This window comes from Oceanotoga teriensis (assembly GCF_003148465.1).
Lineage (GTDB): Bacteria > Thermotogota > Thermotogae > Petrotogales > Petrotogaceae > Oceanotoga > Oceanotoga teriensis.
Genome location: NZ_QGGI01000008.1, coordinates 1 through 115343 on the forward strand (window position 1 = coordinate 1; position 115343 = coordinate 115343).

Annotated in this window: 119 protein-coding genes and 1 riboswitch (1 of these 120 running past the window's edge); of the genes, 49 read left to right on the top strand and 70 right to left on the bottom strand. The window is 26.0% G+C overall.

Annotation, left to right across the window (positions count from 1 at the left end):
* Positions 1-92 precede the first annotated feature (92 nt).
* The 3 genes from C7380_RS06590 to C7380_RS06600 all read left to right on the top strand — a co-directional run bounded on the left by C7380_RS06590 (position 93) and on the right by C7380_RS06600 (position 4265).
* Positions 93-1655: a permease-like membrane multi-spanning protein gene (locus tag C7380_RS06590; protein ID WP_109604705.1), complete on the top strand. Its 1563-nt coding sequence runs from the start codon at positions 93-95 to the stop codon at positions 1653-1655.
* 47 nt (positions 1656-1702) lie between these two features.
* Positions 1703-2899 (top strand): hypothetical protein, encoded by a 1197-nt coding sequence (locus C7380_RS06595; protein WP_109604706.1) that lies wholly within the window; start codon positions 1703-1705, stop codon positions 2897-2899.
* A 184-nt stretch (positions 2900-3083) separates the two neighbouring features.
* Positions 3084-4265, top strand: a complete 1182-nt coding sequence (locus tag C7380_RS06600; RefSeq protein WP_109604707.1) for a hypothetical protein — start codon at positions 3084-3086, stop codon at positions 4263-4265.
* Positions 4266-4286: 21 nt separating this feature from the next.
* On the opposite strand, the gene C7380_RS06605 is transcribed toward C7380_RS06600, so the two are convergent.
* The 3 genes from C7380_RS06605 to C7380_RS06615 all read right to left on the bottom strand — a co-directional run bounded on the left by C7380_RS06605 (position 4287) and on the right by C7380_RS06615 (position 6998).
* Positions 4287-5501: a sensor domain-containing diguanylate cyclase gene (locus C7380_RS06605; RefSeq protein WP_109604708.1), complete on the bottom strand. Its 1215-nt coding sequence runs from the start codon at positions 5499-5501 to the stop codon at positions 4287-4289.
* Positions 5502-5659: 158 nt separating this feature from the next.
* The gene (locus tag C7380_RS06610; protein ID WP_109604709.1) at positions 5660-6247 is read right to left on the bottom strand and encodes a PAS domain-containing protein; all 588 of its coding nucleotides are present in this window, start codon (positions 6245-6247) and stop codon (positions 5660-5662) included.
* A gap of 34 nt (positions 6248-6281) precedes the next feature.
* Complete coding sequence (locus C7380_RS06615) at positions 6282-6998, bottom strand: alpha/beta fold hydrolase (protein ID WP_158274817.1); 717 nt, start codon at positions 6996-6998, stop codon at positions 6282-6284.
* A gap of 155 nt (positions 6999-7153) precedes the next feature.
* Between C7380_RS06615 and C7380_RS06620 the strand changes: the two genes are divergently transcribed.
* The 3 genes from C7380_RS06620 (at position 7154) to C7380_RS06630 (ending at position 9970) form a co-directional block, all read left to right on the top strand.
* On the top strand, positions 7154-8308 hold the full coding sequence (locus C7380_RS06620; protein WP_109604711.1) for a tetratricopeptide repeat protein: 1155 nt from the start codon (positions 7154-7156) through the stop codon (positions 8306-8308).
* 319 nt (positions 8309-8627) lie between these two features.
* On the top strand, positions 8628-9173 hold the full coding sequence (locus C7380_RS06625; RefSeq protein ID WP_109604712.1) for a DUF1007 family protein: 546 nt from the start codon (positions 8628-8630) through the stop codon (positions 9171-9173).
* 2 nt (positions 9174-9175) lie between these two features.
* Positions 9176-9970 (top strand): HoxN/HupN/NixA family nickel/cobalt transporter, encoded by a 795-nt coding sequence (locus C7380_RS06630; protein ID WP_109604713.1) that lies wholly within the window; start codon positions 9176-9178, stop codon positions 9968-9970.
* Here C7380_RS06630 and C7380_RS06635 read toward each other — a convergent pair.
* The 6 genes from C7380_RS06635 to C7380_RS06660 all read right to left on the bottom strand — a co-directional run bounded on the left by C7380_RS06635 (position 9967) and on the right by C7380_RS06660 (position 14697).
* A complete protein-coding gene (locus C7380_RS06635) occupies positions 9967-10311 on the bottom strand; it encodes a hypothetical protein (RefSeq protein WP_109604714.1) in 345 nt (114 codons plus the stop codon). The genes C7380_RS06630 and C7380_RS06635 overlap by 4 nt on opposite strands.
* A gap of 78 nt (positions 10312-10389) precedes the next feature.
* Complete coding sequence (locus tag C7380_RS06640; protein WP_109604715.1) at positions 10390-10989, bottom strand: glycerol-3-phosphate acyltransferase; 600 nt, start codon at positions 10987-10989, stop codon at positions 10390-10392.
* A gap of 13 nt (positions 10990-11002) precedes the next feature.
* On the bottom strand, positions 11003-11221 hold the full coding sequence (locus C7380_RS06645) for a DUF2164 family protein (protein WP_109604716.1): 219 nt from the start codon (positions 11219-11221) through the stop codon (positions 11003-11005).
* 85 nt (positions 11222-11306) lie between these two features.
* Positions 11307-12464, bottom strand: coding sequence for an iron-containing alcohol dehydrogenase (locus tag C7380_RS06650; protein ID WP_109604717.1), 1158 nt, complete (start codon positions 12462-12464; stop codon positions 11307-11309).
* 18 nt (positions 12465-12482) lie between these two features.
* On the bottom strand, positions 12483-13868 hold the full coding sequence (gene gltA, locus C7380_RS06655; RefSeq protein ID WP_109604718.1) for an NADPH-dependent glutamate synthase: 1386 nt from the start codon (positions 13866-13868) through the stop codon (positions 12483-12485).
* Positions 13861-14697 carry a sulfide/dihydroorotate dehydrogenase-like FAD/NAD-binding protein gene (locus tag C7380_RS06660; RefSeq protein WP_109604719.1) on the bottom strand — a complete coding sequence of 279 codons (837 nt, stop codon included), beginning with the start codon at positions 14695-14697 and terminating at the stop codon, positions 13861-13863. The genes gltA and C7380_RS06660 overlap by 8 nt, the downstream gene beginning before the upstream one ends.
* Before the next feature lie 327 nt (positions 14698-15024).
* Between C7380_RS06660 and C7380_RS06665 the strand changes: the two genes are divergently transcribed.
* Positions 15025-15648 (top strand): ZinT/AdcA family metal-binding protein, encoded by a 624-nt coding sequence (locus tag C7380_RS06665; protein WP_109604720.1) that lies wholly within the window; start codon positions 15025-15027, stop codon positions 15646-15648.
* 34 nt (positions 15649-15682) lie between these two features.
* On the opposite strand, the gene C7380_RS06670 is transcribed toward C7380_RS06665, so the two are convergent.
* Both C7380_RS06670 and C7380_RS06675 read right to left on the bottom strand, forming a co-directional pair.
* Positions 15683-16903 (bottom strand): patatin-like phospholipase family protein, encoded by a 1221-nt coding sequence (locus C7380_RS06670; protein WP_158274818.1) that lies wholly within the window; start codon positions 16901-16903, stop codon positions 15683-15685.
* Between the two features lie 18 nt (positions 16904-16921).
* Positions 16922-18241, bottom strand: a complete 1320-nt coding sequence (locus C7380_RS06675; RefSeq protein WP_109604722.1) for a PucR family transcriptional regulator — start codon at positions 18239-18241, stop codon at positions 16922-16924.
* Between the two features lie 140 nt (positions 18242-18381).
* On the opposite strand from C7380_RS06675, the gene C7380_RS06680 reads away from it, so the two are divergent.
* Together C7380_RS06680 and C7380_RS06685 are read left to right on the top strand one after the other, a co-directional pair.
* The gene (locus C7380_RS06680) at positions 18382-20319 is read left to right on the top strand and encodes an NAD(P)/FAD-dependent oxidoreductase (protein ID WP_206050546.1); all 1938 of its coding nucleotides are present in this window, start codon (positions 18382-18384) and stop codon (positions 20317-20319) included.
* A gap of 11 nt (positions 20320-20330) precedes the next feature.
* Positions 20331-21188, top strand: a complete 858-nt coding sequence (locus C7380_RS06685; protein WP_109604723.1) for an SDR family NAD(P)-dependent oxidoreductase — start codon at positions 20331-20333, stop codon at positions 21186-21188.
* Positions 21189-21209: 21 nt separating this feature from the next.
* Here the strand turns inward: C7380_RS06685 and C7380_RS06690 are convergent, their stop codons facing one another.
* The 6 genes from C7380_RS06690 to C7380_RS06715 all read right to left on the bottom strand — a co-directional run bounded on the left by C7380_RS06690 (position 21210) and on the right by C7380_RS06715 (position 27528).
* The gene (locus C7380_RS06690; RefSeq protein WP_109604724.1) at positions 21210-21767 is read right to left on the bottom strand and encodes a hypothetical protein; all 558 of its coding nucleotides are present in this window, start codon (positions 21765-21767) and stop codon (positions 21210-21212) included.
* A gap of 50 nt (positions 21768-21817) precedes the next feature.
* Positions 21818-22708 (bottom strand): sulfite exporter TauE/SafE family protein, encoded by an 891-nt coding sequence (locus C7380_RS06695; RefSeq protein ID WP_109604725.1) that lies wholly within the window; start codon positions 22706-22708, stop codon positions 21818-21820.
* 133 nt (positions 22709-22841) lie between these two features.
* On the bottom strand, positions 22842-23645 hold the full coding sequence (gene proC, locus C7380_RS06700) for a pyrroline-5-carboxylate reductase (RefSeq protein WP_109604726.1): 804 nt from the start codon (positions 23643-23645) through the stop codon (positions 22842-22844).
* Between the two features lie 17 nt (positions 23646-23662).
* Complete coding sequence (gene hypD / locus C7380_RS06705; protein ID WP_109604727.1) at positions 23663-26026, bottom strand: trans-4-hydroxy-L-proline dehydratase; 2364 nt, start codon at positions 26024-26026, stop codon at positions 23663-23665.
* A gap of 6 nt (positions 26027-26032) precedes the next feature.
* Positions 26033-26932 carry a trans-4-hydroxy-L-proline dehydratase activase gene (locus tag C7380_RS06710; protein ID WP_109604728.1) on the bottom strand — a complete coding sequence of 300 codons (900 nt, stop codon included), beginning with the start codon at positions 26930-26932 and terminating at the stop codon, positions 26033-26035.
* Between the two features lie 23 nt (positions 26933-26955).
* Positions 26956-27528 carry a helix-turn-helix domain-containing protein gene (locus C7380_RS06715; protein WP_109604729.1) on the bottom strand — a complete coding sequence of 191 codons (573 nt, stop codon included), beginning with the start codon at positions 27526-27528 and terminating at the stop codon, positions 26956-26958.
* 389 nt (positions 27529-27917) lie between these two features.
* Between C7380_RS06715 and C7380_RS06720 the strand changes: the two genes are divergently transcribed.
* The 3 genes from C7380_RS06720 to C7380_RS06730 all read left to right on the top strand — a co-directional run bounded on the left by C7380_RS06720 (position 27918) and on the right by C7380_RS06730 (position 31845).
* The gene (locus tag C7380_RS06720; protein ID WP_206050547.1) at positions 27918-29612 is read left to right on the top strand and encodes a LytS/YhcK type 5TM receptor domain-containing protein; all 1695 of its coding nucleotides are present in this window, start codon (positions 27918-27920) and stop codon (positions 29610-29612) included.
* Positions 29593-30300 (top strand): LytR/AlgR family response regulator transcription factor, encoded by a 708-nt coding sequence (locus C7380_RS06725; protein ID WP_109604730.1) that lies wholly within the window; start codon positions 29593-29595, stop codon positions 30298-30300. Before C7380_RS06720 ends, C7380_RS06725 begins: the two co-directional genes overlap by 20 nt.
* Before the next feature lie 126 nt (positions 30301-30426).
* Positions 30427-31845: a carbon starvation CstA family protein gene (locus tag C7380_RS06730; RefSeq protein ID WP_109604731.1), complete on the top strand. Its 1419-nt coding sequence runs from the start codon at positions 30427-30429 to the stop codon at positions 31843-31845.
* Positions 31846-31861: 16 nt separating this feature from the next.
* Here the strand turns inward: C7380_RS06730 and C7380_RS06735 are convergent, their stop codons facing one another.
* The 4 genes from C7380_RS06735 to C7380_RS06750 form a co-directional block, all read right to left on the bottom strand.
* Complete coding sequence (locus C7380_RS06735; RefSeq protein WP_109604732.1) at positions 31862-32566, bottom strand: serine hydrolase; 705 nt, start codon at positions 32564-32566, stop codon at positions 31862-31864.
* The gene (gene pncB / locus C7380_RS06740; RefSeq protein ID WP_109604733.1) at positions 32563-33846 is read right to left on the bottom strand and encodes a nicotinate phosphoribosyltransferase; all 1284 of its coding nucleotides are present in this window, start codon (positions 33844-33846) and stop codon (positions 32563-32565) included. The genes C7380_RS06735 and pncB overlap by 4 nt, the downstream gene beginning before the upstream one ends.
* Before the next feature lie 148 nt (positions 33847-33994).
* Positions 33995-34630: a GNAT family N-acetyltransferase gene (locus C7380_RS06745; protein ID WP_109604734.1), complete on the bottom strand. Its 636-nt coding sequence runs from the start codon at positions 34628-34630 to the stop codon at positions 33995-33997.
* A gap of 87 nt (positions 34631-34717) precedes the next feature.
* A complete protein-coding gene (locus C7380_RS06750; RefSeq protein WP_109604735.1) occupies positions 34718-35323 on the bottom strand; it encodes a hypothetical protein in 606 nt (201 codons plus the stop codon).
* Positions 35324-35438: 115 nt separating this feature from the next.
* Between C7380_RS06750 and C7380_RS06755 the strand changes: the two genes are divergently transcribed.
* Entirely contained in the window at positions 35439-36011 is a 573-nt protein-coding gene (locus C7380_RS06755; protein ID WP_109604736.1) for a DJ-1 family glyoxalase III, read from the top strand.
* A gap of 24 nt (positions 36012-36035) precedes the next feature.
* Here C7380_RS06755 and C7380_RS06760 read toward each other — a convergent pair whose 3' ends face one another.
* From C7380_RS06760 to C7380_RS06800, 9 genes are all read right to left on the bottom strand, one after another.
* Positions 36036-37385, bottom strand: coding sequence for a TIGR00366 family protein (locus tag C7380_RS06760; protein WP_109604737.1), 1350 nt, complete (start codon positions 37383-37385; stop codon positions 36036-36038).
* A 129-nt stretch (positions 37386-37514) separates the two neighbouring features.
* Complete coding sequence (locus C7380_RS06765) at positions 37515-38174, bottom strand: 3-oxoacid CoA-transferase subunit B (RefSeq protein WP_109604738.1); 660 nt, start codon at positions 38172-38174, stop codon at positions 37515-37517.
* Positions 38171-38827, bottom strand: a complete 657-nt coding sequence (gene atoD, locus C7380_RS06770; RefSeq protein ID WP_109604739.1) for an acetate CoA-transferase subunit alpha — start codon at positions 38825-38827, stop codon at positions 38171-38173. The genes C7380_RS06765 and atoD overlap by 4 nt, the downstream gene beginning before the upstream one ends.
* A 236-nt stretch (positions 38828-39063) precedes the next feature.
* Complete coding sequence (locus C7380_RS06775; RefSeq protein ID WP_109604740.1) at positions 39064-40221, bottom strand: ABC transporter permease; 1158 nt, start codon at positions 40219-40221, stop codon at positions 39064-39066.
* Positions 40214-40966, bottom strand: coding sequence for an ABC transporter ATP-binding protein (locus C7380_RS06780; protein WP_109604741.1), 753 nt, complete (start codon positions 40964-40966; stop codon positions 40214-40216). The genes C7380_RS06775 and C7380_RS06780 overlap by 8 nt, the downstream gene beginning before the upstream one ends.
* 32 nt (positions 40967-40998) lie before the next feature.
* The gene (locus tag C7380_RS06785; protein WP_109604742.1) at positions 40999-41733 is read right to left on the bottom strand and encodes a hypothetical protein; all 735 of its coding nucleotides are present in this window, start codon (positions 41731-41733) and stop codon (positions 40999-41001) included.
* 31 nt (positions 41734-41764) lie between these two features.
* Entirely contained in the window at positions 41765-42412 is a 648-nt protein-coding gene (locus C7380_RS06790; protein WP_109604743.1) for a hypothetical protein, read from the bottom strand.
* Positions 42402-43298, bottom strand: a complete 897-nt coding sequence (locus C7380_RS06795; protein ID WP_158274819.1) for an ATP-binding cassette domain-containing protein — start codon at positions 43296-43298, stop codon at positions 42402-42404. Before C7380_RS06795 ends, C7380_RS06790 begins: the two co-directional genes overlap by 11 nt.
* A complete protein-coding gene (locus tag C7380_RS06800) occupies positions 43298-43669 on the bottom strand; it encodes a GntR family transcriptional regulator (protein ID WP_109604745.1) in 372 nt (123 codons plus the stop codon). Before C7380_RS06800 ends, C7380_RS06795 begins: the two co-directional genes overlap by 1 nt.
* Positions 43670-43896: 227 nt before the next feature.
* On the opposite strand from C7380_RS06800, the gene C7380_RS06805 reads away from it, so the two are divergent.
* The 11 genes from C7380_RS06805 (at position 43897) to C7380_RS06855 (ending at position 54492) form a co-directional block, all read left to right on the top strand.
* On the top strand, positions 43897-44418 hold the full coding sequence (locus C7380_RS06805) for a biotin transporter BioY (RefSeq protein WP_109604746.1): 522 nt from the start codon (positions 43897-43899) through the stop codon (positions 44416-44418).
* On the top strand, positions 44399-45349 hold the full coding sequence (gene bioB, locus C7380_RS06810) for a biotin synthase BioB (protein ID WP_109604747.1): 951 nt from the start codon (positions 44399-44401) through the stop codon (positions 45347-45349). The genes C7380_RS06805 and bioB overlap by 20 nt, the downstream gene beginning before the upstream one ends.
* A complete protein-coding gene (bioD, locus tag C7380_RS06815) occupies positions 45346-45978 on the top strand; it encodes a dethiobiotin synthase (RefSeq protein ID WP_109604748.1) in 633 nt (210 codons plus the stop codon). The genes bioB and bioD overlap by 4 nt, the downstream gene beginning before the upstream one ends.
* A complete protein-coding gene (gene bioA, locus C7380_RS06820; protein ID WP_109604749.1) occupies positions 45975-47264 on the top strand; it encodes an adenosylmethionine--8-amino-7-oxononanoate transaminase in 1290 nt (429 codons plus the stop codon). Before bioD ends, bioA begins: the two co-directional genes overlap by 4 nt.
* Positions 47265-47349: 85 nt before the next feature.
* Complete coding sequence (locus tag C7380_RS06825; RefSeq protein WP_158274820.1) at positions 47350-49380, top strand: prolyl oligopeptidase family serine peptidase; 2031 nt, start codon at positions 47350-47352, stop codon at positions 49378-49380.
* Between the two features lie 167 nt (positions 49381-49547).
* Complete coding sequence (locus C7380_RS06830) at positions 49548-49931, top strand: GntR family transcriptional regulator (RefSeq protein WP_206050548.1); 384 nt, start codon at positions 49548-49550, stop codon at positions 49929-49931.
* Positions 49928-50779 carry an ATP-binding cassette domain-containing protein gene (locus tag C7380_RS06835; RefSeq protein WP_109604751.1) on the top strand — a complete coding sequence of 284 codons (852 nt, stop codon included), beginning with the start codon at positions 49928-49930 and terminating at the stop codon, positions 50777-50779. The genes C7380_RS06830 and C7380_RS06835 overlap by 4 nt, the downstream gene beginning before the upstream one ends.
* Positions 50772-51455 (top strand): hypothetical protein, encoded by a 684-nt coding sequence (locus C7380_RS06840; protein WP_109604752.1) that lies wholly within the window; start codon positions 50772-50774, stop codon positions 51453-51455. Before C7380_RS06835 ends, C7380_RS06840 begins: the two co-directional genes overlap by 8 nt.
* Positions 51456-51472: 17 nt before the next feature.
* Complete coding sequence (locus C7380_RS06845) at positions 51473-52822, top strand: alcohol acetyltransferase (protein WP_109604753.1); 1350 nt, start codon at positions 51473-51475, stop codon at positions 52820-52822.
* A 17-nt stretch (positions 52823-52839) separates the two neighbouring features.
* The gene (locus C7380_RS06850) at positions 52840-53712 is read left to right on the top strand and encodes a DegV family protein (RefSeq protein ID WP_109604754.1); all 873 of its coding nucleotides are present in this window, start codon (positions 52840-52842) and stop codon (positions 53710-53712) included.
* Positions 53713-53733: 21 nt separating this feature from the next.
* Positions 53734-54492: a SagB/ThcOx family dehydrogenase gene (locus tag C7380_RS06855; RefSeq protein ID WP_109604755.1), complete on the top strand. Its 759-nt coding sequence runs from the start codon at positions 53734-53736 to the stop codon at positions 54490-54492.
* 45 nt (positions 54493-54537) lie between these two features.
* On the opposite strand, the gene C7380_RS06860 is transcribed toward C7380_RS06855, so the two are convergent.
* On the bottom strand, positions 54538-55638 hold the full coding sequence (locus C7380_RS06860) for a glycerol dehydrogenase (protein ID WP_109604756.1): 1101 nt from the start codon (positions 55636-55638) through the stop codon (positions 54538-54540).
* Positions 55639-55833: 195 nt separating this feature from the next.
* Between C7380_RS06860 and C7380_RS06865 the strand changes: the two genes are divergently transcribed.
* A complete protein-coding gene (locus C7380_RS06865) occupies positions 55834-56490 on the top strand; it encodes a TetR/AcrR family transcriptional regulator (protein WP_206050549.1) in 657 nt (218 codons plus the stop codon).
* A gap of 72 nt (positions 56491-56562) precedes the next feature.
* The gene (locus tag C7380_RS06870) at positions 56563-57774 is read left to right on the top strand and encodes an MFS transporter (protein WP_109604757.1); all 1212 of its coding nucleotides are present in this window, start codon (positions 56563-56565) and stop codon (positions 57772-57774) included.
* 121 nt (positions 57775-57895) lie between these two features.
* On the opposite strand, the gene C7380_RS06875 is transcribed toward C7380_RS06870, so the two are convergent.
* Together C7380_RS06875 and C7380_RS06880 are read right to left on the bottom strand one after the other, a co-directional pair.
* Positions 57896-58930 carry an S-methyl-5-thioribose-1-phosphate isomerase gene (locus C7380_RS06875; RefSeq protein ID WP_109604758.1) on the bottom strand — a complete coding sequence of 345 codons (1035 nt, stop codon included), beginning with the start codon at positions 58928-58930 and terminating at the stop codon, positions 57896-57898.
* Positions 58931-58941: 11 nt separating this feature from the next.
* A complete protein-coding gene (locus C7380_RS06880) occupies positions 58942-59676 on the bottom strand; it encodes a nucleoside phosphorylase (protein ID WP_109604759.1) in 735 nt (244 codons plus the stop codon).
* 213 nt (positions 59677-59889) lie between these two features.
* Between C7380_RS06880 and C7380_RS06885 the strand changes: the two genes are divergently transcribed.
* The gene (locus C7380_RS06885) at positions 59890-60666 is read left to right on the top strand and encodes a YybI family spore inner coat protein (protein ID WP_109604760.1); all 777 of its coding nucleotides are present in this window, start codon (positions 59890-59892) and stop codon (positions 60664-60666) included.
* Between the two features lie 26 nt (positions 60667-60692).
* On the opposite strand, the gene C7380_RS06890 is transcribed toward C7380_RS06885, so the two are convergent.
* The 4 genes from C7380_RS06890 to C7380_RS06905 all read right to left on the bottom strand — a co-directional run bounded on the left by C7380_RS06890 (position 60693) and on the right by C7380_RS06905 (position 63583).
* Positions 60693-61409 carry a PTS sugar transporter subunit IIA gene (locus C7380_RS06890; protein ID WP_158274821.1) on the bottom strand — a complete coding sequence of 239 codons (717 nt, stop codon included), beginning with the start codon at positions 61407-61409 and terminating at the stop codon, positions 60693-60695.
* A gap of 147 nt (positions 61410-61556) precedes the next feature.
* The gene (locus tag C7380_RS06895; RefSeq protein ID WP_109604762.1) at positions 61557-62387 is read right to left on the bottom strand and encodes an endonuclease/exonuclease/phosphatase family protein; all 831 of its coding nucleotides are present in this window, start codon (positions 62385-62387) and stop codon (positions 61557-61559) included.
* A gap of 242 nt (positions 62388-62629) precedes the next feature.
* The gene (locus C7380_RS06900) at positions 62630-63052 is read right to left on the bottom strand and encodes a NifB/NifX family molybdenum-iron cluster-binding protein (protein WP_109604763.1); all 423 of its coding nucleotides are present in this window, start codon (positions 63050-63052) and stop codon (positions 62630-62632) included.
* Positions 63053-63217: 165 nt separating this feature from the next.
* The gene (locus C7380_RS06905; protein WP_158274822.1) at positions 63218-63583 is read right to left on the bottom strand and encodes a NifB/NifX family molybdenum-iron cluster-binding protein; all 366 of its coding nucleotides are present in this window, start codon (positions 63581-63583) and stop codon (positions 63218-63220) included.
* A 217-nt stretch (positions 63584-63800) separates the two neighbouring features.
* Between C7380_RS06905 and C7380_RS06910 the strand changes: the two genes are divergently transcribed.
* The 5 genes from C7380_RS06910 (at position 63801) to C7380_RS06930 (ending at position 66849) form a co-directional block, all read left to right on the top strand.
* Positions 63801-63983, top strand: a complete 183-nt coding sequence (locus C7380_RS06910; RefSeq protein ID WP_109604765.1) for a hypothetical protein — start codon at positions 63801-63803, stop codon at positions 63981-63983.
* 2 nt (positions 63984-63985) lie between these two features.
* Positions 63986-64822 (top strand): ATP-binding protein, encoded by an 837-nt coding sequence (locus C7380_RS06915; RefSeq protein ID WP_109604766.1) that lies wholly within the window; start codon positions 63986-63988, stop codon positions 64820-64822.
* Positions 64819-65685 (top strand): ATP-binding protein, encoded by an 867-nt coding sequence (locus tag C7380_RS06920; RefSeq protein WP_109604767.1) that lies wholly within the window; start codon positions 64819-64821, stop codon positions 65683-65685. The genes C7380_RS06915 and C7380_RS06920 overlap by 4 nt, the downstream gene beginning before the upstream one ends.
* Positions 65682-66008: a NifB/NifX family molybdenum-iron cluster-binding protein gene (locus C7380_RS06925; protein ID WP_109604768.1), complete on the top strand. Its 327-nt coding sequence runs from the start codon at positions 65682-65684 to the stop codon at positions 66006-66008. Before C7380_RS06920 ends, C7380_RS06925 begins: the two co-directional genes overlap by 4 nt.
* A gap of 67 nt (positions 66009-66075) precedes the next feature.
* Entirely contained in the window at positions 66076-66849 is a 774-nt protein-coding gene (locus C7380_RS06930; RefSeq protein WP_109604769.1) for a TIGR00266 family protein, read from the top strand.
* 32 nt (positions 66850-66881) lie between these two features.
* Here C7380_RS06930 and C7380_RS06935 read toward each other — a convergent pair whose 3' ends face one another.
* Both C7380_RS06935 and C7380_RS06940 read right to left on the bottom strand, forming a co-directional pair.
* Positions 66882-67625 (bottom strand): GntR family transcriptional regulator, encoded by a 744-nt coding sequence (locus C7380_RS06935; protein WP_158274823.1) that lies wholly within the window; start codon positions 67623-67625, stop codon positions 66882-66884.
* Complete coding sequence (locus C7380_RS06940) at positions 67609-68706, bottom strand: MupG family TIM beta-alpha barrel fold protein (protein WP_158274824.1); 1098 nt, start codon at positions 68704-68706, stop codon at positions 67609-67611. The genes C7380_RS06935 and C7380_RS06940 overlap by 17 nt, the downstream gene beginning before the upstream one ends.
* Positions 68707-68924: 218 nt before the next feature.
* Here C7380_RS06940 and C7380_RS06945 point away from each other — a divergent pair, with 218 nt between their 5' ends.
* The 10 genes from C7380_RS06945 to trpA are packed head-to-tail and all read left to right on the top strand — an operon-like array spanning position 68925 to position 78357.
* Positions 68925-69938 carry a BMP family lipoprotein gene (locus C7380_RS06945; protein WP_109604772.1) on the top strand — a complete coding sequence of 338 codons (1014 nt, stop codon included), beginning with the start codon at positions 68925-68927 and terminating at the stop codon, positions 69936-69938.
* A gap of 18 nt (positions 69939-69956) precedes the next feature.
* Positions 69957-71495 (top strand): ABC transporter ATP-binding protein, encoded by a 1539-nt coding sequence (locus C7380_RS06950; RefSeq protein ID WP_109604773.1) that lies wholly within the window; start codon positions 69957-69959, stop codon positions 71493-71495.
* Complete coding sequence (locus tag C7380_RS06955) at positions 71476-72510, top strand: ABC transporter permease (RefSeq protein ID WP_109604774.1); 1035 nt, start codon at positions 71476-71478, stop codon at positions 72508-72510. Before C7380_RS06950 ends, C7380_RS06955 begins: the two co-directional genes overlap by 20 nt.
* Positions 72511-72512: 2 nt before the next feature.
* Entirely contained in the window at positions 72513-73418 is a 906-nt protein-coding gene (locus C7380_RS06960) for an ABC transporter permease (protein WP_109604775.1), read from the top strand.
* Positions 73411-73977, top strand: coding sequence for a cysteine hydrolase family protein (locus tag C7380_RS06965; protein WP_109604776.1), 567 nt, complete (start codon positions 73411-73413; stop codon positions 73975-73977). Before C7380_RS06960 ends, C7380_RS06965 begins: the two co-directional genes overlap by 8 nt.
* Positions 73974-74927 carry a carbohydrate kinase family protein gene (locus C7380_RS06970; RefSeq protein ID WP_109604777.1) on the top strand — a complete coding sequence of 318 codons (954 nt, stop codon included), beginning with the start codon at positions 73974-73976 and terminating at the stop codon, positions 74925-74927. The genes C7380_RS06965 and C7380_RS06970 overlap by 4 nt, the downstream gene beginning before the upstream one ends.
* Positions 74928-74929: 2 nt before the next feature.
* Positions 74930-75703 carry a nucleoside phosphorylase gene (locus tag C7380_RS06975; RefSeq protein ID WP_109604778.1) on the top strand — a complete coding sequence of 258 codons (774 nt, stop codon included), beginning with the start codon at positions 74930-74932 and terminating at the stop codon, positions 75701-75703.
* Entirely contained in the window at positions 75690-76466 is a 777-nt protein-coding gene (locus C7380_RS06980; RefSeq protein ID WP_109604779.1) for a BtpA/SgcQ family protein, read from the top strand. The genes C7380_RS06975 and C7380_RS06980 overlap by 14 nt, the downstream gene beginning before the upstream one ends.
* Positions 76467-76480: 14 nt before the next feature.
* Positions 76481-77635, top strand: a complete 1155-nt coding sequence (locus C7380_RS06985) for an iron-containing alcohol dehydrogenase (protein WP_109604780.1) — start codon at positions 76481-76483, stop codon at positions 77633-77635.
* Positions 77632-78357: a tryptophan synthase subunit alpha gene (trpA, locus tag C7380_RS06990; RefSeq protein WP_109604781.1), complete on the top strand. Its 726-nt coding sequence runs from the start codon at positions 77632-77634 to the stop codon at positions 78355-78357. The genes C7380_RS06985 and trpA overlap by 4 nt, the downstream gene beginning before the upstream one ends.
* Before the next feature lie 111 nt (positions 78358-78468).
* Here trpA and C7380_RS06995 read toward each other — a convergent pair whose 3' ends face one another.
* The 10 genes from C7380_RS06995 to C7380_RS07040 all read right to left on the bottom strand — a co-directional run bounded on the left by C7380_RS06995 (position 78469) and on the right by C7380_RS07040 (position 86729).
* Positions 78469-79317, bottom strand: coding sequence for a patatin-like phospholipase family protein (locus C7380_RS06995; RefSeq protein ID WP_206050550.1), 849 nt, complete (start codon positions 79315-79317; stop codon positions 78469-78471).
* A gap of 159 nt (positions 79318-79476) precedes the next feature.
* Positions 79477-80400 carry a 1-phosphofructokinase family hexose kinase gene (locus C7380_RS07000; RefSeq protein ID WP_158274827.1) on the bottom strand — a complete coding sequence of 308 codons (924 nt, stop codon included), beginning with the start codon at positions 80398-80400 and terminating at the stop codon, positions 79477-79479.
* 15 nt (positions 80401-80415) lie between these two features.
* A complete protein-coding gene (gene gatY / locus C7380_RS07005; protein WP_109604783.1) occupies positions 80416-81264 on the bottom strand; it encodes a tagatose-bisphosphate aldolase subunit GatY in 849 nt (282 codons plus the stop codon).
* A gap of 43 nt (positions 81265-81307) precedes the next feature.
* Positions 81308-81730, bottom strand: coding sequence for a PTS sugar transporter subunit IIA (locus C7380_RS07010; RefSeq protein ID WP_158274828.1), 423 nt, complete (start codon positions 81728-81730; stop codon positions 81308-81310).
* Between the two features lie 13 nt (positions 81731-81743).
* Positions 81744-82559: a PTS system mannose/fructose/sorbose family transporter subunit IID gene (locus C7380_RS07015; RefSeq protein WP_109604785.1), complete on the bottom strand. Its 816-nt coding sequence runs from the start codon at positions 82557-82559 to the stop codon at positions 81744-81746.
* Positions 82549-83316 (bottom strand): PTS N-acetylgalactosamine transporter subunit IIC, encoded by a 768-nt coding sequence (gene agaW, locus C7380_RS07020; protein ID WP_109604786.1) that lies wholly within the window; start codon positions 83314-83316, stop codon positions 82549-82551. Before agaW ends, C7380_RS07015 begins: the two co-directional genes overlap by 11 nt.
* Before the next feature lie 17 nt (positions 83317-83333).
* Complete coding sequence (gene agaB, locus C7380_RS07025; RefSeq protein ID WP_109604787.1) at positions 83334-83813, bottom strand: PTS galactosamine transporter subunit IIB; 480 nt, start codon at positions 83811-83813, stop codon at positions 83334-83336.
* A 28-nt stretch (positions 83814-83841) separates the two neighbouring features.
* A complete protein-coding gene (locus C7380_RS07030; RefSeq protein WP_158274829.1) occupies positions 83842-85008 on the bottom strand; it encodes an SIS domain-containing protein in 1167 nt (388 codons plus the stop codon).
* A gap of 87 nt (positions 85009-85095) precedes the next feature.
* Positions 85096-85824, bottom strand: a complete 729-nt coding sequence (locus tag C7380_RS07035; protein ID WP_109604789.1) for a GntR family transcriptional regulator — start codon at positions 85822-85824, stop codon at positions 85096-85098.
* Between the two features lie 149 nt (positions 85825-85973).
* On the bottom strand, positions 85974-86729 hold the full coding sequence (locus C7380_RS07040; protein WP_109604790.1) for a class I SAM-dependent methyltransferase: 756 nt from the start codon (positions 86727-86729) through the stop codon (positions 85974-85976).
* A 99-nt stretch (positions 86730-86828) separates the two neighbouring features.
* A riboswitch (cobalamin riboswitch) is annotated at positions 86829-87001 on the top strand.
* Between the two features lie 107 nt (positions 87002-87108).
* Here C7380_RS07040 and C7380_RS07045 point away from each other — a divergent pair.
* The 4 genes from C7380_RS07045 to C7380_RS07060 are packed head-to-tail and all read left to right on the top strand — an operon-like array spanning position 87109 to position 89599.
* Positions 87109-87825: an energy-coupling factor ABC transporter permease gene (locus tag C7380_RS07045; protein WP_109604791.1), complete on the top strand. Its 717-nt coding sequence runs from the start codon at positions 87109-87111 to the stop codon at positions 87823-87825.
* Complete coding sequence (locus C7380_RS07050) at positions 87812-88096, top strand: energy-coupling factor ABC transporter substrate-binding protein (protein WP_109604792.1); 285 nt, start codon at positions 87812-87814, stop codon at positions 88094-88096. Before C7380_RS07045 ends, C7380_RS07050 begins: the two co-directional genes overlap by 14 nt.
* Entirely contained in the window at positions 88083-88808 is a 726-nt protein-coding gene (gene cbiQ / locus C7380_RS07055; protein WP_158274830.1) for a cobalt ECF transporter T component CbiQ, read from the top strand. The genes C7380_RS07050 and cbiQ overlap by 14 nt, the downstream gene beginning before the upstream one ends.
* The gene (locus C7380_RS07060; protein WP_109604793.1) at positions 88805-89599 is read left to right on the top strand and encodes an energy-coupling factor ABC transporter ATP-binding protein; all 795 of its coding nucleotides are present in this window, start codon (positions 88805-88807) and stop codon (positions 89597-89599) included. The genes cbiQ and C7380_RS07060 overlap by 4 nt, the downstream gene beginning before the upstream one ends.
* A gap of 50 nt (positions 89600-89649) precedes the next feature.
* Here C7380_RS07060 and C7380_RS07065 read toward each other — a convergent pair whose 3' ends face one another.
* The 8 genes from C7380_RS07065 to C7380_RS07100 all read right to left on the bottom strand — a co-directional run bounded on the left by C7380_RS07065 (position 89650) and on the right by C7380_RS07100 (position 98114).
* Complete coding sequence (locus tag C7380_RS07065) at positions 89650-90300, bottom strand: hypothetical protein (RefSeq protein WP_109604794.1); 651 nt, start codon at positions 90298-90300, stop codon at positions 89650-89652.
* The gene (locus C7380_RS07070) at positions 90269-91564 is read right to left on the bottom strand and encodes an ABC transporter permease (protein WP_109604795.1); all 1296 of its coding nucleotides are present in this window, start codon (positions 91562-91564) and stop codon (positions 90269-90271) included. Before C7380_RS07070 ends, C7380_RS07065 begins: the two co-directional genes overlap by 32 nt.
* The gene (locus C7380_RS07075) at positions 91561-92451 is read right to left on the bottom strand and encodes an ABC transporter ATP-binding protein (RefSeq protein ID WP_109604796.1); all 891 of its coding nucleotides are present in this window, start codon (positions 92449-92451) and stop codon (positions 91561-91563) included. The genes C7380_RS07070 and C7380_RS07075 overlap by 4 nt, the downstream gene beginning before the upstream one ends.
* Positions 92452-92543: 92 nt before the next feature.
* Positions 92544-93734 (bottom strand): HAMP domain-containing sensor histidine kinase, encoded by a 1191-nt coding sequence (locus tag C7380_RS07080; protein ID WP_109604797.1) that lies wholly within the window; start codon positions 93732-93734, stop codon positions 92544-92546.
* Positions 93722-94396 carry a response regulator transcription factor gene (locus tag C7380_RS07085; RefSeq protein ID WP_109604798.1) on the bottom strand — a complete coding sequence of 225 codons (675 nt, stop codon included), beginning with the start codon at positions 94394-94396 and terminating at the stop codon, positions 93722-93724. Before C7380_RS07085 ends, C7380_RS07080 begins: the two co-directional genes overlap by 13 nt.
* Positions 94397-94537: 141 nt before the next feature.
* Positions 94538-96073 (bottom strand): hypothetical protein, encoded by a 1536-nt coding sequence (locus C7380_RS07090; protein WP_109604799.1) that lies wholly within the window; start codon positions 96071-96073, stop codon positions 94538-94540.
* A gap of 1 nt (position 96074) precedes the next feature.
* A complete protein-coding gene (locus C7380_RS07095; protein ID WP_109604800.1) occupies positions 96075-96977 on the bottom strand; it encodes an ATP-binding cassette domain-containing protein in 903 nt (300 codons plus the stop codon).
* A 27-nt stretch (positions 96978-97004) separates the two neighbouring features.
* Complete coding sequence (locus C7380_RS07100; RefSeq protein WP_109604801.1) at positions 97005-98114, bottom strand: hypothetical protein; 1110 nt, start codon at positions 98112-98114, stop codon at positions 97005-97007.
* A 282-nt stretch (positions 98115-98396) separates the two neighbouring features.
* Here C7380_RS07100 and C7380_RS07105 point away from each other — a divergent pair, with 282 nt between their 5' ends.
* Positions 98397-99998 (top strand): hypothetical protein, encoded by a 1602-nt coding sequence (locus tag C7380_RS07105; protein ID WP_109604802.1) that lies wholly within the window; start codon positions 98397-98399, stop codon positions 99996-99998.
* A 27-nt stretch (positions 99999-100025) separates the two neighbouring features.
* Here C7380_RS07105 and C7380_RS13505 read toward each other — a convergent pair whose 3' ends face one another.
* From C7380_RS13505 to C7380_RS07130, 7 genes are all read right to left on the bottom strand, one after another.
* Positions 100026-100196 carry a hypothetical protein gene (locus tag C7380_RS13505; RefSeq protein ID WP_158274831.1) on the bottom strand — a complete coding sequence of 57 codons (171 nt, stop codon included), beginning with the start codon at positions 100194-100196 and terminating at the stop codon, positions 100026-100028.
* 18 nt (positions 100197-100214) lie between these two features.
* Positions 100215-101012: an ABC transporter permease gene (locus tag C7380_RS07110; protein WP_109604803.1), complete on the bottom strand. Its 798-nt coding sequence runs from the start codon at positions 101010-101012 to the stop codon at positions 100215-100217.
* Positions 101009-101932, bottom strand: a complete 924-nt coding sequence (locus tag C7380_RS07115) for an ABC transporter ATP-binding protein (protein ID WP_109604804.1) — start codon at positions 101930-101932, stop codon at positions 101009-101011. Before C7380_RS07115 ends, C7380_RS07110 begins: the two co-directional genes overlap by 4 nt.
* A gap of 283 nt (positions 101933-102215) precedes the next feature.
* Positions 102216-102509: a serine hydrolase domain-containing protein gene (locus C7380_RS07120; protein ID WP_109604805.1), complete on the bottom strand. Its 294-nt coding sequence runs from the start codon at positions 102507-102509 to the stop codon at positions 102216-102218.
* A 197-nt stretch (positions 102510-102706) separates the two neighbouring features.
* Positions 102707-102856 carry a hypothetical protein gene (locus C7380_RS13510; RefSeq protein WP_158274832.1) on the bottom strand — a complete coding sequence of 50 codons (150 nt, stop codon included), beginning with the start codon at positions 102854-102856 and terminating at the stop codon, positions 102707-102709.
* A gap of 82 nt (positions 102857-102938) precedes the next feature.
* Positions 102939-103901, bottom strand: a complete 963-nt coding sequence (locus tag C7380_RS07125; protein ID WP_109604806.1) for a hypothetical protein — start codon at positions 103899-103901, stop codon at positions 102939-102941.
* A 4-nt stretch (positions 103902-103905) separates the two neighbouring features.
* Complete coding sequence (locus tag C7380_RS07130; RefSeq protein WP_109604807.1) at positions 103906-105543, bottom strand: dihydropteroate synthase; 1638 nt, start codon at positions 105541-105543, stop codon at positions 103906-103908.
* 135 nt (positions 105544-105678) lie between these two features.
* Here C7380_RS07130 and C7380_RS07135 point away from each other — a divergent pair, with 135 nt between their 5' ends.
* Positions 105679-106206, top strand: coding sequence for a hypothetical protein (locus C7380_RS07135; RefSeq protein ID WP_109604808.1), 528 nt, complete (start codon positions 105679-105681; stop codon positions 106204-106206).
* Positions 106207-106230: 24 nt separating this feature from the next.
* Here C7380_RS07135 and C7380_RS07140 read toward each other — a convergent pair whose 3' ends face one another.
* Positions 106231-108249: a methyl-accepting chemotaxis protein gene (locus C7380_RS07140; protein WP_109604809.1), complete on the bottom strand. Its 2019-nt coding sequence runs from the start codon at positions 108247-108249 to the stop codon at positions 106231-106233.
* 190 nt (positions 108250-108439) lie between these two features.
* On the opposite strand from C7380_RS07140, the gene C7380_RS07145 reads away from it, so the two are divergent.
* A complete protein-coding gene (locus C7380_RS07145) occupies positions 108440-109198 on the top strand; it encodes a GNAT family N-acetyltransferase (protein ID WP_109604810.1) in 759 nt (252 codons plus the stop codon).
* Between the two features lie 31 nt (positions 109199-109229).
* Here the strand turns inward: C7380_RS07145 and menA are convergent, their stop codons facing one another.
* The 5 genes from menA to C7380_RS07170 all read right to left on the bottom strand — a co-directional run.
* Positions 109230-110183, bottom strand: a complete 954-nt coding sequence (menA, locus tag C7380_RS07150; RefSeq protein ID WP_109604811.1) for a 1,4-dihydroxy-2-naphthoate polyprenyltransferase — start codon at positions 110181-110183, stop codon at positions 109230-109232.
* Between the two features lie 63 nt (positions 110184-110246).
* A complete protein-coding gene (locus C7380_RS07155; RefSeq protein WP_109604812.1) occupies positions 110247-111275 on the bottom strand; it encodes a polyprenyl synthetase family protein in 1029 nt (342 codons plus the stop codon).
* A 47-nt stretch (positions 111276-111322) separates the two neighbouring features.
* The gene (locus tag C7380_RS07160) at positions 111323-113206 is read right to left on the bottom strand and encodes an NAD(P)/FAD-dependent oxidoreductase (RefSeq protein ID WP_109604813.1); all 1884 of its coding nucleotides are present in this window, start codon (positions 113204-113206) and stop codon (positions 111323-111325) included.
* Positions 113207-113784: 578 nt separating this feature from the next.
* Entirely contained in the window at positions 113785-114126 is a 342-nt protein-coding gene (locus tag C7380_RS07165) for a NusG domain II-containing protein (RefSeq protein WP_109604814.1), read from the bottom strand.
* Between the two features lie 7 nt (positions 114127-114133).
* Positions 114134-115343, bottom strand: partial view of a flavocytochrome c gene (locus C7380_RS07170; RefSeq protein ID WP_206050551.1) — the 3' portion only. The gene runs 509 nt beyond the window's last position; only the last 1210 of its 1719 coding nucleotides appear in the window; the start codon falls outside the window, past its right edge — the gene reads right to left on this strand; it ends in the stop codon at positions 114134-114136.

Sequence of the window (115343 nt, forward strand, 5' to 3'; positions counted from 1 at the left end):
AAAAGAAAATCAAAGTCTTGAAGATATATTTCTTGAGCTCACTGGTGGAGACGAATTTGAAGAAATCATTGATGAACTGTGAGGTGTGATTGATGGAAGAATTAAAATTATTGCTAAAATACTCTTTTAAAAATAAAAGCAGACCAAAAAACAAAGGTTTATTTAAATCAAACAATACAAGCTCTATTTCAAATGCTTTTTTATACATGTTACCAGCTTTAATATTTGGATTCATGCTAATAACATCCTTAACTCCAATATTTAAATATACCAATATACCAATATACGAAAATTCAAAAATTACGATTGCTGATACAATTGTTTCATTATACTTTTTAATAATGTCGATAATGTTTGTGCTTCAATATTCATCAACAATAGTTACAAGTTTATTTGAAAATGATAATCTAATTTTATTATTGACATTTCCAATAAAAAAAAGTTCTATTTTTTTATCCTCAGCAATAGAAAGTTTTGTATTATCTTCTATAAATCTTGGAATGTTATTAGCTGTAATAATATCATATTTAATAGCTAATCCCAATAATATATTTTTATCAATAATATCAAGTGTATTGTTCATAGTTATGTTAATATCATTGGGATTATTAATTGGAATGATAATATCTCTCTTTATAGGAAAAACAGCTGCAAAAAGAACTGCACAAATAATATATTTTATGGGAATAATAGTATTTGTACTCGTTATAAATCTTTTCAGTAATTCAGATATCCAAAAAATAAACAACTCGTTTTCTCCTATCATAGATAAAGCAGATATATTTTTAAATCCCATATGGCCACATGTATATCTTTTAAAAGCTTTTCATGGAAATATTAATTCATCACTAATAATATTATCAATACTAATAATATCAACAATTTTTTTAATAATCTATTTAAATAAAATAGAATTAAACATATCAAACAAAAAAAACAAACATAAAGATATGAAAATAAAAGTATCAAAATTCACATTATTAAAAAAAGAATTCAAACTATTATTTAGAAATTCTTCCATTTTTTTTATGATAATATATCCATTGATTTTACCTTTAATATTTATAATAACAGGTAATATAGAAAATATCAGTTTAAATATATTCTTCATAGTTTTCTCAGCCTTATATTCGGCATATATTTCTATATATTCTATAATAGAAGATTACAATATATGGCCATTACCAATATTAATTCCTCTACAATATAACAAACAAATAAAAATAAAATCTATAATATCATCATTTATATACATATTAGAGTATATTATATTCATAATAATAATAAGTTTTATGAAAGGATTTTCTATATACAATATAATAATGATAATACCTGTATCATTGATACTATATTTCTCAGCACTTTGGGGAACAAAAATGTTTATAAATGATCCTCATAGAGACACATCAAATAAAAACAATATATTAAAGTTTGGAGAATCTATAAAAATACAAATATCAATGGTATTAATATCATTATCAATATTTTTACCTTCATCATATATCGAAAAAATTATAAATGGTAGTATATCTTTAAATATATATATAACTTTATTATTAATCTTAATACCAATAATAGTTATAACAATGTTATTAATATTTTCAAAAAAATTAATAATTTCAATAGATAAATTAATACAAAAAAATTTATATTAAAAATTAGGATTATACCCCTTCCATGCAAAATAATTAAATATAAGCCTATGGGAGGGATAATCATTAAAATAAAAATATATTCATGTTTAATAATATTAATAACAATTATAATGAGCTCATGTGTTCCATTTAAAGATCAAGTATTCATAAAATTCAATATAAAACTAGAAGATTCTACTCAAAAAGATTTATATGAAATATATGATTGGGATAAAATGAAAGTAGAAATAATATCTAAAGATGGAGTATCTTCTAATTATACAATGCAAAAAGAAAATCCAACAAATTTGAGAATACTTCTAACACCAGGAAATTACACAATAAAAGTAGAAGGGCTTAATTACAATGGAACTAAAAAAAGGTTCAAAGGAATTAAAAAAGATGTTTTCATAAACAATGGTGAAAATAAAATAAATTTAAATGTAAAGCAAAATCTTGCAAATATCAGTATAGACAATGAATTCAATTTAACTCTAAATGCCACTATAATAAACAAAGAAGAAAAAATCCCCGTAAAAGATTTAGATTCTATAGAAATTTATCCTGAAGATGATATAAAAATACAATATTCAAATAATTTGAAAACCTTTAGAACTATGCCAGATGAAACAACAAATATACTATTTACAAATGCTGAAAATTCAAATGAAGAAATCATAATTTATCAAAATATTATAAAAAAACCAAAAATAAATCTAATACCAAATGATGCAACAAAAAAAACGATCACAGTAAAATGGACGCCAGAAGAAAAAACTTCATACAAAATATATAAAACATCTGATAATAAAAATAAAATGTTCAAAGAACCCACTTTAAAAGAAGAAAGTTCTGGGAAATATATAATAGATGAAACTGGAAAATCAGGATCTATGACTTATTTCATTTTCCCAATTAAAAATAATGAATATGGTCCATATGAAAAATTAACAGTAAACTTAAATAATCTACCTCCAATACCTAAAAATTCATTTTTTAGCCCAAATGGAACTACAGATGAATCAACAAAAACAATAAACTTTTCTTGGAAATTTGAAGATCCCGAAAATGATGAATTAAATTATACATTATATATAAACGGAACTGGAGAACCACTTGAAATAAATGTAGATTCAGATACAAATTATACTTTAGAAAACCATGATATATTAAAACCAGAAACAACATATACATGGTATATAGAAGCTTCAGATGAAAATAATAAAGTTAAATCAGAAACTTATAAATTTAAAACCGGCAAATAAAAAACAAAAAATAAAAACTTCGGAATAAAAAATTCCGAAGTTTTTTATATAATTTTAAAAGAAATCCGTACAATATATATTATAATATGTATGATATAATATTATAAAGAAATTAAAAAACAGTTAATATAAAAAGGTGAATCAATATAAATGTTACTAACTGTATTTTATTGGCGGTGATTCCATGAGATATAAAAATAAAATAGAAATTCCTACTAAGCTTTTTTATAGCTTCAAAACAGAAGAAAGCTTAAAATGCAATATAGAAATGGTTATAGACTCTGAAAAAATATATAATAAGAAAGAAATACAAGAACAAAAAAATTTAAACACTTTCGTAAAAAACCTTCAATTCACTTTCAGTATAAACCCTGATGGAGAAATCTCAATATTCGATAAAAATAAAATTGAAATTAAAAATGAAAAAATTATAAAAAAAATAAAAAGAACCACTCAATTCAAAAAAGCATCTCAAAAGCTTTCTATATCTCTAAAAGAAAAATTTAAAGAAAAAGATGAATTTTTCATGAGTATATACTCTCAAACTCCTTCATTAAGAACAAAAAATGAATTTGAAAAAATTTCAACCTCATTTGAAATACCAGATCTATACAAAAAAAATGAATTTGAACCAAAAAAACCAACAATAAAAGATGCTGAATTAGAATTAAAAGAAATAGCAAAATCAAAATTTCCATTCAATTTATTTAAAAATTTTTTAAAACAAAGAAAAGAATTCATACAAAAAAATCTACAATCAGTATATGAAGATAACTTAAAAATCTGGAATCAAAAAAAAGAAAAATTTGATGAAAATGAAGAATATCTGTATAAAAATAGTTTAGAACTAAATAAAAAATCGAAAAAAAACAAACAATACATTGAAGATGCTTTGAAAAATACCAACATTGAAATTTGGATCGAATATATACTCGAAAATTTAAAATTGCCATACAATTTAAAAATGAGCTATGAATATTCAAATAATACAGTTTATGGAGATATTTTAACTCCATGTGAAGAAGAACTACCTCAAAATAGAGTAAACATATTAAAATCTGGGAAAGCTTCTGTTAAAAGCAAACTTAAAAAAGACTATAAATATCTTTACCTATATTCAACACTTGGAACAGCTATATACATAGCTGGAGTTATTTTTAATGTTAGTCCCCATATTGAAAATATAATATTATCTGGTTTAGATAGAAAAACAAATGAATTTCACTATTCTATAGACTTTGACAGATTAACTTTTATGAAATTAAAAATAGACAAATTAACTCCAATAGAAGCAATTTATCTATTTAAAAATAATGCAAATATATTATCGACCTATACTATGAAACCTATAAAACCATTAGAATGAGATTATTTCATAAATATAATCTCATTCTTTATTTTTCATAATTCTTTTCTTTTCATACATCAAATTATCAGCCTTAGATATAAAATCATCGAGCCCTTCACCATTATATTCACAGATGCCATATGCAACCTCTATTTTAAAAGGATATCTCTTTTCATAATTTATTGCCTTAAATTTTTCTTTTATCTTATCCCAAATAAAATTTGCTTTTTTAAAATCACTTTTCGAAAAAATTATGAGAAACTCATCTCCACCAAGTCTTATAAAATAATCATCTTCATTTATAGAATTCATAATAGTCTCTGAAAAATTTTTTAACATTATATCTCCAAAATTATGTCCATAAACATCGTTTATATATTTAAGATTATTAATATCTAAAAAACATATACTAATATTATCTTTATTTTTAAAATAATTTTTTATCTGTTTTTCAAGTATTATCAAACCCATTCTTCTATTATAAGCATCTGTTAAAGAATCATAAGATGCATATTTTCTTATTAATTCTTGATTTTTTTTCTGTTCTGTTATATCTTCTTGAATAGCTACAAAAAATTCTATTTTATTTTTTTCATTATAAATAGGTGTTATTATCTGATAAGCAGTATAAAAATCCCCATTTTTTTTCTTATTCACAATTTCTTCTTTCCATATATTGCCAGAAAGAATTGTATTCCACATCTTATAATAATCATCATCTCCATTCATTCCTGAAGATAATATACTCGTTTTTTTCCCAATAGAATCTTTTTTAGAAAAACCTGTTATTCTTTCAAAAGCTGGATTAATATACTCTATAACTCCATCAACATCAGTTATATATATACCATAACCAGCAACTTCAATTGCTTTTTCAAAAAGTTTCAATTTTTTCTCTCTTAGCTTCATATCAGTTATATCCAAAGTAACTCCTAAAACCTTTATATTATTTCCAAAATTATCTTTAATAACCTTTACTTTAGAACTCAAATACTTCAAATCATTATATTTTGTAATTATTTTAAATGTCAATGTTGGTATAAATGTCTCTTTATAAAAAAGTTGCTCATAACTAATAGCTCTTTGAATATCCTCAGAAACAACTAGTTTATAAAAATCTTCTCTTTTAAATTCAGAAACATTCTCAATGCCGAGTATTTTCGCCGAACCTTTAGAAATTTTCATATTTTTTGAATTTAGATCATATTCCCAAGTTCCCATATCTATAAGACTTTCTAATGTACTCAAAATCATAGAGTTACTCTTTAAGACACTTTCTCTTTCATATGATTCATCAAAAACTTTAAATGAAAGTATACAATAACTTCCATCATTTTCATTAAAAAGTTCAGCAGAAAACTTATATTTTTTAAATTCTCCATCCTTTTTCTTAAGTTCGACTTCATCATTAATTATCTTTTTATCTTCGAGTATAAGTTTCTTATATATATATCAACTCTATAATCATCTGAATATATACCCAAATCAAAAAAAGTTTTATCTATCAATTCTTCTCTCAAATAACCTAATTCATAAGTATATGCATCATTTATTTCAATATATTTATAAGTATTCAAATCGATAATCGCCATAGGATTATCTGAAAACAAAAAAGCTTTGTAAAATTTTTCGTCCACACCCCAAAAAATAGAACTTTTTTCTGAAGAATTATCAACATCTATATGTTCAACATTACTCAAAGGTACAATTAGAAAATAAATGAATTCTTTTTCATAAAAGAATTTTATTTCAAACTTACTTTTCAATTTTTCAATAATTATTTGATAAGAATAATTTTTATACTTCATAACTTTATAAAAAATTTTTTCAAACTCTTTATAAGAACCCAAAAGTTTTATATAATAATCATAAAATTCATTTTTTTCGATAATTTCAAAATAATTCTTCTCATTTTCTTCATCAAATATAACTTTTATTATAGAAAAACCTATATCATTTAAACTGAACAATTTATAAACCTTTGAAATATATTCATCCATAAAAATCACCTAAATTGTATATTTTTTAATAAAATTAATTAAAAAAATCGTCCAAAACTATTTTAAATCTATCCTGTTCAGAAATTATCAAAGGATCTTCACCATTTTCAAATATATAATAATCACTATTTGGAATATCATTTATCAAATCTATAACCTTAGATTTATCAGTAGAAACTATCATAACTTTTTTCTTTATACTTAAAAGTTCAGAATCATAAAAGTTTTCTATTCTTTTAGAAAATTCAACAAGCATATTAGTATCAGCATCTACAACATCTTCCCAATCAATTCCATGCATAGCTTGCCAAAAACCTTGTCCTATACCCTTCATACTTGCTCTACTCTTTTGAATACTGAATGCAACACCTCTTGGTATCGATTTACCCAAAAAACTATCTATCATTACTTTATTTATATTTGAGTCATTCAAAATAACCATATTCAAAGCAATTATTGATCCACCACTGATCCCTAAAATATTTACATCAGAAAGATTTAAATCTTCAATCATACTCAAAAATACTTCTGCAGAAAATTTCCAAAAATTTAATGGAAATCTTTTTATTCTGCTGGATTTTCCATGACCCGGCAAATCTGGAGCGATAACTCTATAATCTTTTGATAAAATATCTATTTCATTCAAAAAAAGTTCTGTCGATGCAGTATCTCCATGTAAAAATAATATATTCTTTCCCTTTCCTTTATCATGATAAAAAATCTCAAGATCTTTATAATTATATGTAGCCATATACATCACCTCTTATTAATATAATTATAACATACATAAAAATTTCTACTATTAATATAAAAAATAATATTTTTATTCAAAATAAATTTTAAAATTAAAAATTATTAAGGTATAATATATTATAAGAAAATATTATACAATGAGGAGAATTTCAATTGAGAAAAATAATAACTTTTTTATTTTTAATTACTTCAATACTTATATTTGCATCATTAGATGATATATCAGAAATATTCAATAAAGAAGATATGATTCAAAGTTCAGATCAAAAACTGCAAAAAATGGGATATCTTTTAAAACATTGGGAAAAAAATCATTCTCTTTACAAACAAAAAGCAGATGAAATAAAAATAAACAATTTTCGTGAAGATGAAAAAGCTTTAATAAACTTCATGGAAAATATACAACCCTTAGTTTATATAGATCCAGTTGCTAAATTAAGTGAACTTTATGAACAATATCCAGATTCAATAGCTGTAAAATCACTTTATCTTTTATACAATGTAGAGTATTGGAAAGCCATAAAAGATCCAAAAATTGCAGAACAAATAATAAGTTTAAGTAATGAAATAGAAAACATAAAATCAAAAGACATACCACTTGGAATATATGCAAAAAGTTTAATAATGTGGAAATCAAATATATTTAAAAATGAAGAAATAGCTTATTCACAGTTAAAAAATTTATATATTAATATAACTAATCAAAAAGAGATTTTAGAATTACTTATAGAAATGAATTATCAAAATAAAAATAACTCATTAACCAAAAAACTCTATAAAGATTATTTAGAAAAACCAGAAAAAGATGTAAAAACAATGATTCATCTTGCAAATCTTTTATACTTTGATAATGATATAGAAGAATTATCAAAATTTTCAGAAGATCTTTTAAACCAATATCCAAACAATAGTTTTGTAAAAAAGAATATATATGAAATACTTGGAGACTCATCAAAAAATATAGACCAAAAAGTAGAATATTATAAATTAGCTTCTTCAAGCGATCCAGAAGACCCAAACCTTTTAACAAAACTTGGATTGTCTTATTATGAACAAGATCCAAAAGAAAATGCAAAACTCGTAAGAATCATTTTGAATTCTTCGATATCAAAAAATCCAAATCAACCTGAAGTAGAAAAAATACTTTCTAAACTAAGAAAAAATGTAATCATTAAAAACTTCTTATTTTATATGGTTCCAATAATTTTAATAACAGCAATTGGAATATTTTTATTGTTGAAACTTGAAAAAATAAAAAAAGAAAAAGAACTTAAATTGATGAATGATGAAAATGATGATAATATATAAAAGTGGAAAATTAATATTTTCCACTTTTATTTTACCATATTTTATTAAAAAACAATTTTAAAAAATTACAAAAAAGTTACTTATTGTTTTACAAAAATATATTTACTTTTTTAAAAGAATATGATAGAATATATACAGAAGTTAGGTAAACCTAAAATATTCAGGGACTAATTATTAACAAATACTTTCAATGGTGTGATGCTCCTCTTGTCTATTTCAAAGAAGATTATTCAATTGTCATAAAAAACGGGTTTAAAACCCGTTTTTTATTATATTTTAATATAAAATGGTATAATAAATAAAAAACAGGAGTTATAAGATGAAAAAAATTTTTATTTATTGTGCATACACTTTAATATCTATAACAATAATCGCCCATCCACATGTATTCATAGAAGTTTTAACTAAAATAAATATAAAAAACGATATATTAGAAATATCTTCAACTTGGAAATTTGACGATTTAATGAGCATGCTTTTAAAAAAACAATATAATGATATAGATTCTATAAATAAAAAACTTCAAGAAAAATATAAAAAAGAAAATTTTTTTACTACAATTTATCTAAACCAAAAAAACCTACAAATTTCGCCCTTAAAAATATTTTCAACTGAAATCGAAAACAGAATATTGTTTACAATGATATACGATTTAAAATTAGAAAATAATAATAATGAAATAATCATTTCAACATATGATAAAAGTTATTATACTTATTTAAAAACCGAAAAAGATGATAATATAAATATAATACCAAACAAAAATTATGAAATAGAAAGTACTATATTTGCAAATTTTGATAAATTATTTTACTTTGATCAAATATTTCCATATGAAATAAAATTAATAATTCGGAGAAAATAAAAATGAATATAAAAAAAATAACTTTATTTATAATAATATTAATTATAATATTATTTTTAATCAAATACTTCAATATAATTCCAAAAATAAATCATGAAATAATTAATATACAATATAATATAAATCAAACACTTGGAAATCTTATAAAATCGATAAAAGAAAACCCTCAAAATTTAATAAATGCTTCAATAATATCTTTTTTATTTGGTATAATTCATGCCGCTGGACCAGGTCATGGAAAAACATTTGCTGCTTCTATATTTTTAGAGGATAAAACATCAAATGCTAAAAAATCGATAATATTTGGGAATATATTTGCTATAACTCACACATTATCTGCAATAATTTTGATATCTTTTTTTTATTTTATTATAAAAGACATTCTTTTCATAGATAGCGAAACTCCTACAAAAATAATAAAATTGATAAGTAGTTCATTTTTGATATTATTAGGAATATTTTTACTAATAAAAAATATAAAAGACAAAAATGATGCTCCAAAAAACAAAGAGTACAAAATCACGGCTTTCCTAGCCGGAATTGTACCTTGTCCTGGAGTTATGACTATTATGTTATTTTCAATTTCATATGACTTTTACATTCAAGGCATAATTCTTTCAATAGCTATGTCAATTGGTATGGGATTGACCGTAACTATTTCGGCTTTACTATCACACTATTTTAGAATATTCTTAGATAAAAAAATATTCAATTTTAAAAAAGGACAAAAAATAATTTCTACATTTGCAAGCATTATGATAATATTTTTTGGTTTAATCTCATTGAATTTATATTAAATAACATCTTCGAGTGGAATTTCTATTATTAGACAATTCAATCCAACATCTAATATCATATTATCTAAAGAAAAAAATTTTCCGTTTATATCTTCAACAATAACTTCAAAATCGTCATATTTTTCAAGTTCAGAATAAACTTGAGAAACATTATAAGTTATCTTGGGATCCTTTTCACATACAACTATTTTATTTTTCTTTAAATAAATATCATCTGGATAAAGAGAACATTCTCCTTTTCCTATACTTTCTTTACTATCAATAAAAACAAAATAAATCATGGTAGCTTCATCAGATTCTACAATACTTTCAATTTTGTTCAAAAATTCACTTTTTAACATAAAATCCCTCCCTTGATTTTCCAAATTACAATCATATATCATTATAGCATTACAAAATTAATTTAAATTAAATTAATTTTAATTTCCAGCTTCTTTCAATCCCTGAAAAATTTTAACCTCTTTACCTTGTGAAATTCTTATGAAATTTATTCTATGCTTAAATAAATTCACTCCATAAATAACAATATATGCAAATAAATATTCATTAGATCCCATAAAAATTTTCAACACTATTATACTAAGTATAGAAAGCAAAACTCCTATTGATAAATATTTTGTCAAAAGAGTATAGAAAGTAGATAATATTAAAAAAGTTATTCCCATAATAACACTATCTGCAAATATAATTCCCCAATTAACCGCTATTCCTTTTCCTCCTTTAAACTTTAAAAATAAACTCCAATTATGGCCTAAAACGGCTAAAATCAAAGCCAAATTTATGAAAAATAAACTTTCGAGAAAATAATCAGCAATTAAAAATACTATTATTCCTTTAAAAACATCTAATACCATAGATAATATACCTATAAAATAACCTGAAGTATAAATAGCATTAGTTCCTCCAGGATTTTTTGTTCCCTCTTTTAATGTGTTTTTATTCTTAAATACTTTTGGAAGTATATAACTAAATGGTACACTTCCTATCAAATAGGATAAAATTAAAATTAAAATATTCATAATAATTCCCCTTTCATAATTTTTGAAGGGCCAGAATATCTTCTATTCTATCATTCATATATTTATAACTATCTTCAACTCCATTGTTATACATATCCTTACCTATATTATCAATAAAAAACCCAAGTATATCATGAGCCCTTATTTGCCCTATATCTTCTCCAAATTCTTCACTAAAAAATACTATTATTTTTTGTAAAAGAATTTTTTTATATTCTTCAGATATATCCATAAAAACACCTCCATTTTTATATATTATACCTTAAAAATAATAAAAAAAAGTCCAGTAAACTGGACTTTTTTAAAAATAATTTTAATTATATTTCTTTAGCACTATTTCCATAATAAGCTGCTTTATATATTTCTTTTACATCTTCTGCTGAAGATTCCCTTGGATTTGTAGCTGTACAAGGATCTTCAAAAGCATTTTTTGACATTCTATCTAAAACTTCAAGAAATTTTTCTTCTGAAATTTCAACTTCTGTTACTTCTTTCAATGTTGTTGGGATATTCAATGATTTATTCATTTCTTTTAATGTTTCAGATATATTTGAACTTCCTAAAACTTCTTCAATATCTTTATATTTGTCTGTTGCTTTTTTATTATATTCAATTACATAAGGTAATAATATAGCATTTGCAAGACCATGAGTTATACCAAATTCTCCACCTATTTTATGAGCAAGACTATGTACTAATCCTAAAGAAGCATTTGTAAATGCCATTCCTGCTAAAGTTGAAGCATTATGCATATCATCTCTTGCTTTCATATTTTCTCCATCTTTAAAAGCTTCTGGTAACTGTTTATAGGTTAATTTTATAGCTTCCATTGCAAGTGGATCTGTATAACTTGTTGCTGTAGTTGAAACATAAGCTTCAATTGCATGAGTCATAACATCCATACCAACATTTGCAGTTATATGTGCTGGCATTTTTGCTGGTAATCTTGAATCAAGAATAGCTATATCAGGAGTTATTTCATATGATACAAGTGGATATTTTATATGATTTTCTGTATCAGTTATAACAGAAAAAGCTGTTATTTCAGATGCAGTTCCACTAGTTGATGGAATAGCTACAAATTTTGCTTTTGTTCTTAATTCTGGAAATTTAAAAGCAACTAAATCCTCAAATTTTGATTCTGGATATTCATAAAAAACCCACATTATTTTAGCAGCATCTAAAGCAGAACCTCCACCAATTGCAACAATCCAATCAGGCTGGAATTCTTGCATTGCCTTAGCTCCCCTTAAAACAGTTTTAACAGATGGATTCGGTTCAACTCCGTCCACTATACTGACTTCCATACCTGCTTTCTCAAGTTGAGCTTTTGCTTCATCCAAAAATCCAAATCTTTTCATAGAACTTCCACCAGTTACAAGTGTTGCTTTTTTTCCTTCTAATGAAGACAAATATTCTAAAGTTCCTTCTCCAAAAACTATATCTTTTGGTACTCTAAACCATCTCATATCCATTAAATTCGCCTCCTAAAATTAATTATTTTTTAAATGTTCATCTATTGCTTTTGCCGCTTTTTTACCTGCACCCATCGCTAAAATAACAGTTGCAGCTCCTGTAACAACATCTCCTCCAGCATAAACATCATCTTTAGTTGTTTTCATAGTATCTTCATCAACTATTATCCCACCCCAATTTTCAGTTTTTAAACCCGGTGTGGTTTGTCTAATAAGAGGATTTGGTGTTTGTCCAATAGCCATTATTACAGTATCAAGATCGAGTTTGAAATTACTTTCTTTAATCGCTACAGGTCTTCTTCTTCCAGATGAATCTGGTTCACCAAGTTCCATTTTTATACATTCCATGGATTCAACCCAACCATCTTTTCCATTTATTTTTACAGGATTATTTAATAATTTAAAAATTATTCCTTCTTCTTTAGCATGATGAACCTCTTCAACTCTTGCTGGAAGTTCTTCTTCACTTCTTCTATAAACTATGTAAACCTCTTGAGCTCCCAATCTTTTAGCAGTTCTTGCAGCATCCATAGCAACATTACCACCACCGACTACTGCTACTTTTTTACCAACTTTAACTGGTGTAGAAGAATCTTTTTTATAAGCTTTCATAAGATTAACTCTTGTCAAAAATTCATTTGCAGAATAAACTCCATTTAAATTTTCGCCTTCTATTTTCATGAATTTTGGAAGTCCTGCTCCACTACCCACAAAAACTCCCATATATCCTTCTTCAAAAAGCTCATCTATAGTTATAGATTTTCCAACTATAACATTAGTAATTAATTCAACTCCGAGATCCTCTATCTTCTTTATCTCATTTCTAACAAGAGATTTTGGAAGTCTAAATTCTGGAATACCATAACTTAAAACGCCACCTGGAGTATGTAAAGCTTCAAATAAAGTAACTTTATATCCTCTTTTTGCAAGTTCAAAAGCACATGTCAAACCTGCAGGTCCAGCTCCAACTACTGCTATTTTTATATTATTAGATTCTATATCTTCTTTTTTATTTTTTATATTATTCATATGCCAATCTGCAACGAATCTTTCAAGTCTTCCTATTGCGACTGGTTCACCAGCTTTACCTCTTACACACTTTCCTTCACATTGATTTTCCTGTGGACATACTCTCCCACATATAGCTGGCAAAACATTTTCTCTTGTTATAACTTTATAAGCTTCTTCAAAATTACCTTTTGAAACTTGATTTATAAATTCTGGAATGGGAACATTAACTGGACACCCATTCATACATGGTTTATGTTTACATTGTAAACATCTACCAGCTTCTTCAATGGCTTCTTCTTCTGTATATCCTAAAACAACTTCTTCAAAATTTTTATTTCTTATATCAGGTTCTTGTTCTCTTATAGGAGTTTTTACTTTACTTAAATTAGGCATTATTACCATCTCCTATTCCTATTCTACAAATATGTTCCTCTTCTTCTTTATACATTGATTGCCTTTGCATACATTCATCAAAATCAACAAGGAAACCATCAAAATCAGGTCCATCAACACAAGCAAATTTTGTTTCTCCTCCAACTGTAACTCTACATCCGCCACACATTCCAGTACCATCTATCATTATTGGATTCAATGATACATTAGTTTTTATATTATTTTCTTTTGTGATATTGACTATAGCTTTCATCATAACTAAAGGACCTATAGCAACCACAAGATCATATTTTTCTCCATTTTCGAGGAGCTCTAAAAGTTTATCAGTAACAAAACCTTTAATACCTTTAGACCCATCATTAGTTGCATAATAGATATTGTCTACAAATTCTTCAAACATATTTTCCATTATGATATGTTTATTAGTTCTACCACCAAGAAGAACATCTACTTGAACTCCAAGATCTTTCATCTTTTTCATCTGTGGATAAAGAGGAGCTATTCCAACACCTCCGCCAATTCCAAGTACTCTTTTAACTTTATGAATGGGAGCAGGTTGACCTAAAGGCCCTACAAAATCATTTATAAAATCTCCCTCATTTTTATTACTCAATTTTTTTGTTGAATATCCAACAACCTGATAAATTATGGTAACCGTTTCTTTTTTTCTATCATAGTCAGCTATTGTCAAGGGAATTCTTTCTCCATCTTCATCAACTCTTAAAATTATAAACTGACCAGGTTCACATTTTCTTGCAACATAAGGTGCATGAACTACCATTAATTCAACATCAGGATTAAGTATTTCTTTTTTTATTATTCTATACATATAACCCCTTCTTTCAGCTCTGTTTATTAACATTTTCACAAATTTTAAAAATATAAATTGTGAAACTTTTAATTTTTACCATCGATATAATTATAATAAAAGTTGATTAAATCATAATAATTAATCAAGTTAATATTCTTTTAAACCTTTCACTTTTAAACTTTTAAACAAAAGTTATTTTGTGAAGAATATAACTTATTTTTAATAAATGAACAACATTTTAAAAATATGACTAATTAACTTGACTTTAAATAAAAAAAATATTATAATATTTTTGTAGATTAGTCTACAAAAATTAGAATAAGTTAAGAAGGGTGGGAATTTTATATGAAAAAAGTTTTGAGTGTTTTTTTATTGAGTTTATTTATTTTTAGTTCTATGCTTGCATTTGCTGAATCATCGCCAAAAGTGTCTGATTTAACTCCTTGGAAAGGATTAAATCTTGATATGGGAAATATTTATAATAATAAATATGCCGACAAATTATATGAAGCTGTTAGCAAACATAAAAAAGGATATAGCCCAGAAATGGTAAAAGAATTTTATATTAAAAATTACACTACTGATATAAAATCTTTAGAAGTTTTGGATGGAAATAACATATTAATAAATGAAAGTTATAAAATATCATATAATTATATTGGTAAGTTAGAAACTAATTGGGGGGATTATGATATAGAATGGTTTATATTCACAACCGAAGATCCCAAAGCAGAAGAAATAAATGTAAAAACTCTTTTATTAGTACCTTATCATCAACATGGAAATGGATTAAAACATTTTCATGCAAGATTTGGTAATACTTCATTTGCATATCTTTCAACAGATAAATACTTAAATAATTGGTGGCCTACTTTTTATGATCCTTCAGTTACAAATATAGAAAGAATTATAGATGATATGCTAAAAAATGCAAGAATGTCAGCATCTATGTTGCCAGATATAAAGTAATAAAAAATCCTATCATTAAAATGATAGGATTTTTTTAACATGGATAATATTTATTTTTAATTAGAAAATCAATATAAAAAGCAGCTATAACCATTTTAGGGTTATTTATTAATTCTTCTCTTCTATATTTTTTTAATTTTCTCTCATCTTGTTCATAATTTATAAGCTTATATATTCTATCTTTTTCATTTATTTTTTCATATTCATTTATAATTTTTTTATTTAAAAGATTTACAGAATATATTCTTTTACTATTTAAATTAAAATAATTACCAGTTATTTCAACAATTGATAATATATTAGATTTTCTCTTTTTGGAATCACAATATTTATGAATAAAATTAAAAAATCTTTTACTTAAAAGTTCTTTATACAAAAAAGGAAAATTATTATTAATTCCAAAAAACTGTTCTATATTAGCCTTAGACAAACTATTTTTTATAAATTGGCATTTCTTATCATAAACGATATAATACTTTATTCCGGTCAAATGATTAAAAGCTTTTAAAGTATCCAAATATCCAAATTTTATATTTTCTTTAGCTTTTTCAGAATCTATTTCTAAAGTTTTTCCAAGATCCCTATTTGATCTTATATATATTACATTTGAATCTTTTAAAGGTTTTGATTTTTTTGTATGTTTTCCACCAACATCTACCACAATTATATTTTTTATACCTTTATTTTCCATCATCGTTATAGGTAGATTATCATGAATTCCACCATCTATATATTTTTTTTCATCTATTTCGACTGGCTTAAATGCTGGAAAACAAGAACTTGCAAGAAGATAATCAACAAATTTACCTTTAGGTATATCTTCTTTAAAAATTTCAATTGGTTTTTTATCTGTGAGTGAATAGGTATTTATTCCAAAATCAATATTTGATCTTCTTATTTTCTCTTCATCTATATATTTTCTCAATATTTCTTCAAGTGGTTTTGTTTCTATACCACCAGATGTTATGAGGTTTTTGATAACTGTTAAAAAAGAAAAATATTTTTTATTATACATTTTTTTATTATTCCATTTTTCTTTGTCTACACTTAAAACCGTATCAATACTGAAATGTGTCCATGCAAGCTTTAATAATTCATAATCCTCCTGTATTAAAAAAGCTCCATTCAAAGCACCTATCGATGTTCCAGTTATAGTAGAAATCTTTATATTCATTTCACTTAATGCTTTCCAAACTCCAATTTGATAACTACCCTTAGCTCCTCCCCCAGAAAGAACTAATCCATAATTATTCAAAATGATCCCCTCCCAAGATTACTTTATTTCTTCAATTATTTTTATAGTAAAATATATTTCAAAATTTTTATCCCCATCATTTAAATCATAATCAATTATATCTTTGATTTTATTTATCCTATAAGCTAAAGTATTTCTATGTAAATACATACTCTTTGCCGTTTCTATCATATTCATATTATTTTTTAAATAAGACTTCAAAGTTTCAAAATACTCAGTATTTTTATTCTTATCATATTCTATTAACTTATAAACAGAATTTTGACAAAAATCTTTTAAGTTTATCTTATCTTTTATATTATATATTAAATCTAAAACTTTAAAATCAGAATATTTTATCAAATTATCATCATAATTTTTATGATTTTTTAAAGCAAAAAGACTTTGATTATAATATTTTTTCATATTTATGATATCAGAGAAAAAATCACTTATTCCAACATATACATTATTTTTATTTAAAATAGTTTTTATATCTTCATCTTCTATTATACTCATATCTATTTTATCTATCAAAACTATAAAATTTTCTTTATAATAAACTGTTTTAAAATTCAAAAATTTTTCTTGAATAAAAGAATATAAATTTTTTAATTTATTTTTTTCCTCAATTTTTGATAATTGAACACAAAATATAAAATAATCCTTATTTAAGTTAAAATCACAACTCATAGCTCTTTCTTTTAAAATATTTTCATTTTTTATATTTCCTTCAAGTAAATCTAAAAAAAGATTTTCATACATCAACCCTTTTAAGTTTTTGTAATTTCCATTTTTATCTAATTTTTCAGATATTACATCACTTAATGTTTTTAAAAGCTTAAAACTTTCTTCATCAAAATTTTTCTTTGACTCGAGAACTATTATATTCCCCATACATCTATGATCTATTATAACTTTGCTTACCATCTTTTTTATGGGACTTGCATAACATGTAACTACAAATGGATAATTAGAATTGGGAGCTTGTTTAACTTCCTTTATTTTCTTCACTTCTTTTATAAACTCATATGAACAATAACCTTTTTCTATATTTTCTTTCCAAAATTTTTCTTCAATTTCTGCTTTTTTCGAATGAGCTATAATTTTATAAGCTGAATCAACGAGAATAACAGGGTTGTTTAATATTTCTGATCCAAGTTCAACTATATATTTTATACCTTTTCCTTGTATTAAAGTATTTAAAAGTAAAGCTGAACTTTCTACCAGTCTATAATCTTTTTTTATAGTTTCTTTTATATAATGAACAAGAACTTTTAAATCTTCTTCATTTATATTTTTATTCATTATATTAAAATTTTCAATTATATCTTTTATACCATAATCTATTTCAGTCAATTAAATCACCTCTATACAATTATAGTGCAAAAAGCACAAATAAGTCAAATTTTTTTGTGTCTTTTTCCGTATTTTTTATTTTTTTATTGTGCTAAAATAAAAATATATTGTTAATATTTTAACAAAAGGAGCTGATTTCATTGAAGTATAAAAAACTTTTTTCTGAAGGTATGATAGGTAATCTAAAATTAAAAAACAGAATTGTAATGCCCGCAATGGGAACTTCTTTAGCAACATCAACTGGAGAAGCAAGTGATGAAATAATCCGTTATTATGAAGAAAGAGCCAAAGGAGGATGTGGTTTAATAATAACAGAAATCACAAGAATAGACAATGAAACAGGCATAGGAACTCCCAACCAATTATGTGTAACTGACAGTTATCAAATACCAAGACTGCAAAAATTAACAAGAGCTGTTCATAAATATGACACAAAAATATTCACTCAATTACATCATCCTGGAAGACAAGCACATAGCAGTAGTTTGAATGGTAAACAAATAGTTGGACCAAGTCCTATTGCATCAAAAGCTATAGGAGAAATACCAAGAGAATTAGAAACTCTTGAAGTAGAAAATTTAGTAAAAAAGTTCATAAAAGGAGCTAAAATATCTCAATTGTCCGGATTTGATGGAATTGAATTACATGGTGCTCATGGATATTTGATATGTCAGTTTTTAAGTCCAGCAACTAATAAAAGAACTGATAAATATGGCGGAACATTTATGAATAGAATGAGATTTTTAACTGAAATAATAATGGGTATAAGACATATATGTGGAAAAGATTTTCCAATTTCCGTAAGAATAGATGGCGATGAATTTATCGAAGGTGGAATAGATATAAATGAATCAATAAAAATCGCAAGATATCTTGAAAGTATAGGTATAGATGCAATAAATGTGAGTTCAGGAACATATGAATCTTCAATAACAATAATAGAACCCGTTTCTTATAAGGAAGGATGGAAAAAACATTTATCTCAATCAATAAAAGAAAATATAAAAATACCTGTAATCGCTTGTGATAGCATCAAAAGACCTGAAATTGCTGAAAATTTACTCGAAACAAATAATCTTGATTTTGTAGCACTTGGAAGAGCTCAATTGGCAGATCCTGAATGGGGAAATAAAGCTTTAAATGGTAAAGAAGATCAGATAAGATCCTGTATTTCATGCTTAAAATGTATAGAATTAATAATGAATGGAAAAAGAATTGAATGTGCTGTAAATCCAAGAGTTGGAATGGAAATAGATTTTGAAGAGTTTAAAAAAGATGGCGATCAAAGAAAAGTTGTAATAATAGGCGGAGGTCCTGCTGGTATGCAAGCTGGAATAAATCTTGCAAAAAGAAATTTTACTCCTATTATATTCGAAAAAGAGGATCATCTTGGTGGAAGTGTTTTTCTTGGAAGTAAACCACCAATGAAAGAAAAATTAAAATGGTTCATAGATAATATGGAAAATGAATTAAAAGATTTAAATGTAGATATAAGACTTAATACAAAAGCTAATATTGATTTATTAAAAAATATAAATCCTTATGCAATTTTTATTGCTACAGGTGCAAAGCCTATAATTCCAAATATAGAAGGCATAAATTCTAAAAATGTTTATACTGCTGAGCAAATATTATCTGAAAAAACAGAAATAAAAAATAAAAAAATAGCTGTTATTGGTTCTGGAATGACAGGTCTTGAAACAGCGGAATATTTAAACAATAAAAATAATGAATTAACTGTAATTGAAATGCAAAAAGATATTGCACCAGGTACTTATTTACCAAATTTGATGGATATTTTACCTCGTATAAAAAAAGAAAAAATTAATTTATTAACTTCTAAAAAACTCGTAAAAATAAATGAAAATTCAATAGAATTAATGAATATGAACACTAAAAAAATAGAAATATTAGAAACAGATTTAATTGTTCTTTCACTTGGGGTTCAATCAAATATCGAAATTGTTGAAGAAATAAAAGAATCATTTAAAAACATAAAAATAATCGGTGATGTTGAAAAACCAGGCAGAATTTTTGATGCTATGAGATCTTCATTTGATAAATCTTATGTACTTTAAGGAGGAGTTTTATGAAAGAATTTAAAAACAAAGTTGCAGTTATAACAGGTGCAGCTAATGGAATAGGTTTAGAGCTTTCAAAAGAAGCCGCAAAAAGAGGTATGAAAGTTGTAATGGCAGATATTGCTGAAAATGATCTCAATATTGCCTTTGATGAAGTTAAAAAAATAAGTTCAGAAGTTATAAAAGTTGTAACGGATGTAACTATATTTGAAGACATGGTAGATCTATCAAAAAAAGCTACAGATTCATTCGAAAAGGTTGATTTATTTTTTAATAATGCTGGAGTTGTAGTTCCAGGACCTATTTGGGAAATTCCTAATAAAGATATAGATTATATAATGCAATCAAATGTATACAGTATAGCATATGGTTTAAAAGTATTTATACCTTTAATGATGAAACAAGGAACACCTGCTCATATAGTTAACACAGCAAGTGTGGCTGGTCTCTTATCTTCACCTGGAATGCCAACCTATCATATGACTAAATTTGCCAATGTTGGATTATCTGAATCAGTAAACTATCAATTAAGAGCTATTAATTCAAATATAAAAATGTCTGTTTATTGCCCTGGTTTTATTCAAACTGATTTAAACCATTGTGATAAAAGAAGACCTAAAAGATTTGAAATAGACAAAAATGATCCTTATTATACAAGTCAAACTTATAAAGATGGTTTAAAAAGAGCCGATCATGTAATAAATACAGGTATACCTATTGATAGTGTTGGCATGAGTGTTTTTCAGGCTATTGAAGATGAACAATTTTATATACTAACTCATCCACAATATAATCCTGTTATAGGATTGAGAGTTAAAACTATATTAGAAGGAAAAAATCCTGATATTTCTATATTCAAAAAATAACTCCCTTCAAAGGGAGTTATTTTATAATAAAGTGTTTATATTTAAACCTATTCCAAACTCAGAAGAAAGACCAGAGTTTTTAAAATTTTTCATCAATTCATAAATAATCTTTTCATTTTCAAGTTTCTCAATTTTTTCTGGATCTTTTTCTATCAAGATCTTATTTTCAATATCTTTTATTTTTAATTCAGTTTCATCATTTCCAATATTTAATCTATTATCTTCTTTATCTTCTTGAAAATTAGACTCTTTTTTCATTTCATCAGACACCATATAACCATCTATATTTTGAATATCTTCAGAATCTTTTTTATATAATATTACAGCTTTAGACTTTCCGCCAACTGCAGCAAGAAAAGCTCCTCTTTTTTCAAAAATTATATCTATATCAGAATAAATGACTACACCATTTTGAGAAGCTGCATTGTTTTTAAACTGAGCAATATTTCTTGCTTCATGAGAAGCAACTCTCATTATACTTGTAGATGCTGGTGAAGATAAAGAAAGACCTCTTTCACCTGGATCAACTTTATATCCTATCTGAGGGTTTGAATCATAACTCTTTAAAGAATTTATCATAATAATCACCTCAGATAAATTATACTATATTTTTTTAAAAAATTTAAATATCAAACTTCAATTTTCTCTACAACTTGACATTTTTTATTCTTTTTTGCCGACATCAACATAGTTATACCTGTATAAAATACTATTCCAACAACAAGCCATTGAACAATATCAAGAGGCAACTCTTTTACTATTAAAGCAGCTATTAAAACACCTACTCCTCCAGCTAATCCCATAGCAAGAGTTGCTTTTCTATTTATTGCTTCTTCTTTTATAAATTTGACTGAGGCTGGTGGCATTAAAAATGCACATGAACCCATCATTATAGGGAAAGCAACTTTAGGAGACATTCCTAAAAAATAAACAAGTGCCATACAAGGAGCAAAAAGACCTACTCCCACTGTCATCAATGCTCCAAGTATAAAATTAACTACTCCAGCAATTACAAGCTTCATTCCACTTATTCCTATTGCACTTCCACCTGATGGCATCCAACCAACTTTTCCTGCAATCATTATAAAGCCAGTTGCAAAAAGGGCAAAACCCATGACAATTTGTATAGTTCTTTCTTCTAATTTTGAAACAATTCCAGCACCGATTATAGCCCCAAAAGTAGCAGTAGCAAGCATTACTACAAGAGTAATAGGCTCGACATCTATTACCTTGATAAAAATTATCGATTCGATTAAAACCGCAATAGCATTAGCCGCATTCATAGAACCCGGTATATGTTTATCTTTTGTTTGTTTTGTAAATTTCAATAAAGCAGTTTGAGGTGCAAAAGCTCCTATTCCCAAAGCATCTATAAAATTAACAAAAAAACCTATAATACCCGTTTTTATCCAAGAGGTTTCAGATTCAAGTTTTGTCTTATTTTTCACAACATCTCTTATTAAATAAAATGTATATGAAATAAGCATTATAATCAATAAAATCCAAATTATTTGAACCATATAAAATACAACTCCTTTGTTTTAATTTTATCTTAATTTAAAAAACAAATTTAAATGGTAAAATTCTATACACACACATACACATACACACACTTTTTATGGGACTCCCTCTTTCGAGGGGCCCTTTTATTTTTTATTTAGACATATTTCTTGATTTATCGGTACAAGCTTTCATAGCTTCTATAACAGAAGTTCTAAAACCTTTTTCTTCTAATTTAGCAACAGCTTCTATAGTGGTACCACCTGGAGAACAAACCATATCTTTTAATTTAGCTGGATGTTCCCCTGTCTCAAGAACCATTTTAGCTGCTCCCAAAACAGTTTGAGCTGCCATTTTATAAGCTTTATCTCTTGGTAATCCCTGCAAAACCGCTCCATCTGCAAGAGCTTCTATAAACATATAAACATAAGCTGGAGATGATCCACTTACAGCAGTAACTGCATCCATCAAATATTCAGGAACTATCTCAGACTTTCCAAAGCTATTAAATATATCTATTATAAAATTCAATTCTTTTTCTTCAACAAGTTTGTTCGGACAAATAGCAGCCATTCCTTCACCAACTAAAGATGGTGTATTTGGCATAACTTTTATCACTTTTAACTCTTTATCAAAAAGCTCTTCTACCCTTTTAATACTTTGACCTGCAGCAATAGCAACTATTATCACATCATTTTTGATATTTTCTTTAATTTGTTTTATTACAATTTCATATAAATTAGGTTTAACAGATAAAAACAAAATATCTGATTGTAAAGATGTTTTAAGATTATCTACAGTTGTTATAACTTTGAATTTTTGATTTACAAATTCAAGAATTTCTTCATTCAAATCTGAAACAATTATATTTTCAGGTTCAATTATTTTTGATTTTATTATTCCACCAATCATAGCTTGAGCCATATTGCCTCCACCTATAAAACCAATTTTTTTCATAAAAACCCTCCCAATCATCAACAAAAACTTTGTTCTGTTCTCTCTATAATTTCATTCTGCAAAGCTCTATCGAGATTATTAAAATAATCACTATAACCTGCAACACGTACTATGAGATCATTATATTCTTCTGGTTTTTTCTGCGCATCTAAAAGTATTTGTTTATCTATAACATTAAATTGAATATGATGACCATCCATTCTGAAATAAGTTCTTACAAGATATGCAAGATTATCTAATCCATTTTCACCTTCTATAACAGATGGTGTAAATTTTTGATTCAACAAAGTTCCGCCAGTTTTCAAATGATCCATTTTTGCAGCCGATTTAACCACTGCTGTTGGACCATTCCTATCTGCCCCTTTTGAAGGAGAAATTCCATCGGTAAGCGGAAGTTTAGCCTTTCTTCCATCTGGTGTAGCTCCTATTACAGATCCAAAATAAACATGGCATGTAGTTGGTAACATATTTATTCTAAATTGTCCACCTTTTATATTAGGTCTACCATTAACTTCTTCACAATAAGCATTAAAAATATCTCTCATCAAATCATCCGCTGCATCATCATCATTACCATACTTTGGAGATTTTTCTTTAACTAAATGTAAAATATCTTCATATCCTTCAAAATTTTCTTTTATTGCCATCAAAAGTTCTTTCATACTGATATTTTTCTTATCAAAAACTTGTGTCTTCATAGCAGCAAAACAATCTGTTATAGTACCAATTCCAACACCTTGAATATATGAAACATTATATCTTGCACCACCAGCATTATAATCTTTTCCTTTCTTTATACAATCATCTATTATTACAGATAAAAAAGGAACTGGCATTTTTTCTGCATAAAGTTTTTCTATTATTCTATTACCAATCATCTTTATATTTATAAAATGATGAAGTTGATCTTTATATGCATTAAACAACTGATCATAACTTTTAAAATCTTCTGGATTACCAGTCTCAATGCCTATTCTCTTATTAGTATTTGGATCTATTCCATTGTTTAAAGTTATTTCAAGTATTTTTGGTAAATTCATATATCCAGTTAGTATATATGCTTCTTTACCAAAAGCTCCAGTTTCAACACATCCACTTGTACCGCCACATCTTGCATCTTCAATACTTTTACCAGCATTAAGCATTTCTTGAATTATTGCATCGGCATTAAAAAATGAAGGTTGCCCCCATCCTTTTCTTGAAATCTCTAAAGCTCTTTTCAAAAACTTCTGTGGTGTTTTTTTACTTATTTGAACATTAGAGCTTGGTTGTAAAAGTTTCATTTCATCTATCACATCTAAAACTAAATAACTAACTTCATTAACTCCATCAGAGCCATCTGCTTTTACTCCACCAGAATTTATATTCGCAAAATCAGTATAAGTACCACTCTCTTTTAATGTAACACCGACTTTTGGTGGTGCTGGTTGATTATTAAATTTAACCCAAAAACATTGTAAAAATTCTTCTGCTTTCTCTCTACTTAGAGAACCTTCTTCAATCTCTTTTTTATAAAAAGGATAAAGATGTTGATCCAATCTTCCAGGATTAAAAGAATCCCATGGGTTTAATTCAGATATAACACAAAGATGCACAAACCAATACATCTGTAAAGCTTCTCTAAAAGTTCTTGGAGCATTAGCTGGAACATGCGAACAAATCTCTGATATCTCCAATAATTCTTTTTTTCTCTTTTCATCATTTTCTTTTTCTGCCAATTTTTTAGCATATTTGCTATATCTTTCACCTAAAATCATTATTGCATCACATGCTATACTCATAGCTTTCAATTGTTCTCTTTTATTTAAAGCTTCATCATCATTTAAAAAATCGAGTTCTTTTATAGAGGCTTCTATATCATCTTTAAATTGTAGAAAACCCTTCTTATAAATTTTGCCATCGGCTACTGTATGTCCTGGACCTCTTTGTTCCATAAATTCTGTAAAAATACCCGCAGCATAACATTCTTTCCATTCTTCAGTAACATTTTCAAGAATGAGATGTCTCATAGATCTTTTTTCCCAATAAGGAATTATCACATCTTTTTGAAACTGCATATCTTCTTTTTTCACTTTAAAAGATATTTTCTCTCTTTTATCCATAATCTCCATATCCTCAATAGTATGACAGCATAATTCTGGATATGTTGGAGTTGCAGCTGGAGCTTCACCTCTTTCACCAACTATAAGTTCTCCATCATTAATACATAATTCTTTATTACTCATTATTTCTTTAAGAACTAAAGCTCTTAAAACAGGTATAGATACAGACCCTTCAAACTTCTTATAAACTTCATCAACAATCTTAGCTCTCTCCATTGAAATACGAGGAATAGCCTTCAAACTTTCTTCTCTGAGTTTTCTTACTCTCTCAGTTATCATTCAAAATCAACCTCCTATTTTAACTTTTATTCCAGAATCTTCAAACATCTTCTTTATCTCAAGTATTCTTTCATCAGAAGGACTTTCAAGTTCTTCCATATATGTTTTCATATTCAATCTTCTATACTTATCTTTGCCCATCTTATGATAAGGTAAAATATTAAGTTGTGAAAATTTTATATTTTTTAAAAATTCTATACAACTCATAATATTTTTATCATAATCATTTATATTATGAATTAAAGGCATTCTTATATAAATCTCTTTTCCAAAACTCGATAATTTTTTCAAGTTTTCAAAAACTAAATCATTTGAAACGCCCATATATTTTAAATGCTTGTCTTCATCCATATGTTTTAAATCGTATAAAAAAAGATCTACATAATCTATTATTTTTTCAAAATTATCCCATGGAGCATATCCAGAAGTATCTATAGCAACATGAATATCTCTACTTTTACATTTTTTTAAAATTTCTAATAAAAAATCAGGATGCATTAAAGGTTCTCCACCAGAAAAAGTTATTCCACCTGAAGATTCTTCATAAAACATTTCATCTTTTATTATCTGATCAAAAACCTCTGTAGTAGACATATTTTCTCCAACAATTTCTCTTGCATTATTAACACAAAAATCAACACAATTGCCACATAAAACACATCTTTCATCTGTAATAGCTAATCCATTAATAATTGAAATTGCATCATTAGGACACCTCTTCACACATTTACCACAACCAACACATCTTTCATCGTAAAATAGAAGTTCTCTTCCAAAATTTTGACTTTCTGGATTATGACACCACCAACATTTAAGTGGGCACCCCTTCAAAAATACTGTTGTACGTATACCAGGGCCATCATGAATAGAATATTTTTGTATATTTATAACTTTAGCTTGAAACATACGATCACTCCTAAAAACTTTAATCATTCACAAAATTTATGTCCATTGGGTGTATTTACAAATATAAAACTAACTTTTTTATTTGTATTATTAGTCCAATTATGTGGAATATTAGAAGAATAATGAGCACTGTCTCCTGGAAAAAGATCATATTCTTTATCCCCAACAAATAAAGTTACAATTCCTTCTAAAACATATAAAAATTCTTCTCCATCATGAGAATAAGTTTTTATATTCTCATTTTTCTTTTTAGGTAAAAGTTCAATATATCTTGTCAACATACACTTATCTTTAACATTCTTTGTAAGATGATAATGTATTATAAAAGAACTATCTACTTGATATACTTCTTTTTCATAACTTCTTATAACCACATCATCTTCATCTTTAGAAATATCTTCTTGAAAAAAATAAGATAATTTTACATCTAATACCTTAGAAATTTTTTCAAGAGAATCTATAGCTATAGTAGTAAGTCCTCTTTCAAATTGCGATAAAAATCCAGTAGAAAGATCTGTTTTTTCACTCAATTCCTTCAAAGTCATATTTTTTTTACTTCTCAGTTTTTTAACTTTATTACCTATATCATCTATCATAAAATTCCCTCCTATTTTCTTAATATATATAATTATACATTAATAAGAGTGAATTTTATTTTTTAAAATGAAAATAAAATTCATACATAAATAATAATTTCATTATAATGAATATATAAAAATCTTTAATATGGCAATTAAACTTGTGAAAAAAATATTTATCATCCAAATTCATTATAACGTGGTATTTAAACATTTACAAATTTTAAAATACTCAATTTTAATCATTTTCACTCATATGAAAATGATTAAATTGTTTTTTCTTAAACATACCAATAATTTCACGAATATGAAATTATATTCATTTATCAAAAAAATTAAAAATGTTATTTTAAAAAATAATCTTAATAAGTTATAATTTAATAAAAAGATGAATGGAAGTGTTAAAAATGGAAATATTAAAATTATTCAAACCCCTTTTTGATAATATAATGTACATAGTATTAATAATAGTTTTTATAACTAAATTAAAGAGTTTTAAAAAAATGGTTATAAAAGATAAATTTGAAATTAAAGATAAAATTTTTCTTGGAATATTTTTTGGGTTATTTGGAATTCTTGGAACATATATGGGAACAAATGTAAACGGTGCAATTGCAAATACAAGAAATGTTGGAGTTATAGTTGGTGGAATATTAGGAGGACCTACAGTTGGTTTAATAGCTGGAATAATTGCAAGTAGTCACAGATTTTTAATAGATATTGGAGGAATAACTACTTTTCCATGTTCCATAACAACATTATTCAGTGGCTTAATTTCCGGATTAATATATAAATACTTAAACGTAAAAAAAAGATGGATATATGGACTAATAATGGGTTTTATAGCTGAATCTATAAGTATGTTATTAATATTAACTTATTCAAAACCCTTCAACTTAGCCTTAGAAATAGTTAAAAGTATTTTCCTACCAATGCCTATAATTGTAGGTGTTGGTGTAGGTATAGTATTGTTGATATTAGAAAATTTATTCAAACAAAAAGATGAAATGCAAGCAAAACAAGCTCAATTAGCGTTAAAAATTGCAAATAAAACATTACCTTATTTTAGAGAAATGAATGAACATTCTATAAAAAAAGCCTGTGAAATAATAAAAAATGAAGTAAACGCAGCAGCTGTATCCTTTACAGATAAAGAAAAAATACTTGCTCATGTAGGATTAGGATCAGATCATCATATACCTGGTTCTAAGTTCATAACTCAAGCAACGTTTCAGGCTATAAAAAATAAAGAAATAAAAGTTTTAAACACTAAAAATGAAATAGGCTGTAAATATAAAGATTGTCCTTTAAAATCAGCTATAGTTGTTCCATTAATACAAAATAAATCAATAATAGGATCTTTAAAAATATATTTTTCAAAAGAAAATGCAATTACTTTAAGAGATTTATTTCTTGCAGAAGGATTATCTCAATTAATATCTACTCAAATAGAAATAAGCAATATAGAAAAATATCAAAGAATAGCTGACAAATCAGAGTTAAAAGCTCTTCAAGCTCAAATAAACCCACATTTCTTATTTAATGCATTAAATACTATAATTTCTTTTATAAGAATAGACCCTGATAAAGCAAGAAAATTAATAATAGATCTTTCAACTTATTTAAGATATAATCTTGAAATAGAAAAAGATTTTGTAAATATAAGAAAAGAAATAGAACATGTAAAGGCATATTTTGAAATAGAAAAAGCAAGATACGGTGATAAAATACAGCTTGAAATAATTTTGGATGAAAACATAAATTTTGATCTACCTTCTTTAACAATACAACCATTAGTAGAAAATTCTATAAAACATGGTATTTTAGAAGGAACAGGAAATGGTAAAATAACCTTAAAAATAAAGAATATAAAAAATTACTTTCTAATCGAAGTAACAGATAATGGCAAAGGTATAGATGAAGAAATAATAAAAAAAGTATATAATAATACTTTAAAAAATAGCATTGGACTTTTAAACGTTCATAATAGATTAAAATTACTTTATGGTGAAGGACTTAAAATTTCAAATCAAAACAAAGGAACTAAGATAACTTTTAAAATAAAGGGAGAGGAAGAAAAAAATGAACTGTATTATAGTTGAAGATGAATATCCTTCAAGAGAAGAATTAAAATACTTCATAAATAAATATAGTCAAATAATTATTTCAAAAGAATTTGATAATGCTATAGATGCATTAAAATTTCTTGAATCCAATACAATAGATATAATATTTTTAGATATAAATATGCCTGGATTAGATGGAATGTCATTTGCAAAAATAATCAAAAAATTTGAAGACACTATAAAAATAGTTTTCACAACAGCTTATCCTGAACATGCAATAGATGCATTTGAAATTGAAGCTTTCGACTATATTTTAAAACCTTTTTCAGAAGAAAGAATCATTTCTACTTTAAAAAAACTTGAAAAATCTTGTGATGAATCAAAAAAATGCTGTAACAAAATTGCTTTAAAACGTGATGAAAAGATACTATTAATAGATATAAAAGATATATTTTTTTGCGAAGCAATGGAAAGAGATACTTTAGTGTATACTAAAAAAAATGAATACATTATAAATATGGGTATAAGTGATTTTTTAGAATATTTAAATGATAACAATTTCATAAGAACTCATAGATCTTATATAATAAATATAAATAAAGTAAAAGAAATAATACCTTGGTCAAATAACACTTATAACATCAAATTTGAAGGAATAGAACAAGAAGCGCCAGTTAGTAGAAGTTATATAAAAGAATTCAAAAATAAATTAAATATAAAATAAAAAAACTCATGTCAAATATTATACCTCTTATTACAAAAAAACTACCCTTTAAGAAAAGACAAAAGACTTCTTCCTAAATATAAATTAAAATTATATTGGGATTTTAATTTAAAGGAGGGAGTTTTTATGATAACTTTCTTGGTTTCTATAGGTCTTTTAATTTTAGGTTATTTTACATATGGTAAAGTAGTTGAAAAGATTTTTGGAATAGAAGAAAACAGAAAAACACCTGCAATAGAACTTGAAGATGGTGTTGATTATGTTCCTATGAAAGGTTGGAAAATTTTTCTAATACAATTTTTAAACATAGCCGGTCTTGGCCCAATATTTGGAGCAATAGCTGGTGCATTATGGGGACCTATTGCATATTTGTGGATAATATTAGGAAGTATATTTGCTGGTGGAGTTCATGACTTTTTTTCCGGAATGCTTTCTGTTAGGCATGCGGGAGCAAGTGCTTCAGAAATAGTAGGCACATATTTAGGAAATACAATAAAACAAATAATGAGAGTATTCACCGTAGTTCTATTAATTCTTGTTGGAGTTGTTTTTGTAACAGGTCCTGCAGGACTTTTGAACAATCTCACAAACTGGAGTACCAATATGTGGGTAATAGCAATTATACTTTATTATCTTTTTGCAACAGTACTTCCAGTGGACAAAATAATAGGAAAAGTTTATCCTATTTTTGGACTTTCATTGATGATAATGGCAATTGGAATTGGATTTAACTTAATATTTAAAGGTTATAATATGCCAGAAATGACATTCTCTAACTTACATCCAGCCTCAACACCTATTTTTCCTTTTCTTTTTATTACAATAGCCTGTGGAGCAATATCTGGATTTCATGCAACTCAATCTCCAATGATGGCAAGATGTTTAACAAATGAAAGACAAGGAAGAAAAATTTTTTATGGTGCAATGATAGCTGAAGGTATAATTGCAATGGTTTGGGCAGCAGCTGCAATGTCATTTTACAATGGCACAAATGGGTTATCAGAAGTATTGGCCAATGGTGGTCCAGCAGTAGTTGTAAATGAAATTTCAAATACTTTAATGGGAAAAATAGGTGGAATACTTGCAGTATTAGGAGTAATCGCAGCACCTATAACTTCTGGAGATACTGCTTTTAGAAGTGCGAGACTAACAATAGCTGATTCTTTTAAATTAAATCAAAGAAAACCTTTAAATAGATACTTAATAGCAATACCTCTATTCATAGTTGGATTTGCTTTAACTAAAATAAATTTTTCAATAATATGGAGATATTTCTCATGGTCAAATCAAACACTCGCAATGATAGTGTTATGGGCAGCAGCGGCATATCTTGCATTCAATAAAAAAAATCATTGGATAACAACCATACCAGCAATATTTATGACAGCTGTAACAGTTTCTTATATATTACAAGCTCCAGAAGGATTTAAATTGAACTCTTTGTTCTCAAACATAGTTGGAATAATAATTGCCATAGTATTTTTCATATTATTCATATCAAGAATTAAAAAAACAAAAATAGAACCATTAACAGATGAAATATAAAAACAAGGTCAATCAATTATGATTGACCTTGTTTTTTTATAAATATATTATATAATTTTAAAAATAATTTTTTTATATTATCAATAGCTTTTTCATTATTTGAAACATCATTACACATCAAACATATTAAATAAGGATCTTCATCCTCAAAAATTCCAACATCGTGCTCTACACCTAATAGATTGTTTAAATCATCATAAGGAATTTCACCAGTTTTATGAGAAAATTTCCCAATAAAAAAATCTGGAATTTTATTATTTATTTTCTGTTTAAAAAGAATTTCAACTATCCTCTCATCAGAATTACCATTAAGATTCTTAAAATATATCAATTCAAAAAAACGTTCTATATCAAGCATACAAGTCATATTATCTATATCATTCTTTCTACTATCAAAATCAAGCATCTTTCTTTTCAATACAGTGGAATTAAATCCTTTTCTTATTATATATTCATTTATTTTATCCATGCCAAGAGCAGTTATAAGCTTATTTGTAGACTCATTATTACTTTCAGAAAGCATCAGTTCAAAATCTCTTTCAAAAATACTCAAAGATCTCTCTGATTCAAGTTTCTCAAGATAATAACCTGCAATAAATAGTTTTATCAAACTTGCAGAAGGCATTATATCATTTATATTGCCATAAGCCATCTGTATAGATCTATTATTTAAATTTTTGAAAGATATATAATATTTTTCATTATTATTAGAATTTATCATAATTTTATTAGTTTCTTAGGAAGTTTAAAATTGTATTTATCCTTAAGAAACTGCGTAAACTCCTCATCACTAAAAGTAGAAAAAGATCTATATTTATACTGCCCTTTTAAATAATTCAGAAAATTCTCTTCATTAGAAAGTGTTTTATGATAATCATCTGACAATTTTGCAACAGGATATCCATTCGATTCACTTATCTTTATAACATGATTTATAGGTTCAACATCTCCTGTAAGAGCTGTTCCAATACCAAAGCTCATTTTAAGATAATCTTTAAAATAAGAATGAAGAGTTATTGCCTTATCCATATTTAAACTATCTGAAAATACCATAGTTTTTGTTTTTGGATCTATACCATTTTTCAAAAGACTGGCATACATAAGCCAACCCCATCTTATAGGATCTGAGGAATCATGTCTAAACCCATCTGCAACTTTAAGATAAAGAAGTTTTGAATCTTCTAAAAAAGATAAAGTTCCAAATGTATCCGTCAATAAAGTCCCAAAAAGTCCTTCCCAAGATATTAGCCAATCATGCAAAACCTGTTTCTGAACATTTCTAACAGCTATATCAGAACCTTGAGTTGCCATAAACATTTCATGTGCCATAGTTCCTATTGGTTTTAAATCATATTTCATAGCTAAATAAACATTACTCGTACCAACAAAATTTTCTGGTACTTCTTCAGCTTGCATTCTTATAGTTTCTTCAAGAATTTCTGGAGAAAAAGCTCTTCTCGTTCCAAAATCTGCATATTTAAAAGTTTCATCATTATATTTTTTTACTTTTTCTATACTAATTTTAAGTTTTTTTATAACTTCATTTTCTGCCGATTTATAATCTTTATTATATTTATTCTGATAATACAAATCATTAACTATGAGCATCAAGTATATCTCTAAAAAAGTTACATCTGACCATAAACCTTCAAATTCAAGTTCAAGATTTCCATCTTTTCCTATATCAAGTTTTGTTATATTATTTTTATTAAACCTCAAATTAGAAATTCTTTGCAAAAAACTTTTATCATAAAAATTATAATCAAAAGATGTCTTTAAATTCTTCAAATAATCATACTCTTCATTACTGAGTCTAAGATCTTCAAGCATCTCTATTTGTTTTTTTAATTCTGGTAAAATAGGTTCATAATCTATCCCTTTACTTCTCGTATAATGCTTCCACTTAGTTATTATATTTGGATAACATTTATAAATAACCTTCAACATATTAAACTTATAAAAATCCACATACGTTATATTCTTAATAATAGATTCATTCATAAAAAATCTCCTCTTCTTAATAAAATAAGAATCAAAAAAACTCCTGTATATACACAATACATCAATTATATTTATAATAATTCAAATTATTGTAAAAGTTATATTTAAATATAAAAAGCCATCCTCTTGGATGGCTAAATATCTTATTTTAAGGTTTCATTATATAAATATAATCATAATAATTGATCTTTTTTTTCTCTATTTTAACACTGTTCAACCTCTTAAAAATCTGTTTAAATCCATATTTATCATAAAAATTTATATTACACATAGAGTCTGTATAAAGATAAATATACTTAACATTATTATTTTTACAATAATTTTTAAAATCATTCATAAGTTTTCTACCTATTCCCAATCCTCTGAAAGAAGGATCTACTATAAAAAGTGTTACTTCTGTATCAAAAAATTCATTATTTTTCTTCTCAAAAACTATTTTTTTATCCTTTTTTAAAAATCTAAAAAGTTTAAAAAAATTAACTTTATTCTTCAAAAGAATATTTAAACCCATAAAAAAATTTTTAAAATTTCCTTTAAAATAATCAAAAAATTTAAAATTTTTATTGATTCTACCAAAAATTATGCCAGCAAATTTTCCATCGACAAGTATCATTTTAGAATAATCCGAAAGATTATAATTATATTTAACATAACAATAAGATAAATAATCTTTAGGATAAAAACCTTTTCCAAAATCATTATTTATATGCCACGTATCTTCCACAATTTTAGAAAGTTCGGAAATATAACTCAATTCAAAATCTTGGATCTCAAACCGATGCATGATCCCACTCCTTTGATTTTTTAATATAAAATTAAATCACATCAAAAGTTTAACCATACGACCATCTCCTATTTTTAACAAAAACTACTAAAAATTATAATCTAAATGAAGTGATAATTCAGATAATGGAACAGAAACTTCTAAATAATCTTTATAAAAATCATCGAAAAGTTTAAAATAAAAAATAATATTATCATCTTTAAAATAAAATTCTATATTATTTGTTTTTAAATCATCTATTCCAAACTGTTCATACATTCTGTTTAAAATTATTTTTCTAACGATTAAATCATCTTTTATAAAATTAGAATAATTAATAACCTTTCCAGTTTTAAACATATCAAAATTAACAGAATCTAAAATTTCAACATATTCTTTATTCTTTAATCTTCCTTTTCCCCTAAACACAACACTTAAAATGTTTCTATTTCTTTTATTTATTTCAAAATATATATTCATATTTGAATAAAAAAGATCATCAGAATATTTACTAATCAAAAACTCAAAATTTTGATTCACATTATTTTGAATCAATTTTTTTTCATATCCTCGAATAATAGGATATTCTATGTAGAAATTCTTATATTCATACACTTTTTTGTCTATCAAATAATTAGAATCACTATCAGATCTATAAAAAAAAGATGTCAATAATACCGGAATTATAAAATAAAGAATAAAATATGGTTTCATATATCCCCCAATTAAATTCATTTCTTATTTTAATAATATTTTAAACCATTATTCTTAAAAATAGATAAAAAATAAAAGAATATTAAATGTTATAATATGTTTAGGAGGTGAAATAATGAAAAAACTAATAGTATTTTTAGCAGATGGTTTTGAAGAAATAGAAGCTTTAACTATAGTTGATGTTTTAAGAAGAGCCGGAGTAGAAACAGACATATGTTCAATAAAAAATAAAGAAGTTATTGGAGCTCATAATATAAAAATAATAGCAGATAAAACCTTAGATGAAATAAACGAAAATGACTATTCCTCATTATACTTACCCGGAGGCATGCCTGGAGCAGAAAACCTAAAAAACAATGAAAAATTAATAAATATAATAAAAAAATTTGATAAAGAAAACAAAAAAATATTTGCAATATGCGCTGCCCCAATAGTACTCTCAAAAGCAAATGTACTAAAAAAAGAAGCCACATCATACCCATCATTCAAAGAACAGATAAAAATTGAAAATTATTCAGAAAAACCCTTTGTAATAGATGAAAATATAGGTACTTCAAGAGGTCCTGCCACCGCTTTAGAATTTTCTTTTCAAATATTAAAAGAACTAGGTTTTTCAAAAGAAGCCGAAGAATTAAAAATAAGCATGCTCTATAATTATTTTATAAATCAAAAAAACTCTGAGAAATAATAAACTCTCAGAGTTTTTCAAACATTAAAAAATAAGCATTGAAACTGTTATTATCAATCCTGAACAAAGTAAATCAACTATACAAAACCCCATTATATCTCTTGCACCAAGTCCAGCTATTCCAAGTGCAGGCAAAGCCCAAAATGGTTGTATCATATTTGTCCATGCATCTCCCCAAGCTATTGCTAGTCCAGTTTTAGCAGTTGAAACTCCTAACTCAATTGAAGCAGGCATCATAATAGGTGCTTGAACTGCCCATTGTCCACCACCTGAAGGAACAAAAAAATTTACTATACCGGCACTCAAAAAAGTAAACAATGGAAATGTAGTTGGATTAGATATACTTACAAACCAATGTGAAATCAAACCTGCGAGACTAACTCCTGCACTATTGGCTCCAACCATCATACCCATTATTCCAGCATAAAAAGGAAATTGTAAAATAATTCCTGAAGCTCCTTTTACAGCTTCTTTAACAGCATTAATATATCTCTTAGGTGTTTGATGAAAGACAATTCCAACAGTTAAAAATATAAAATTAACTATATTGAGATTCAAATCAAAACCATTAGTATAAAAATGATAAATAATATAAATAATCCCGAATAATCCCAGAATTATAGAAATTATTTTACTATTTTCAATTTTATCTGCTGGTGTCATATCTTTATTATTAATTTCAATTTCTTCATTTTCTTTTAATAAATCAGAATCAACGCTTACAACCTTATCAGCATCTGGATGCATAGCTCTATTTATAAAAGGAAGAATTAAAATGAGCGAAACAGAAATAAATATATTTAAAGGTGAAAATATAGTATTAGAAACCGGTATAGCTTCAGAAATAGCTCCAGAAGTCATTTCAGCAAGATTTGCTGTACTTGTGGCCAAAGTTAAAGGTATTGAACCTGAAATTCCTCCATGCCAGACCAAAAATCCAGAATAAGCACTAGCTATCAAAAGTCTATAATCAACATCCTTAACTTTTCTTGCTATTTCTTTTGCATAAAGTGCTCCTATAACCAATCCAAATCCCCAATTAAGCCAACAGGCTATAGCTGAAACAAAAGAAACGGCTAATATAGCTTGTGTCGGTGTTTTTATAAATTTGGTAAGACTTATCAAAAATTTCTTTATCGGTGGTGAACTTGCAAGTGCATGTCCCGTGACAAGAACTAAAGCCATTTGCATAGAAAAAGCCAATAATTTCCAAAATCCTGAACCCCAATGAACTATCATATCTATTGGACCTTGTTGAGTAAAAATCATTCCGAGAATCCATGTTAAAAAAGTTAAAAAAATCGCAAATATGAATGCATCTGGTAAATACTTCTGAACCAAATTAACACAAGCATTACTAAACTTTTTAAACATAAAACATCCTCCCTTAATAAAAATAAAAAGGACTGCCTGCAAAAATTTATAAATTAGCAGAAACAGCCCCTTAATTTTTATACATTTATTTTTTTAAATATTGAAGTATTTTTGCTAATCAATAATAATTTAAATTTTCATATTTTTTAAATCTTTAGATATTATTAATTCAGCCCCAGTAGCTTCTTTAACTTCTTCAACTGTAAATTCTTCATTTATTTCTTTTAAAATAAGTCCATCTTCAGAAACTTCTATAACTCCCATTTCAGTTATTATTAAATCAACTTGTGAAGCTGCAGTAAGTGGGAGATTACAATCTTTTAATATTTTATGATTTCCTTTATTGGTATGTTCCATAGCAACTATAACTTTTTTCGCTCCAACAACCAAATCCATAGCTCCCCCCATACCAGGAACCATTTTACCTGGAATCATCCAATTCGCAAGATTGCCTTTTTCATCTACTTGTAAAGCACCCAAAATAGTTATATCGACATGTCCACCACGTATTATTCCAAAAGAAACGGCACTATCAAAAAAAGCACCATCTGGTTTTATAGTGACAAACATACCACCAGCATTTACAAGATCTCTGTCTTCTTTACCTTCTTCTGGTTTTGGACCAAGACCAACAAAACCATTTTCTGATTGAAAAGTAACATCTATATTTTCTGGAACATAATTTGCAACTAAGGTAGGAAGTCCTATACCTAAATTAACAACATCTCCATCTTTTAATTCTTTTGCAACTCTTTTAGCAATGAATTGTTTTATTTCATCTCTATTCATACACTTTCACCCCCAACAATATAATCAACAAAAATACCAGGAGTCATAACAAAATTAGGATCCAAATCTCCTATTTCAACTAATTCATTGGCTTCTACGATAACTGTATCCGCAGCTGTTGCCATTATAGGATTAAAATTTTTTGTGGATTTATTATAAAGTATATTTCCTTTTTTATCTACTTTATGACCATAAATAAGAGCAAAATCAGCTTTTAAAGGTTCTTCCAAAAGATATATTTCTCCATTAACTTCTATTTTTTGTTTATTTTCTTCTATTACTGTTCCAACACCGGTAGGAGTTAAAATTCCACCCAAACCATATCCAGCAGCTCTAATTCTTTCAGCAAGAGTTCCTTGAGGAACTAAATCTACTTCTATTTCTTTTTCATTCATCTGTCTTCCAGTTTCCTTGTTAGTACCTATATGAGAAGCTATTACTTTTTTTACTTGCTTGTTAAAAACAAGTTTTCCAACTCCATAATCGATATAACTGGTATCATTTGCAATTATGGTGAGATCTTTAACCCCTTTTTTCACTAATGCATCAATAATTTTATGAGGAGTTCCACATCCCAAAAACCCTCCAACCATAATAATTGAGCCGTCTTTAATATTTTCAATAGCTTCTTCAATTGAAATAAGCTTATTCATAAATACACCCCCGTGATTTATAATTTTGACATTTATATATGAATCACTTATCAACACCCAAAATAATTATAAATCATAATACATAAAATATATAACTTGATTATCAAACAATTAACTATAAACTTTTATTTTTAATTTCAATTAAATCAATTAATTTCAATAATTCAAAACTTTACTAAGAAAAAAATATCAAAAAAAAACTCATATCAAAATTGATATGAGTTTTTTATTTATTTTTAAGAAACAGTATTAAGAATTTTTTCTGTATTAAATAATTTTGAAGTTGCATAAATTAATAAAGAAATAAATCCAACATTAACTATAATACTTATACTAAAGCTTAAAATGCTCATTTGATTTAATAATATATCTTTAAGACTAAATATAGAATTTATAACAGGTATAAAATAAATAACAAGGTTCTTAGTTGTATCCATTTGCATAGTAACAACCCCTGCTACTATAACTAAAATATATATGGGAGATATATATCCAGATGCCTGTTGTAAATTTTTTGCAAGACTGCCAAGATAAACAAATAATGAAGCAGCTATACCAGCTAAAGCAAGTAAAGATACGAGTAAGGCTATTATATTAGATAAAGAAAAAATTTGTATACTTCCCATTTCACCAGAACCAAATAATAGAGAATTAAGAGAAAAAGCCAATACAAGTCCCGCAAAAGAAGATATGGCATTTAAAAGACCTGAAAAAACAACATACATGACTTTTCCCATAGCTATAGAAGTTCTTGAAACCTGATTAACAAGTAAAGAGGCAAGAGAACCACGTTCTTTTTCACCTGCAGTAGTATCAAGTGCTATACTCATTGCACCTGAAAAAACATATATCAAAATCATATATGGTATTAAAACAGAGAGAAAAAAGTTTCCTTTTGCCTCTTCTGGAGCTGTATCAACCTCTTCTATACTCAAAGTATTTAATTTATTTAAACTGAGGTTATAAGAAGATAATTTTTTATCTGTTAGATAATTCTCATATTCAGAAATAGAATTTCTTATAACATCAAAAGCATGTTGATTCTTAGTTGAATTAGAATTATAAAACACTTTAATACTCGCCTTATCACCAGGATTAAAATTATTTGGAAATACTATTTTTAAATCTTCTTCTGGTGAATATTGATCAACAACTTTGAAGTTTAAAGATCTATCCAAAATACTCAAAAACTCTGAATCTTCTATATTTTCAATGACAATATTATAAACCCTTTCTTCGGCATCTTTTTCTTGAAGTTGGCTAACATAACCTATTGAAGTAAATATCAAAGGCATGAGTAAGAGTGGAAGAAAAAATAAAGAAAAAATAGTTCTTTTTTCTTTAAAAATATTTTTTAATTCTTTTTTGAAAATAACAACAGCATCTTTAAACATTCTTTAAAAGCCCCCTTTCAACAGCCAACTTATAAAATACTTCTTCAAGTCTTTCTTCATCATATTTACTCAATATATCATCAAAAGTACCATTTTCGACTAAAGAACCATTCATTATTATTCCAATTTTGTCACAAAGTTTTTCTGCTTCTGACATTATATGAGTAGATAAAATAATAGTTTTCCCTTTCTTTTTAAAATCAAATAAAAAATCAACAACTATTTTAGATGCCAATATATCAAGTCCATTAGTAGGCTCATCAAATATTATTACATCTGGATCATGTAATATACTAACAGCAATAGAAGCTTTTTGTTTCATTCCAGTTGAAAGTTTTTGAACTGGTTTATCTAAAAAATCATTCATCCCTAAATATTCTGAAAGTTTTTCAATTTGAGTTTTTATATAACTATCATCAAGATGATTGAGTTCACCAAAAAATTGCATAAGCTCTCTCGGAGAAAGATTGCCGGATAATTTCATATCACTTGTCAACAACCCTATAATACTTCTAACTTTATTTGATTTTTTTAAAGTATCATAACCATTAACGCTGATACTTCCCTTATCTGGTTTCAATAAAGTAGCAATACATCTTAAAGAAGTAGTTTTTCCAGCTCCATTAGGTCCTAATAATCCATATATTTCTCCTGGTTTGGCTTCAAAAGAAATATCTTTTAAGACTTCTATCTTTTTAGATTTTTTACTCTTAAAAGATTTATAAATGCCATTAACCTCTACCATCTTTACACCCCCAAAAAATATTCATCAAAATTCTATTGATTAGAATCAAACTCAACAAACTCTTTTTCATAAATCATATTAAAACTATAAAAATTTTTTTCATCAGCATTACCTTTTACATTAATTCTGTAATTACCCTTTGGTATATTTATAATACTATAATTTCCTTTAGAATAAAAGTTAAAATCTGAATCAATTATAGAATCACCATTTTCATTTACTATACTAAGATTAATATCTGATTCTTTATTACTTTTAAATTTTCTTAAAAGAATTTTGCTATCCTTTAAAACATTCATTTCATGATTTAAATCTATAAATTTAGAAAAAGATACATTAGAATTGAAAATATCGAATTTGCTATTATTATTATTAAAATTTACAAAATCTGTGTAATGGCCTATATTAAAGTCGTATGAAGCATTTTTTTCTGAATATCCTTCAATATTTAAAATGTATTCTCCACTGGGAATTTTTAACTCTTCATAATCTTTTTTTTCATTTTTACCTTCAGTTTGAAAAATAATAGTACCATTTATATCTAATATTTTAAAATCTACACTTAAAATATTCTCATCTTTATAAGCATTGATAAAAATGATGGTATCTTTCTCAACATTCATAGTTTTGCTGAGTGAATAAACCCCTTCAAAAGATCCTTTCATATCATAAACTTGCAAAAAATGATTCTTACCTTTCACAAAAGCTATAGTAAGAGTTAAAACAAAGGCACATAAAATTAGAAAAGCAATACCTTTTTTATTCATAAAATCACCTCATATTATTAATTTAAAAATCTTAATATTTGAATTCTAATTTTTTAATTAAAAACTTATTAACAAATATAACTAAAACATTCATCAATAAGAGAAAAGAAATCAAATGAACTCCAAACATATTCATCAATATAAATCCACCAATATAATTTACAAATAATAAAATCAGTGAAGCTATAAGACAAAAAATACCAACAACATAATACCAACCATATCTCTTACCTATAAAAGAAATAAAATTAATCATATTAACTATGAAAAAAATACCTATCAAAGAAAATACTAAAATTATTCCTCTTTCAGATATATCTTCCATAAATAAAACAGAATTTATTACAGCTGTAGAAAACAAAGTAATAACGACATTCATTTTAAAAATGGATGAAAAATAATATTTTCTTGGCAATGACAACATCATAAAAATATCTATATATGTAGTTGGTGCCATTACAGCATAAACAATAGCCAATGTAATAGAAAAAATAGACATATTCATAATCACAGTACCAGATATATCACTAAAAGTTATATTACTATACCCATCAAATAATAAAGATAAAACCACATTAAATATAGTTATAGCAAAAAAAATCAAAAAGAAGATTTTCGCATACTCCAAAAACATCTTAAAAAGAGAATTAAAAACTATTTTACTCTTATTATTTTGCATCATCATCACCACCATTAGTCAAATAATAAAGCAATTTTTGAATACTTATTTTAGATACTTCTATATCATCACTTTTCATATTAAAAATCTCTTCTTCTGTCAATCTTCCTTTAATTGCATAAGATGCGAGACTTCCAAGTTTTTCAACATTAAGTACTTTATAAAAATCTGTATACTTATTAATTTTACTTTCTCTTCCCTGCAATAACCAATAAATTTCTCTAAGAGATTCCAAATCCTCATCTATAATTATTGAACCATTATCTATGAAAATGACTTTTTCAAACATACCCTCAAGCTCATTTATAAGATGTGAAGAAATTATTATAGTTCTTGGATGTTCCATATAATCTTTTTGAAGTTCAGAATAAAAAACTTCCCTCGCAACTGGATCTAAACCAACATAAGGTTCATCAAATAAAGTAATTTCTGCCCTACTTGCAAGTCCCATAATTATGCCTACTGCTGTTTTCATACCTTTTGATAATTTAGAATAATACTTTTTTTCATCTATTCTAAACTTTTTTATTAAATATTTAGCATAATCATTATCCCAATTCTTAAAAGATTTAGAGCAAAGTTCAAAAAAAACATTCATTTTAAAAACATTACTTGTTTCAAACGCTTTTCCAAGAGTTTCTCTTGCAAGACAAATATTTTCGACAACAGAACTATCTTTAGATAAACTCTTATTTCCTATAAAAATATCTCCTTTACTCGTTAAAAGTTGATTAGCTATTATTTTAAGTAAAGTGGTTTTTCCAGCACCATTTCTTCCAATAAGACCATATATTTTATCCTTTTCAAATGAAAGATTAACATCTTTTAAAGCAGCAAAATCATCATAATACTTATACACTTTATCTATTTTTATACTTTCTCCCATCATATATCCTCCCCATATTTTCTTATCATATCAATAAGATCTTCTTTAGTTATACTCAACTTCTCTGCTTCTTTTATCATTTTAAGAATATATTCTTCAAAAAAATTCTTTTTTCGTTTACTTTTTATCATATTTATTGCCCCCTTTTTTACAAACATTCCCAATCCTCTTTTTTTATACAAAATATCATCTTCCACAAGAAGATTAAAACCCTTTCTTGCAGTAGCGGGATTTATTTTAAAGGTTTGTGCAAGTTGATTCGTTGAAAAAACCTGTTCTTCCTCTTTAAAATCTCCCTCCAAAATCATATCTTCTATCATTTCAGCTATTTGTAAAAACAGAGGCTTAGTTGAATCTTCATTTAATTTCATAAAGCACCTCCTTAGTTAGTAGTTTAGTTAGTCGGTTGAGTAACTAACTACATTTTTATTATATACTAAAAAAAAATTAAAGTCAACTATTAAAATAAGATATTTTAAAAATATAACATAAAAAAGCATACAAAAATACATAATGTATTCGTAACATATTTAAAATATAAAAAAATTATAATAAAAAATAAAGTAACATTTACATTACTTAATAAAAGGAGGTTTAAATGAAAGCAAAAGATTTATGTTTCATATCAATATTCACTGTTTTAACATCGGTTGGTGCTTTTATAAAAATACCAACTCCAATAGTTCCATTTACATTACAATATGTATTCGTTCTATTATCAGGGATTATTCTTGGATCTAAAAAAGCTTTATTATCTCAAACAATTTATTTAATAATTGGACTAATAGGAATTCCCATATTTTCACAAGGTGGTGGAATTTCTTATGTATTAAACCCAACTTTTGGTTATTTAATTGGATTATTTTCAGAAAAAATAGTTATAAAAAATTCTTTAGCTTTATTTTTATATTCCTTACCAGGTCTTATAATAATGTATCTAATAGGTATTATATATTTTTTCTTGATAATGAAATACTATTATGCAAATGAAATAATAATAAAAACATTTCTAATAAAAATAATTCCTGATTTCATAATGGATATAGTATTAACTTATTTAACAGTTCTTATAGGAATAAATATAAAAAGGAGACTTAAAATTGATAAAAAAATTATTTGAAAAAGTATTACAAAATATTGCCATAAATAAAGAAGAAGCAATTTATTTAATAAATTCTGATTCAGAAGAACTATACTATTATGCAAATAAAATAAAAAATTATTTTTGTGATGATAAAGTAGATCTTTGTAGCATAATAAATGCAAAATCTGGAAATTGCACTGAAAATTGTAAATATTGTGCTCAATCGGCTAAGTACAAAACAAATATAAAAATTTTTCCTATGATAAAACACGAAAAAATACTTTCTGAAGCTAAAAAAATAGAAAAAAATAATATTAAAAAATTTTCAATAGTGATAAGCGGGAAGACTCCTTCAAATAAAGATTTTAAAGATATTTTAAAAATATATACAAAATTAAAAAAAGAAACAAATTTAGAGCTTTGTGGCTCTCTTGGATTATTGACTTATGAAATGGCTTTAGAACTTAAAAAAATTGGTATATCTACCCTACATAATAATCTTGAAACTTCAAAAGATTACTTTTCTAAAATATGTACTACTCATACATATGAAGATAAAATAAACACTATAAAAAATATTCAAAAAGCAAATATAAAAGTTTGTTCTGGTGGAATAATAGGTCTTGGAGAATCTATAACAGATAGAATAAATTTAGCTTTTGAACTTAAAAAATTAAATATAAAATCAATACCAATAAATATCCTGACACCCATAAAAGGAACTCCTCTAAATAATATAAAAATATTATCAAAGAAAGAAATTCTAAATACCATATCAACATTCAGATTCATAAATCCAAAATCTAATATAAGATTTGCTGGTGGAAGACAATTATTATCAGACAATGGGAAAAAAGGATTATTATCCGGAGCTAATGCCATTTTAACGGGAAATTATTTAACAACAACTGGAAGTAATATAACAAAAGATATAAATATGATAAAAGAATGTGAATTAAAAATATGATAAGAATATTTATAACTTCAACAAATACAGAAATAGGAAAAACATATATATCATCTTTAATAATAAACAAATTAAAATTAACCCATAAAATAGAATATTGTAAACCTGTTGCAAGCGGTGGAGATGAAGATATAAATTATATAAAAACAAAAACAAACATTAAAACACATAATTTTTATACATTTAAAACCCCCGTTTCACCTCATCTAGCTTCACAAATAGAACATATAAAAATATGTCCAAAAACAATAAAAAATAAAATATCAAAAATAAATACAGAAATACTCTTAATTGAGGGGGCAGGCGGTTTAATAACTCCAATAACAAAAAACTATCATATATATGATTTAATAAAAGAAACAAATTCAAAACCAATATTAATAACTCATACAAATATAGGAAGTATAAATGATACATTGCTAAGCATTGAATTTATGAAAAAAGAAAATATACTCCCAGTTGGAATTATATTTAATAGATACAGTGGCCATTTTTTTGAAAAGGATAATATAAACATGATAAAAAACTATACGAAATTACCAATAATTGGAATTATAAATGAAAATAATGATAAATCAAAAAAAATCATAAATATAAATAAAATCATTAAAGAATGTGAAAGAAAATGAAAGAAAATCATATATGGTATCCATGTACTCAAATGAAAGAAATTGATTTAAACCCTCTTCCAAATATAAAAAAAGCAAAAGGATCATGGCTAATAGATAAGAATAATAATAAATATCTCGATGCAATATCTTCATGGTGGGTAAATCTTTTTGGACACAATAATCCAGAAATAAAAAAAGCCATAAATAGACAGTTAAATAAATTTGAACACATAATATTTTCAAACTTTACCCATGATCCCGCAATAAAATTTACAGATGAACTTGTAAAAGTACTTCCAAAAGGATTAGAAAAAGTATTATTTTCTTCTGATGGTTCATCAGCTGTAGAAATGGCTTTAAAACTATCTTTTCAATACCATAAACAAACAAATAATAGACAAAAAAATAAATTCATTTCAATAACTAACAGTTATCATGGTGAAACCATAGGAGCTTTAAGTGTAGGAAATATAGACATATTTACAAAAACCTATAAACCATTGATAAAGCAAAATATAACTATACAAGGACCCGAATGCACAAACTGTATATATAAAAAAAACAGACTAAATTGTAATGCTGAATGTTTTGAAAATATAGAAAAAGAAGTACAAAAAAATCATAAAAAAATTTCAGCAATAATAATAGAGCCAATGGTACAATGTGCAGCTGGAATGAAAATTTACAACAAAACATATTTAAAAAAGATAAGAGATATATGTAATCAATACAATATAAATTTAATAGCTGATGAAATTGCCGTTGGGTTTGGAAGAACTGGAAAAATGTTTGCTTGTGAACATGCAAATATAAGTCCCGATATAATAACCCTTTCAAAAGGTATAACAGGTGGATTTCTTCCTTTATCTGTTACAGTATGTACCAAAAAAATATATGATGCATTTTATGATGATTATGAAAAAAACAAATCATTCTTACATTCTCATTCATACTCTGGAAATCCTATTGCATGTGCAGCTGCTCTCGAAACTTTAAAAATATTCAAAAACCAACAAATTCTAAACAAGATAAATCAAAAATCTTTATATATGCAAAAACAAATAGAACAAAATTTAAACAATATTCCTAAATTAAAAGAATATAGACATATAGGTTTAATTCATGTGATAGAAATAAATAATAAAAACCCAAGATTTAATTATGAAATTCATAAAAAAGCTTTAAAAAAAGGGCTATTAATAAGACCTATTGGAAATAATATATATTTTATGCCACCGTATACAATAAAAAATGAAGAAATTGATTTTATAATACATATATCCTCTGAAATATTGAAAAAATAAAGAAAAAATACATGAAATTAAATTTTAAAATTATTAAAAATTATTATATAATTTAATATACTAATGAAAAATGGGGGGTTTAAAAATGGGAGAGTTTAATTATCCGAAAACAAAAAAAGTAAATCAAATTGATGAATTCTTTGGAGTAAAAGTAAAAGATCCATACAGGTGGATGGAAAATGAAGATGATCCAGATTTAAAAATTTGGATAAATCAACAAAATGAAATTGTAAAAGATTATATGCAAAAAATACCTTATAAAGAAGAAATAAAACAAAAAATAAAAAATATAAACAAATATACAAAATATATGCCAACAACAAAAATAGGAACAAAAATAGTATATAGACAAAATGAAAATCTTCAAAATCAAGACATAATAAAAATGTATGATGAAACAACTGATGAAGAAAAAATATTAATAGACTGTAATGATCTTTCAATAGATGGAACAACAACTGCATATATAACGAGCAAATCAAAAGACAACAAATATATAACTTATAATATTTCAGAATCTGGATCAGATTGGCAAAAAATTAAAATTAAAAATATAGAAACTAATGAAGAATTAAAAGATGAAATAAACTGGGTAAAATTTGGAATAATAAGTTGGTATAAAGATGGCTTTTATTACACTGGTTATGAAAAACAAAATAAATTATCTTCAAAAAATGAATCTATGAAAATATACTATCATAAACTAAATACCTCACAAGAAAATGATGAAATAATATATCAAGACTCAGAAAATCCTGAACGTTTTGTTCTTGCAATGGTGACTCATGACGAAAAATATCTCATGATAATAACAACTACAGGGACATATGGTGAAGAAATAAAAATCAAAAAAATAAACTCCGAAGAAAAAGAAAAATTATTATTTGAAGGGTTTGACTATGAATACCAATATATAGGAAACATAGAAAATGAACTTCTTTTCATAACCAATAAAGATGCCCCAAATAATAAAATAATAAAAATAAATCCAGAAACATTAAAAGAAAAAGATTTTATAAAAGAATCAAATTCAAAATTAGAATACATAACAAAAACAAAAGATAAATTCTATATAAACTATCTCGAAGATGTACAATCAAAATTAATACAATTCGACATAAATGGAAAATTCGAAAAAGCAATCCCTTTACCTGATAAGGGAATAATATTTGACTTAATAGGTAATCAAACAACTACAAAGATATACTATATATTCTCGTCATTAACATATCCAGAAACAATAATGAGTTACGATTCAAAAACTGGAAAAACAGAAATATTCAAAAAACCAGACACATCTTTTAATTCAGAAGATTATATAACAGAACAAATATTTTATAATTCAAAAGATAATACATCAATTCCAATGTTCATAGTAAGGCATAAAAACACACAATTAAACTCAAATAATCCAACGATATTGTATGCATATGGAGGATTCGATATATCTGTAATGCCAGTATTCAATCCATATAAAATTCCACTACTTGAAATGGGAGGAATATATGCAATAGCAAATATAAGAGGTGGAGGCGAATATGGCCAAAAATGGCATAAAACTGGAATGATGCATAAAAAACAAAATGTTTTTGATGATTTTATAGCTGCCGCAGAATATCTAATACAAAAAAAATATACTTCCAAAGAAAAACTCGCAATTGAAGGAAGATCCAACGGTGGTCTTTTAATAGGGGCTGTAATAAATCAAAGACCAGATTTATTTAGAGTTGCCTTTCCAACAGTTGGGGTAATGGATATGTTAAGATTTCATAAATTTACAATTGGTTGGGGTTGGAAAGTTGAATACGGATGTGCTGAAGATGATAAAGAACAATTCAACACCATTTATAAATACTCACCTTTACACAATATAAAACAAACACAATATCCTGCAATAATGGTTAGAACAGCAGATCATGATGATAGAGTAGTACCTGCACATTCATTTAAATATACTGCAACACTTCAAGAAATATCTCAAAGCAAAAATCCAATCTTAATAAGAATAGATACAAAATCAGGACATGGAATGGGTAAATCTATGGAAAAATTAATAGATGAAAATGCAGATACAATAGCTTTTATGCTTTATAATATGGAAATACAAAAAATATAATAAAATATAATAAAATATAATAAAATATAAAAATAATCTCTCGTTTAAAACGAGAGATTATTTTTAACATTATTGAAATCTAAAATTAAAAATAAAAATTTAAAATAAATTTATGTTAATGACTTAAATGGTTAACCATTAAACCAAGAAATAATGTAATTTCAGAGGTGATAAAAATAAAAATAAATTATTCAAGTAATACTCCCTTATTCATACAAATTGCTCAAGCAATAGAAGATGACATAATTTCAGGAATATATAAAGAAGATGAAATGATAATATCGACAACACAATTATCAAAACTTTTAAACATAAACCCTACAACTGCAGTAAAAGCAGTTGGACTCTTAAATGAAGAAAACATATTATATAAAAAAAGAGGCGTTGGAATGTTCGTATCTAAAGGAGCATTAGAAATAATAATGGAAAAAAGAAAAAATGAATTTTTCAACAAAAAAGTCAAAGAATTTTTAGATGAGGCTTTCAAAATTGGATTAAATACAAATCAAATAATAGAAATATTGAGAAAGGAAAGTGAAAACAGAAAATGAAATTAAAAGTAGAAAATCTCACTAAAAAATTTAAAAAAATAAAAGTATTAAATAACTTAAATATCTCAATAGAAAGCAATGGAATATATTGTTTACTTGGAAGAAATGGAGCGGGAAAAACAACACTATTAAAAATAATAAGTGGTTATATACCAAAATATGAAGGAAACATATATATAGATAATATAAAAATCCCAAAAGGTCAAATACCAAAAAATCTATGCTTCATTGAAGAAAAAGTAAAGCAATTAAATAAACCAATAAAAGAACTATACAAAATATCCTCTACATTCTATGAAAACTGGGATTATGAACTCGCCAATGAACTTTCTGAAAAATTTAATTTGGATTTAAATCAAAAATTCAAAAAACTTTCTTTTGGAATGCAAACAATAACAAATTCAATAATAGCTTTATGTAGCAACTCCAAAATAACGCTATTAGATGAACCAATGCTTGGATTCGATTCAATACTAAGAGAACAATTCTATGAATCTATAATAGAATCCTATCAAAGATCTCCAAAATTAATAATAATATCGACACATCTTATAGATGAAATAGCAAATTATTGTGAAAAAGTAATGATTATGAATTCTGGAAAAATAATATTAAACGAAACTATCGAAAACATAAATGAAAAATCATTTAGCATAATAGGTGAAGCAAAAGAAGTTGAAAACGCCATAAAAGATTTAAATATATTAAGCAAAGAATATGTTTCAAACTACATGCATGCAACATTATATGATGAAAACACTCAAAATTTGACTGGAAATTTCAATATAGAAAAAATATCTTTACAAAAACTATTTGGAAAAATGGTTGGAGGAAAAACTAATGAATAGATATATAAACTTTTCAAAAATAAATATAGAAAACTTAAAACTACCATTAACCATAACTTTTATGGTATCTTTATCTCAATTAATCCAAATGGCAATAATGCTAATAATACAAAGCACAGATAGTATTATAATAGGAATAGGAAACTTCTTTCTTATGAATCTTGTGATGTTTCCAATATTCACCTCTATAAAAAATTTCAGAAAATTCTTAAATCTTGGTATGAAAAAAGAAGATTTCAAATATGGAAAGCTATTTTTCTATACAAATGTTTCTATAATAACAGCCCTACTAAACATACTTTTTTATTTCATAGAAAAAAACTTATTAATAAACACTTCATTAACTTATATAAATCTATTAGATATATTTGGATGGTTCAACTTTGGATTAATAGGATGTATAATATATCAAACTTTTGCATATCTCGTACTAATGTATTTTGTTGATTTTCTAACGATAAGTAATCATCATTTAATAGGTTGGATAACAAGTGGAATATTGATAGCTTTTGTATCTGTATTCTCATCTATAAGGATATTAAGAATATGGTTTGGACAAATGTTAAAATTCATATTATTCAATGAAAACATATTAATGCAAATAATAATAGACTTATCAATAATAATAGCACTATTTATAATAAACAGTTGGTTTATACAAAAAAAAGAACTCTAAAAATAAGGTGATTTAAGATGAATTTAAATAAAAAATGGTTCAAATTAGACAATGCTGGAAAATTATATTCTTCAACAATATCATCAAAAGCAACAACAATATTCAGAATATCTGTATATTTAAAACAAAATATAAATATAAATATACTTGAAATATCCCTAAAGAACACTTTAAAAAGATATCCATACTTCAAAGTAAGACTAAAAAGGGGACTATTTTGGTATTACCTCGAAGAAACAGACAAAAATATACCCATACAAAAAGAAACATATTATCCATGTATGAACTTTAATTTTAAAAAATCAAAATCTGTGCCATTAAGAATACTATATTATAATAACAAACTATCTCTAGAAATGTCACATGTATTAACAGATGGAAATGGAGCTATAGAATTTTTAAAATTGTTATTAGCACAATATTTTGAAATTAAAGATCAAATAAAAATTAATATACCTTCAGATATACAAATATCCGAAGAAACAGAAGACTCTTTTCAAAAATATTATAAAAGAAAAATTCCTGGAATAAAAATAGGAAAAACAGCTTTCCATTTTCCATTTAAAAAAAATAAAGAATCAATATATTCGGTAACAACCGCAAAAATAGAAACAGATAAACTATTAAAAAAATCGAAAGAACTATCAGCCTCAATAACAGAATTAATAACGGCTTTGCAAATAAACTCAATAATAGAAATAATCCAAAAAAATAAATATAAAAAAAGACCTGTTTCAATAAATATTCCTGTAAATCTTAGAAATATATATCCATCAAAAACTATGAAAAATTTTTTTATAAGTATAACTCCTACAATAGATCCAAGACTCGGAGAATTCACATTTGATGAAATACTTCAATATACAAAAAATTATATAAGACAAAATACAGATAAAAAATATTTAAATCCAATAATAACCAGAAATGTAAAAAATCAAAAAAACATATTATTCAGTATATTTCCTTTAAAAATAAAAGATATTGGAATGCCTTATATATATAAAATATTTGGAGAAAAAAATTACACCACAGGTTTTTCAAATCTTGGAATATTAAAATTTCCAGAACAAATTCAAAAAAATATAGAAGAAATAGAAGTAATACCTCCACCAAGTGAGGGCAATTTAATAAAATCAGCATTAATAACAAATGGGAAATACACCTATTTAACTTTTGGAAACCTAACAAAAGATGAACAATTTGAAACCACATTTCTAAAAAATTTAGAAAAATTAAATCTAAATTATGAATTAAATACAACAAAAAATAAAGAAAAATACCCAATTTTCAAATTAAATGACAAAAAACAAAAAAATAATTCAACAAATATAATATTAGAATTTCAAAAAAAATTTCACCTAAATTAAAGATAGGGAGTGAAAAAATGATAGGAATAATATCTGATACTACAAGTGATGTACCATCTTCAATATTAAATACAGAATTCTTAGAAGTAATATCTGCTAAAGTAATATTAAACGAAAAAGAATATAGAGATGGAAAAGAAATTCAAAATGAACAAGTGATAAAATTTATGGATGAAGGTGGATTCCCAAAAACATCTTTACCTTCATACAGTGATATCTCAGAAGCATTCAAAAGACTAATTTCAAAAGGATACAAAAAAATAATATCTATAAATGTCTTCAGCAAACTAAGCGGTACATATAATATGTTCACAAATGTAAAAAAAGATCTGCAAAAAGAATTTAAAGACATAAAAATAGAACTAATAGATTCAAAAAGCGTCTCTTTAGGATCGGGGTTACTGGTAAAAAAAGCTTTAAACTTAATAGAAAAAAACACTCAATTTGAAGAAATAGTAAAAGAAATAAAAAATTCAATAGGTAATAAAATAAATATAATGTATACTATTCCTACATTAAAATATTTAAAAGCAGGTGGAAGAATTGGAAAAGTATCGGCAACAATAGGAGAATTCTTAAATATAAAACCCATAATATCGGTAAATAATGAAGGTATATACTATACAGTGTCAAAAGAAAGAGGATTAAAAAGAGCTCAAACAACTATGGTAGATAAAATGATAGAATGGTTAGATGGAAACATTCCACAAGAACTATATATAGGCAGAACAGATGACACAGAAACAACCATGTCTACAATAGAAAAAATAAAACAAAAACTAATAAACAAGGGTATAGAAATTGAAAAAATAAAAACAGAACAAATCAATCCTTCGCTTCTTTCACACACAGGAAAAGGATTGATAGGAATAACCATATTAAAATCTTGATAAATAAAAAGGGGGATAAAAATGAACTTAAATGAAGCAATAAAGAATGGAAGAAAATTTTTAAAATCTCATCATGATGAAATAGAAGAAAACTTTCAATCAGATCAAAACAAAAAAATACCTCAGCCAGCATTAGAAAAAGAATATGATAAAAATAAAGAAATAATTGAATTAACACCAGAAGAAGAATTTGATTTTGACGAAATAAACTTAAAAGATTTAATAAAAAATAGAAAAAGTCATAGAACATTCATTGATAAACCTTTAAGTTTAAAAGAACTCTCTTTTTTGTTATGGTCGACACAGGGAACTAAAGAAATAATAAAAAATAATTATGCCGCATTAAAAACAGTTCCATCGGCAGGTGCAAGGCATCCTTTTGAAACATATCTATATATAAGAAATGTAGAAAACCTCGAACAAGGACTATACAGATACTTATCTTTAGAACACAAATTATTAAAAATAGAAACAGGAAATTTTGATGAACAAATGCTAGAAGCTGCTTTAGGACAAAGAATGGTCATTAAATCTGCGGTAGACTTTATATGGACAGTAACACCTTACAGAACCGAATGGAGATATTCAATCCTCTCACATAAAATAATAGCTTTAGATGCTGGCCATATATGTCAAAATTTATACTTATCATCTGAACTAATAAATGCAGGAACATGTGCAATAGGAGCTTACTCACAAACAAAATCTGATGAACTTTTAAAATTAGATGGAAAAGAAGAATTTACAATCTATATGGCTCCAGTAGGTAAAATAAAATAATTGAGAGTCTGCATAAGCAGACTCTCTTTATCCCAAAAGCCTTTATTAATTACCTTTAAACAGCTTTCCCAAACTATCAGCTGTTAAAATAGCTGCATAGACATCATCTGCAGTCACATCAAAAGGCATATTATGAATAGTTTCACCTTCAACAGCAGAAGCTTCTGCAACCCTCATCAAAGCTTCTTTATTAATCTCTTCTATTCCAAGATCTTCTAAAGTAATTGGTAACCCTACATCAACACAAAAGCTCATAACTTCTTCTATCTCTTTAGTAGGAGCATTTTCTAAAACTAATTGAGTTAAAGTACCAAAAGCAACTTTCTCCCCATGATATAAATTATGACATTCTTCTAAAACAGTAAATCCATTATGTATAGCATGTGCTGCTCCAAGTCCCCCACTCTCAAATCCAATACCACTCAAATAAGTATTAGCTTCTATAATTTTCTCAACAGAAGATGTACAAACCTTTTTTTCTACTGCCAATTTAGCTTTAAGACCTTCATTTATTAAAGTATCATAACATAGTTTTGCTAAAGCCATAGCAGAAGTACTCGTCAAAGCACCTGTCATAGTTTTTGAATTAGAAGCTTTACATGCACGTGCTTCAAAATAAGTTGCCAAAGCATCACCCATACCTGCAACCAACAATCTAACTGGAGCATTAACAACAACTTTTGTATCAACCAAAACAACTGATGGATTAGTTGGAAGAATCAAATATTCTTCAAAAGCTCCATCATCAGTGTATAAAACTGAAAGAGCACTACATGGAGCATCAGTAGAAGCAATAGTTGGAACTATAACAACAGGCATTTCCATATAAAAAGCTAAAGCTTTAGCTGTATCAAGAGCTTTACCTCCACCTATTCCTATAATAAAATCGCAGTTATTTTTTTCACATAATTCTTTTAAACGATTAATCTCATTTTTAGAACATTCACGATTAAAAAGTTCAAATAAACAATTCTTACCTTTATTCTTAAAACTATTTTCAACAATATCTCTTGTCAATCTCATTCCAGAAGGACTTGCAACGATAAAAGGTGTATTTCCAAGAAAACTCACATGTGATTCAATTCTTTCAAGTTCACCATAACCTTGAATATATTTACCAGGAGAAATAACTATATTAGTATTCATAAAATCACCTCTAAAAATAATAAAATGCTTTACACTATAATTCTACTATATTTGTCATTTATAAACAGTAAAGAAGATGTTTAAAAGTCATGTATTAGAGAACAATTTCACAATCATAATTAAAATAATAAACTTGACATTAAAAAAATAAAATGATATCATAAACATACTAATGGTATGTTTGTATAAAAGGAGGTGATTTTTATATCAAGAAATAAGTATCCAGAAAAAACAATTGAAAATATATTAGATGTAGCTTTAGAACTATTTATAAAAAAAGGATATGAAAATACTTCTATTCAAGAAATTGTAAATAATCTCGATGGGCTTAGTAAAGGCGCTATTTACTATCATTTTAAGTCTAAAGAAGATATTTTAAATTCCGTTGCAGAAAAAATTTATTCATCAACAAATACAATTATGATGGACATAAAAAATGATTCAAATTTAAATGGGTTAGAAAAACTGAAAAAAATGTTCTCTATTTCTTTAAAAAATCCAAATCAAAATAAAATGTTTTCAGTTGCACCCAAATTGTTAAATAATCCAAATATTCTTGCATTGCAAATGAAAGAAATTATAGAAAATACAGCCCCAAATTACATAAAACCAATAATAGAAGAAGGAATAAAAGATGGATCTATTAAAACAAATTATCCAAAAGAATTATCAGAAATAATGATATTAATTTCAAATATATGGCTAAATCCTTTAGTCTATAAAAACACAAATGAAGAAATGTTGAATAAAATAAAGTTTTATGATTATTTACTTAAAAAAATAAATATAGATATTTTTGATCAAACTATGTATGATCAAATAGTAAAATTAAATGAATTATCAAATAAATAACTGTCAATTAATTTGACAGTTATAAAAAAAACATTATACATACCTACGGTCGGTATTAAAAGGAGATATTTAATGAATAAAAATTTTATATTCATTGTTATAGGACAAATAATTTCTTTATTTGGAAACTCTATTTTAAGATTTACTCTTCCACTATATTTATTAAGAATCACAGAATCTATATCATTATTTGGAATAGTTTCAGCAATATCATTTATACCTTTAATAATAATGTCATTAATAGGAGGAGTAATTGCAGATAGAAAAAACAAACGAAATATAATGGTATTTTTAGATTTTTTTACAGCTTTTATAATATTTATTTATACAATAATATATAATCATATATCTTTAATCCCCTGTTTAATAATAACTTTGATTATTTTATATGGTATACAGGGAACTTATCATCCTACTGTCCAATCAAGTATTCCATTGATAGTTTCAAAAGATAAAATCATGCAAGGAAATTCTATTATAAACCTTGTAAATTCTTTAGCCAATTTTTCAGGTCCTATAATAGGTGGAATACTTTTCGGAATTTATGGAATAAATCCTATTTTAATAGTTAGTATAATTTGTTTTTTATTTTCTGCTATTTTAGAATTATTTATAATAATCCCATTTAAAAAAAGTACTTATTCAGAAAAAACCTTTTCTATATTAAAAAAAGATCTATCTTTAAGTTTTAACTTCATGATAAAAGAAAAACCCATATTATGGAAAAGTATATTGATAATATCTTTATTCAATTTATTCATGTCATCAATGTTAATCGTTGGAATTCCATCAATATTTATAAAAACATTAAAATTAAGTGATAATCTATATGGAATTACACAAGGTATTTTAGGAATAGGTTCTATATTTGGTGGAATTGTTACCGGTATTTTAAATACAAAATTGAACATAAAAAAATCTTATTATCTTTTACTTGGAGCTACAATTTCTATTTTTCCAATGATAATAACTTTAATTATCTCTAAATCTATAATAATAAACTATATAATTATTTCTATCATGGGATTTTCTATAATGACATTTGCAACAATGTTCAGCATACAAATGATTACTTTTGTTCAAATTCAAACCCCTACTGAAATTTCTGGAAAGGTTATATCTTGTCTTTTAGGTTTATCATTATGTGCAATGCCTATTGGTCAAGCTTTATATGGAATATTATTTCAAAATTGGATTTCAACTCCTTGGATAGTATTAATAATATCTCTTTTATCATCTTTAATAATTTCATTTTTTTCTAAATTTACTTTTCAAAATTTATAAAAAAACTCCAAAAAAGATATTGTGATAAATTACAGTATCTAATTTGGAGTTTCTATTTCATTTAAAAATCTTTTCTATATCTTCAGAACAATACTCAATAGTTTCAATTGTTTTATATATTTTATTCTTCAAAATAATCTTCAAGATTATAAGGTGAATAAATACCTTTATCGGTAACTATCCCAGAAACAAGTTTAGGTGGAGTTATATCAAATGAAGGATAATAACCTTTTACACCTTCCATAGCGGTTTTAATTCCCATTGCTTGAGTTACAAAATCACCATCTCTTTCTTCTATTTTTATAGTTTCAATAGTTGGATGTTCTTTATTAGGAATTCCAGTAGCAAAATAAGGTATATTCCAATAATTTGCACAAAGTGCTATTTGAAAAGTTCCAATTTTATTTACAACATGTCCATCCATAGTTATTGCATCAACAGCAGAAGTAAAAAGATCTACACCCTTTTTTTTCATAACATAACCTGGCATATTATCTGTTATTACAGTCACATCTATCCCCATATCTTGAATAACACTCGCTGTAAGCCGAGATCCTTGAAAATAAGGTCTTGTTTCAGCACTAAAAACTTTTATTCTATTATTATTTTCATTACAAAGCCTCATCAACATCCCAACAACGGTTTCTCCGAAACATTGAGTCATTATAGTTCCATTTTTAGGAATTTTTTTATACAAATATTTAGCAACTTTTTCATACCTCAAATATTTTTTATTTGCTTCATCTATTGCTACTTTTAGAACTTCTTCAACTGCATTTTTTCTATCAGATACCATTTCTAAAGCCTTTTTATGACAATTAAAAACTGCTTTTTTCATATTTTCAACAGTAGTAGGTCTTGAATGACATAAAGTATCAACAGCTTTATCAACATAATCTATATATTCATCATCAGAAAAATTTTTAGCTTCATTAACAGCCAGTACCACTCCCATATTAACTGCTATATAAGGTCCTCCACTTTGAGTAACCATATCTTTAAGAGCTTTTGATACATCTTGATGATTATTACAAATTTCATATCTTATTTCATTTGGATAAACTCTTCTATCTAAAATTTTTACTTTTTCATTTTCATACCATGCCACATTTTCATATCTAAGCATGAAAGCTAAATTCTTATCTGCTCTAAACAAAATATCCCCCCTCAAATGTTGATTATAGCATCTAATGCAATTTCTATAGTTTTATCAACAGTTTTAGTCAGTAAATCTGGATCTTGTTCACATTCATCTGCAGCATCTAAAACATCCAATGCATTACCATCAACCGATAAAATAGAACCTGCTTTAACATCGAACATACTTGCAGCTGTATACAAAGCTGCAACTTCCATTTCAAGGGCAATTGCTCCTGCTTTAGCTTGTAATTCCGTATTTGTTGGCATAACTCCTGAATAATATGCACCTTGAGTTACAATTATTCCTTTAAAAACTTCTACATTTTTATCTTCTGCACTTTTCATCAATGCATTTAAAACATCAAAATCAGCTACTGCTGGAAAAGATTCTGGAACATATATATTTGATACACCTTCTTCCTTTGAAGCCGCAGTTGCAACAACTATAGTTCCAGCTTTAACTTCTTTTTTCAATCCTCCACATGTACCAACTCTTATAATATGTTTGGCTCCACCTTTTATTAGACTTATAAAAGCAAGCATAGCCCCACTCGCACCAACTCCATGAGAAGTTATGGTTAAAGGAACCCCTTTATATTCACCATAAAAAGACCAATATTCCCTACTTTTATTCAATACTTTTTTATTATCTAACATATCAGAAATTTTTTCTGCTCTTTCTGGATCTCCACAAACTATTACTTTAGATGTAACTTCACCTTTTTTCAACTTTATTCCAGGTAATAATATATCCTTATTCATAATTTTTCCCCCTTATAATATTTATAAAAACTTTTATATTTCAATTTTATATTATAAAAAACAAAAAAAGTTAAAATCATATTATAAAATTATCACTTATAAATTTAATTATACAATATATAATATAAATAATAAAAATGAAAATATATTAAGAAAAATATAATAAATCTATTGTATAATTATTTAACAAAATTATTATATGGAGGGAACTTTATGAAAAAAATATTAATCTTTTTATTATTAATACTTTCATTAACAATATTTTCAAGAAATCTTCTTTTCATTGGAGATAAATTCATAGATAAAAACTTAGAATTAAAAAATGAAAACTATGTGTTAGATGTTTTAAATAAAAATATAGATGAAGATGATGAAATAGAAAAAATAATTTTGATAGGTGAAAAATCATCTAAAACAGATATTTACAGCGATAATTTAAAATTAATCATCTATAATAATAAAAACATAAATATAATTGAAAACATCATAAATGGCGGATATGATTCAGAAATAAATATATATAATGAAAAAGAATCAAATCCAAAAATAATTATAAAAAACTATACTGGTGGTAGTGGAAACTATCAAAATGTATCTATAATAGATTTAAAATCAAAAAAAATTATTTTTGATTCTAACATAAATAGATTTAATATAAAAGGATACTTTTTAAATGACTTTAAAATATCACTTTCAATTAATGAATTTAATTTTATTATAGACTTAAATAATAAGAAAACTAAATATATAAATGAAAATCTTTATGATGAAAATGGAACCCTAATAAATCAAAATACATCCTTGATGATAGGAGGAATTTCACAAATAAATACATTAAATTTTAATAGATCCATAATAAACATATCATTCGGAGTATCAGGTTTTTATCATGCGGATAGAATTGGTTACTTAAATATAATGATGAAATATTCAAATAATGATTGGGAAATTTTAAGCATAAGTTTTGATAAAATATTATATTCAAAATAAAAGAGATATGCAATTGCATATCTCTTTTATTTTATCAACCTTATTATTTCTTTTATAAATTGTTTGTATGTAACACATTCTGTTAATTTATAAGCATTTTCTTCCTCTAACAATAATACTATCAAATTATCATAAACATCGTAAAATATTTCTCTCTCATATTCATTAATAGCAAAAAGTAAAACTATTTTCACTAATTGTCCATTCCAGTTAATAGGATATTTTTCATTTAATAAAATAAATATACCTGTTTTTTTTGCATTCATTCTCATTGAATGCGGAACAGCTATATGTCCAAAAGCTGTTGAGGCTCTGTTTTCTCTCTCTAAAATTTCATTGTAATAAGATTTTTCTATATATCCTTCCTCTTCCATAATTTTCGTCATAAATCTCAAAGCTTCTTTATCATTTTTAAACTCTAAATTTCTATAAAAAAATTTTGGATTTGATATTTTTACCAAATGTCTTTTAAGTCTTATCTTTTTTTTATTTATTTTAATTTTTTCTATTTTTTCTTTTATCATATCTATATCTTTATAATTTATAAAAGGAGTTATAATAACTGTATTTTTAGGAATATTTTCAAATATTGGAATTATTGAAATTAATAAATCAGATTTTTCAATTTTGTCAACTTCATCTATTGATGTTATAACTTTTTTTATTTGCTTTCTTATATTAGCTGCCATAAATCCACTGGATGCTCCAGAACCACAAACTAATAAAACATTTATATCTTCCATATACATCTCTCCTTCAGAATAAAATATATAATCAAATTATAGGAAAAACAAAAAAATTAATCAAATAAATATTTTCACCATAGAAGTGAAAATATTTACCAAAAAAAAAGACATCTGAAAAAATTCAGATGTCTTTTTTAAAAGTTATTAAAGTTCTATATCTATTATCACTGGCATATGATCAGAAGGATATACTCCATTCCAATTATCCGGCAAAATAGCATGATTTATAACTTTAACATTATTTTTTATAAATATATAATCAATGAGAGGAAAATCACTTATGAGTCCTTTTTGAATATTTTCAAATATCTCTAAAATTTTAAAATTATGAAAACTAAAATCACAACCGTAATGTTCATTTATACTCATATATCTCGAATCTTTGACAAAATTTTCAGATTTTCTTGTAAGAATTTTATAAACCTCACTGTTAGGAGTATTATTAAAATCTCCGGTCAATAAAACTGGAAATTTATTTGCAATATTTTTTATATTATCCAATAAAAGATAAGTGCCTTGTTCCATAGCTTCCTTCCCAACATGATCGAGATGAGTATTAAAAAAATAAAAACTATCTCCTGTTTTTATAACTTTAAATTTTGCCCATGTTACTATTCTTATACAAGCTGCATCCCATCCCATACTGCCTTTAACTTCAGGAGTCTCCGAAAGCCAAAAAACTCCCCAATCTTCGAGTATAAATTTATCTTTTTTAAAAAATATTGGTCCAAACTCCCCTTCTTCTTCTCCATCTTCTCTTCCAACTCCGACATAATCATATCCTTTAAGACCATTTTTTAAAAATATCAATTGATCTTTCAAAACTTCTTGAAGGCCTATTATATCAATATCATGAAATCTAATAAGTTCTAAAACCTTATTTTTTCTAACTACCCATGAAGTCAAACCTATATCATCTTCATTCTGATATCGAATGTTAAAACTACCTATCCTAAACATAGACTCTTTATTCATATAACATCCCTCTTTTATAATGAAATTTTGTGAACTTTTTAATTTATATATACTTTTTATTATATCTTATTTTCAAATAAATTATACCATAAAACGCTAAATCTTTTCACAAACTATTCTTAAAACTATATTAAAACTATTCTTATATATAACATTATTTTATTCAATATTATAATTTTATTAAATATAGTTTATACAATAAAAAAAGTCAATCTTTATTTTTATAAAGATTGACTTATAAATTAATGTCCGCAACATCCACCTTCATCTGAACCACAACATCCGCCTTCATGTTCATGTTCTCCATCACCGCATCCAGAACATCCACCACAACTACTTTGTTGGCTCATCAACATTTGAATAAACTGATTAACAACCTCTTCAACAGTTCCTTTAGCATCATAAAAAACCTTAATTTTAAATTCAGCTAATAGTTTACACATATCTTCACCTATAGAATCAGCAATTACAACATCTGTTTGATTTTCACCTATATATTTAGCTACTTTTTCATCTTCATCATCTTTATGAGGATTTTCAACAACACTTATTCTCGATGACTCACTCTCAAGGTCAACAAAAGCAAAATATTCTGATTTTGAAAAATTTTCATTTATATTTGATTTTATAGAATCATCACTTAAAACAGGCATTACTAATCTCATAAAACACCTCCAAAAATATTTGTAATTCAATTCTATCAATTAAAGATAACAAAAATAATAATAAAAAATAAAAAATCCAGAGCATTTAAATACTCTGGATTCATAAACTAATAATAAATATTAGTTTTCTATTTTCACAATAGACTTATAGGGTTTAAATTTTCATCAATGATGATGATCATGATTACATCCATAAGTTTCATCATCTTCAAGATTATTACTTAAATAATCTTCCATTATTTGTTTAAGATTACCGCTCACTCCTCTGTAAACTTCTATATCAAATTGATTAAAAAATTCAACAGCTCTTGATCCAATTCCTCTCACAACCATAACATCCACATTATTTTCTTTCATAAGTCCTGGAATTTGACCAGGTGCATGTTCAGACAACGGGTTTTTTTGAATATCTATATCATATCCTTCATCTTTTAAAGTTATATAGCCAAAATAAGGAGCATGGCCAAAATGTTCACTAATAACAGAATCTTTTCCATTATCATCCAACAAAGGCATAGCTAATTTTTTCATATTTATTACCTCCATAATTTTATATACAAAATAAATATATCACAAAAAAAAATATATTTCATTTCTAATTATTCTAGATTAGAGACTATTATAAGAAATTATTACCAATTAAACAAAAAAATCTTTTTATATGTTTATTTGATATATATAATTTTTTTATATATAATATATATACATATCAAATAAAAATTATCTGATTTAAAAAGGAGGATTTCTTATGCCTAATGGAGATGGAACAGGACCTTTCGGTGATGGAAGAAGAAGAAACGGTGAAAAATGCACAGGTAGAAGAAAAAATAGTTTAAGAAACGAAAACATAGAATTTACAGGAAGAAGAGGTAAAAGATGCAGCAAAAATGGTAGAGGTTGGAGAAATATAAATAATAAGGAGTTTGAATAAAATTGAAAATTGCCGTTTTATCTGGTAAAGGTGGGGTTGGTAAAACTTTGGTTTCTACCAACCTTACCAATATTTTGTCTAAATATACCAAAATAGAACTTTTGGACTGCGATGTTGAAGAACCTAATTCAAATATTTTTTTTAATTTTGAATTCAATAAAAAAGAAAAAATAAATTTATTAGTCCCAGAAATAGATAATCAAAAATGTACAAAATGTGGTTTATGTGCAGATAGTTGTCAATTTGGAGCTATAAACGTTTTTAATCATGGAGTAATGGTATTCAATTCTTTATGCCATGGTTGTGGAGTATGTTCAATAGTATGTCCGCATGAAGCTATATCAGAAAAAGAAAAATCTATTGGAACTATTGAATATGGTCAAAAGAATAATATATACTTTGGTCAAGGGCTATTAAATATAGGAGAACCTTCTGGTGTAAAGATAATAAGAACTTTAAAAAAACATTCAAAAAATATAAATCTTCAAATACTTGATGCTCCTCCAGGTGCTTCATGTTCAGTTGTAGAAACATTAAAAAATATGAATTATGCAATAATAGTTACTGAATCTACTCCATTTGGATTTCATGATATGAAGTCTGTAATTGAAATATGTCAAAAAATGGGATTAAAAATGGGTATAATAATAAATAGATATGACAAAGATTACACCGAAATAGAAGAATATTTAAACAAAAATAATATAGAAATACTCGAAAAAATACCTTTTTCTAAAGAAATAGCTTTGATGTATTCAAAAGGTGAATTAATTTCACAAAACGATAAATACAAAATAATATTTCAAAATATTTTAAATAAGATAGGTGTTGTCCAATGAAGCAAATATCTATTGTAAGTGGAAAAGGCGGAACTGGAAAAACTACATTGAGCGGTGCTTTGAATTTTTTATTTCAAAATAACACAGCAGCTGATTGTGATGTTGATGCTTCAAATTTATACTTACTTTTGAATCCAAAATTAAAAAAACAATATGATTACTATGGTGGAAAAAAAGCCTTCATTGAACAAGACAAATGTATAAAATGCGGAAAATGTCAAACATTATGTAGATTTGATGCTATTGATTTTATAAATGAAGAATTCAAAATAAATGAATATTCATGTGAAGGATGCAATTTATGTGTTCTAAAATGTCCTGTTAAAGCGATAGAATTAATAGATAATAGAGCGGGAGAATACTATTTATCTGAAAATAAAAAAATGAAAGTAATTCATGGTTCTTTAGAACCTGGAGAAGAAACCTCTGGAGGTCTTGTTGCAGAAATCAGAAAAAAAGCCATCGAAGTATCAAAAGAAGAAAAAACAGATTATATAATAATAGATGGAGCTCCTGGAATGGGATGCCCAGCAACCTCTTCAATAACAGGCGTAAACTATGTAATAATAGTTACAGAACCAACAAAGTCAGGTATTCATGATTTAAAAAGAATAATAGATACAACCAAACATTTTAAAAGAGAGTTTGGAATTGTTATAAACAGATTTGACCTAAACATTCAGAACACTGAACTAATAGAAAAATTTTGTAAAGATAATGGTATAAAACTTCTTGGCAATATATCATTTGATGAAACTGTTTTGAAAGCAACACAAAAACAAAAAAGTATAATCGAATATGATTCTAAAGCTAAAGAAGATATAATAAATATATTTAATAATTTAATGGAGGAAATATCATGAAAATAGCTTTATGTTCAAAAGAAAATAAAAAAGAATCTTTAGTAGATGATAGATTTGCAAGATCTGAATACTTTGTAATATTTGATGATGAAAAAAAAGATTTTAATTTCATAAAAAATAATTCAAATACAGAACATGGTGCGGGACCAAAAGCAATACAATTTTTAGCAGAACAAAATGTAAATATAATAATAGCTCCACCACTTGGTAAAAATGCTACAATGGCAGCTGAAGGATCAAAAATACAAGTTTATTTACAAGAAAATAAAAGTATTGAAGAAAACTTAAAAGCGTTTAAAGAAAATTTATTAAATAAACAATAATATCTTTCCTTCCTAATTTTAAAAAAATAAAGTATAATTTTATAAAAGATAATTAGGAGGGATTAAAATGGCTGATATTATAGACTATAAGATAGTTGGAGATGATATGCAACTCGTAGAAATAGAACTCGATCCTGGTGAAGGAGTAAGAGCAGAAGCGGGTGCAATGATGTATATGGAAAATGATATAATGATGCAAACAAACACAGGAGGAGGATTATTTAGAGGTTTAAAAAGAATGTTTACAGGCGAAAGTTTTTTCATAACCAACTTCGTACAAAATGGTTCTGGAAAAGGTCATGTAGCTTTTGGAGCCCCTTATCCTGGAAAAATAGTTCCTTTAAATCTTACAGATTTCAATGGTACTTTTATATGTCAAAAAGATAGTTTCTTATGTGCTGCAAATGGTATTGAAATAGAAATAGAATTAACAAAAAAAATAGGTACGGGTCTATTCGGTGGTGAAGGATTCATACTTCAAAGGTTACAAGGACATGGAATGGCTTTTATACATGCAGGTGGGGCTTTAGTAGAAAAACAATTAAATGCTGGAGAAATATTAAAAGTCGATACTGGATGTATAGTAGGATTTTCAAATTCAATCCATTATGATATAGAATTTATTGGTGGATTTAAAAATGCATTATTTGGTGGGGAAGGTATGTTTCTTGCAAAACTCTCTGGACCTGGAACTGTATATCTTCAAAGCTTGCCTTTTTCAAGACTTGCAGATAGAATAGTCGCTGCTTCAGGATATTCAAATAGAGGCGAACAAAGAAATTCTGGAACTGTTGCTGGAGACATAATAGGTGGATTTTTTGGTGGAGATAGAGAATATTAAAAAAACTTAAATAGCTTAAGCTATTTAAGTTTTTATTCTATATAGATATATTCATTACTGTATATATATTTAGAAGGCTTATAATAAATTTCTGTATATTCAACCATATCCCCATCAACATCATATGAAACTCTTGTTTTTTTTAGCAAAGGAATATTATCCTCTATTTCAAATGACATATCTGGCAAATCTTTGCCTAAAATTGCCTCCATATAATCAACAGATCTTCTCAAAACTATATTTCTATCATTAAAAATTTCATACAAAGAAACTATAGACTTTGGATTCTCAAGTAAATCCTCCAAATCGTATTTACAAGATACATATGTATCAAATTCCATGATTATCTCTTTGTTAATACTTCTTTGTCTTTTCAAAAGATAATAATGAGAATTAGTTGGAATTGCTTTATCAAAAGATTTGATATCTACTTTTACTCTTTTAAAAGACAAAATTTTAGTATGAAGCTCTATATTCATATCTCTCATTTTTTGAGAAAAACTTTTAAGTTTTATTTTTTCTTGTGTTCCCATACTTATATGTTTATTTATAACAAATGTACCTTTACCAGGTCTTTTATCAAGATAACCCTTTTTAGAAAGATCATCAATTGCTCGCCTTATGGTAATCCTACTAACATTATAAGCACTCATCAACTCTGGTTCTGGTGGTATCAATTCACCAATCTTATAAACTCCATTTATTATCTTTCTCTCTAAATCATCCATAACTTGCTTATATAAAGGTACCCCAGAATTCTTATCTATTCCTATCATAATCTCCATTCCCTTTCATAAAATTAAAATTAAATTTTTTCCAAGAATCTAAATATTTTAACATAAAAATTTCTTCTTCTTTAACTCTTGCCAATACATTCATATTTCCATTATTTTTAATATTTTTCAAAGCTATAGAAAGTTCTCCTTCATAACCTTCAGAATTCTCATTATCTATAAAAATATCACCTCTGTTTATATCATAAGAATTATTTTTAACACATATATTTTTAATCTTCTTCCTCGCTTCTAAAGTTCTTATAGTATAAACAGAATTATCTCCACGACAAGTATACAATGGAAATTCTAAATACTCCTTTTCTTTATCACTTATTCCTTTCATCGGTATTATATCAAAGCTTAAAATAGATTCTTCAAGTTCTGATAATTTTTTTATTTCATCTTCTTTTGCATAACAATTTCCTATTATAATTTTATCACTTAATTCCATATTTATTAAATGTTTAGCCTGAGTTACTATATCAAAATTTCTATGCATTTCAAGCATAGGTGTCTTAGAAATAGATGATTTTATTGAAAAATCTCCATTTTGTGAAAAAATAAACCCAGAAGTTTTTAACCCATTCAGTTTTGCAAAAGAAGTACTTTTAATATAATATTCTTCTGACAATCCAGTAAAATCTTTTGGATAATAATTATGTGACGCCCTTAAAAAACTTTTTCTTGGTCTATAATTTAAAACTTTTTCAACTATATTATAATCACTACTTATATTCAAATCAATAAATATACCAAAATCATTATAAGTCATCATAGCTTCTTCAAAACCACTAAAACCTTTATCTAATCTAATAGCATCCAAACCAATTTCTTTGATGAAAGAAATATCTTCATAATTAAGTCCATGGTCTTTAAAAACATCGAAATGTATATCTGCTGTTATAAAAAAACCCATTTCTTTTGCTATATTTATAATTCTCTTAGAATTCTCAAGATTTTCTGCAGAAAATAAACATAAAAAAAGTTCTGAAAAATTATATTTTCTAACCATTTCCAAATATTTTATATCATGTGATATACTAATATCATCAGGATACAATGCAACTCCAAACTCTATCATTTTATTTTCCACCTCATTTTTAAGCATTTTTTCAAATTTTATTAATATACCTATTTCTTTTTTATTAATTAGCCATAAAAGGTTATTATTTGAAAAAATGCTATTTTGTTTTTAAACATTATAACGTTATAATCTAATTGTAAGTTTTTTATTTTAAATATTTAAAAACTTTATAAAACAAAATCATTAAAGATTTATCCTTATGAGGAGGGAATTTTATGAAGAAAGTTTTTTTCATTTTATTATCCGTGTTAATGTTATTTTTATTAGTATCATGTGAAAAAAGCGACGAGAAAGATGGCATAAAAGTGGCTATGATAACAAGCCAAGGGGGACTCGGAGACAAATCATGGAATGACAGTGGTTATCAAGGATTAGTCAAAGCAAAAGAAGGTATGGACATAGAAACAAAAGTAATTGAACCAAAAGATGCTGCCGAAGGCGAAAAATTCTTAAATGATTTAGCTCAAGCTGGATACGATTTAATAATTACAATGGAATATGCTCATGGTGATGTTTTAAAAGAAGTTGCACCTAAATATAAAGACACACACTTTGCAATATTCAATCAAGTTGTAGATGTTCCAAATGTTGTATCGGTAGTTTTCGGAGAACATGAAGGTTCTTTCCTTGCTGGTGCTCTTGCAGCTTTAATGACTACAGATACATCAATTTCAAGAATAAATTCAGACAAAAAAATAGGTTTCATTGGTGGAATTCAATCACCTGGAATAGATAAATTTTTAGTTGGATATAGAGAAGGGGCAAAATACATAGATAAAGATATACAAGTAGTAGTAGGATATGCAAATAGTTTCGGAGATCCTAATAAGGGTAAAGAAATAGCTTCATCACAAATAAATAATGGAGTAGATATCATATATTCTGTTGCTGGTGGAACTGGTATAGGAGTTTTCGAAGAAGCTGAAAACAAAAATGTTTATGCTATAGGTGTTGACACAGATCAAGATTATTTAAAACCAGGAACAATTTTAACAAGTATGCTAAAAAGAGTAGATTTATCTATATATGAAATAATAAAACAACTTGTAGATGGGAAACTTCAAAATAATACTGTTATGACCCCTGCACTCGCACAAAAAGGTGTTTCTTTAACAGAAATGAAGTATACAAAAGATGATATTCCAGCAAAATATCTTGAAAGATTAGAAGAAATAAAACAAGATATAATAAATAATAAAATAAAGGTTACAGATATTACAGCAAAATAATTTAAGAGGTGTTTCTCAATGGAAATGATAATAAATACCCAAAAACTCACAAAACAATTTGGAGATTTTTTTGCAAATAAAGATATTGACCTTGAAATATATAAAGGTGATTTCCACGCTCTCGTTGGTGAAAACGGAGCGGGGAAAACCACCTTAATGAATATGCTTTATGGATTATACACTCCTTCTTTTGGAAAAATATTCATAAAAGGAAAAGAAATAAATATAAAAAATCCAAAAGATGCTATAAAACATGGAATAGGAATGGTTCATCAACATTTTAAATTAGTTGAAAGTTTATCAATCTTTGAAAATATTTTTCTTGGAAATGAAATAACAAAAAATAAAATGTTCATAAATTTTGAAAAAGAAAAAAAACTTGTTCAAAATTTAATAGATGAATATGGTTATTCATTCTCAGCAGATACTAAAATTAAAGACCTTTCTGTAGGTGAAAAACAAAAAGTTGAAATATTAAAAATATTATACCAAAATGCTGAAATATTAATACTCGATGAACCAACTGCCGTACTAACTCCACAAGAAGTAATAGAATTGCTGAACAACTTAAAAAAACTTCAAAAAAAAGGAAAAACAATAATAATAATAACTCATAAATTAAATGAAGTTAAAGATTTTTCAGACAATATAACAGTTTTAAGAAAAGGTAAAATAGTTGGAAAAGCAAAGACTTCTGAAGTAAGTATAGAAGATATTGCAAAAATGATGGTTGGTAGAGAGGTAATTTTAAAGGTTGATAAGGTTAAAAGTGAAATAGGAGAAAATATATATTCTATTGAAAATGTTTCATTAAAAAATAAAACAAGATCTCTTCTTGAAAATATAAACATACAAGTAAAAAAAGGTGAAATAGTTGGAATTGCTGGTGTTGAGGGTAATGGACAAACAGAATTACTCGGAATACTATCTGGAATAATAAAATGCTCAAATGGAAAAATAACTTTTAAAAATAAAGAAATAACATGTGAAGATCCGAGAAAAATAAGAAATCATAAAATAGGAATAATTCCAGAAGATAGATACGTAGATGGCTTATGTTCTGATATGCCGATATATAAAAATATGATTGCCGGATATCATTACTCTTATTCTTCACCAAAACTACATATTTTTAATTGGAATGATATAAAAAAGCACTGTGAAACTTTAAAAGAAAAATTCGATATAAGAACTAACTCAATTGAAGATAATGTGAGTTGTTTATCAGGTGGAAACGCTCAAAAAATAATAATAGCAAGAGAATTAAGTCAAAATCCAGAACTTTTAATAGTAAGTCAACCAACAAGAGGAGTAGATGTTGGTTCCATAGAATTCATTCACTCAGAAATAATGAACTGCAAAAAAAAGGGTATGGGAATTTTATTATTTTCTTCTGAATTATCTGAAATAATGAACTTAAGTGACAGAATTATAGTAATGTATAAAGGAAAAATAATAGGAGAACTAAACTCAAAAGAAGCCACAAAAGAAAAAATAGGATTAATGATGTCAGGACTAAGCGAGGAAGTGAATCATAATGATGAAAAAAATATTTAAATTCAATATAATGAAGTTTATAATTCCAATCTTGCTTGCTTTTCTCGTTGGAAGCATAATACTTTTAATATCAAATATAAATCCAATATCAGCTTTTTATAATCTCTTCATAGGTGCTTTTGGAAGTGGTAGAGCTTTTTTATCAACATTATACTATGCAACACCATTAATTTTAACTGGTACAGCAACAGCAATAGCTTTCAAAGCAAATCTATTTTACATGGGAGTTGAAGGAGCTTTATATATAGGTGGATTTTGTTCATCACTTGCCGGAATTTATTTTCACGGTCTTCCACCATATATACATATACCTATAGCTCTTTTAATAGGTATGATAACGGGTGGTTTATTTGCAATGATACCTGGAATTTTAAAAGGGATTTTAGATGTAAATGAGATGGTTACTTCAATAATGTTAAACTATGTTGCAATACTTGGAACAACCTATCTCGCATCTTTCCCTTTTAAAGCTAAAGATGCTGGATTTTCAGCAACTGAAATGGTAGAAAAATCTGCTGTAATCCCAAAAATATTTGACAGTTCAATGGTACATTATGGATTATTTTTGTCTTTAATATTTGCAATATTAATATATATAATGTTTAAAAAATCTACATTTGGTTATGATATAGAATCAATGGGAAAAAACGTAAATTTTTCAGAATCATGTGGAATGCAAACAGCAAAAAAAACAATATACATAATAACATTATCTGGAGCACTTGGTGGACTTGCTGGAGCAATGGAAGTTTTGGGAACATATAAAAGATTTATTGCTGGATTCTCAAGTGGGCTTGGATGGGATGGTTTAACAATATCACTATTAAGTAATAATAATCCAATAGGAGTTATATTCTCTTCTATATTTTTTGGAGGACTTTATAGTGGTGGTGCTCAAATGGAACTATTAGCAGATGTTCCAAGAACCATAATATCTGTAATACAAGGTCTAATAATATTCTTCCTTGCGGTTGACTTCACCGTTAAAAGATTCAAAAAAATTAAGAGCAGGTGAAAATGATGGAGATATTACATACAGCAATAAGAGTTACAACTCCGATAGCTCTTGCAGCTTTAGGAGGACTTTTTACACATAAAGCAGGTGTTTTAAACATAGCTCTTGAAGGAATGATGTTGATGGCAGCCTTTATGGGTGTTGTTACAAGTTATTTCACAGGAAGTCCTTTACTCGCAATAATGGCTGCTTTTGGAGTTTCTTTAATAATAGGTTTAATATTCTCATTCTTTGGAATAACCTTAAAAGGAAACTTTATCATAGTTGGACTTGCAGTAAATATGACTGCATATGGAATAACAGCTTTTTGGCTTCAACAATGGTTTGGAATAAGGGGAATATTATCTTCAGATAAAATAATAGGTCTCGATCCAATAGATGTACCAATACTCAATAAAATACCTATAATATCTGATATATTCAATAATCATACACCAATAGTTTATGTATCATTTTTATTGTTATTGATAACTTATATAACCTTAAAACATACAAAAATAGGATTACATATAAGGGTAGTTGGTGAAAATGAAAACGCCGCAAAAGCCGTTGGAATAAAAGTAAACAAAATAAGATATATATCAGTATTATTAAGTTCCTTATACTGTGCATTAGCTGGAGTAAATTTATCTTTAGAAAGTTTAAATTTATTCGTCGAAAAAATGACTGCTGAAAGAGGATTCATTGCACTTGCTGCAATATTCAGTGGAAAAGGAACTGCACTTGGTACATATTTATTCAGTTTTATATTTGGTTTAGGAGAAACATTCCAAATCTCATTACAAATATTCGATGTACCTGGGTCATTAATACAAACAATACCATTTATATTTGTAATAATAATATTAACTTTTATAGGTATCAAAAATAAAAAAAATAAGATCAAAAGGGGGATAACAAATGACTAAAAAAGCATTAATAATAGTTGATATGCTAAAAGATTTTTGTGATGAAAATGGAAAAGCATACCATGAATCATACAAAAAAATAATCCCCAATATAAATGAAATAATAAAATCTGCAAGAAAAAATAACTGTCTAATAATTTTCATTCGACATTCTTATAGAGAAAACAAATTTGATAAAAGTCTTATAAATTTCGAACCAATATGTGTACAAAATACTGGTGGAGATGAAATAGTTGAGGATTTAGATTTCAACTTTAAATCAGATTACACAGTATTTAAAAGAAGATACAGTGCATTTTTTTCAACAGATTTAGATCTCATACTAAGAGAAAACAATATAAAAGAATTATTAATAACAGGTGTAAAAACAAATAATTGCATAAGAGCTACAGTTCATGATGCATATTATTTAGATTATACTCCATACGTAATAGAAGACTGTGTTTCATCAAAAGATCAACTATCACATGAAATAAATCTTAAAGATATAGATAAATATTTTGGTCATGTAATAAATAAAGAAAAAGCCTTAGAATTTCTTGAAAGAGGTGAAATATGACAAATAATATAGATATACTCGCTTGTGGATATCCAAGTTTAGACAGAATAATATATATAAATGATTCCCCTCAATTTCATAAAACAACGATAATAAAAAATGGTGATTATTCAAGAGTATATATGGGTGGTTGCAATGTAAACATAGCAACAATATTATCTGTCCTTGGAAAAACAGCCTTACCACTGATGAGAGTAGGAGATGATTTTGAAACATCCGGATTTAAAAATTTTTTAGAAGAAAGAAATGTAAATCTTGATGGAATAGAAAGAATTAAAAACGTGAATACATCTGGATCACTTTTAATAGAAGATCCTCAAGGAAATCATATAACTCTATTTTATAAGGGAGCTATGGATAGTGATTATAAAGTAAAAATAGATGAAATGCTCATAAAAAAAGCCTCATATCTCGTAATAACCGTCGGAGAATTTAATTACAATAAAAGAGCTGCTGAATTAGCTATAAAAAATAATATTCCAATAATATTTGGTATGAAATGTGATTTTGATGCATTTGATCATGACCTTTTAAAAAAAATAATACATAACTCAAGCATAATATTCATGAATGGTAGCGAAAAAATAGAAATAGAAAAAATATGTGAACTAAGCAAAATAGAAAATCTATTTAAAGACTCAAAAAAATTAAAATGTGCCGTAATAACTCATGGTAATAAACCTGCAGAAATAATATATTTAGAAAATGATGAAATAAAAAAAAGTTCAGTTGACATAATAAAAACAAACAATGTTTTAGACACAACTGGTGCTGGAGATGCTTATATGGCAGGATTTATATTTGGATTTTTAAATGGTGAAAAATATGAAAAATGTGCTCAAATAGGATCTACAATATCCTCTTTCATCATAGAAAAAAAAGGATGTCTTGAAAATATTCCTGACAAAAAAAGACTTGAAAAAAGATTAACAGAATATTATGGAGGTTGAACATGGAAAAAACATTATACTTACAAGTAAGCCCGGAAGAGATATCAAAATATGTAGTTTTATGCGGAGATCCAGGAAGAGTAGAAAAAATAGTTACAAAATTAGATAATTGTAAAAAAATAGCTTCAAATAGAGAATATTTAACTTATACAGGATTTTACAAAGGTATAAAAATAACTGCTACATCAACTGGTATAGGTGCACCTTCAGCTGCAATAGCAATAGAAGAAATGTATAACTGTGGAATGGAAGTTGCTGTTAGAGTTGGAACAATAATGGGCTTAAAAGATGATTTATTGGGAAAATTATTAATACCTTCTGCTGTAATGAAAGAAGATGGAACGAGCCCAACATATGCACCGAAAACATATCCTTCATGTGCTTCATATGAATTAGTTGAAATAATGAATGAAAGTTCAAAAGAATATGGTCTTGAATATAACAATGGAATAATATGTAGCATGGATGGTTTTTACTCACAAATGAAAGAATCTAAACTATCAAACAAGATGAAAAATAATGTAAATAAAACATTTGAAAATCTAAAAAAATACAATATAAGTGGTATAGATATGGAATCAAGTGTAATATTAACTCTAACAAATTTAATGGGAATAAAAGGCTGTATAGTTACTATGACAACAGTATTAGAAAACTTAAATGACTTTTTAAAAGGCGAAGAAAGAACAAAAGCCGAAGATGATCTAATAAACGTTGTATTAAATGGTATAGTAAAATATGCAAAAATTGAGGAGGAAAAAAATGAATTGGTTTGAAGAATTAAAAAATGGAAATTTTGTAATAGGAATGGTTCATTTAGATGCTCTACCTGGAACTGCAAATTTTAAAAACAATATGCCAGAAATATATAAAAAAGGTATTGAAGATGCTTTAGCATTACAAAATGGCGGAGTTAATGCAATAATGATAGAAAACTTTGCAGATATGCCATACAGTGAAACACTTGATTTATCTCAATCTGTAGCTTTATCAGCAGTTTCTGCAGTAATAAAATCTAAAACTAAAATACCTATAGGTATAGATGCAGCTTTCAACGATTATAAAAGTGCTTTATCGATAGCAAAAGCTATTGATGCTGATTTCGTTAGAATACCAGTATTCGTAGACACAGTAGACTCATTTATAGGAATAATAAAACCAGTATGTGATAAAGCTATAAAATATAGAAAAATGTTAAATGCTGAAAATATAAAAATATTTGCAGATATACAAGTAAAATATACTTCAAGAATAACCGAACAGTCAATTGAAGGATCGGCAAACATGGCAATAAGTTGTGGTGCTGATGCTGTAATAGTAACTGGTTCTCATACTGGTGGCGAAACACCTCTAGAATCAATAAAAAGAGTTAGAAATGCTATAAAATCCCCTGTGATAATAGGAAGTGGATTCAATAACCAAAATGCAAAAGAACAATTCAAATATGCTCATGGAGCTATAGTTGGAACAAGTCTAAAAACAGAAAACAAAATAGATTTAGAAAAAGTAAATGAATTGATGAAAATAATAAAAAAATAAAGGAGGAACAAAAAATGATGCGTCCAATGAAATTTGGTGGAGAACAATTAATGTTCGGTGAAAATTCTCTAGAACATTTAAAAACATTAAAAGGAAAAAAAGCTTATATAGTACCGGCAGATTTTTTAATAAATAGCGATTCACTAAATAAAATAGAAAGATATCTTTTAGAAGCTGGATTTGAAGTAAAAATCTTTGATGAAATAATAAACCCAGATCCAGATTTTGATATAGTTAAATCTGGGGCAAAAAAAATGTTAGAATTTCAACCTGATTTAATAGTAACAATAGGTGGAGGTTCGGCAATGGATGCTGCAAAATCTATGTGGGTATTATATGAACATCCAGAAGTAGACACAATAGAAAAATTTACAGCATTACATAATAATTTACCAAAAATGAGAAACAAAGCTATAATAGCCGCTATTCCAACAACAAGTGGAACAGCAAGTGAAGTAAGTCGTTCAGTAGTAATTTCAGATCCAAATACACATAAAAAATGCGGTGTAAGTGATATGCAATTAATAGCTGACATAGTAATACTTGACCCAGAAATGGTCATGAGCATGCCAAAATCTGTAGCTGCATTTACAGGAATGGATGCATTAACTCATGCTATAGAATCTTATGTTTCAAAAAGAGCTAATTTCTTAAGCGATGTTCTCTCTGAAAAAGCTATAGAAGTGATATTTGAAAATATGTATGAATCATACAATAATCCAAACCCTGAATCAAGAGGAATGATGCACCTTGGATCATGTATAGCTGGAATGGCTTTTACAAATGTATCTCTTGGAATAGTGCATAGTATATCTCATACAATAGGAAGCCTTTATGGCGTTCCACACGGGCTTGGAAATGCAATACTATTACCTTATATAATAGAATTCAATATGCAAGATGAAAAAGCTAAAGAAAAATATGAATCATTGGCAAAAAAATTAAACTATACAAGTATTCTTGAAGAAGTCAAAAAATTAAATGATAAAATGAATATCCCCAAAAATTTAAAAGAATACATAAAAAATGATGAAAAATTTGAAAATCAAATAGACGAAATAACTCAAATGTCAATAAATGATGGATGTACAAAAACAAATCCAATAATTCCAGATTTTGATATGATGAAAAAATTAATATTAAAAGCTTATTATGGAGGAAAAAAATGAGTAATTGTAAATTTATAGGATACTTATCTTTTGGATATCCAAATATAGAAGAAAGTTTAAAAAGAGCAGAAGTATATGTAAATTCTGGTTGTGACATATTAGAAATAGATCTTCCAACAAATAATCCTTTTCTTGATAGCGAATTCATAGGAAATAGAATGAAAAAAGCCTATGAAAACTGTTCAAACTATGAAAAATACTTTGAAAACATACAAATATTGAGAAATAAATACAAAAATGTAGGTATGTTAATCTTAGCTTATGAACATACAATCATTGAATACGGTGTGGACAAATTCATAAACAAATGCAAAGAAACAGGAATTGAAGATATCATATTTGTTGGAAATAAAGATGAAAAAACAAAAAATGAATTAATAAAAAAAGGATTAAAAATATCAACATATGTACAATATCATCTCGATGATTTAGAAGTACAAAATGCATTAAACTCAAATGGCTTTGTCTATTTACAAGCTAAACCAGGGAAAAAAGGTTTCAAAGAAAATTATGAAACACTTAATGAAGTAATAAAATACTTAAGAAAAAAAGGAATCAAACAATCAATATACTGCGGAGTAGGAATATCAGAAAAAGAAGATTTTAAAATGGTAAATGATGCCGGTGCCGATGCAGCATTTGTCGGAAGTTCTTTATTAAAAAAAGAAACCTTTGAAGATATAGAAAACATGATAAAAACATGGAAAAATTATATAAAATAATCTTTGTAATCTATTACAGTCTATTAATTTAAAAATATAGTTTATTTATAGTTTAATCAATTCATATATACTATATATAGTCTAAAAAAGTGTGCATAAAATTATGCACACTTATTTTTCAAAATTTTTAAGATACTTCTCAACTTTCTCTCCATCAGAATATCCCAATTCATAAAGTTTTTTAGAAGCTATTTTTTCTTTTTTTAAAGTTGTTATTCCAAAACATTCTTTCGGATCAACAATCAAAACCTCTCCAGTTTTTTCCATTTTTTTGAGTTCTTCAACTGCTTCATTATATTTTTCATTTCTTTGTTCTATTTTCTTAAAAGTTTCTGGATATTTCCTCAAACTATGTTTTATGAGAGACATATGACTTTGCTTTCCTTTAATATAATCTCTCGGTCTTGTTAAAACTACCACAACTCTGTCACATCCATCTTTAAAAGCTTTTTTAAATGGAACAGGTTCAGCAATTCCACCATCATAATAAGGAACACCCTTAACAATATAAGGTTTACAAACAGTTGGAACACAACATGAAGCCTTAAGTATATCATAATTATTGCGACTAACATCAGATTTATTAAAATAACGAGCTTTTCCTGTATTTGCTTCAGTTGCAACAACCACATATTCAGATTTAGATTCTTTAAACGAATCATAATCAACTGGATTTTCTCCACCTTCATTAGATAAATTCGAATATATATAATCAAAATCAAAAAAAGAACCTTTTCTAAGCCAATTATGAAAACTCATATATTCTTTACGAAAAGCATATTCATAATAAAAAGGATAATTCCTTCCTTTTTGTTTTGCTACATATGACATGAGATTAGCACTTCCAGCAGAAACTCCAAGACAATAATCAAAGTCAATATTTCTTTCAATCAAATAATCATATACACCAGCAGAATAAATTCCTCTCATTCCACCACCAACATCTACAATACCAATCAAAAAAATTCACTCCCCCAATAATTATTATAATTAAATTTTATAATATATATGTTAAAATAAATATATATTATATATACCTAAGTATACCTATAAAAATTCAAAAAAATATCATCTTCTACCAATCAAAATAATAGAAGATGATATAATACATCAAATAAATTAAACGTTTTTTATTTCTATCTTATTTATAATATCTTTCAAAAAATTCAAATCAATATCACCAGTAGTTTTAGTAATGGCATTAGACATTCCACAAGCTGTTGCAAATTTTAATAATCTAATATCATCATAATCCTTTTCATAGCCAATCATAAAACCAGCAATCATAGAATCACCAGATCCAACTGGATTAATAACATTGATCTTTGGAATCATAATCCTATAAAAATTATTTTTGAGTTTGGCAATCGCTCCATCTTCACCAAGTGATACTATAATATTTTCCAATTCAAGATTTTCAATCTCTTCAATAAAATTTTTTTGATTTAAATTTTTATTTAACAAACTATTAATTTCATCTAAATTAGGTTTTATAAGAAAAGGCTTTGCTTCAATACCATTTTTCAAATACTCTCCACTTGAATCTAAAATTATTTTAATATCAAATTTATTAGAATACATTATCAATCTTTTATAAACATTATCTTTCAAACCTTGAGGAATACTTCCAGAAACACTGACAAACTTTATATCTGAATTTTGCTCCAAAATATTCTCAAATTTCTTTAAAAACAAATAAAAATATTCTTCAGTTATAACAGGTCCTTTCTCCAAAATCTCCGTATGAGACCCGTCATCAGATAATATAGCTATACAATTTCTTGTTTCTCCATCAATATTTACAAAATCATTAATTATAGATAATCTATCGAGTTCATCTTTTATATATTCTCCAGATTTTCCTCCCAAAAAACCTGTAGCCATCACATCCATATCAAGCTTTTTTAGAACTCTTGAAACATTAAGACCTTTACCACCAGAAGTTATTTTTTCATACTTTGTTCTATAAACCCCGTTTTTATTAAAACCTTCTACATAATAACTTCTATCAATTGAAGGATTCAGAGTAACAGTTAAAAGCAAATAAATTCACCTCTTTTAAAATTTTCCTTCACTTCCACAAAGCTTTATCTTTTTAATAACTATATCTCTCATAGCTTCTTTACCAGGAGTCATATAATTTCTTGGATCACTTTCATCTGGATGATCAACTAAATATTTTCTAACGGCTTTAGAAAAAGGTACTTTCAATTCCGTTGCTATATTAACTTTATTTATTCCATACTCAATACATTTAATAACATCATCATCTGGAAGATCTGATGCTCCATGGAGAACCAATGGAATATTCACTTTCTTATTTATTGTTTTTAATCTTTCAAAATCAAGTTTAGGCTTATTTTTATACAAACCATGTGCAGTTCCAATTGCTACAGCCAATGAATCTATATTAGTTCTATTTATAAAATCACAAACATAATCAGGGTTCGTCAAAAAAACTTCATCATCTTTAACTTCAATATGCTCTTCTCTACCACCAAGTTTTCCAAGTTCTGCCTCTACAGTGGCATTAAAATTGTGAGCATAATCAGATACTTCATGAGATATAATTATATTTTTTTCATATTCTTCCATAGAAGCATCTATCATAACTGAACCAAATCCAAGCCTTATCAAACTCTTAATTTCTTCTTTATCTACAAAATGATCCAAATGTAAAATAATCGGAATTTTATACTTTTGAATAGAAGCTTCAGCCATTTTAATCAAAAACTCAGCACCAGCATACTTCACAGTACCAGGAGTGGCCGCAATAATAACAGGAGATCTCAATTCTGCAGATGATTCTACAACAACTTGAAAATTTTCAAGATTATGTATATTAAATGCTGGAACAGCATAATTTTCATTCCTTGCTTTCTCGAGTACTTCTTTAGATGAAATCATATTTTCTCCTCCATTTTCAAAAAATTAATATTTTTTGATTCATTCAAATACCCTTCTCTACAAAGTTATTTTTATTATTTTTTAAATTAAACTCTTTTAAAGTATTTGGAAATTCTTTTTTCATAATACTTAAATTTTCATCAACAGAAGACATTCTATTCATAAAAATCTCAAGTAGTATTGGCAAATTAATACCACCAACAACCTTTACATTATTATATTTCAAAGATATTATAGAACTTTGTTTAAAAGGAGATCCTCCAGCAATATCACAAAGTATAAAAATGTCATCTAAATCTCTAAACTTAGTTATAGAACTATGAATTTTTTTATCTAAATCATCTAAATTTTCTCCATCTACAAAATTAACAATATCCACATATTTCTGTTTACCAATTATCATTTCTGCAGAAGATAAAATACCATTTGCAAAATTACCATGACTTGCTAAAATAATTCCTATCAAAATAAATCACTTCCTATACTATACCTATTAAATGACCCAATATTCCTATCAAAACAGTTATTCCTATCAACAAAATAGGTGATCTTCCCTTTTTTAAAAGTTTATACATTATCAATGTATAACCAAGAGGTAAAATATTTGGCATTATTTTATCAAGTAAATCCTTTTGAACATCAACTGTAGCTTTTCCAGCATGTATAACAGCTGTAAGATTAAAATTAATATATGAAGCAATTAATCCTCCAACAACTAAAAGCCCTAATATTCCTGCTGCCCTTGAAATTAACTTTGTATTTTCTTTAAGCTTAGTTATAGCACTAACTCCAGTATTATACCCATATCTCATAAGACCAAATCTCAAAGCAAAATGTACTATATTAAAAATAAGTAAAAACACAAAAGGTCCAGCAATACTACCCTCTAAAGATATAGAAGCTCCAACACCTGCTGCGATAGGTAAAAGAGTCAACCAAAACAATGCATCTCCTATTCCTCCCAAAGGTCCCATAGTTGCTATTTTAATATTTCTTATAGTATCTATACTTTCTTTAGCCTCTTCCATAGCTATAACAATTCCCATTATAAAAGTTACTAAAAAAGGATGTGTATTAAAAAATTCCATATGCATTTTCATAGACTTCGATAAATCATTTTTATTTTTATGAATTTTTTTCAAACCAGGCAATAATGAATATAACCAACCACAAGCCTGCATTCTTTCATAATTAAAAGATGCTTGAAGCAATAAAGATCTCCATGCCATCTTATCCAAATCTCTCTTTGTAATTACTTTTTCTTTACTTCTATCTTCATATAAATTAGATTCCATCTGCATATTCCTCCTTTTTTTCTTCTTTATTAGGTTTATTTTTTTGATTAAAATAATCATACATTGCTATTGAAACTCCTATGAGTGCTACAGCTAAAATAGGAAGTTTTAAATAAGTTACTAAAATAAAACCTAAAATAAGAAAACCAACCTGTTCTTTTTTCAACATTATCTTCAAAAGCATTGCAAATCCTATAGCTGGCATCATTCCACCCGCAACGCCTAAACCTTCAATAAGCCATGTTGGAAGAGCCTCAACTATAGTTTGAGCGGATTCTGCTCCTAAATAAACAGGTAAAAAGGCTATTACAGCATAAAATAAAAATAATCCCAAAATAGCTAAATAATTTATTTTTTCTATTCCTTTCAAATTTGTCTTTTCCGCATATTCATCCGCCTTATGCATAACCGGAGACATAATAGTAAACAAAAGTGTAACCATAGCTTGAGCAGCCACTGCAAAAGGAACTGCTATCCCTATTGCAACATTTGGATCTTGATTTGCCAAAATAGCTATAGAAGTTCCTATAACTCCACCAATAACAACATTAGGTGGTTGAGCTCCAGCTAATGGAACCATCCCCATCCAAACTAATTCCAAAGTTGCCCCAGCAATAATACCAGTAGTGACATCTCCTAAAATCAAACCAACAACAAGCCCAGTAACAACTGGTCTATGAATATGAGTCAACCCATTAAACAAATCAATACCCGCTATACCTGCCCATATAGCAATAAGTAAAGCCTGTAAAAACATTCAAATCCCCCCTTTAATTAAAAAAATTTTTTTATATCTTTACCAATTTCATCTGGAACTCTTTGTATAATACATTCAATATTTTTATCCGTAAGTTTTTTAAAAACATTCAAATCATTCTCATCTACTGAAACAGTAGAAGTAATCTGTTTTTTTCCCTCAGAAAAATGCATATTTCCAATATTAACCTTTTTTAAAGGAACTCCACCTTCAACAAGTTTCAAAACATCTTCAGGCGTTCTAACAACTATAAAAATTTTTTGATGTGGTGCAGCTTTGTGAATAATATCTATACATTTTTGAATAGAAAAATACCTCGTTTGAACATTTTCTGGTGCCGCCATATCCATAAGACTTTGTTGAACTTGATCCTTTGAAACTTCATCATTTGCAACTAAAATCAAATTTGTTCCAAGATGATTACTCCAAGTAACTGCAACTTGGCCATGAATAAGTCTGTTATCAATACGTGTTAAAAGAATATTTGGTTCTCCCATGTCTAAATCCTCCCTAAGATAAATATTTTTATTTATAAATTTTTACTCCCTTAACCACCCTATTCACCTGACCATTTGGAGAAGGGTTATCGGGATTAATCTCTAACAATACAGAAGAAATAAAAGCATATATTTGAGCTAAAACTAAATAATCAAAATAAATAAGTTCTTTAATATTCAGATCCTCATAAATATCAGAAAAATCAAAATAAAATTCTGTATAATCCTTAATATTTTTAAACCCCTTAGGATCACAAATAAGAATATTTTTATAATTATTTTGAGACTTTATTTCATCAATTAAATCAATTTCATACTTATTAGTAAAATCATCTACATTCAAATAAAAAAATATATCTGTTTCTTCGTTCAAAATAGACTTAGGGCCATGTCTAAATCCTAAAAAAGTTTCAAAAGAACTTTCTTTTTGTCCAGAAGTTAACTCCAAAACCTTCAATCTAGTCTCACGAATAAAACCTTTCAAAATATCAGATCCAAGAAAAACAACCCTATTCGATTTAAAATTACAAATATTTTTTATTTTCTTATAATCTTCTTCAATTATTTTTTCAGCTCTTTTAGATATTAAATTAATATCTTTCTTATATAATTCAAAATTATCAATATCGAATAAAATCATTGCTGATAAAAGCATTGAACTAAAACTTCCAGTCATAGCAAAGCCTCTATCATTTGACTTTTCAGGCATCAATATAGTTAAATCTTTTTCACTGTTTTTAAACCTTTTATAAAGTTCTCCTTCATTATTACAGGTAATTATAATGTTGAATAAATCATCAATATAACTCTCTGCAATATCTATAGCAGCAATACTTTCTGGACTATTACCAGATCTACCAAAAGAAATCAATAAAGTAGATTTTTCTCTCAATAAATATTTTTCAGGACTTGTAACCAAATCAGTTGTTGGTATATATTCACTAAAAATATTCTTTTTATATAATAAATATGGAACTAATACCTCTCCTATATAAGCTGATGTACCAGCACCTGTAAATATTATTCTTAAATCTTTATCTTCTAATTTATTAAATAAATATTTTTTAAAATCTTCTTTTTTATCAATAAATATTTCTAAAACCTGTTCCCATAAAAAAGGCTGTTGACTAATTTCTTCTGCAGTAATAAAACCACTTTCTGATTCATTTATACAATTTCCAAAAAATTCTTTCATAATATCCACCTCTCCAATCATAATCATTATGTCATCATGTTGTTATTACCAGTTTCTTTTAAAAAATAAATAAGCATAAAAACTTATTTATTTTTCAAGAACTACATGGAATTTAAACTTATCTCCTCTTGCTATACTGGTAGTGTATTCAATAATATTATTGTTTTCATAAGTTATTCTCTCAATTTTCATACCATTAATATCTCTATTAACTTCTAAATATTTAGCTTCTTCTTCTCTTATATAAACTGGTTGAAAAACTTCTTCTGCTTTATTAAATTTAGCTTTAAATCTTTGCATAAAAATATCGTACATTTGTGAATTCTCGAGATCTTCTTTTGTTATTCCAGGAAATCTATTATAAGGAACATACGTTGTTTCTATCATCATAGGCTCATCATTTGCAAGTCTAAGCCTTATAAATTTATAAATATTATCTCCAATATCAATATTCATTTTTTTTGATATTTTTTCATTGCAATTTATTATATTAAATTCTATAACTTTAGAAGATGGCTTTTTACCTATTTTTTTCATCTCTTCACTAAAACTATAAAATTTGAGTAAATCTTGTTTAAACCTTTTAGGTGATACAAAAGTTCCTTTACCATGTTCAATATAGATATATCCATCTTTTTCAAGTTCTAACAAAGTCTTTCTAACAGTAGACCTACTAACCTGATAATAATCACACAACTCTCTTTCAGAAGGGATTTTATCATTCTCTTTATAAATGCCAGAATCTATTTTTTCTACTATTATATCCATCAATTGATAATACAATGGAATTCTACTTTTTTTATCTATTTTATTCATTAAATTCCCTCCACTTATCATGTGGTAATTACCACTCTTTTTTATAATAACAAAAAATATGATAAACGTCAATTTTAAAAAAAAGGTATTATTAGTATTTAAATACTTTTTTTATCATTTTTCTTTTAATATCTTTAAGTTATTATAAATTACTTTTTTCTTATTACAAAATGAATATGTTCTGCTTCACCTATAAAATATGGATCATGGCAGATCTTCAATTCATTGTTTAAAAGTTGGTCAAAATTCTTTTCAATAATATTTTCATCACAATCATCACAAATAACCTTACCAGCTAATTCAATCTTTTCAAAACCATATTTCTTACATATTTCTTCTATATCTTCCGCTGAAAAAGCCCTTGACGTAAAAATACCATCTTCAGATCCTATATTAGCTTTCTTTTTATCATATAAATAATTCAAAGCTAAAAAATCCCCTTGAGAAATTATTTGAGACATAAAAGAATAAAAACTATCAACAGAAGCGATCAAAATACCATCATTTTTTAAAACTCTTTTTATTTCTAAAAGAACTTTATCAAGATCTTCAACATAACTTAAAACATCACCTTGTGCATTAATTATATCAAAACTTTCATCATCAAAAGGCATATCTTCTGCCAAAGCTTTAATATATTTAATGTTTTTAAAGTTTTTAGTCTTATCTTTACATATTTCAAGCATTTTTTCTGATGGTTCAAGAGCATATACACTTTCAACTCTCTCAGACAACCAATATGTCCAATAACCAGTTCCAGCACCAAGATCAAGAATATGATATTCTTCTTTTATATATTTTTCTACAAGCTTTTTAGTTATTTCATTAAACAACATCCAATAATAATTATCATACTGTGTATCATACTTATTTGCTATCCTATCATAATAAATCCATGATTTCATCTTACAACCTCTCTTAAACTTAGAATTTTATAAAAAAATTATAACATATATCAAATTTTGAAGTTTGTCATTTATTTCAATGTATGGTATCATTTATAAAATTTAATAACTTTATTGGGTGCCAAAAGGCATAACGAGGAAATGGGTGTAAATCCCATACAGCCCCCGCTACTGTGATGCTGACTAAAATGAATTAACCACTGGATTTTTCTGGGAAGGATCATTTAAGGATGAAGCTAAGTCAGGAGACTTACCCAATAAAATATAACAAGTATTTTTCGGGAGGACAAATACTGTGAGTTTTTATATATAAATATATATAATATATAAACCCATAGTATTTTTTACTATGGGATTTTTTATTTAAGGGGGTAAGTTTATGAAAAAAGTTTTTATCACACTTTCCATTTTAGGCATTTCAAGTTTAGCTTTTTCGATGCATATAATGGAAGGATTTCTTCCTGTTGGTTGGGCTGTTGGGTGGTGGATTGTTATAATACCTTTCATGTATAAAGGTATAGTAGACATAAGTAAAATAACAAAAGAAAGTACAGAAACAAAATTAATGCTTGCATTATCTGGTGCATTTGTTTTTGTATTATCTGCATTGAAAATGCCTTCTGTCACTGGTAGTTCTTCTCATCCTACTGGAGTTGGTTTGGGGGCAGTTTTATTTGGACCTTTCGTTATGACTGTACTTGGTTTTATAGTATTATTATTTCAAGCTGGATTATTAGCCCATGGAGGTTTTACAACACTTGGAGCAAACACTTTTTCAATGGCTGTAGTAGGTCCTATAATTTCTTTTTTAGTATATAAATCTTTAAAAAAGAAAAATCAAAAATTTGCAATTTTTATGGCCGCAGCACTTGGAGATCTTATAACTTATTGTATAACCTCTATACAACTTGCGCTTGCACATCCAGATCCAATTGGAGGATTTTGGGCAAGCCTTGTAAAATTCTTATCCGTATTTGCAGTAACACAAATACCTCTTGCAATAGCAGAAGGATTATTAACTGTAGTAGTAATAAATGCACTGCCAGAAAGATTTTTAAAAAGAGATAAAGGAGTGATTATTAATGAGCAAAATTAAAAAAAATATATTTCTTTTAATAATAGTTGCACTCATAATAATATTTCCATTAATAACAATAAAAAATTCTGAATTTGGTGGTGCAGATGGTCTAGCAGAAGAAACAATAGCTCAAATAAATCCAAATTATGAACCTTGGGCAGAAAATTTAATAGCCCCTCCAGGAGGAGAAACAGAAAGTTTGTTATTTTCTCTTCAAGCTGCAATAGGTGCTGGAATCCTTGGATATGTTCTTGGATATTTCAAGGGTAAAAAGAATGATAATAAATAACCTATCATATGAAAATATATTAAAAAATACTCATCCCATGGAGAAATTCTTATTCTCCATGGGAACACTTATAATAACAATCACTATGGATAAACATTTCATTTCATTATTAATATTTATAGTAATGAATTCAATTTTAATTCTAAAAATAAAATTAAATTTAAAAAGTCTTTTAAAACTTTATTCTATACCATTTTTATTCGTTATTTTATCGATCATCCCTTTAATAATATCTTTTGATTTCAAACAAATATCAATATTAAAAAATAATTTAAAATACTCTATAAATCTTATTTTAAAGGTTTTTTCTGCAATAAGTTGTACATATTTTTTTATAATAAGCACTCCCATGAATGATATGGATATAATAATGGAAAAATTTAAAATGCCTTCAATATTCAGAGAATTATTTATGTTAACCTATAGATATATATTTCTTTTAATAAAATTTTCTCAAGAAATATTCATTTCTCAAAAAAGTCGATCAGGTTACAAAAATTATAAGACAAGTTTCAACTCACTTTCGCTTTTAATAGTGCAAACTTTCAATAAAAGTTTAAGACATAGTTTAAATGCTGATATGGCATTAAAAAGTCGATCAATAAGCAATCAAATCCAATTTATGCAAAGAAAATACAAAATAAACAAAAAAAACTATATATATTCAATTATATGGTTTATATCAATAATTTCTTTAGGAATGATAATATGATAGAATTAAAAGATATTGAATTTTCATATGATAAAAAAGTTTTAAATAAAATAAATCTAAAAATACAAAAAGGAGAAAAAGTAGCCTTTCTTGGAGAAAACGGCTGTGGAAAATCAACTTTATTCTTAATATTAAATGGAATATTAAAACCAGAAAAAGGAATTTATATACTCGAAAACAATATAATAAATCATTCAAAAAAAGATTTAATAAAATTAAGGCAAAAAATTGGAATGGTTTTTCAAGATCCGGAAGTACAAATAATAGCAAATACAGTATTTCAAGAAGTATCATTTGGACCCAAGAATATGGGTTTAGAAAAGCAAAAAATAATTCAAAATACCGAAAAAGCTTTAAATGAACTAAATTTAATAGACTTAAAAGATAGAGCATGTCATTTATTAAGTTATGGACAAAAAAAGAGAGTATCAATTGCAGATATAATAGCTATGGAAGTTGATATATTTATACTCGATGAACCTACAGTCTGGTTAGATCCCAAGAATAAAAAAAATATGATAAATATACTAAATAAATTGAACAAAAAAAATAATACCATAATAATCTCAACACATGATGTAAACTTTGCTTATGAATGGGCTGAAAAAATTTTTATAATGAAAGATGGTAAAATAGAAACACAAGGAACTCCCGATGAAGTGTTTGAAAATAAAGATTTAATAAAACAATGTAATCTTGATATACCATTATTATTAAAGGCTTATAATGAAATAAGTAAACATATAAAAATAGATAAAGATCAATTCATAGAAAACATATTAAAATCATAAAAGCCAGACTTTAAAAATCTGACTTTTATGATTATTTGTTATTGTTATTTTTATTTATTATTCTTTTTTATTATTATTGCCAAAATTATCAAAAGTATACCAGATATTAAAATTGGTAATTTAAATTTAAAATCTCCGTTAGACATTGAAAAAAGAAAAAAACTTTTCAAAAATTTATTCCCAGAAAAATTTAAAAGATAATACATCAAAGGTATCATATATGAAAAAATAAAATTATTTGTAATCGCAGATGAAAACATTCCAAGCCCTCCTAAAAACAAGGCATTTGAAAGTGTCCCTGTAAAATGAACTAAACTTATATCGCAATTTCTAAATTTCATATAATATAAAAAAAGTCCAAAAACAATAATTAAATATATAATAGAATATATAACTCTTATTATATAAATAAAATACAATTCAAACGGCTTTGACGAAATAAGTTCATATATTTCTTTATCTTGTTCTGAATCAAAAAGATTAGCTAAAATCAAAATACCCATGAGAGAAACAAACATCTCAAGAGGTATAGCAGAAGCCTCTTTATCTAAATTTGAAATCCCAAATAATACAGGAGTTAAAAAAATAGAAATAATTGAAATAAAACATTTTTTTAAAAAAGTATTGTTAAAATCTATTCTTAAAATAATAAATAACCTTTTGAAGAACTCAGGAGTGCTTTCTGAATAATCTAATTCCATGAATTATCCCCCTTCTCTTCAAATCATAAATTAAAACAGTTACAAAAACTAAAATTATAGACAATAAAAATAAAGAAACTCTATTAAAATATAAAGTATTTAAGTTATCAAAAAAAATCTTAGAATTTCCCAATTCATTATGACGAGGTATCAAAGAATACTTCAAAAAGCCACCTTCCATATAAGCAACTCCAAAATTTAAATCTAACCAATGCCAAAAAAATTGAACTAATATAGCAATGGGAGTCTCTGTTAATTCCGTTAAAAGCATTCCAACAGCTAAAGAAGCCATAACAGTTGGCAACACCCATACAAAATCATATTTCAAAGCTGCAAAATAATCCAATTCAAACCCTTTATACAAACCCCATGTAGGAATATTTGAAATATAAGATAAAGCAATAACAATAATCATATAAGACAAAACTAAAGCAAAATATCTATAAAAAATCAATTTAAAAGACGATGTTCTTCTGGTATATATCAATTCTTGCACTTTAGAATACTTATCACTCAATGAAATAGAAACAGCTAGAAACACAGGTATAAAAGAAGCTATTATTCCCATATAATCACTAAATAATCTTGAATAAGCTCCCGTAAAATTATCTTTTTCCTTAATATAATTATAATCTTCTAAAGCTTCTTCATAACTCTTATCAACAACACCAAATCTTTTAATATAAACATCAGAATACTTAGAACCTCCACCTATTAAATCATCGGCCTCATTCATATAATTTGAAAATTCTTCATAAGTAATACTATCTTTAGGATTAAGATTATCATATATATATTCATAAGTATCATCTTTTTTAGGAATATATATAGAAAAACTATCTTTATTATCTTTAGAAATAGAATCTTTATCAAAAACTATATTATTTTGCTTATAATTCTCATCTTCAACATTACTCAAAAGAATTTTTTTAGAAATTCCAGTAATATCAGATATTATTTCAGACATTCTTTCTATCTTTTCACTACTCAACTTAACATTTTTATACAAACCAATCGGATATGCAGTATAATTATTACGTGAAAATTCAAAAAATAAAGATTCCAAAGCTGCAGGCATTATTATTTCTGGAATTTCTTCATAATTCGAACCATAATCTTCTTGACCAAAAATAGGTTTTTCTATTTCATGATTTTTAAAGTTAAAAACTCCTTGAACTTGAATCATTATTACAGTCAAAATCAAAACAGCTAAAAATGTTTTAGAAAAGATTATCTTTTTAAACTCTTTTTTAAACAACATCATACTTCAACTCCATTTCCTGAAGTAGTTTTATCCAAATAAAACATATAAGCATCTTCTATATTAGGAGTACATAACTCTGCATCAGTTACCAAACTCTCAGATATAAATCTAACAATAACTTTATCTCCAGAAGTATGCATTCCAGTTATCTTATATTTTTTCTTAAGAATTGGTAATTCATTCTTATTAGTAGTTATTTTATAAACTTTATTATTAGCTTTTTCTATTAAATCATCAACTTTTCCATTATATAAAAGACTACCTTCATTTAAAATGCCAATCTTTTCACATGTAGCTTCTATATCTCCAACTATATGTGTAGAAAGAATTACAATTCTATCAGTTGAAACTTCACTCAAAAGATTTCTAAATCTCACTCTCTCTTCTGGATCTAATCCTGCAGTAGGTTCATCAACTATCAAAATTTTAGGTTCATGTAAAAGTGCCTGAGCTATACCAAGTCTTCTTTTCATTCCACCAGATAAAGCTTTAATTTTCATATTTTTTTCTTCTATCAAATTAACTTTTTCAAGCATATACTCGATTCTTTTATTCAATACTTTTGTAGAAATTTTTGATAAACAACCAAGATACTCAAGAGATTCATAAACTTTCATAGAAGGATAAATAGAAAAATCTTGAGGTAAATACCCTATATTCTTTCTTATCTGTTTAACATTTTTTATATTAATTCCACAAACATCTATATCTCCACTTGTATAAGTCAAAGTTGAAGCTATAATTCTCATCAAAGTTGTTTTTCCTGCTCCATTTCTTCCAAGAAGTCCAAACATTCCTTTTTCAATAGATAAATTTATATCTTTTAAAGCCTGTTTTTTTCCATAAAATTTGTTCAAATTTTTTATAATTATTTTATCTTCTGACATAAAATGTCTCCTTTCATTCATCTTTAAAAACATTTTAAAATAAAATTATCAACTTTTTATCTACAAAAAAAAGATTCGGATAAATCCGAATCTTAAAATACAGCTTCTACAAAAGCTCCATCATTATTATAGATTTTTAAAAAACCTCCATGCTTTTCGCATAAAGTCTTACATATATAAAGACCTATACCAAAATGAATACCCTCTTTACCTTTTTTAGAAGAATAAAATGGATCTGAAACACTTAAAATATCATCTTTAACAAAACCTTCTCCATCATCTGAAATAGTTAATTTAAAATAATCTTCATTATCTAAAATTATATTTATAGTACTTTTCGAAAATCTAATAGAATTAGATAAAATATTCTCATAAACTTGCATTATCATTGAAAAATCTCCAAAAATAAATTCATCTTCAATATTATTTGTAAAATTCAAAATAAAATTTTTGCATAATATATCAGCAGTTTCTTTCATTCCTTTTATCAAATCTTTCATATAAATTTTTTCTTTTTTTATTTCAATACTCTCTATACTCTGTATTTTATTCATAGTTTTGGTATAATCTTCAAGTCTATTTATATGGTTTTTCATAGTATTTAAAACATCAATTGTCTTTTCAACAGAGATTTTATTCATTGGAATATATTTCAATAACATTTCATTCTGACCTTTCAAAACTGTCAACGGAGTTCTTAAATCATGAGAAAAAGCTGCATTTATTTTTCTTTGATTATTCATTATTCTCCACATCTCATAATTATTTTCTTGAAGAGTATACCTCATCTTTTCAAATGAACAACATAAATCACCAAACTCATTATCATTATTACATTTTATTTCAAAATCAAGGTTATTTTTAGATATATTATCCGCTGCAATACCCAAAATCTCAAAATTAGGCTTTAATAATTTATTATAAAAAATTACAGATGCAAAAATCACTGAAATTAAAAACCAAAAAGGAATCAAAAAACTCTTTAAAATATTTAAAACATCATAAAAAAATTTATCCATTTTAGAAAAAAAAGAAATAAGATCTTTCTTATAAAAATAAACCATACCTTCTAATTTAGAACCATTATTTAAAACAATTTCACCTTCTTTTAAATCTTTTTCAAATCCCTTTTGATACTTAGAAAAAATAAGCTCTACTCCATAATCACATAAACTCGAACTTATAAGAGATAAACAAAATGCTATCAAAATACATGTAGATGTATAAAATATAAAATGTGATTTTACAGACATCCTACTAAATTTAGAAATTAACCATTCCATTTATATCCTACTCCCCAAACTGTTTCAATAACCTCTTTAAGATCAAAACAGTTCAACTTAAATCTGATTCTTCTTATATGCTCTGCAACAACAGAACTATCTCCTTCACTATCAAATCCCCATATACGCTCATAAATAAGCTCCTTGTCATATATTTGTCCTGGATTTTGAGATAAAAGTTCTATTATATCAAACTCTTTTTTTGCAAAACTTATAAATTCATCATTAAAATAAACTTTTCTCTCCGAATAATTTATAGTCAATCCTTTTTCAAACTTAACCTTAGAAATATTTTGTTTTCTTCTTTCTCGTCTCAAATGAGCAAATACTCTTGCTCCAAGCTCATCAATAGAAAAAGGTTTAACTATATAATCATCTCCACCAGCACCAAACCCTTTTATCTTATCACTATCTTGAACTCTTGCCGTTAAAAATATTATGGGACAAGATACAAAATCTCTTATTCTCTTGCAAACCTCTAATCCATCTATATCATTCATATTAATATCCAAAAGTATCAAATCTGGGTTATTTTCAGATCTCTTTATAGCTTCTTTCCCACATGAAGCTGTAATTACTTCATAATCATTTATCTCTAAATAATCTTTTATCATACTCAATATATCTTCTTCATCATCTACAATTAAAATTTTTTCTTTCAAAAAAAACACCTCCTCTGTATACAATTATAATAGTAAAAATTCAACTTTTTATCAAATTTTTTTTAAAAAAAATAGTAGTGAATAATTCACTACTATAAAGTAAAATTACTATCGCTCATTCAAAATATCTATAAAAAATGATCATCCCTTAAAATACCTTATCTGTAAACTTCTGATTAAATATGAGATAAACATAAGAATTATGGTAAATAATAAATAATATATAAAATTATTATTTTCCAAAATATATATTATTTCTGTTTTTTGCTGAAATGCTGAATAAGCCAAGAAAAACACTATTATATCTAAAATATTAGTACTTTTAAAAGTTAGTCCAAAAAAATATGCTGTGATTATAATCATAAATTCTATAATCATAATATATATAATTTCTATGTATTTAGCTTCTAAAAGACTTTTTATTATTATTCCAGATAAACTTAAATTTAAAACTATGAAACCAGCTAATATAGATCCAAAAAATTGTTTATTTGAAAAATTATTAATATAAAAAGTTATATTTTGAACCCTCGTCTTATATTCTTTAGAAATTATATTTGAAACATATAAATAGCTTAAGAAAAAACTAAAATTATATACAAAAAAATAAGTTTCACTTTTTTGAAAAATAAAAATAAAAAAAATGAAAATTAAATTTAAAACTGTCAAAGCATATTTATTATTAATAATTATATTAATTTCTTTTGAAACCAATTGAAAAAAATTGAATTTATATTTTGTCTCTTGATCATTTATAAATTTCTTTATATCATAATCTTTTAACACATAATCTCTATCTCTTAAAAGAGTCATTTTATTTTTAAAAAAATCAAATTTCTTTTTCTTATATGGTTTAAAATCTTTAATCCCTTTAAACAAAAAAATAGATATTGTTAATATTATAATCCCTAAAAAAATTATAAACAATCTACTATACATATAGCATGGTTCTATAACTACATTATCAATTAAAAAAGTACCATGAACTCTATTTGTTAATAGTATGAATCCTCCCATATAATCGATAAAATATCCAACACCAAAAACATCCATATTTATTATATTTACATTATTTACTTGAATTAGACTATAGTACAATAAATAATGTCCCAAAATTATAAAAACAATTCCACCAAATATATTTCTAAGAAATTTAACAGATTCAAATAATACTGATAAAGAAGCTATAAAAAATAATGCTGGAAGAGAAGTAAAAAACCAAACTTTAAATAAATTAATGACATTTATATTTAAGTCTTCACCTCTATATAATTGCATAAATCCTGCTGATATTATCAGTATAAATGTTATAATAAACATTATAAAAAATTTTGATAATTGTTTATAAACAAGGTAAGAACCTTTGCCTATACTTGAAGATGAAATAAAAACATCTAAATTATTTATCTTGTCTTGATAAATAGTATTTCTTATAAAGAAAAAAGCAATCAAATAAAAAAAAGAATTTATAAATAATGCCATTTTTAAACCTATCCATGCAGAATTATATATTCCTCTTTTATGAGAATTTAATATATGTATTGGAGAATCATCTGGAGCTATAGTCAACATTCCAAAAAATATTGTTAATAAAGTTATATATACAAATTTTTTACTTCTTAAAAATTGTAAGACTTCTAATCTTGTAAGAGTGAGGATCTGATTTATTTTATTCATATCAATCATTCCTCATAAATTTAAAAATTTTACTTTTACTTTTAACATAATAAAAATATGCATCTTCTAAAGTAATATCAGAAATTTTTTCTGCATCTTTAACTTCATTATTAGAAATTATTCTGAACTCTAAAAAATCACCTCTATTAACTTCTTGAATTATAATATAATTATCTTCAATAATACTTCTTTCTTTTTCATCTTCTTTTTTTATTTGCTTTTTCCAAATTTTTCCTTTTATACTTTTTATAAAATTAGAATAATTATCTTCTTTTATAATACTTCCTTCATCCATCATTATTATGTCATCTGCAATATTTTCTATATCGCTTACTATATGAGTTGATAAAATTATTATTCTTTCTGAAGAAATTTCAGATAAAAGATTTTTAAAATTATTTCTTTCAGAAGGATCAAGACCTACAGTTGGTTCATCAAGTATTAAAATTTTAGGATTATTCAACAATGATTGTATTATTCCTATTCTTTGTTTCATTCCTCCAGAATAACTTATAAGAGGTTTATTTCTTACATTAAATATATTCATATATACTAAAAGATCATTTATTCTTTTTTTATATACACTTTTTTTTATTCCCTTTAATACAGAAAGATATTCAAGAAATTCATAACCACTTAATTCATCTAATAATCCAAAATCTTGTGGCAAATAACCCAAAATTTTCTTTAATTCTTTTCTTCCTTTTTTATTATCATTTTCAAACAATATTTCTCCAAAACTTGGTTTTATAATGTCACATATTATTTTCATCAAAGTTGATTTGCCAGCTCCATTAGGTCCTAACAATCCATATATTCCATTTTTTTCAAAAGTTATATTTGTTTCTTTAAGTGCTGTTTTAAATCCATAATTTTTTTCTAAATTTATAGTCTCAAGTCTCATTTTACTTCTCCAAATTTTTATTAATAATTAATCTTTATCTATATATTTTTCTTTCTCTTTTTTCTTTTTTTCATATTTAAATATCAACCATAAGCCTATAAAAGCAATTAAAATCAGAGGTAAAAAATATTTTATAAAGTTTTCCATCACTAACTCTTTTCTTAATTCATTAACTATTGGAATTATATCTTCTTGATCTGGTTTAATATCGAGAGATTGAAGAAGTAGAACTCTAATCATATTAGAATATTCTTTTTTATCTTTTTCATAATAGGCCAATCCCAATTTTCTAAAAAGTTCCCAATCATCGGTAGAATATTCAGATGCTTTTTTATAATATTCTATTTTTATATTTAAATCATCTTCTATGTCTCCTAAAATTGTATAAGCATTTCTTTTTATATTTTCATTTTCATCTTTTATAAGATTTAAGGATATTTCTTTACTTTTTTCTTTTTGAGAAATATCTTTAAATATATCTGCTATATATAAAAGAGTTAATTCATCTTTCTTTTCAAAATTTGAATATATATTGTACAACTTTTCTATATTCTCAAAATCATCATATTTATGAGAATAATATACAAATAATTCTACTATTTCTTTATTTTCTGGATATTCATTTATTCCATATAATAATTCATTTTTTATAGTTTCTTTATCTACAATTTCTGAATAAATCCCAGAATAGTTTTTATAATATATAGTTATTGGGGTTAATTTATTATTTATATTATTTAATTTTTCAGATATGGATAATATGTCTTTGGCTAGAATATAGTCTTTGGTATTTTTATAATATTCTCCATTTATGTATAAATAAAAACTATTTATTATTTTGGAGTCTTCATTTAATATACTTTTAGTACTCTTTATTAAACTTAAAAATTCTTTTGGATTAGCAGTTTCAAGAATATTTATTATTTTCTGTTCTTCATCGGTGTAGTTTAGATTTTCTAAAGATCGTACTTGTGTACCCATCTTCCATCTTTTTATTAAATCACCAAAGTATTGAACTTCTTTTGAACTATTTTTTAAAAGATTTTGAAAATCAAAATCATACATCAATATATCAAGACTTTGAGCATAAATAGTTGCAATCGTTGTCAAAAATATTAATATTAATGTTTTTTTCATTTTTTCGCCTCCAAAAATAATATATTTACTTTATTATAATAATATGTTATCATTTATCATATGGTTTGCAAGTTAATTTATTTTTTTTAAATAATCATCTAATCTTATTTTAAAGTTGTTTAATTTTAAAAAATTAAAACTATTTTTAACTAACTTAATTATTATTTTTTTTATTATTTTGAAATTATCTTTTATTAAAGTGTTTAAGACTTTTTATTTTTTTATTTTTTATGTAAGTAAATTTTTTGTAAATTAATTACTTATATATTAAGAGGTGGCTAAATGAATTTGAAAAAACTTTTTAAAGTTCTAAATTATGATTCTATTTCTTTTCCTTTTTTAAATTTTTTTATTTTCTATGAAGATGATTATTTGATTAAAAGTTTTCTTAAGAGTTTGAAGTATAAGTGGGTTTTGGATGAAAAGAATTCATTAATAGAGATTAATAAAGTTCTAAATGAAACTTCTAAAAATATTAATAAAAACAAAAGTTTAAAAACTATTGCTTTGTTTACAAAAGCCCATATTTACAATACTTTTAATGAAGATGAACAAATGATGGATATGTATAATGAAATAAGACAAAATTTTTGTTTACTTCCAAGGTATTTGAGACCTTTTATAAATACGGGAATGAAAAATTTTTATAGTATTTTGAATACTTATGAAGTCAAAGAATTGAGAAGTTGGAGTAAAGAGTATGAAAATAGGTCTTCAAGTAAGGCTTTTAAGCTTTTTGCCGAAGCAAGAAAGCAAGTGAATTTAAAAAATTATAAAAAAGCAATTTCATTATATATAAAAGGCTCGGAAGAAGGTAAAAAGTACCCTCACCCAACCGCTATATTAATAGGTTTAGATTTAGCTTGTCAGTATTCATTGAATATTTCTAATGAGAGAATTTTTGATTTATCAGAAGATCTTGAGTTTTATTCAAGTTTTTATTATGAAAATATATCTATTATTTTTGATAATTTATTTACTATATTTGAAGTTTATAAAAAGTACAATAATTTAAATATTCATAAGATTTCTTCTTTAATACTTAGAAACAAAGATAAAATTAAAAGTTCTGATTATTTTGATAAGAAAATTTATAATATTCAAAAATTATATTTTTCTAAAGAAAAAAAATCTTATAAAACAACAAAACATTTATCTTCTTTTTTAAATAAATTTCTAAAAATCAATGGTTCTTTTCCAAAAAATACTTTAAAAAGGATTATTAATCAAGAAGTTTCTTTTATAAAATCGTATACATTAAAAAGAATTATTAAGTCTTATGATATAAAATTTAAGACTTCTAATCCTAACTGTATAAATTGTGAATTAATAAAAATTGATATAGAAGATAAATTTTCAATTTATTCTTTAAAAAAATACAATTTAGTTGATTTATGGAATAATATATTGTTTACTTATATGTCTTTGGATGAAAAATTTTTTAATATCTCTGATATATATAAAATGAGAGATAATTATTCAAATTTAATTAATTTTTTTAGTTCAAATTATATATTTATGGATTTTTTTATTGCTGTTTTTGAGCCTATTCCATTTTTTAAAGCTCGAAAAGATTTGATAAAATTAACATTCAATGAATTAAACATAGATAATTTTTATTATTTATATTTGAATATTTCTAATACTGAAAGATCTTTAATGGATGGTTTTGTAAGGAATTATTCAAGATATAAAAATATAAAATTTCATTTTAATTTGATAGATTTATTTAACAATTATGATGAAAATAATTGGAAAGAGGATATAGAAGTTATGGCTGATTTTCTTGAACTGAATAGAATCTTTTGTTATATATCTTTTTGGTGTTTCGAAGATTTTGAAAGAGAGTCTTTTTTAAACATTTTAAATTTATTGAATAGATAGGTGTATTATAAAATACACCTATCTATTTTAATTAGTTAAAAAGAAAATGATTAAAAATATCGCTATAAACATCAATAATTTAATTATGAAATCTTTTTTTGTTATTCTTTTTTGTTTAATAGCTATTATTCCTCTGTATATAAAAAATATGGCTATAGCAGTGAAGAATATTATAAGTATTATATTTAAAGTGTTCATCTAAATCCCCCCATTTATTTAATATCCAACTAAAGAGCCTTTCTTTTTAGCTGATTTTTCTATTATTAAAAATGTTATAATTCCAAAAAAAATCCAAAATATAGCTATTATCCACAAAAGGAGATAGTCTTGACTTAAAAAAACATTTGTTTTATCATTAATTATTAAACTTTGTATTAATTCTACTCCTTGTCCAAGTGTAAAAGACTTTGAAATGATTTGAATGATTAATGGCAATTTTGAGAAAGGAATAAATATTCCACTGATAAACAATAAAGCATAACTCAATAGTTGATTTAATTGTCCTATTCTTTTAAATTTTAACACTAAAGCTGAAGACATTATTCCTATTCCGTATACTCCCATTATTGTAGGTATGAATATAAAAATACTTTTTAGTATTATTTCTACACTTATGTTTGGTTTTAAACTTAAAAAGCCTATTAATCCTATTGTAAAAACTTTTATTGATTGATTTATTATATTTGCTATTATGTTTGTGTTTAGAACAGTTATGAATGAAAAATTTCCTAAATATAATCTCTCAAGTATTCCGGATTGTCTCATATAAAGTATTTCATTGGCAGGATGATTTATGCCTGACATTGTATACATCCACATCATATACCCCATTATATACAATGTTTGTTCTATGTTATTTAATGGTCTATTATTTAGTCCATTTATTCCATTAAATATACCCGCAAATATTAGATAAGTTATTGCAAAGTTTGTAAATGTATACATTTTATATCTTATAAAATTAATTTTAAAAACGTTTTTTATTTCTTGAATTAAAAAATTTATATATTTCATAATTCATACCCCTTAGTAATATTTAAATATATTTCTTTTAGATCTGGAAGTTTTTGTTTGGAGGATATTATTTCTACATTTAAATCTTTTAGAATATTTATTACATCATAAAATAAATTTTTATCTTTATACCCAGAAAAACTGAAATTGTTTTTATCAAAATTTTCTATTATTATGTTTTTATTTTTTTGGATTTCATTTTTTATTAAATTATAATTATTAAATTTATATTCTATGGTATAACTTTTAGAATTTAGTAAATCTTGTTTTAATGTATTTACAGTTTCATCTATTAGAATTTCTCCTTTGTGGAGTATGATAACTCTTTGGCATAGTTTTTCCATAATATCCATATCATGACTCGTTATGATTATAGATTTTTTTTCTTTTAATAAATTTTTTATAGTTTTTATCATTATATCTTTGCTTTCCAAATCTAATCCAAGAAATGGCTCATCCATAAGTATAATATTTGGATCTCCAATTAAGGTTGTTGCAAGAGATAGTTTTTGTTTCATTCCTCTAGATAAATCTGATACTATTTTATTTTCAATATTTTTTAGATTTAGCTTTTTTAACAATTCTTCTGTATTTTCTTTCAATTTTTTGCCAATAATTCCATTTAAAGATCCAAAGTATATTATATTTTCTTTTACTGTATAGTTTAAAAAAAGATTTCTATCACCCTCGAGTAAAAGACCTAAATTTTTTTTACTTTTTTTATTTAAAGGTTGATTCATTATATTGATATATCCCTCATCTTGTATTATTAATCCAGTTATTATTTTTAATATAGTTGTTTTTCCAGCTCCATTTTCTCCAAGTATTCCAACTATTTCACCTGGCTCCACATTGAAAGATATATTTTTTAAAACTTTTAATTTTTTAAAATTTTTTTCTATTTTTATTACTTCAAGCATTTATATCTTCTCCTAAAGTTATATAAGTATTTTATTTACTATATATTAATTTTATATTATCATATTTTGATTGTTTTGCAAACTAACATACATCATCTAAAAATATATTAAAATCTATTTTTATTTTATGATTTTAGTTAAATTTAATTTATAACTCAATTTTTTATTTTTTTGTATAAGTTAAAACCATTGATTGATGAGTTTTTTATGAGATTGATTTTTTTATTTTTTGTGTAAGTAAAAATTAGGTTACAAAAAAAAGGAGAACATTTGTTCTCCTTTTTTAGTTTATTATATTTAATATGTAATTTTTTATTAAAGTCCATCTATCTTTTGGATTTATCATAAATTCAGATGCTATTGAGATTACTAAGTCTTTATAGGGTATACAACATATCATGTTTCCACCATCTCCAATGGCTAAATATATTGGGTTATTATTTTCTTGTCCTAACCACCACATATATCCATAATTATTTGAATTACTCTTTGTAGATTCTTCTATCCAATGTTTTGATATTATTTGTTGAGAATCCCATACTCCTTTATTTATATATAAATAACCAAATTTCGCCATATTTTCTGCAGTTAATTTTAAGCCCCAACCTCCAGTTGAATTTCCTTTAGGATCTTTTGCCCATCCTTTTAATTTTTTTCCAAATAATTCATCAAAATCAAAATTTTGTATTTTATTGTCTGGTATTGTATTAATTCCTATTTTACTAAAGAGATTTTCATTTGCAAATTCACGAGCATTTTTTCCAGTTGTTTTAGTTAAAATAGCAGAAAGAATTCGTATATTTTATAACCATTTTTTATCATAACTATTCCATTTATATTGGAGTAATCTTCTTTTATTATATTATCTAATTTATTAAGTTCATCTGTATTTATTTCAAAATATTTCGGATCATCTCTTTTCATTATAAATCCTCCTTTTTTATGTTTCATTTCAACTATACACTTTCCTGTAAGGTAAAAGTCAAGGGTAAAAAAATAAAGAGTCTTAAGACTCTTTATTTTTTAGTATATATTGTATTTTTGCTACCGCTTTTATAATACCCATAGTTCCTATTACACAGCCAAATGCCAATGCTCCAAGTTTTCCACCAGCACCAACATAGTTTGATGCTGTAAATGAGAAAAGTAATGCTACAAAAAATGATATAAATAATTGATAATAGTTATTATATACTCTTTCAGTTTTTGACATTCCAGCAAAAGAAGCTGCCATGAGTACCTTTGATAGTATTATTGAAGTATTATCTTTAAATATTATTGAAAATATTATACTTCCAATAAAACTCATTATACCTGAATAAAGCACAGTTCTATTATCATATCTTCCATGTATTTTATATATTATGTATGAGGAGAGAAAAGCTATTATGAATATTAATAGTGGTGATATATTTGTTTGTACTTTATTGTTATATATATCTATTTTAAATATTACAGATAGAATAAACCACCCGGCAAATGCTTTTGCTCCAAGTTTTCCTCCATATCCATCATAAACTCCATAAGTCAGTATAAATACAGCTGAGGTTAATATACTCGCAAGTAAGAGATGATAAAAATCGTATTGTAATGTAGGAGATATAAGACTTATAAAAGATCCTGAATAAAAAGCAACAGAGTAAGTTGGAAATATGAAACTACCTATTATAGCGCTGAGTGCCGCAGAAGTAACTATTCCCATACCAGTTGTTTTTTCTATGAAATATGCTATGAGTGTTCCAAATATTACAGAAAAGAATGTCATTATATATCCTTTAAAGAAACTTCTAAAATAATTGTATAATATATGATTTATCTCATCTATCATATTTATTAATATACCTATTATCATTATAATTGCAGATATGTTTATAAATATATTACTTTGTTTTGAAAGTACTATTTCTACAATCATTAGAACTATTGGTATTATTGTGAGTAAAAGATATCCGATAAATCTTAGTATCATATTTTCAACTCCAATTATTTTTTTGTGAATATTTTTTTATAAATTCTTTTGAATTTTTATCTTGATTATACAGTACTTTATAGGCGTTTATCGTTTCTATTATTTTTTCATCTTTTGTATTTAATATGGGAACATCTACTCCATTTGTCAATGCAAAAGCAAGAAATGTTGAATTTATGACTTTTCTATATGGAAGTCCAAATGATATATTGCTTATTCCAAGTGTTGTACATACTTTGAATTTTTCTTTTATTATTTTTAATGCTTTTAGTGTTTTTTGTGTTTGTTCTGGATGGGATAAAGCTGTTAATGCGAGAGTATCGAATATTAAATTTTTTTTATTTATTTGATATTTTTGAGCTTCTTTTATTATTTTTTCAGCTATATCAACTCTTTTTTGAATGGTTTTTGGTATTCCATCATCATCGAAAGTTAAGGCAATTATTAATGCACCATATTTTTTAGCTATTGGAAATATTTTATCCATAGAGCTTTGTTTTCCATTCACAGAGTTTATTATTGGTTTACCATTGTATATTCTTACAGCATTTTCTATAACTTCAGAGTTCATAGAGTCTATTTGTAATGGTATATCTACTGTGCTTTGTATTGATTTTATTATGTTTACCATATTTTCTTTTTCATTTGTTGATTTGACAGATACGTTTATATCGAGTATATCAGCACCTTCATTTTTTTGTTTTAAAGCAAGTTTTATTATTTCATCATAATTTTTATTTTTTATACTATTTTGTAATTTATTCTTTCCCGCAGGATTTATTCTTTCTCCTATCAATTTTAAACCTTGTCCAAGAAATACTGTTTTTGAATTAGAGGATGTAGCAGTATATTCTTCTGCATTATTTGGTTTATATTTTTTGTCTTTTATATATTGACATAATTCTTTTGTTTTATTTTTTGATATAAAATGAGTACTATCAATAAATTTAATTCCTTTTTTTATTATTTCTTCATATTTATTCAAATTTATATTATTTTCAATACTTGGATTTATTATTAAAGGTGTATTTGTATATTTTAAAAATTCTTTTATTATTTTTATAATCTCATCAGATTTTGGTAAATAATTGAATCCAATAGCATTTATTTTTAATGAACTCAATACATTTGATATTGTTATTATATCTGTTCCTTTAGAAGTTTTTAAATTTTCGTTTAATTGCATACTACATAATATTGGCAAGTTTGAATTTTCTTTTGAGGCTATTATAGCTGCTTTAGCTTGTATTAAAGAAGATATTTGTTCTATATATATCATATCTACGCCATACTTTTCTGCATATAATATTTGTTCTTTATATAAATTATATATTATTTCAAAATCTTCAAATGATTCTTTTGTTTTTTCTATAGGTCCTATATTAATGGCTATATGTTTTGCATTAGCTTTTTTGGCATTTTCAATAGCTGATTTTATTATTTGTTCTACTGTATATTTTGTTTTTGAAATTTTTAATTTATTAGCTTGAAATGTATTTGTCTTTATTATATCTACACCATTTTTTATACTATTTTTATGGGCTTGAATTATTTTTTCTGGATTTTCAATGTTTAATATTTCTGAATTTTGAATAATTTTATTTGATCCTTCTAATGTATATATTTTATCTTCTAAAAACATTATTTTTCACTTCTCCTTGAATCTCATTTTTAAGATCTATATAAATATTTTAACAAATTTTTATATATTTTTTGATTTAAGTAAATATTATTATTTAATGTTATAATAGTTTTAACTATTATGGAGGAGGGTTTTATGAAAAAAAAGGTTATAGAGAAGAAATTAGAAGATAAGATTCAATCTTCTGAGAAGCTTAATAATCAAAATTTTATTTCAAAATCTATTTATGGTACTATCCTTATATATGCACTTATAATAGTAGAAGAAAATACTAATTCATCTTTTTTACAAGTTGTCTTATCTATTATTTTTACATCTTTTGCAATAGTTATTGCAGAGTTTTATTCGGAAATAATAGCCGCATTATTTGTAAAAAAAAGACGTTTAATATTTGATGAAGTTAAAGAGATTTTTAAAGAAACAATTCCTGTAATCATAGGATCTCAAATCCCAACTTTAGTATTTATATTGGCTCATATATTCGATTTTAGTAGAAAGAATGTTTTTTTATTGACTAAATTAGGTGGTATATTTGCTTTGTTTTTATATGGTTATTTGACTGGAAAGAATATGTATAATGATAAGAAAAAGGCTTTAAAGGTCGGGTTTATAAATATTGCAATTGGTTCTGGAATTATTGTCATAAAAGCTTTATTACATTAAAAAAAGAGGCTTTAAGCCTCTTTTTTATATTTTAAATGTGTCGACTATGTTTTTTAATTTTTCAGATATTTCTTTTAGATATGAGCTGTTTTGTTCGAGTTCATCAGATGATTCAGCTGATTCTTCTATTGTTTTTAGAAGTTCTGCCATATCTTCTTTTATGCTGTATATAGATTTTGAAGATGTGTCAACCGCACTTGAAATTTCTTCAGTACTTGCACTTTGTTCTTCACTGGTTGCTGTGAGATTTTCTATCATATTATCTATTTGCATTATTTTCTCTCTTATTAGAGCAAATTGTGATTCCACTGAATCTGCTTTTTCTGATATATTTTCAACTATTCCAACAGTTTTTTGTGTTGCAACATCTGCCGATTTTACTCCATCTTTTATATCTTTTAATATACCTTCTATTTCAACCGTAGTTTTACTACTTTCTTCTGCAAGTTTTCTTATTTCTTCTGCAACAACTGAGAATCCTTTACCAGCTTCACCTGCACGAGCTGCTTCTATTGCAGCATTCAAAGCCAAAAGGTTGGTTTGATCGGCTATACTGTCTATCTTTTCAACTATTTCACCTATATTTTGTGATTTTTCCCAGACTATATTTACTATATTTGATGTATCTTTTGATTGATTATCTGCATCTCTTATGAATTTAACTATTTCTTTTATGCTTATTTCACCATTTTTTGTGGATTCATATACATCTTTTGAATAATCGCTTAAATCTTGAGCCGATAAAGACACGGTTTGTGCTGAAGCCGCAACTTCTTCAACACTTGAACTGACTTCTTCTATTGAAGATGAAGAATTTTCTATATTATCATTTATATGTTCTGATTTTTCAAGTGATTTTTTAGACATGTTTAGATTTATATCTGAACTCTTTTTTAAGCTCTTAGATGAATCATTTAATGTTATTGCAGAGTCTCTTAATTCATTTATTAAATTTGTGTAAGTATCAACCAATTTATTTACTGATTTTGATATAGATCCTATTTCATCTCTTCTCTTTAAATATTCATCTATTTCTGTTTTATTTATTTCTTTGAAGTTTTTTTCGGATAGATTATCAACTATATTTGATAATTTTTTTATTGGTTTTGAAACCGAATTACTTATTATGAATGAAACTCCTACTATAATACCAAGTATTATGAGGGTTATAAAAGTATTTCCTTTATATAATTCTCTGACACCTTCATTGAACTGGCTTATTGGCATATAAAATGCAAAAACCCAATTAGGAGTATTATCTACTTTTTTATAAGCAGCAAAGTATTTATTCCCATTTTCATCTTCAAATAAATTAAGTCCAGAATTTTTACTTATTACATCTGACACTATGGATTCCAAACCAGAAAATCCTTTTTCTTGAGATTGCATTAAATTTAAGCTCATTATGTATTTTTCTTCTTTATGATACATAACTTTTCCCGTTCCATCTATAATCATAGGAAATCCTGCATTGCCTAATTTTATTCCTTGCGTAAAATCTTTTAATTTTTCAAGTGATATTTCTACTCCCAATGTACCAGCAATTTCACCATCTTCATTTCTTACTTCTTGAAAAATTGCAAATACATTTTTTGAGTTGAATGAAGATTTATAAGCATTACTTATATTCATTTTTTTGCTTTTCATATATGTTGTATATGAATTCATATTGCTTAAGTTTATATCTTTATTCGTTGCAGTAAATCCCCTACCATTTTTATTCACAAAAAATAAATCATTGTATATATTATCTCTGTATTTATTTAAATTGTTCATTTCTTTAATCATACCAAGTTTATCTTCTAAAATAAATTCATCTGAATTTGCAAGAAGTTTTAAATCATCTACTCTTGCCAATACAAAGTTCTCAAGTTCATCTTCTCTTGCATTTACAACTTCACTCACAAATCCCTCTATCAATGGAGTCAGTTCTCTTTTAGCATTTATAGATATTACGATCCCCAAAATAGCGAATGATGAAATTACTGAAACAAGTATTAAAAAAAGGATTCTCTTATTGAGTGTTTTAAAGTTTATACCCATTTTATATTCCTCCCCATCCAAACATAATTTAAATATATTATACTATAATTTACTTAAAAAGATATAAATCATTAATTTCTTTTTGTATTTATGTATACTCAAGGTTTATTAATTATTTTTGAGAATTAAAATCTATGTTAATAGTGTTATAATTGTTTATGTATATTAATGATTATTCTAAGGAGGATTTATGTTAAAAGAAAACTTTATTCAACAGTTTGAGCAGGTAACACTTAATGCCTGGCCGGCATTGAATGAGTACTATATGGATGGATGGCTTCTTAGATTTTCCAATGGTTTTACAAAAAGAGCAAACTCAGTAAATATTTTATATGATAGCAACGATGACTTAGAGTATAAATTAAAAAAATGCGAAGGTATTTATGAAAAAATGAATCTAAGACCTATATTCAAATTGACAGACAGCACTCATTATATAAAAGAATTTCTTGAATCTCATGATTATACTCCTATTGGAAAGTCAGATGTACAGTTGCTTCATATAAGTCATGATGATATTTCTTTTGAAGAAAAAAGTGATTCTGAACTTGTTTATTTTGAAGAGTTTAATGAAGAATGGTTTGAAATCTTCTGCAATATGAAAAATTTAAATTTAGAGCAAAGATCTACTGCAAAGAAAATGTTTGAAAAAATGCTGAATGAATCATTATATATAATATTGAAAAGAAATGAAAATATCATTGGAATTGCAATGGCTGTATTTGAAAGCGAATTTGTTGGTGTTTTTGATTTAATTATAAATGAAGATTTTAGAAGATTGGGACATGGAGAATATATTATGAATTTCATTCTCAATTATTCTTCAGAAAGAGGTTATAGAAAGAGTTATCTGCAAGTTTTATCTGATAATGAATCGGCTTTTAAACTATATGAAAAACTTGGTTATAAAACTGTTTATAATTATTATTATATGGTAAAAAATGACTGAGATTGGATTTTATCCTATCTCAGTCGTCTTTTTATATTGATTTGAAAAATATTCCAAGTATTAAACTTATTATATAAGATATACTTATTAATCCAAGGTTTTTGACTGCATATATAAATGTATCTTTTTTAGTTTGTTTTTTCATAAAATATCCTATATGTTTGGTTACAGGTATTATGGTTGCAAGTCCTATGACTGTAGTCCAAGGCATCCATCCTAAAATCATTAATATTAAAAGATCTGCATAGGATATATAATAAAGATTTCTCCATAAATTTAAAGCATTTTTCTTTCCTAAGTAATACGGAAGTGTATATCTTTTATTAGCTATATCTTCTTCTAGATCTGATATGTTATTTGCAAGCATTATATTTGATATAGAAAAAAATAGTGGCATAGATATTAAAAAAATTTTTATTATTTCTATAATATTTAAGTTTAAAACTATATTCCAGTTTTCTATCATCATACTTATATGACTCATATCATAGATGTTTATATACACAGATAAAAATAATATTATAAATCCCATAAAAAATCCAGAAAAAATCTCTCCTAAAGGCATTCTTGATATTGGAATAGGCCCAAAAGAATATAATATTCCCGTTATAAAAGATATTACACCTATGAATAAAGTTATCCAACCCGTGAGATAGGTTAAGTATATTCCAGCACAAACAGCTATTATAATTAAAACAAGTATAGTTGTAATTACTTCACTTTTTTTTAGATTATATTTCACTATACCATTATGATGTTCAAATCCATATCCTTCTTTTTTTATTGCTTTTTTGTAATCCATATAATTATTTATTGCTGTAGTTGCCATATCAAAACATATCAAAGATATAAACATAATAATTATATTCAATGGTTTTACAATTCCATACATATAATAAGAATATAATGTTCCTATTATAAAAGGAAAAACACTTGCAAGTTTTGTCTGTATTTCTACAACCTTAAAAAATGATTCTATAGTCATTTAAAAACACCTCATAAGATTTATTATATTAAAAAAGGTAATACCTTAATGGTATCACCAATTTTAATAGTTTCTTTTTAATAGTTTTGGAATTATTTCAAGAAGAATATTTTTCCCTTTCGAATCTGGAAGTCCTTGTATATCCTCTATAGCTTTTTTAGTATATCTTTCAGCCATTTCTTCTGTTTTGTCTATAGCACCACTTTTTTGAGTTAATTCAATTAAAAGCGAAATATCTTCTTTTTTTAAAGTATCTTTTAATAATATTTTTTTTATATCCGATGAATACTCTGAATTCAATGAAAGTATTATGGGTAAAGTATAATATCCTCTCAAAATATCCGATTGTACTTCTTTTCCAAGAGTTTTTTCATCACTCTTATAATCTAAAAGATCATCTGTAAGTTGAAAAGCCATTCCAATATGATGTCCAGCTTTTGCGATTTTTTTTATTTGTTTTGAATCTAAATCTGTTTCATTTGCCCCAGCTGAAAGACTTGCCGCAAATAAAGCAGCAGTTTTGCCACTAATTATTTTTAAATACTTTCTAACAGATATATCCAAATTGTATCTATATTGATTTTGTATCATTTCACCCTTACAAATCATTGAAATCCCTTTAGCAAGTTCTTTTAGTAAAGTGTGAGATATATCAAATTCTGAAAGCATTAAAAAGCATTGACTGAAAAGATAGTCTCCCATATATACTGCATATTCTTTAGAATATTTAGAGTGTATGGATTCCTTACCACGTCTAAGATATGATTCATCTATTATATCATCATGTACTAATGTCGCTGAATGTAACATTTCTATAGCCGCTGCAAGTTGACGTATATTTTCTGCATTTTCAACATTTTTAGTTCCAAACAAGCTTCCAATTATTAAAAAAGCTGGTCTCAACATTTTTCCACCTGTTGAATACAGATAATCAAAAGAATTGTTTAAATATTGTTCACTACTTTTGCTGACTTTTTGCATAGTTTCTTTAACATATTCTAATTCCCTTTCAATATCAGGGTAATCCTTCCAAAATTTACTCATCTCATCACCAATTTCTATATCTTTTGAATTAAAAACAAGCGTGTTCACTTTCTTGTGCTTTTAATAATGAACACGCTTTTATTATTTTATCTAAATCAGGTATACAAATACCATTTTTTAGCCCATTTAACTTTTTTCCATTTTTTCTTTAACCAAGGTAACACATAATAATCAAGGCCAAAAGTACTTCCTGATCCACCAACAAGCGCTATAGCACCGAATATATACCATAACATTTCAAATGGAGCCATTCCAGATGACCATATCATAATTCCCATTGCAACTGTCGCAAGTGAAGAAATTGCTGTAAATAATCCTGCAATAAGTAATATCCCAAAGACTATTTCTGCAAAAACCATAGCGGTCTGGAAAAATGTTGCCATAAATGTAAAACTTCCATCTGAGGAATAAAATATCAAATTCATAGACCAATCAACTATACCTTGAATCCATTCTGGAACTGGTAATGCTGCTCCCCATGCTGATGTTGCTGCTTCTGCTCCACCTGAAGTAGCCGCTTCTGCTACTTGTGAAGCTGCTGTAGCCGTATCTGCCCATGAAGCACCTGAAGTAGCCGCAACTTTTGCAGGTATAAGGAATATATCGCTTGGATTTTCAAGAACTCTTGGTAATTTTGCTATCCCTTCTTCAAGCCATTTATATCCAACAAATAACCTTAATGGGAATAACCAAAAATTAGGCGATCTTTTAGCAAAATATCCTCCAAGAAAGCTACGTCTATCTGGAACTGAGAAAAATTCATGTATAACATAATTCCATACTTTATGAAATCCTGCTACTTGTAAGAAATAAATTACATTTATAAAATGTTTTATAAACATTGCAATCCAGCCAGTGAATTTCATAGGTTTTTGAGCACTTCCAACCTGTGCAACCGCATATTGTCCACCGATTGAAACCATCATACCATGAAATTTCGGTTTATATTTAAGTAATTCCCCACCGTTTATTGTGGCAACTATATTTTTTGCAACAAGAGCTGAAGAGTGTTCTGCATTTTCAACCATTTGAGGTACTGGTCTTTCTTCTCCTTCTGGTATAAAAAAGATATTATCTCCAACAACAAATACATTTTCTTTTCCTTTTGCTCTCAAATTTTCATCTGTTTGAACACGATTTCTTCCTATCTTTTCTATATCGAGTTTTGAAGCTATATCACTACCTTCAATACCTGCTGCCCATATAACTGTTTCAGATTCTATAAATCTTTCATTATTTATTATTACACCATCTTTTTTAACTTCAGTTATATTAGAATTTAAAAGTATTTCAACACCTAATTTATTCAAGCGATTTTCTGTTTTTTTGATGAGTTTATCATCGAGCATAGGTAAAAGTTTAGGAAGTAAATCCATTATATAAAGTTTAACTTCACTTCTGTCTATATCAAAATCTTGACATAGTCTTTTAACCCATTCTCCAAGTTCGCCAGCCATTTCAACTCCTGTAAATCCACAACCAATAGTTACAAAAGTTAATAGTTTTTGTCTTTTCTTTGCATCTCTTTCTGAAACTGCTTTCGTAAAATTATCCATTATATGTTGCTTTATTCTTAAAGCATCTTCAAATGACCATAATGTGAATGCATTTTCTTGAGCACCTTTACATCCAAAGAAAGCTGGTTTAGATCCTGAACCAAGAACTAAATAATCATAATCATAAGTGTTCACATCACCTACAAGTTTTTTACCTTCAAAATCAATTTCTTGAATATAATCTAAAACAATATTAACTTTTCTTCCAGCGAAAATCTTCTCAAGACTTATCCTTACCGCATCTTCTGGTACACGATTTGCCGCAACTTCATGAAGTTCTGTAAGCATTGTATGATACGGATTTTTATCTATGAGAGTTATTGTAACATCGTCTCTTTTTTTAAATTTTTTTGCCAGTTTTTTGGCTGTTAAAACTCCGCCATACCCTGCACCAAGTAAAACAATTTTCTTTACATCACTCATAATATCACCTTTCATATAAAAATATTTCTTACCCTAGCCAAATGGCTTTTGATGGAAAAATTCCTCAAAAATAAAAATAGTTAAAAATATGTATTTTTTCTTTAAATTTAGATAAATATTATCTGAATTTAAAAATAAAAAATAATCACCTTGTGAAAAAAGATACTTTAAAAGTATAGAGAATTTATTAGGTGTGCAAACCTTACATATTTTATTATATCAGAAAAATCACTAATTAATCAAACGTATAGTTGAATTTTTCAAATCATTTATTTTAATACTTTAAACTTTATTTCAATCTGAAAAAAATAGTATTTTTATATAAAAATTCTAAAACCTGCATTTATAAATGTTTTGTGATTAATATATTAATTTATCGTATATATCAATTAAATATATATATCATTAGATATAAATCTTAGTTATTATGCACTCTTAATAAGTATTTTAAAGAGATTCATTCTTAAAAAATATTTTCTAACATAAAAAAATTTATTTACCAAAAATTTACTTATCCATATTTTTAAATTTTAATATTATTCAAAATATCCTCCTATTTTAAATAGGAGGATATGAAATTATTTTGTTTTTATCTCAACAAAGACTTTATTTGGGAGGCAGACAATCATCTCACCATTTTTACTTTTAGCTCCCATATGTACACATAATTGGTTATCACAATCAGATTCATACATTTCTATGGTTTTATTATGTATTATAAGAATATTCGTACCATAAATTGTATCTATTAAGATTTTTTGTTCTTCATCAGTGAGCTCATAAGTACCAAATAATTCATCTGCAACATATATTTCAGCAATAAGTTTGCCTTCTTTTTGAGAATTTAATTTTTGATATGCTATAAATACTATTGCTGTTAAAACTATTAATATTATTATAGTAATATCACTTTTTTTCATTAATTAATTATTTTACTTCTTTCGCAGCGTTTAATCCTGCAATTCTACCAAATATAGTTATATCTGCCATAGCATTTCCACCAAGTCTATTAGCACCATGAACTCCACCAGTTACTTCTCCAGCAGCATAAAGACCTTTTATAATATTTCCATCTTTATCTATAACTTGTGCATTTGTATTTATTTTTATTCCACCCATTGTATGGTGAACTGCTGGCCATACACCTAAAGCATAATAAGGTGCTTTATTTAATTCTGTTGTCATAGATGTTCTACCAAAATCAACATCATTTTTATTTGAAACAAATCCATTATATTTTGCAACTGTTTTTACAAGATTTTCTTCATTAACATTTATTTTTTTTGCCAATTCTTCTAATGTTTCACTTTCTATTAATAATCCTGCTTTTGAATATTTTTCAATAGCTTTTAAGCTATCTCTTACATTTTGGTCAAATACAAGATAAACTCTTTCTTCTGGTTGTTTTAATTCAGCAGCTGATACTACATCTCTTGTCTGTAATTCATTTATGAATCTTTCACCATTTATATTAACTAATATTGCTCCATTACCTCTTACTGCTTCTGTTATGAGTTCTCCATTAACACTTGATGCTGTAGGATGGATTTGAATTTGTTCTAAATCAACAAAATCTGCATTTACAGATTCGCCTAAACCAATTGCATCTCCTGTTGCACCTGGTTGATTAGTTGTACCAAATCCTTTTAATTCTGGTTTATATTTAACAACTAAATCTTGATTTGCACCAAAACCACCTGTTGTCAATATAACAACTTTAGCATTTATACTATATTCATGACCTTTTGAATCTCTAACTTTTATACCAGTGATTCTATCATCATTTTTTAATAATTCTACCGCTTTATTATCTACTCTTATATCTACTCCAACTTCTCTTGCTTTTTTTTCTAATGCTTTTGCAACATTTGATCCTACTGCAGCTCCACCTGTAGGTCTATGTGCTCTATCAACACTTGCACCACCAAGTCTTCCTACATCTGTCAAATCAGCACCCATTTCTATTAACCAATCTACAGTTTCTGCCGATTTTTCTGCCAATACTTTTACTAATTCTTCATTGTTAAGGTATTTTCCACCTTTCATAGTATCTTCAACAAAAAGTTCTACACTATCTTCTATACCTTTTTCTTTTTGAACTTTTGTTTCTGCAGCATTTAATCCACCTGTTGCATAA

Excerpts from the sequence above, each read along its gene's own strand:
- C7380_RS06590 (WP_109604705.1), top strand. The coding sequence starts at position 93 with ATGGAAGAATTAAAATTATTGCTAAAATACTCTTTTAAAAATAAAAGC.
- C7380_RS06595 (WP_109604706.1), top strand. The coding sequence starts at position 1,703 with ATGGGAGGGATAATCATTAAAATAAAAATATATTCATGTTTAATAATA.
- C7380_RS06600 (WP_109604707.1), top strand. The coding sequence starts at position 3,084 with ATGAGATATAAAAATAAAATAGAAATTCCTACTAAGCTTTTTTATAGC.
- C7380_RS06605 (WP_109604708.1), bottom strand. The coding sequence starts at position 5,501 with ATGATTTTGAGTACATTAGAAAGTCTTATAGATATGGGAACTTGGGAA.
- C7380_RS06610 (WP_109604709.1), bottom strand. The coding sequence starts at position 6,247 with ATGGATGAATATATTTCAAAGGTTTATAAATTGTTCAGTTTAAATGAT.
- C7380_RS06615 (WP_158274817.1), bottom strand. The coding sequence starts at position 6,998 with ATGGCTACATATAATTATAAAGATCTTGAGATTTTTTATCATGATAAA.
- C7380_RS06625 (WP_109604712.1), top strand. The coding sequence starts at position 8,628 with ATGAAAAAAATTTTTATTTATTGTGCATACACTTTAATATCTATAACA.
- C7380_RS06630 (WP_109604713.1), top strand. The coding sequence starts at position 9,176 with ATGAATATAAAAAAAATAACTTTATTTATAATAATATTAATTATAATA.
- C7380_RS06635 (WP_109604714.1), bottom strand. The coding sequence starts at position 10,311 with ATGTTAAAAAGTGAATTTTTGAACAAAATTGAAAGTATTGTAGAATCT.
- C7380_RS06640 (WP_109604715.1), bottom strand. The coding sequence starts at position 10,989 with ATGAATATTTTAATTTTAATTTTATCCTATTTGATAGGAAGTGTACCA.
- C7380_RS06645 (WP_109604716.1), bottom strand. The coding sequence starts at position 11,221 with ATGGATATATCTGAAGAATATAAAAAAATTCTTTTACAAAAAATAATA.
- C7380_RS06650 (WP_109604717.1), bottom strand. The coding sequence starts at position 12,464 with ATGGATATGAGATGGTTTAGAGTACCAAAAGATATAGTTTTTGGAGAA.
- gltA (WP_109604718.1), bottom strand. The coding sequence starts at position 13,868 with ATGCCTAATTTAAGTAAAGTAAAAACTCCTATAAGAGAACAAGAACCT.
- C7380_RS06660 (WP_109604719.1), bottom strand. The coding sequence starts at position 14,697 with ATGTATAGAATAATAAAAAAAGAAATACTTAATCCTGATGTTGAATTA.
- C7380_RS06665 (WP_109604720.1), top strand. The coding sequence starts at position 15,025 with ATGAAAAAAGTTTTGAGTGTTTTTTTATTGAGTTTATTTATTTTTAGT.
- C7380_RS06685 (WP_109604723.1), top strand. The coding sequence starts at position 20,331 with ATGAAAGAATTTAAAAACAAAGTTGCAGTTATAACAGGTGCAGCTAAT.
- C7380_RS06690 (WP_109604724.1), bottom strand. The coding sequence starts at position 21,767 with ATGATAAATTCTTTAAAGAGTTATGATTCAAACCCTCAGATAGGATAT.
- C7380_RS06695 (WP_109604725.1), bottom strand. The coding sequence starts at position 22,708 with ATGGTTCAAATAATTTGGATTTTATTGATTATAATGCTTATTTCATAT.
- proC (WP_109604726.1), bottom strand. The coding sequence starts at position 23,645 with ATGAAAAAAATTGGTTTTATAGGTGGAGGCAATATGGCTCAAGCTATG.
- hypD (WP_109604727.1), bottom strand. The coding sequence starts at position 26,026 with ATGATAACTGAGAGAGTAAGAAAACTCAGAGAAGAAAGTTTGAAGGCT.
- C7380_RS06710 (WP_109604728.1), bottom strand. The coding sequence starts at position 26,932 with ATGTTTCAAGCTAAAGTTATAAATATACAAAAATATTCTATTCATGAT.
- C7380_RS06715 (WP_109604729.1), bottom strand. The coding sequence starts at position 27,528 with ATGATAGATGATATAGGTAATAAAGTTAAAAAACTGAGAAGTAAAAAA.
- C7380_RS06720 (WP_206050547.1), top strand. The coding sequence starts at position 27,918 with ATGGAAATATTAAAATTATTCAAACCCCTTTTTGATAATATAATGTAC.
- C7380_RS06725 (WP_109604730.1), top strand. The coding sequence starts at position 29,593 with ATGAACTGTATTATAGTTGAAGATGAATATCCTTCAAGAGAAGAATTA.
- C7380_RS06730 (WP_109604731.1), top strand. The coding sequence starts at position 30,427 with ATGATAACTTTCTTGGTTTCTATAGGTCTTTTAATTTTAGGTTATTTT.
- C7380_RS06735 (WP_109604732.1), bottom strand. The coding sequence starts at position 32,566 with ATGATAAATTCTAATAATAATGAAAAATATTATATATCTTTCAAAAAT.
- pncB (WP_109604733.1), bottom strand. The coding sequence starts at position 33,846 with ATGAATGAATCTATTATTAAGAATATAACGTATGTGGATTTTTATAAG.
- C7380_RS06745 (WP_109604734.1), bottom strand. The coding sequence starts at position 34,630 with ATGCATCGGTTTGAGATCCAAGATTTTGAATTGAGTTATATTTCCGAA.
- C7380_RS06750 (WP_109604735.1), bottom strand. The coding sequence starts at position 35,323 with ATGAAACCATATTTTATTCTTTATTTTATAATTCCGGTATTATTGACA.
- C7380_RS06755 (WP_109604736.1), top strand. The coding sequence starts at position 35,439 with ATGAAAAAACTAATAGTATTTTTAGCAGATGGTTTTGAAGAAATAGAA.
- C7380_RS06760 (WP_109604737.1), bottom strand. The coding sequence starts at position 37,385 with ATGTTTAAAAAGTTTAGTAATGCTTGTGTTAATTTGGTTCAGAAGTAT.
- C7380_RS06765 (WP_109604738.1), bottom strand. The coding sequence starts at position 38,174 with ATGAATAGAGATGAAATAAAACAATTCATTGCTAAAAGAGTTGCAAAA.
- atoD (WP_109604739.1), bottom strand. The coding sequence starts at position 38,827 with ATGAATAAGCTTATTTCAATTGAAGAAGCTATTGAAAATATTAAAGAC.
- C7380_RS06775 (WP_109604740.1), bottom strand. The coding sequence starts at position 40,221 with ATGTTTAAAGATGCTGTTGTTATTTTCAAAAAAGAATTAAAAAATATT.
- C7380_RS06780 (WP_109604741.1), bottom strand. The coding sequence starts at position 40,966 with ATGGTAGAGGTTAATGGCATTTATAAATCTTTTAAGAGTAAAAAATCT.
- C7380_RS06785 (WP_109604742.1), bottom strand. The coding sequence starts at position 41,733 with ATGAATAAAAAAGGTATTGCTTTTCTAATTTTATGTGCCTTTGTTTTA.
- C7380_RS06790 (WP_109604743.1), bottom strand. The coding sequence starts at position 42,412 with ATGCAAAATAATAAGAGTAAAATAGTTTTTAATTCTCTTTTTAAGATG.
- C7380_RS06795 (WP_158274819.1), bottom strand. The coding sequence starts at position 43,298 with ATGGGAGAAAGTATAAAAATAGATAAAGTGTATAAGTATTATGATGAT.
- C7380_RS06800 (WP_109604745.1), bottom strand. The coding sequence starts at position 43,669 with ATGAAATTAAATGAAGATTCAACTAAGCCTCTGTTTTTACAAATAGCT.
- C7380_RS06805 (WP_109604746.1), top strand. The coding sequence starts at position 43,897 with ATGAAAGCAAAAGATTTATGTTTCATATCAATATTCACTGTTTTAACA.
- bioD (WP_109604748.1), top strand. The coding sequence starts at position 45,346 with ATGATAAGAATATTTATAACTTCAACAAATACAGAAATAGGAAAAACA.
- bioA (WP_109604749.1), top strand. The coding sequence starts at position 45,975 with ATGAAAGAAAATCATATATGGTATCCATGTACTCAAATGAAAGAAATT.
- C7380_RS06825 (WP_158274820.1), top strand. The coding sequence starts at position 47,350 with ATGGGAGAGTTTAATTATCCGAAAACAAAAAAAGTAAATCAAATTGAT.
- C7380_RS06835 (WP_109604751.1), top strand. The coding sequence starts at position 49,928 with ATGAAATTAAAAGTAGAAAATCTCACTAAAAAATTTAAAAAAATAAAA.
- C7380_RS06840 (WP_109604752.1), top strand. The coding sequence starts at position 50,772 with ATGAATAGATATATAAACTTTTCAAAAATAAATATAGAAAACTTAAAA.
- C7380_RS06845 (WP_109604753.1), top strand. The coding sequence starts at position 51,473 with ATGAATTTAAATAAAAAATGGTTCAAATTAGACAATGCTGGAAAATTA.
- C7380_RS06850 (WP_109604754.1), top strand. The coding sequence starts at position 52,840 with ATGATAGGAATAATATCTGATACTACAAGTGATGTACCATCTTCAATA.
- C7380_RS06855 (WP_109604755.1), top strand. The coding sequence starts at position 53,734 with ATGAACTTAAATGAAGCAATAAAGAATGGAAGAAAATTTTTAAAATCT.
- C7380_RS06860 (WP_109604756.1), bottom strand. The coding sequence starts at position 55,638 with ATGAATACTAATATAGTTATTTCTCCTGGTAAATATATTCAAGGTTAT.
- C7380_RS06870 (WP_109604757.1), top strand. The coding sequence starts at position 56,563 with ATGAATAAAAATTTTATATTCATTGTTATAGGACAAATAATTTCTTTA.
- C7380_RS06880 (WP_109604759.1), bottom strand. The coding sequence starts at position 59,676 with ATGAATAAGGATATATTATTACCTGGAATAAAGTTGAAAAAAGGTGAA.
- C7380_RS06885 (WP_109604760.1), top strand. The coding sequence starts at position 59,890 with ATGAAAAAAATATTAATCTTTTTATTATTAATACTTTCATTAACAATA.
- C7380_RS06890 (WP_158274821.1), bottom strand. The coding sequence starts at position 61,409 with ATGGAAGATATAAATGTTTTATTAGTTTGTGGTTCTGGAGCATCCAGT.
- C7380_RS06895 (WP_109604762.1), bottom strand. The coding sequence starts at position 62,387 with ATGAATAAAGAGTCTATGTTTAGGATAGGTAGTTTTAACATTCGATAT.
- C7380_RS06900 (WP_109604763.1), bottom strand. The coding sequence starts at position 63,052 with ATGAGATTAGTAATGCCTGTTTTAAGTGATGATTCTATAAAATCAAAT.
- C7380_RS06905 (WP_158274822.1), bottom strand. The coding sequence starts at position 63,583 with ATGAAAAAATTAGCTATGCCTTTGTTGGATGATAATGGAAAAGATTCT.
- C7380_RS06910 (WP_109604765.1), top strand. The coding sequence starts at position 63,801 with ATGCCTAATGGAGATGGAACAGGACCTTTCGGTGATGGAAGAAGAAGA.
- C7380_RS06920 (WP_109604767.1), top strand. The coding sequence starts at position 64,819 with ATGAAGCAAATATCTATTGTAAGTGGAAAAGGCGGAACTGGAAAAACT.
- C7380_RS06925 (WP_109604768.1), top strand. The coding sequence starts at position 65,682 with ATGAAAATAGCTTTATGTTCAAAAGAAAATAAAAAAGAATCTTTAGTA.
- C7380_RS06930 (WP_109604769.1), top strand. The coding sequence starts at position 66,076 with ATGGCTGATATTATAGACTATAAGATAGTTGGAGATGATATGCAACTC.
- C7380_RS06935 (WP_158274823.1), bottom strand. The coding sequence starts at position 67,625 with ATGATAGGAATAGATAAGAATTCTGGGGTACCTTTATATAAGCAAGTT.
- C7380_RS06940 (WP_158274824.1), bottom strand. The coding sequence starts at position 68,706 with ATGATAGAGTTTGGAGTTGCATTGTATCCTGATGATATTAGTATATCA.
- C7380_RS06945 (WP_109604772.1), top strand. The coding sequence starts at position 68,925 with ATGAAGAAAGTTTTTTTCATTTTATTATCCGTGTTAATGTTATTTTTA.
- C7380_RS06950 (WP_109604773.1), top strand. The coding sequence starts at position 69,957 with ATGGAAATGATAATAAATACCCAAAAACTCACAAAACAATTTGGAGAT.
- C7380_RS06955 (WP_109604774.1), top strand. The coding sequence starts at position 71,476 with ATGATGAAAAAAATATTTAAATTCAATATAATGAAGTTTATAATTCCA.
- C7380_RS06960 (WP_109604775.1), top strand. The coding sequence starts at position 72,513 with ATGATGGAGATATTACATACAGCAATAAGAGTTACAACTCCGATAGCT.
- C7380_RS06965 (WP_109604776.1), top strand. The coding sequence starts at position 73,411 with ATGACTAAAAAAGCATTAATAATAGTTGATATGCTAAAAGATTTTTGT.
- C7380_RS06970 (WP_109604777.1), top strand. The coding sequence starts at position 73,974 with ATGACAAATAATATAGATATACTCGCTTGTGGATATCCAAGTTTAGAC.
- C7380_RS06975 (WP_109604778.1), top strand. The coding sequence starts at position 74,930 with ATGGAAAAAACATTATACTTACAAGTAAGCCCGGAAGAGATATCAAAA.
- C7380_RS06980 (WP_109604779.1), top strand. The coding sequence starts at position 75,690 with ATGAATTGGTTTGAAGAATTAAAAAATGGAAATTTTGTAATAGGAATG.
- C7380_RS06985 (WP_109604780.1), top strand. The coding sequence starts at position 76,481 with ATGATGCGTCCAATGAAATTTGGTGGAGAACAATTAATGTTCGGTGAA.
- trpA (WP_109604781.1), top strand. The coding sequence starts at position 77,632 with ATGAGTAATTGTAAATTTATAGGATACTTATCTTTTGGATATCCAAAT.
- gatY (WP_109604783.1), bottom strand. The coding sequence starts at position 81,264 with ATGATTTCATCTAAAGAAGTACTCGAGAAAGCAAGGAATGAAAATTAT.
- C7380_RS07015 (WP_109604785.1), bottom strand. The coding sequence starts at position 82,559 with ATGGAATCTAATTTATATGAAGATAGAAGTAAAGAAAAAGTAATTACA.
- agaW (WP_109604786.1), bottom strand. The coding sequence starts at position 83,316 with ATGTTTTTACAGGCTTTACTTATTGCTATATGGGCAGGTATAGCGGGT.
- agaB (WP_109604787.1), bottom strand. The coding sequence starts at position 83,813 with ATGGGAGAACCAAATATTCTTTTAACACGTATTGATAACAGACTTATT.
- C7380_RS07030 (WP_158274829.1), bottom strand. The coding sequence starts at position 85,008 with ATGAAAGAATTTTTTGGAAATTGTATAAATGAATCAGAAAGTGGTTTT.
- C7380_RS07035 (WP_109604789.1), bottom strand. The coding sequence starts at position 85,824 with ATGAATAAAATAGATAAAAAAAGTAGAATTCCATTGTATTATCAATTG.
- C7380_RS07040 (WP_109604790.1), bottom strand. The coding sequence starts at position 86,729 with ATGAAATCATGGATTTATTATGATAGGATAGCAAATAAGTATGATACA.
- C7380_RS07045 (WP_109604791.1), top strand. The coding sequence starts at position 87,109 with ATGAAAAAAGTTTTTATCACACTTTCCATTTTAGGCATTTCAAGTTTA.
- C7380_RS07050 (WP_109604792.1), top strand. The coding sequence starts at position 87,812 with ATGAGCAAAATTAAAAAAAATATATTTCTTTTAATAATAGTTGCACTC.
- cbiQ (WP_158274830.1), top strand. The coding sequence starts at position 88,083 with ATGATAATAAATAACCTATCATATGAAAATATATTAAAAAATACTCAT.
- C7380_RS07060 (WP_109604793.1), top strand. The coding sequence starts at position 88,805 with ATGATAGAATTAAAAGATATTGAATTTTCATATGATAAAAAAGTTTTA.
- C7380_RS07065 (WP_109604794.1), bottom strand. The coding sequence starts at position 90,300 with ATGGAATTAGATTATTCAGAAAGCACTCCTGAGTTCTTCAAAAGGTTA.
- C7380_RS07070 (WP_109604795.1), bottom strand. The coding sequence starts at position 91,564 with ATGATGTTGTTTAAAAAAGAGTTTAAAAAGATAATCTTTTCTAAAACA.
- C7380_RS07075 (WP_109604796.1), bottom strand. The coding sequence starts at position 92,451 with ATGTCAGAAGATAAAATAATTATAAAAAATTTGAACAAATTTTATGGA.
- C7380_RS07080 (WP_109604797.1), bottom strand. The coding sequence starts at position 93,734 with ATGGAATGGTTAATTTCTAAATTTAGTAGGATGTCTGTAAAATCACAT.
- C7380_RS07090 (WP_109604799.1), bottom strand. The coding sequence starts at position 96,073 with ATGAATAAAATAAATCAGATCCTCACTCTTACAAGATTAGAAGTCTTA.
- C7380_RS07095 (WP_109604800.1), bottom strand. The coding sequence starts at position 96,977 with ATGAGACTTGAGACTATAAATTTAGAAAAAAATTATGGATTTAAAACA.
- C7380_RS07100 (WP_109604801.1), bottom strand. The coding sequence starts at position 98,114 with ATGAAAAAAACATTAATATTAATATTTTTGACAACGATTGCAACTATT.
- C7380_RS07105 (WP_109604802.1), top strand. The coding sequence starts at position 98,397 with ATGAATTTGAAAAAACTTTTTAAAGTTCTAAATTATGATTCTATTTCT.
- C7380_RS13505 (WP_158274831.1), bottom strand. The coding sequence starts at position 100,196 with ATGAACACTTTAAATATAATACTTATAATATTCTTCACTGCTATAGCC.
- C7380_RS07110 (WP_109604803.1), bottom strand. The coding sequence starts at position 101,012 with ATGAAATATATAAATTTTTTAATTCAAGAAATAAAAAACGTTTTTAAA.
- C7380_RS07115 (WP_109604804.1), bottom strand. The coding sequence starts at position 101,932 with ATGCTTGAAGTAATAAAAATAGAAAAAAATTTTAAAAAATTAAAAGTT.
- C7380_RS07120 (WP_109604805.1), bottom strand. The coding sequence starts at position 102,509 with ATGGCGAAATTTGGTTATTTATATATAAATAAAGGAGTATGGGATTCT.
- C7380_RS13510 (WP_158274832.1), bottom strand. The coding sequence starts at position 102,856 with ATGAAAAGAGATGATCCGAAATATTTTGAAATAAATACAGATGAACTT.
- C7380_RS07125 (WP_109604806.1), bottom strand. The coding sequence starts at position 103,901 with ATGATACTAAGATTTATCGGATATCTTTTACTCACAATAATACCAATA.
- C7380_RS07130 (WP_109604807.1), bottom strand. The coding sequence starts at position 105,543 with ATGTTTTTAGAAGATAAAATATATACATTAGAAGGATCAAATAAAATT.
- C7380_RS07135 (WP_109604808.1), top strand. The coding sequence starts at position 105,679 with ATGAAAAAAAAGGTTATAGAGAAGAAATTAGAAGATAAGATTCAATCT.
- C7380_RS07140 (WP_109604809.1), bottom strand. The coding sequence starts at position 108,249 with ATGGGTATAAACTTTAAAACACTCAATAAGAGAATCCTTTTTTTAATA.
- C7380_RS07145 (WP_109604810.1), top strand. The coding sequence starts at position 108,440 with ATGTTAAAAGAAAACTTTATTCAACAGTTTGAGCAGGTAACACTTAAT.
- menA (WP_109604811.1), bottom strand. The coding sequence starts at position 110,183 with ATGACTATAGAATCATTTTTTAAGGTTGTAGAAATACAGACAAAACTT.
- C7380_RS07160 (WP_109604813.1), bottom strand. The coding sequence starts at position 113,206 with ATGAGTGATGTAAAGAAAATTGTTTTACTTGGTGCAGGGTATGGCGGA.
- C7380_RS07165 (WP_109604814.1), bottom strand. The coding sequence starts at position 114,126 with ATGAAAAAAAGTGATATTACTATAATAATATTAATAGTTTTAACAGCA.